Source organism: Bacillus sp. FSL K6-0042, from assembly GCF_038006685.1.
Taxonomy (GTDB): Bacteria; Bacillota; Bacilli; order Bacillales; family Bacillaceae_G; genus Bacillus_A; species Bacillus_A pseudomycoides.
In genome coordinates, this window is sequence record NZ_JBBOVS010000001.1 from 3,257,672 (window position 1) to 3,373,014 (window position 115,343).

The 115,343-nt window shown below is 36.8% G+C and carries 102 protein-coding genes, 4 pseudogenes and 1 riboswitch (1 of these 107 cut by a window edge); of the genes and pseudogenes, 75 read left to right on the plus strand and 31 right to left on the minus strand.

The window, feature by feature from the left end:
• Positions 1-28 precede the first annotated feature (28 nt).
• The 4 genes and pseudogenes from lrgB (at position 29) to msrB (ending at position 3,156) form a co-directional block, all read left to right on the plus strand.
• On the plus strand, positions 29-721 hold the full coding sequence (gene lrgB, locus MHH45_RS16745; protein WP_088094018.1) for an antiholin-like protein LrgB: 693 nt from the start codon (positions 29-31) through the stop codon (positions 719-721).
• Between the two features lie 335 nt (positions 722-1,056).
• On the plus strand, positions 1,057-2,091 hold the full coding sequence (locus MHH45_RS16750; protein WP_016112788.1) for an AI-2E family transporter: 1,035 nt from the start codon (positions 1,057-1,059) through the stop codon (positions 2,089-2,091).
• A gap of 99 nt (positions 2,092-2,190) precedes the next feature.
• Positions 2,191-2,658: pseudogene (msrA, locus tag MHH45_RS28085) on the plus strand (peptide-methionine (S)-S-oxide reductase MsrA); the annotation flags it as partial.
• Positions 2,659-2,730: 72 nt separating this feature from the next.
• Positions 2,731-3,156 (plus strand): peptide-methionine (R)-S-oxide reductase MsrB, encoded by a 426-nt coding sequence (gene msrB, locus MHH45_RS28090; protein WP_375337735.1) that lies wholly within the window; start codon positions 2,731-2,733, stop codon positions 3,154-3,156.
• A 25-nt stretch (positions 3,157-3,181) separates the two neighbouring features.
• On the opposite strand, the gene MHH45_RS16760 is transcribed toward msrB, so the two are convergent.
• The gene (locus tag MHH45_RS16760) at positions 3,182-6,310 is read right to left on the minus strand and encodes an efflux RND transporter permease subunit (RefSeq protein ID WP_088094016.1); all 3,129 of its coding nucleotides are present in this window, start codon (positions 6,308-6,310) and stop codon (positions 3,182-3,184) included.
• A 149-nt stretch (positions 6,311-6,459) separates the two neighbouring features.
• Between MHH45_RS16760 and MHH45_RS16765 the strand changes: the two genes are divergently transcribed.
• The gene (locus tag MHH45_RS16765; protein WP_088094015.1) at positions 6,460-7,335 is read left to right on the plus strand and encodes a TetR/AcrR family transcriptional regulator; all 876 of its coding nucleotides are present in this window, start codon (positions 6,460-6,462) and stop codon (positions 7,333-7,335) included.
• A 246-nt stretch (positions 7,336-7,581) separates the two neighbouring features.
• On the opposite strand, the gene MHH45_RS16770 is transcribed toward MHH45_RS16765, so the two are convergent.
• Both MHH45_RS16770 and MHH45_RS16775 read right to left on the minus strand, forming a co-directional pair.
• Positions 7,582-8,559: a glycosyltransferase family 2 protein gene (locus MHH45_RS16770; RefSeq protein ID WP_016112784.1), complete on the minus strand. Its 978-nt coding sequence runs from the start codon at positions 8,557-8,559 to the stop codon at positions 7,582-7,584.
• 43 nt (positions 8,560-8,602) lie between these two features.
• A complete protein-coding gene (locus MHH45_RS16775; protein WP_016112783.1) occupies positions 8,603-8,983 on the minus strand; it encodes a GtrA family protein in 381 nt (126 codons plus the stop codon).
• 578 nt (positions 8,984-9,561) lie between these two features.
• Between MHH45_RS16775 and MHH45_RS16780 the strand changes: the two genes are divergently transcribed.
• The gene (locus MHH45_RS16780) at positions 9,562-11,037 is read left to right on the plus strand and encodes a glycosyltransferase family 39 protein (RefSeq protein ID WP_016112782.1); all 1,476 of its coding nucleotides are present in this window, start codon (positions 9,562-9,564) and stop codon (positions 11,035-11,037) included.
• Positions 11,038-11,206: 169 nt separating this feature from the next.
• On the opposite strand, the gene MHH45_RS16785 is transcribed toward MHH45_RS16780, so the two are convergent.
• A complete protein-coding gene (locus MHH45_RS16785; protein WP_139350024.1) occupies positions 11,207-12,799 on the minus strand; it encodes an ABC-F family ATP-binding cassette domain-containing protein in 1,593 nt (530 codons plus the stop codon).
• A 129-nt stretch (positions 12,800-12,928) separates the two neighbouring features.
• On the opposite strand from MHH45_RS16785, the gene MHH45_RS16790 reads away from it, so the two are divergent.
• Both MHH45_RS16790 and MHH45_RS16795 read left to right on the plus strand, forming a co-directional pair.
• Positions 12,929-13,501, plus strand: a complete 573-nt coding sequence (locus MHH45_RS16790; protein WP_088094014.1) for a TetR/AcrR family transcriptional regulator — start codon at positions 12,929-12,931, stop codon at positions 13,499-13,501.
• A gap of 54 nt (positions 13,502-13,555) precedes the next feature.
• Positions 13,556-14,491 (plus strand): SDR family NAD(P)-dependent oxidoreductase, encoded by a 936-nt coding sequence (locus MHH45_RS16795; RefSeq protein ID WP_088094013.1) that lies wholly within the window; start codon positions 13,556-13,558, stop codon positions 14,489-14,491.
• 55 nt (positions 14,492-14,546) lie between these two features.
• Here MHH45_RS16795 and MHH45_RS16800 read toward each other — a convergent pair whose 3' ends face one another.
• The 3 genes from MHH45_RS16800 to MHH45_RS16810 all read right to left on the minus strand — a co-directional run bounded on the left by MHH45_RS16800 (position 14,547) and on the right by MHH45_RS16810 (position 17,898).
• Positions 14,547-15,368, minus strand: coding sequence for a glycosyltransferase family 2 protein (locus tag MHH45_RS16800; protein WP_088094012.1), 822 nt, complete (start codon positions 15,366-15,368; stop codon positions 14,547-14,549).
• Between the two features lie 74 nt (positions 15,369-15,442).
• Positions 15,443-16,897, minus strand: coding sequence for an oligosaccharide flippase family protein (locus tag MHH45_RS16805; protein ID WP_088094011.1), 1,455 nt, complete (start codon positions 16,895-16,897; stop codon positions 15,443-15,445).
• A gap of 488 nt (positions 16,898-17,385) precedes the next feature.
• Positions 17,386-17,898, minus strand: a complete 513-nt coding sequence (locus MHH45_RS16810; protein ID WP_003209287.1) for an acyl-CoA thioesterase — start codon at positions 17,896-17,898, stop codon at positions 17,386-17,388.
• A 461-nt stretch (positions 17,899-18,359) separates the two neighbouring features.
• Between MHH45_RS16810 and MHH45_RS16815 the strand changes: the two genes are divergently transcribed.
• The gene (locus MHH45_RS16815) at positions 18,360-19,676 is read left to right on the plus strand and encodes a glycosyltransferase family 39 protein (RefSeq protein WP_088094010.1); all 1,317 of its coding nucleotides are present in this window, start codon (positions 18,360-18,362) and stop codon (positions 19,674-19,676) included.
• A 163-nt stretch (positions 19,677-19,839) separates the two neighbouring features.
• Here MHH45_RS16815 and MHH45_RS16820 read toward each other — a convergent pair whose 3' ends face one another.
• Positions 19,840-20,472, minus strand: a complete 633-nt coding sequence (locus MHH45_RS16820; RefSeq protein WP_003202516.1) for a trimeric intracellular cation channel family protein — start codon at positions 20,470-20,472, stop codon at positions 19,840-19,842.
• A gap of 289 nt (positions 20,473-20,761) precedes the next feature.
• Here MHH45_RS16820 and MHH45_RS16825 point away from each other — a divergent pair, with 289 nt between their 5' ends.
• The 7 genes from MHH45_RS16825 (at position 20,762) to MHH45_RS16855 (ending at position 28,753) form a co-directional block, all read left to right on the plus strand.
• The gene (locus MHH45_RS16825) at positions 20,762-22,156 is read left to right on the plus strand and encodes an O-antigen ligase family protein (RefSeq protein WP_077294275.1); all 1,395 of its coding nucleotides are present in this window, start codon (positions 20,762-20,764) and stop codon (positions 22,154-22,156) included.
• An 86-nt stretch (positions 22,157-22,242) separates the two neighbouring features.
• A complete protein-coding gene (locus tag MHH45_RS16830; RefSeq protein WP_077294272.1) occupies positions 22,243-23,346 on the plus strand; it encodes a glycosyltransferase family 4 protein in 1,104 nt (367 codons plus the stop codon).
• Positions 23,347-23,360: 14 nt separating this feature from the next.
• Positions 23,361-24,101 carry a WecB/TagA/CpsF family glycosyltransferase gene (locus tag MHH45_RS16835; RefSeq protein WP_016112773.1) on the plus strand — a complete coding sequence of 247 codons (741 nt, stop codon included), beginning with the start codon at positions 23,361-23,363 and terminating at the stop codon, positions 24,099-24,101.
• A 185-nt stretch (positions 24,102-24,286) separates the two neighbouring features.
• Positions 24,287-25,486, plus strand: a complete 1,200-nt coding sequence (locus MHH45_RS16840; protein WP_016112772.1) for an MFS transporter — start codon at positions 24,287-24,289, stop codon at positions 25,484-25,486.
• Between the two features lie 156 nt (positions 25,487-25,642).
• A complete protein-coding gene (locus tag MHH45_RS16845; RefSeq protein ID WP_016112771.1) occupies positions 25,643-26,359 on the plus strand; it encodes a LytR/AlgR family response regulator transcription factor in 717 nt (238 codons plus the stop codon).
• A 122-nt stretch (positions 26,360-26,481) separates the two neighbouring features.
• The gene (cstA, locus tag MHH45_RS16850) at positions 26,482-28,557 is read left to right on the plus strand and encodes a carbon starvation protein CstA (protein WP_016112770.1); all 2,076 of its coding nucleotides are present in this window, start codon (positions 26,482-26,484) and stop codon (positions 28,555-28,557) included.
• Positions 28,550-28,753: a YbdD/YjiX family protein gene (locus MHH45_RS16855; RefSeq protein WP_016112769.1), complete on the plus strand. Its 204-nt coding sequence runs from the start codon at positions 28,550-28,552 to the stop codon at positions 28,751-28,753. Before cstA ends, MHH45_RS16855 begins: the two co-directional genes overlap by 8 nt.
• A 196-nt stretch (positions 28,754-28,949) precedes the next feature.
• Here MHH45_RS16855 and pdxK read toward each other — a convergent pair whose 3' ends face one another.
• A complete protein-coding gene (pdxK, locus tag MHH45_RS16860) occupies positions 28,950-29,774 on the minus strand; it encodes a pyridoxine/pyridoxal/pyridoxamine kinase (RefSeq protein WP_016132478.1) in 825 nt (274 codons plus the stop codon).
• Positions 29,775-29,931: 157 nt separating this feature from the next.
• Between pdxK and MHH45_RS16865 the strand changes: the two genes are divergently transcribed.
• From MHH45_RS16865 to MHH45_RS16875, 3 genes are all read left to right on the plus strand, one after another.
• Positions 29,932-31,509: a sensor histidine kinase gene (locus MHH45_RS16865; RefSeq protein ID WP_016112767.1), complete on the plus strand. Its 1,578-nt coding sequence runs from the start codon at positions 29,932-29,934 to the stop codon at positions 31,507-31,509.
• A 20-nt stretch (positions 31,510-31,529) separates the two neighbouring features.
• Positions 31,530-32,177: a response regulator gene (locus MHH45_RS16870; RefSeq protein WP_016112766.1), complete on the plus strand. Its 648-nt coding sequence runs from the start codon at positions 31,530-31,532 to the stop codon at positions 32,175-32,177.
• A 193-nt stretch (positions 32,178-32,370) separates the two neighbouring features.
• The gene (locus MHH45_RS16875; RefSeq protein ID WP_016112765.1) at positions 32,371-32,997 is read left to right on the plus strand and encodes an FMN-dependent NADH-azoreductase; all 627 of its coding nucleotides are present in this window, start codon (positions 32,371-32,373) and stop codon (positions 32,995-32,997) included.
• A gap of 78 nt (positions 32,998-33,075) precedes the next feature.
• Here MHH45_RS16875 and MHH45_RS16880 read toward each other — a convergent pair whose 3' ends face one another.
• Positions 33,076-34,308 (minus strand): chloride channel protein, encoded by a 1,233-nt coding sequence (locus MHH45_RS16880; RefSeq protein ID WP_016132476.1) that lies wholly within the window; start codon positions 34,306-34,308, stop codon positions 33,076-33,078.
• A gap of 329 nt (positions 34,309-34,637) precedes the next feature.
• Between MHH45_RS16880 and MHH45_RS16885 the strand changes: the two genes are divergently transcribed.
• From MHH45_RS16885 to thrC, 6 genes are all read left to right on the plus strand, one after another.
• Entirely contained in the window at positions 34,638-35,255 is a 618-nt protein-coding gene (locus MHH45_RS16885; RefSeq protein ID WP_016112763.1) for a DUF975 family protein, read from the plus strand.
• Positions 35,256-35,652: 397 nt separating this feature from the next.
• Positions 35,653-35,970: a DUF4870 domain-containing protein gene (locus MHH45_RS16890; RefSeq protein ID WP_016112762.1), complete on the plus strand. Its 318-nt coding sequence runs from the start codon at positions 35,653-35,655 to the stop codon at positions 35,968-35,970.
• A gap of 204 nt (positions 35,971-36,174) precedes the next feature.
• Positions 36,175-36,279, plus strand: a riboswitch (SAM riboswitch).
• A 91-nt stretch (positions 36,280-36,370) separates the two neighbouring features.
• Positions 36,371-37,669: a bifunctional O-acetylhomoserine aminocarboxypropyltransferase/cysteine synthase gene (locus MHH45_RS16895; protein WP_088094008.1), complete on the plus strand. Its 1,299-nt coding sequence runs from the start codon at positions 36,371-36,373 to the stop codon at positions 37,667-37,669.
• Complete coding sequence (gene metA / locus MHH45_RS16900; RefSeq protein ID WP_016112760.1) at positions 37,653-38,558, plus strand: homoserine O-acetyltransferase MetA; 906 nt, start codon at positions 37,653-37,655, stop codon at positions 38,556-38,558. The genes MHH45_RS16895 and metA overlap by 17 nt, the downstream gene beginning before the upstream one ends.
• A gap of 144 nt (positions 38,559-38,702) precedes the next feature.
• Positions 38,703-39,998, plus strand: coding sequence for a homoserine dehydrogenase (locus tag MHH45_RS16905; RefSeq protein ID WP_016112759.1), 1,296 nt, complete (start codon positions 38,703-38,705; stop codon positions 39,996-39,998).
• On the plus strand, positions 39,998-41,056 hold the full coding sequence (thrC, locus tag MHH45_RS16910) for a threonine synthase (RefSeq protein WP_016112758.1): 1,059 nt from the start codon (positions 39,998-40,000) through the stop codon (positions 41,054-41,056). Before MHH45_RS16905 ends, thrC begins: the two co-directional genes overlap by 1 nt.
• Before the next feature lie 35 nt (positions 41,057-41,091).
• Here the strand turns inward: thrC and MHH45_RS16915 are convergent, their stop codons facing one another.
• Positions 41,092-41,706: a YczE/YyaS/YitT family protein gene (locus MHH45_RS16915; protein WP_016112757.1), complete on the minus strand. Its 615-nt coding sequence runs from the start codon at positions 41,704-41,706 to the stop codon at positions 41,092-41,094.
• A gap of 120 nt (positions 41,707-41,826) precedes the next feature.
• Here MHH45_RS16915 and MHH45_RS16920 point away from each other — a divergent pair, with 120 nt between their 5' ends.
• The 5 genes from MHH45_RS16920 to MHH45_RS16940 all read left to right on the plus strand — a co-directional run bounded on the left by MHH45_RS16920 (position 41,827) and on the right by MHH45_RS16940 (position 46,294).
• Positions 41,827-42,804, plus strand: a complete 978-nt coding sequence (locus MHH45_RS16920; RefSeq protein WP_016112756.1) for a LacI family DNA-binding transcriptional regulator — start codon at positions 41,827-41,829, stop codon at positions 42,802-42,804.
• Between the two features lie 81 nt (positions 42,805-42,885).
• The gene (locus tag MHH45_RS16925; RefSeq protein WP_016112755.1) at positions 42,886-43,698 is read left to right on the plus strand and encodes an SGNH/GDSL hydrolase family protein; all 813 of its coding nucleotides are present in this window, start codon (positions 42,886-42,888) and stop codon (positions 43,696-43,698) included.
• A complete protein-coding gene (locus MHH45_RS16930; protein ID WP_016112754.1) occupies positions 43,695-44,612 on the plus strand; it encodes an ABC transporter ATP-binding protein in 918 nt (305 codons plus the stop codon). Before MHH45_RS16925 ends, MHH45_RS16930 begins: the two co-directional genes overlap by 4 nt.
• Positions 44,605-45,597 carry an ABC transporter permease gene (locus MHH45_RS16935; protein ID WP_016112753.1) on the plus strand — a complete coding sequence of 331 codons (993 nt, stop codon included), beginning with the start codon at positions 44,605-44,607 and terminating at the stop codon, positions 45,595-45,597. Before MHH45_RS16930 ends, MHH45_RS16935 begins: the two co-directional genes overlap by 8 nt.
• A gap of 19 nt (positions 45,598-45,616) precedes the next feature.
• Positions 45,617-46,294 carry a uracil-DNA glycosylase gene (locus tag MHH45_RS16940; protein WP_088094007.1) on the plus strand — a complete coding sequence of 226 codons (678 nt, stop codon included), beginning with the start codon at positions 45,617-45,619 and terminating at the stop codon, positions 46,292-46,294.
• A gap of 41 nt (positions 46,295-46,335) precedes the next feature.
• On the opposite strand, the gene MHH45_RS16945 is transcribed toward MHH45_RS16940, so the two are convergent.
• The 3 genes from MHH45_RS16945 to MHH45_RS16955 form a co-directional block, all read right to left on the minus strand.
• Positions 46,336-46,629: a DUF3817 domain-containing protein gene (locus MHH45_RS16945; RefSeq protein ID WP_016112751.1), complete on the minus strand. Its 294-nt coding sequence runs from the start codon at positions 46,627-46,629 to the stop codon at positions 46,336-46,338.
• Positions 46,630-47,006: 377 nt separating this feature from the next.
• Positions 47,007-47,828 (minus strand): Cof-type HAD-IIB family hydrolase, encoded by an 822-nt coding sequence (locus MHH45_RS16950; RefSeq protein ID WP_016132474.1) that lies wholly within the window; start codon positions 47,826-47,828, stop codon positions 47,007-47,009.
• 410 nt (positions 47,829-48,238) lie between these two features.
• Positions 48,239-49,522, minus strand: a complete 1,284-nt coding sequence (locus tag MHH45_RS16955) for a purine/pyrimidine permease (protein ID WP_016112749.1) — start codon at positions 49,520-49,522, stop codon at positions 48,239-48,241.
• Positions 49,523-49,616: 94 nt separating this feature from the next.
• On the opposite strand from MHH45_RS16955, the gene MHH45_RS16960 reads away from it, so the two are divergent.
• The 3 genes from MHH45_RS16960 (at position 49,617) to MHH45_RS16970 (ending at position 51,335) form a co-directional block, all read left to right on the plus strand.
• Positions 49,617-50,609 (plus strand): potassium channel family protein, encoded by a 993-nt coding sequence (locus tag MHH45_RS16960; RefSeq protein WP_016132473.1) that lies wholly within the window; start codon positions 49,617-49,619, stop codon positions 50,607-50,609.
• Between the two features lie 5 nt (positions 50,610-50,614).
• Positions 50,615-50,902, plus strand: coding sequence for a YwdI family protein (locus MHH45_RS16965; RefSeq protein ID WP_016112747.1), 288 nt, complete (start codon positions 50,615-50,617; stop codon positions 50,900-50,902).
• Positions 50,903-50,966: 64 nt separating this feature from the next.
• Positions 50,967-51,335 (plus strand): DUF423 domain-containing protein, encoded by a 369-nt coding sequence (locus tag MHH45_RS16970; protein WP_016112746.1) that lies wholly within the window; start codon positions 50,967-50,969, stop codon positions 51,333-51,335.
• A gap of 34 nt (positions 51,336-51,369) precedes the next feature.
• Here MHH45_RS16970 and gerQ read toward each other — a convergent pair whose 3' ends face one another.
• The 4 genes from gerQ to hemQ form a co-directional block, all read right to left on the minus strand.
• Positions 51,370-51,804 (minus strand): spore coat protein GerQ, encoded by a 435-nt coding sequence (gene gerQ / locus MHH45_RS16975; RefSeq protein ID WP_016112745.1) that lies wholly within the window; start codon positions 51,802-51,804, stop codon positions 51,370-51,372.
• A gap of 26 nt (positions 51,805-51,830) precedes the next feature.
• The gene (locus MHH45_RS16980) at positions 51,831-52,253 is read right to left on the minus strand and encodes a cell wall hydrolase (RefSeq protein WP_016112744.1); all 423 of its coding nucleotides are present in this window, start codon (positions 52,251-52,253) and stop codon (positions 51,831-51,833) included.
• A 191-nt stretch (positions 52,254-52,444) separates the two neighbouring features.
• Entirely contained in the window at positions 52,445-53,725 is a 1,281-nt protein-coding gene (locus MHH45_RS16985; RefSeq protein ID WP_140386021.1) for a serine hydrolase, read from the minus strand.
• Positions 53,726-53,918: 193 nt separating this feature from the next.
• Positions 53,919-54,662, minus strand: coding sequence for a hydrogen peroxide-dependent heme synthase (hemQ, locus tag MHH45_RS16990; protein WP_088094005.1), 744 nt, complete (start codon positions 54,660-54,662; stop codon positions 53,919-53,921).
• Positions 54,663-55,042: 380 nt separating this feature from the next.
• On the opposite strand from hemQ, the gene pta reads away from it, so the two are divergent.
• Entirely contained in the window at positions 55,043-56,014 is a 972-nt protein-coding gene (pta, locus tag MHH45_RS16995; RefSeq protein WP_016132472.1) for a phosphate acetyltransferase, read from the plus strand.
• A gap of 32 nt (positions 56,015-56,046) precedes the next feature.
• On the opposite strand, the gene MHH45_RS17000 is transcribed toward pta, so the two are convergent.
• Positions 56,047-56,892 (minus strand): lipoate--protein ligase family protein, encoded by an 846-nt coding sequence (locus MHH45_RS17000; protein WP_016112740.1) that lies wholly within the window; start codon positions 56,890-56,892, stop codon positions 56,047-56,049.
• A 78-nt stretch (positions 56,893-56,970) separates the two neighbouring features.
• Between MHH45_RS17000 and MHH45_RS28095 the strand changes: the two are divergent.
• Positions 56,971-57,061, plus strand: a pseudogene (locus MHH45_RS28095) (lipoprotein BA_5634 family protein); the annotation flags it as partial.
• A gap of 274 nt (positions 57,062-57,335) precedes the next feature.
• On the opposite strand, the gene MHH45_RS17010 reads toward MHH45_RS28095, so the two are convergent.
• Positions 57,336-58,001: an RsfA family transcriptional regulator gene (locus tag MHH45_RS17010; protein ID WP_006096703.1), complete on the minus strand. Its 666-nt coding sequence runs from the start codon at positions 57,999-58,001 to the stop codon at positions 57,336-57,338.
• A gap of 452 nt (positions 58,002-58,453) precedes the next feature.
• Here MHH45_RS17010 and MHH45_RS17015 point away from each other — a divergent pair, with 452 nt between their 5' ends.
• The 6 genes from MHH45_RS17015 to MHH45_RS17040 all read left to right on the plus strand — a co-directional run bounded on the left by MHH45_RS17015 (position 58,454) and on the right by MHH45_RS17040 (position 64,475).
• Positions 58,454-58,678 (plus strand): DUF1450 domain-containing protein, encoded by a 225-nt coding sequence (locus tag MHH45_RS17015; protein WP_003202417.1) that lies wholly within the window; start codon positions 58,454-58,456, stop codon positions 58,676-58,678.
• Between the two features lie 324 nt (positions 58,679-59,002).
• A complete protein-coding gene (locus MHH45_RS17020; RefSeq protein WP_016112738.1) occupies positions 59,003-60,058 on the plus strand; it encodes a FecCD family ABC transporter permease in 1,056 nt (351 codons plus the stop codon).
• The gene (locus MHH45_RS17025; protein ID WP_016112737.1) at positions 60,055-61,071 is read left to right on the plus strand and encodes a FecCD family ABC transporter permease; all 1,017 of its coding nucleotides are present in this window, start codon (positions 60,055-60,057) and stop codon (positions 61,069-61,071) included. The genes MHH45_RS17020 and MHH45_RS17025 overlap by 4 nt, the downstream gene beginning before the upstream one ends.
• Before the next feature lie 15 nt (positions 61,072-61,086).
• Positions 61,087-61,899 carry an ABC transporter ATP-binding protein gene (locus MHH45_RS17030; RefSeq protein ID WP_016112736.1) on the plus strand — a complete coding sequence of 271 codons (813 nt, stop codon included), beginning with the start codon at positions 61,087-61,089 and terminating at the stop codon, positions 61,897-61,899.
• 202 nt (positions 61,900-62,101) lie between these two features.
• Entirely contained in the window at positions 62,102-63,043 is a 942-nt protein-coding gene (locus MHH45_RS17035; RefSeq protein WP_016112735.1) for an ABC transporter substrate-binding protein, read from the plus strand.
• 127 nt (positions 63,044-63,170) lie between these two features.
• Positions 63,171-64,475, plus strand: a complete 1,305-nt coding sequence (locus tag MHH45_RS17040) for an HD domain-containing protein (protein ID WP_016132471.1) — start codon at positions 63,171-63,173, stop codon at positions 64,473-64,475.
• A 41-nt stretch (positions 64,476-64,516) separates the two neighbouring features.
• Here the strand turns inward: MHH45_RS17040 and MHH45_RS17045 are convergent, their stop codons facing one another.
• Positions 64,517-64,702: a 2-hydroxymuconate tautomerase gene (locus MHH45_RS17045; RefSeq protein WP_001147172.1), complete on the minus strand. Its 186-nt coding sequence runs from the start codon at positions 64,700-64,702 to the stop codon at positions 64,517-64,519.
• Positions 64,703-64,814: 112 nt separating this feature from the next.
• Here MHH45_RS17045 and MHH45_RS17050 point away from each other — a divergent pair, with 112 nt between their 5' ends.
• Together MHH45_RS17050 and MHH45_RS17055 are read left to right on the plus strand one after the other, a co-directional pair.
• Positions 64,815-65,489: a site-2 protease family protein gene (locus tag MHH45_RS17050; RefSeq protein ID WP_077294245.1), complete on the plus strand. Its 675-nt coding sequence runs from the start codon at positions 64,815-64,817 to the stop codon at positions 65,487-65,489.
• Between the two features lie 25 nt (positions 65,490-65,514).
• On the plus strand, positions 65,515-66,024 hold the full coding sequence (locus MHH45_RS17055; protein ID WP_016112732.1) for a YwhD family protein: 510 nt from the start codon (positions 65,515-65,517) through the stop codon (positions 66,022-66,024).
• Positions 66,025-66,166: 142 nt separating this feature from the next.
• Here MHH45_RS17055 and MHH45_RS17060 read toward each other — a convergent pair whose 3' ends face one another.
• Both MHH45_RS17060 and MHH45_RS17065 read right to left on the minus strand, forming a co-directional pair.
• Entirely contained in the window at positions 66,167-68,218 is a 2,052-nt protein-coding gene (locus tag MHH45_RS17060; protein WP_077294242.1) for a transglycosylase domain-containing protein, read from the minus strand.
• Between the two features lie 85 nt (positions 68,219-68,303).
• Positions 68,304-69,029: a glycerophosphodiester phosphodiesterase gene (locus MHH45_RS17065; protein WP_016132469.1), complete on the minus strand. Its 726-nt coding sequence runs from the start codon at positions 69,027-69,029 to the stop codon at positions 68,304-68,306.
• Between the two features lie 151 nt (positions 69,030-69,180).
• On the opposite strand from MHH45_RS17065, the gene MHH45_RS17070 reads away from it, so the two are divergent.
• The 4 genes from MHH45_RS17070 to speB all read left to right on the plus strand — a co-directional run bounded on the left by MHH45_RS17070 (position 69,181) and on the right by speB (position 72,962).
• The gene (locus MHH45_RS17070; RefSeq protein WP_016112729.1) at positions 69,181-69,588 is read left to right on the plus strand and encodes a MerR family transcriptional regulator; all 408 of its coding nucleotides are present in this window, start codon (positions 69,181-69,183) and stop codon (positions 69,586-69,588) included.
• Between the two features lie 5 nt (positions 69,589-69,593).
• Positions 69,594-70,757: an MFS transporter gene (locus MHH45_RS17075; RefSeq protein WP_016112728.1), complete on the plus strand. Its 1,164-nt coding sequence runs from the start codon at positions 69,594-69,596 to the stop codon at positions 70,755-70,757.
• A gap of 186 nt (positions 70,758-70,943) precedes the next feature.
• Positions 70,944-71,771, plus strand: a complete 828-nt coding sequence (speE, locus tag MHH45_RS17080) for a polyamine aminopropyltransferase (RefSeq protein ID WP_016112727.1) — start codon at positions 70,944-70,946, stop codon at positions 71,769-71,771.
• Between the two features lie 318 nt (positions 71,772-72,089).
• Positions 72,090-72,962 (plus strand): agmatinase, encoded by an 873-nt coding sequence (speB, locus tag MHH45_RS17085; protein WP_003209245.1) that lies wholly within the window; start codon positions 72,090-72,092, stop codon positions 72,960-72,962.
• 293 nt (positions 72,963-73,255) lie between these two features.
• On the opposite strand, the gene MHH45_RS17090 is transcribed toward speB, so the two are convergent.
• Positions 73,256-74,293: a PTS sugar transporter subunit IIC gene (locus tag MHH45_RS17090; RefSeq protein WP_016132467.1), complete on the minus strand. Its 1,038-nt coding sequence runs from the start codon at positions 74,291-74,293 to the stop codon at positions 73,256-73,258.
• A gap of 225 nt (positions 74,294-74,518) precedes the next feature.
• Here MHH45_RS17090 and MHH45_RS17095 point away from each other — a divergent pair, with 225 nt between their 5' ends.
• A complete protein-coding gene (locus MHH45_RS17095) occupies positions 74,519-74,881 on the plus strand; it encodes a YxeA family protein (protein ID WP_016132466.1) in 363 nt (120 codons plus the stop codon).
• A 26-nt stretch (positions 74,882-74,907) separates the two neighbouring features.
• Here MHH45_RS17095 and MHH45_RS17100 read toward each other — a convergent pair whose 3' ends face one another.
• Positions 74,908-75,894 (minus strand): S66 family peptidase, encoded by a 987-nt coding sequence (locus MHH45_RS17100; RefSeq protein ID WP_016112724.1) that lies wholly within the window; start codon positions 75,892-75,894, stop codon positions 74,908-74,910.
• 203 nt (positions 75,895-76,097) lie between these two features.
• Between MHH45_RS17100 and MHH45_RS17105 the strand changes: the two genes are divergently transcribed.
• The 3 genes from MHH45_RS17105 (at position 76,098) to MHH45_RS17115 (ending at position 83,234) form a co-directional block, all read left to right on the plus strand.
• Entirely contained in the window at positions 76,098-76,535 is a 438-nt protein-coding gene (locus tag MHH45_RS17105) for a DUF1934 domain-containing protein (RefSeq protein WP_016112723.1), read from the plus strand.
• The gene (gene argS / locus MHH45_RS17110) at positions 76,535-78,205 is read left to right on the plus strand and encodes an arginine--tRNA ligase (protein WP_016112722.1); all 1,671 of its coding nucleotides are present in this window, start codon (positions 76,535-76,537) and stop codon (positions 78,203-78,205) included. The genes MHH45_RS17105 and argS overlap by 1 nt, the downstream gene beginning before the upstream one ends.
• Positions 78,206-79,847: 1,642 nt before the next feature.
• Positions 79,848-83,234, plus strand: coding sequence for a Cna B-type domain-containing protein (locus tag MHH45_RS17115; RefSeq protein ID WP_340862596.1), 3,387 nt, complete (start codon positions 79,848-79,850; stop codon positions 83,232-83,234).
• Positions 83,235-83,654: 420 nt separating this feature from the next.
• Here the strand turns inward: MHH45_RS17115 and MHH45_RS17120 are convergent, their stop codons facing one another.
• Together MHH45_RS17120 and map are read right to left on the minus strand one after the other, a co-directional pair.
• On the minus strand, positions 83,655-85,055 hold the full coding sequence (locus MHH45_RS17120; RefSeq protein WP_088093730.1) for a M28 family metallopeptidase: 1,401 nt from the start codon (positions 85,053-85,055) through the stop codon (positions 83,655-83,657).
• 439 nt (positions 85,056-85,494) lie between these two features.
• Complete coding sequence (map, locus tag MHH45_RS17125) at positions 85,495-86,241, minus strand: type I methionyl aminopeptidase (protein WP_016112718.1); 747 nt, start codon at positions 86,239-86,241, stop codon at positions 85,495-85,497.
• A 381-nt stretch (positions 86,242-86,622) separates the two neighbouring features.
• Here map and MHH45_RS17130 point away from each other — a divergent pair, with 381 nt between their 5' ends.
• From MHH45_RS17130 to MHH45_RS17145, 4 genes are read left to right on the plus strand one after another with little or no spacing between them, the layout of a single operon-like run.
• Complete coding sequence (locus tag MHH45_RS17130) at positions 86,623-87,525, plus strand: ABC transporter ATP-binding protein (RefSeq protein ID WP_016112717.1); 903 nt, start codon at positions 86,623-86,625, stop codon at positions 87,523-87,525.
• Positions 87,522-88,256, plus strand: a complete 735-nt coding sequence (locus tag MHH45_RS17135) for an ABC transporter permease (protein ID WP_088093731.1) — start codon at positions 87,522-87,524, stop codon at positions 88,254-88,256. Before MHH45_RS17130 ends, MHH45_RS17135 begins: the two co-directional genes overlap by 4 nt.
• Positions 88,257-89,387 (plus strand): sensor histidine kinase, encoded by a 1,131-nt coding sequence (locus MHH45_RS17140; RefSeq protein ID WP_088093732.1) that lies wholly within the window; start codon positions 88,257-88,259, stop codon positions 89,385-89,387.
• Positions 89,384-89,986, plus strand: coding sequence for a response regulator transcription factor (locus MHH45_RS17145; RefSeq protein WP_088093733.1), 603 nt, complete (start codon positions 89,384-89,386; stop codon positions 89,984-89,986). The genes MHH45_RS17140 and MHH45_RS17145 overlap by 4 nt, the downstream gene beginning before the upstream one ends.
• A gap of 89 nt (positions 89,987-90,075) precedes the next feature.
• Here the strand turns inward: MHH45_RS17145 and MHH45_RS17150 are convergent.
• Positions 90,076-90,558, minus strand: a pseudogene (locus tag MHH45_RS17150) (M4 family metallopeptidase); the annotation flags it as partial.
• Positions 90,559-90,722: 164 nt separating this feature from the next.
• Between MHH45_RS17150 and MHH45_RS17155 the strand changes: the two are divergent.
• Positions 90,723-91,577, plus strand: coding sequence for a helix-turn-helix domain-containing protein (locus MHH45_RS17155; RefSeq protein WP_016112713.1), 855 nt, complete (start codon positions 90,723-90,725; stop codon positions 91,575-91,577).
• A 158-nt stretch (positions 91,578-91,735) separates the two neighbouring features.
• Positions 91,736-91,882 (plus strand): quorum-sensing peptide PapR, encoded by a 147-nt coding sequence (locus tag MHH45_RS17160; RefSeq protein ID WP_016112712.1) that lies wholly within the window; start codon positions 91,736-91,738, stop codon positions 91,880-91,882.
• Between the two features lie 235 nt (positions 91,883-92,117).
• On the opposite strand, the gene uvsE is transcribed toward MHH45_RS17160, so the two are convergent.
• Together uvsE and cls are read right to left on the minus strand one after the other, a co-directional pair.
• Positions 92,118-93,071 (minus strand): UV DNA damage repair endonuclease UvsE, encoded by a 954-nt coding sequence (gene uvsE / locus MHH45_RS17165; protein WP_088093734.1) that lies wholly within the window; start codon positions 93,069-93,071, stop codon positions 92,118-92,120.
• A gap of 45 nt (positions 93,072-93,116) precedes the next feature.
• Entirely contained in the window at positions 93,117-94,310 is a 1,194-nt protein-coding gene (gene cls / locus MHH45_RS17170) for a cardiolipin synthase (RefSeq protein WP_016112710.1), read from the minus strand.
• 204 nt (positions 94,311-94,514) lie between these two features.
• Between cls and MHH45_RS17175 the strand changes: the two genes are divergently transcribed.
• The 8 genes and pseudogenes from MHH45_RS17175 to pyrG all read left to right on the plus strand — a co-directional run bounded on the left by MHH45_RS17175 (position 94,515) and on the right by pyrG (position 104,578).
• On the plus strand, positions 94,515-96,626 hold the full coding sequence (locus tag MHH45_RS17175) for a (Fe-S)-binding protein (RefSeq protein ID WP_016112709.1): 2,112 nt from the start codon (positions 94,515-94,517) through the stop codon (positions 96,624-96,626).
• Positions 96,627-96,635: 9 nt separating this feature from the next.
• A pseudogene (locus tag MHH45_RS17180) lies at positions 96,636-97,920 on the plus strand (acetyl-CoA C-acetyltransferase).
• Between the two features lie 18 nt (positions 97,921-97,938).
• Positions 97,939-98,790, plus strand: a complete 852-nt coding sequence (locus MHH45_RS17185) for a 3-hydroxybutyryl-CoA dehydrogenase (protein WP_006096674.1) — start codon at positions 97,939-97,941, stop codon at positions 98,788-98,790.
• 89 nt (positions 98,791-98,879) lie between these two features.
• Entirely contained in the window at positions 98,880-100,010 is a 1,131-nt protein-coding gene (locus tag MHH45_RS17190) for an acyl-CoA dehydrogenase (protein WP_016112707.1), read from the plus strand.
• Positions 100,011-100,037: 27 nt separating this feature from the next.
• Complete coding sequence (acdA, locus tag MHH45_RS17195; RefSeq protein ID WP_003202333.1) at positions 100,038-101,177, plus strand: acyl-CoA dehydrogenase AcdA; 1,140 nt, start codon at positions 100,038-100,040, stop codon at positions 101,175-101,177.
• 63 nt (positions 101,178-101,240) lie between these two features.
• Positions 101,241-101,870: a TetR/AcrR family transcriptional regulator gene (locus tag MHH45_RS17200; RefSeq protein WP_088093736.1), complete on the plus strand. Its 630-nt coding sequence runs from the start codon at positions 101,241-101,243 to the stop codon at positions 101,868-101,870.
• A gap of 327 nt (positions 101,871-102,197) precedes the next feature.
• Positions 102,198-102,713 carry a DNA-directed RNA polymerase subunit delta gene (gene rpoE, locus MHH45_RS17205; RefSeq protein WP_016112704.1) on the plus strand — a complete coding sequence of 172 codons (516 nt, stop codon included), beginning with the start codon at positions 102,198-102,200 and terminating at the stop codon, positions 102,711-102,713.
• A gap of 257 nt (positions 102,714-102,970) precedes the next feature.
• Positions 102,971-104,578, plus strand: coding sequence for a CTP synthase (pyrG, locus tag MHH45_RS17210; RefSeq protein ID WP_016112703.1), 1,608 nt, complete (start codon positions 102,971-102,973; stop codon positions 104,576-104,578).
• Between the two features lie 35 nt (positions 104,579-104,613).
• Here pyrG and MHH45_RS17215 read toward each other — a convergent pair whose 3' ends face one another.
• The gene (locus MHH45_RS17215) at positions 104,614-105,141 is read right to left on the minus strand and encodes a DUF2529 domain-containing protein (RefSeq protein WP_016112702.1); all 528 of its coding nucleotides are present in this window, start codon (positions 105,139-105,141) and stop codon (positions 104,614-104,616) included.
• A 204-nt stretch (positions 105,142-105,345) separates the two neighbouring features.
• Between MHH45_RS17215 and spo0F the strand changes: the two genes are divergently transcribed.
• The 10 genes from spo0F to spoIIR all read left to right on the plus strand — a co-directional run.
• Positions 105,346-105,714: a sporulation initiation phosphotransferase Spo0F gene (gene spo0F, locus MHH45_RS17220; protein WP_016112701.1), complete on the plus strand. Its 369-nt coding sequence runs from the start codon at positions 105,346-105,348 to the stop codon at positions 105,712-105,714.
• Between the two features lie 209 nt (positions 105,715-105,923).
• Positions 105,924-106,781, plus strand: coding sequence for a class II fructose-bisphosphate aldolase (locus MHH45_RS17225; RefSeq protein WP_016112700.1), 858 nt, complete (start codon positions 105,924-105,926; stop codon positions 106,779-106,781).
• 388 nt (positions 106,782-107,169) lie between these two features.
• On the plus strand, positions 107,170-108,459 hold the full coding sequence (murA, locus tag MHH45_RS17230) for a UDP-N-acetylglucosamine 1-carboxyvinyltransferase (protein ID WP_016112699.1): 1,290 nt from the start codon (positions 107,170-107,172) through the stop codon (positions 108,457-108,459).
• Positions 108,460-108,647: 188 nt separating this feature from the next.
• A complete protein-coding gene (glpX, locus tag MHH45_RS17235; RefSeq protein WP_003209232.1) occupies positions 108,648-109,613 on the plus strand; it encodes a class II fructose-bisphosphatase in 966 nt (321 codons plus the stop codon).
• Between the two features lie 217 nt (positions 109,614-109,830).
• Positions 109,831-111,102: a transcription termination factor Rho gene (rho, locus tag MHH45_RS17240; protein WP_003202242.1), complete on the plus strand. Its 1,272-nt coding sequence runs from the start codon at positions 109,831-109,833 to the stop codon at positions 111,100-111,102.
• Positions 111,103-111,486: 384 nt separating this feature from the next.
• Positions 111,487-111,732: a type B 50S ribosomal protein L31 gene (locus MHH45_RS17245; protein WP_000643435.1), complete on the plus strand. Its 246-nt coding sequence runs from the start codon at positions 111,487-111,489 to the stop codon at positions 111,730-111,732.
• Between the two features lie 109 nt (positions 111,733-111,841).
• Positions 111,842-112,426: a thymidine kinase gene (locus MHH45_RS17250; protein WP_016112698.1), complete on the plus strand. Its 585-nt coding sequence runs from the start codon at positions 111,842-111,844 to the stop codon at positions 112,424-112,426.
• A 149-nt stretch (positions 112,427-112,575) separates the two neighbouring features.
• Entirely contained in the window at positions 112,576-113,643 is a 1,068-nt protein-coding gene (gene prfA, locus MHH45_RS17255) for a peptide chain release factor 1 (protein WP_140385967.1), read from the plus strand.
• Entirely contained in the window at positions 113,643-114,494 is an 852-nt protein-coding gene (gene prmC, locus MHH45_RS17260; protein WP_088093738.1) for a peptide chain release factor N(5)-glutamine methyltransferase, read from the plus strand. Before prfA ends, prmC begins: the two co-directional genes overlap by 1 nt.
• A gap of 309 nt (positions 114,495-114,803) precedes the next feature.
• A protein-coding gene (spoIIR, locus tag MHH45_RS17265; protein ID WP_088093739.1) for a stage II sporulation protein R crosses the window boundary here: on the plus strand, positions 114,804-115,343 show its 5' portion. 336 nt of this gene lie beyond the right edge of the window; the window shows 540 of its 876 coding nt (coding positions 1-540); its start codon is at positions 114,804-114,806; the stop codon falls past the right edge of the window.

A 115,343-nucleotide genomic window follows, 5' to 3' on the forward strand; every position in this document is an offset into this window, starting at 1 on the left:
GACCATATATGGTTAGGAGGTAATGAACATGGCAAGCACAATGACTCCATACTTCGGAATCGTCGTTTCATTAATCGCATACGGGATCGGAACATTCTTATTTAAACATTCAAAAGGGTTCTTCTTATTTACACCACTGTTTGTAGCAATGGTACTTGGTATTGTCTTTTTAAAGGTTGGAAATTTTACATTTGAAGAATATAATACTGGCAGTAAAATGATTAGTTTCTTCTTAGAGCCAGCAACAATTGCCTTTGCAATTCCATTATACAAACAAGTTGATAAGCTAAAAAAATATTGGTGGCAAATTTTATCCGCTATCGTTGTTGGATCTGTTTGTTCGGTGATTGTCGTGTTCATTGTCGCAAAAGCAATTGGTTTAGATACATCTGTAATGAACTCTATGCTACCACAGGCAGCAACAACAGCAATTGCACTACCAATATCTGGAAGTATCGGTGGTATTCCAGCAATTACATCTTTTGCAGTTATCTTTAACGCAGTTATTGTATACGCACTTGGTGCTTTATTCTTAAAAACATTTAAAGTGAAAAATCCAATTGCGAAAGGATTAGCGCTAGGAACTGCGGGACATGCACTTGGCGTTGCGGTTGGGATTGAAATGGGTGAAGTAGAAGCAGCGATGGCAAGTATTGCAGTAACGGTCGTTGGGGTTGTAACAGTAGTTGTTATTCCAATGTTTATGCCATTTATCGGCTAACAGAATATGTTTTGTGAAAAATATAAAAGCAAGCTATTCGTAGGACAGATTTCTACTGATAGCTTGCTTTTTGTGTTACAGTAGTGGTAAGACCTATTTTATATAAAAATAAATGAGATTTTCCTTAAATCTTCATTAATACTTTGGATAATACGTTCTGAAAAGGACTATTGTATTGTAAAATAGAAAGTAGCTAATGTATCTTGATCTTAAATCTAGCGAAAGCAAAGAAGATAGGTAGGAGAGTCCATAAGCACTCGATTTGTGGGAGAGATAAAGAAAATCCCACTTATTAAAGTCTCACTTTATAGGACAGGAGAGATCACTCGTCGATTATGCAAATGAAAAGCCTGTTTCAAAGCAAAGGATTCCAAAGATTACTCGTACTGCTCTTGTTGGCTCTTATATTATATGGGCTACAAAGTATGTTTAATTTAATTTTAATTACGTTCATTCTTACGTATTTAATGGATCGATTCCAAAAGTTTATTTCTCGAAAACTCGATCATTTTATGCCGATTAATCGAAAAATTATTATAGCGTTATTATATGTGACGTTAGTTGGTGGAATCACTGTTACGTTAGTTAAGTATCTGCCAGTACTAACGGTGCAAATCTCACAATTAATCTACCAGTTTAATGTATTCTTTAAAAATCCACCAGATAATGAAATTATAAAGGCAGCAATTAATGCCATTAACCATATGGAGCTTTCCAAATATATTGGTCAAGGTGTGGACATTCTTTATAAATCCATCGCCAATGTTGGGAAATTTGGGCTGCAATTTTTCCTTTCTCTTATTTTAAGTTTATTCTTCTTGCTTGAGAAGGCACGTATTGTCGCTTTTACCGCGAAATTTAAAGAGAGCAGACTTGCCATTTTTTATAATGAAATTGAATATTTCGGAAAGAAATTCGCACGTTCTTTCGGAAAAGTAATTGAAGCGCAGTTTTTAATTGCTATTGTTAATTGCGTTTTATCTGTTATTGCGCTATGGATTTTAGGATTTCCACAATTGCTTGGTTTAGCGTTAATGATCTTTTTACTCGGCTTAATTCCAGTAGCTGGTGTAATTATTTCGCTAATTCCACTCTGCATGATTGCTTATAATATTGGTGGCATTACATATGTTGTCTATATTATAATTATTGTTACTTTCATTCATGCACTTGAAAGTTATGTGTTAAATCCAAAATTCATGTCACAAAAAACGAATTTACCGATTTTTTATACATTTATGGTATTAACTTTCTCTGAACACTTTTTAGGTGTGTGGGGGCTTATTATTGGTATACCAATTTTTGTGTTCCTATTAGATGTGTTAGATGTGACGAGCGATGAGATAGAAAAAGATTCTGCTGAAAAATAGAGTAAAAGAAAAAGCATCGGACGCCGGTGCTTTTTCTTTTATAACTTCTAACTTCTTATGCCATACTGTAAGAAGAATTAAATAATTGGGGTGAAATAAATGACTATAAATGAAAAGGTAGAAATTGCAACGTTTGCAGGAGGGTGTTTCTGGTGTATGGTTTCACCATTTGAAGAGATGGAAGGTATTATACAGGTTGTTTCAGGTTATACGGGTGGGTATAAAGAGAACCCGACTTATAAAGAAGTTTGTTCTGAAACAACAGGGCATTATGAAGCGGTACAAATTACATTCGATGCAAATAAAATGCCATATGAAAAATTATTAGACATTTATTGGAGGCAAATTGATCCAACAGATATTGGAGGTCAATTTCATGATCGTGGACAATCTTATGGAACTGTAATTTTTTATCATAGTGAAGAACAACTTGAACAAGCAGAAGCTTCAAAAATGGCACTTGCTGAGAGCAGTCGGTTTTCGAAACCAATTGCTACAAAAATACTCCCTGCTACTACATTTTATCCAGCTGAAGAGTATCATCAAGGATATCATAAGAAAAATGCATTTCGCTATGAATTATATCGCCAAGGATCAGGACGCGATACGTTTATTAAAAAGCATTGGCCGAAAGATAATGTGCATTTAAAAGAGCGATTAACAGATATGCAATTTTATGTAACACAAGAGAATGGTACAGAGCCCCCGTTCCAAAACGAATATTGGAATCATAAAGAGGAAGGAATTTACGTAGACATTGTTTCTGGTGAACCACTATTTACTTCTTTAGATAAATTCGATAGTGGATGCGGTTGGCCGAGTTTTACAAAACCAGTGATGTCCGCTAGTGTAAAAGAGAAAATGGACGTTAGTCACAATATGACGCGTACGGAAGTAAGAAGTAAAGAAGGCGATTCTCACCTTGGGCATGTGTTCCCAGATGGGCCAGGTCCGAATGGTCTTCGTTACTGCATTAATTCAGCAGCGCTTCGGTTTATTCCGAAAGAGGAATTGGAGAAAGAAGGCTATGGAGATTTTTTAATCTTGTTCGGAAATAAAAAATAACCTCGCATATTGCGAGGTTATTTCTTTATTCTACAGTTTTCTTTTTCTTTTTAAACTTACTGAGTACCTCATAAACAATTGGAACGATAAGAAGTGTTAGTAATGTTGAACTTGTTAACCCACCAATTACCGTTACTCCAAGACCTTTAGAAATTAATCCACTTCCTTCGAATCCTAGTGCAAGCGGGATAAGGGCACCAATTGTTGCGATTGCAGTCATTAGAATTGGGCGTAAGCGTGTTGCGCCAGCTTCTAACAATGCTTCGCGTGTTGATAGCCCCTCGCGCTCCTTATGAATAACACGGTCGATGAGAACAATTGCATTTGTTACAACGATACCGATTAACATAAGGGCACCAATCATTGCCGATACGCTTAACGTTTCACCAGAAATCAATAAGGCAACAAGGGCACCGATGATTGTAAATGGTAGCGAGAATAAGATTGCGAGTGGTGCAAGTGCACCGCCGAATGTAACGACAAGAACGAAGTATACAATGGCAATCGCAGCTAACATTGCTAGGCCAAGTTGTTTAAATGATTCTTGAATATCTTTTGTAACACCACCTATAGAAACATCTGCACCAGAAGGAAGATCCATTTTATCTACTTCTTTCTGGACAGCAGCAGATGCTTTAGAAACATCATCAGATGTTAATTTTGCACTTACTTCTGCATAAACGCGACCATCACGATGTGTTACTGTATTGGAAGTTTCACCTTCTTTTACAGTCATAACATTTTTAACAGCAACCTCGTTGCCAAGTGGTGTTGTAATTTTACGATTTGTTAAATCATCAATTGTTTGATAATCATGTTTTTCTGCTTCTACATATACGTTAACATCTTTACCGTCTTTTTTGATTGTAGTAAGAACAGGGCGATCATGTTGATTAGAAAGTCCCATTCCAATTTGGGCAGCGGTTAGCCCCATCTTACTTAATTTTTCTTGATCAGCGACTAATGTGTATTCTGCGTATGTTTTTGCAATACTAGAGTCAACATCTTTTAAATCTTTATTCTTTTTCATGATGTCCTGAATATCTTTAACAACAGGTTTGATGTCTTCTGAGCTATCTCCGTATACGTACAGCTTGATTTCATTGCTACCGCCACTTGCTCCGAAGTCTTGGCTTTTCCATTCACCTTTTCCTGTCATCTTTTGTAAGTCTTTAATAACTTGTTCTTTCTCTTTGTCGAAGTTCTTTGTGTCATTATCATACTGAACGAAGAACATAGCTTGATTTGTTTTACCTGGACTCATTGGGTTTTCTCCACCTAATGAGAACTGAATTGTTTTTACATCTTTTTTATCTTGGAAGTGTTTTTCAGCTTTTGTTGTAATTTTTTCAACATCTTCTAAAGTTTGCCCTGGTGCAGGGTTATACGTTGCAATAATCATTTTCTCTTCTTCAGATGGTAAGAAACTGACACCGATAATTGGTAAAAGTGCAAGGCTACCTACTAATAAAAGAACAGCAAGGCTAGATGTAATGATTTTATGGTTTAATGCCCATCCAAGCAGGCGTCTATAGCCATTTGCTAATTTACTTGGTTTTTCTTCATGATGTACTTGTTTTTCTCTTGTACTTTCCTTTTTAAATAAAGAGTGTGCTAACATTGGTACAATTGTAACTGCTACAAGTAATGAAGCTAACAAGGCAAAGACAATTGTTAAAGCGAACGGTAAGAACATTTCACCAATCATACCTTTTACAAGTCCAAGAGGTAAAAAGACTGCAATTGTTACAATTGTTGAAGACATAATCGGAACAAACATCTCTTTTGTCGCTTCACGAACTAAGTCTCTACCTTTTAATTTTTCGTCTGATAGGGACATGCGTCGGTAAATATTTTCAATAACAACGATCGAATCATCGACAACGCGCCCAATGGCAACGGTCATCGCTCCAAGCGTCATCATATTAAGTGTAATATCCAGCTGTTTTAATACTAAAACAGCAATTAATAAAGAAAGTGGTATAGAGACAACAGAAATCAATGTTGTTCGAATGTTTCGTAAGAACAACATAATAATAACAATAGCAAAGATGGCACCAAATATTGCTTTGCTAAGCATAGTATCAACTGATTTCTCAATCGGTGCACCTTGGTCAAATGTTGAGATGATTTCTAAGTCTTTATATTTTTTCTCAAAGTCCTTCACTTTGTCTTTGACCGCATTTACGACATCAACTGTATTTGCATCAGCAGCTTTGATGATTTGAATGCCGATTGCTTCTTTTCCATTTGTACGCGAAATAGATTCGGCTTTTCCTACTTCTTTAATATCGGCGATTTCATCTAATGTAACAGTTGGGATTCCGCCAGCTAAAGCTGGATTCATCTGAGGTGCTTGGGCTTGGGAACCTGCTCCTGTTCCAGCGTTACCTTGGCCACTTGCTGCTGAAGGGACAGCAGGAATTTTCATTTCTTTTAAAGCTTTGAGTGTTGTAATATTACCATCTACAACAACTGATTTCTCCGTATCTTTAAATGTATATAGGCCAAGTGGTAAGGATACGTCAGAACCTTTAATCATATTTTTAACAGTATCTTCACTTAAACCTAATTCTTTCATCTTATCTTTTTTGAAGACAAGTTGTACTTCATCTACTTGTTGTCCAGCAATTTGAACAGATGCAACACCATCAAGCCCTTTTAATCCTGGAACGATATTTTTTTCAACTTTTTCAGTTAAGGCAGCTAAAGATTCATCTTTACTTGCTACGTTTAATGAAATAACAGGGAAGGCATTAAAGTTTACTCGAGAAACTTTTGGGTCTTTCACGCCTTCTGGTAATTTTACATTTGCAAGTGCTTCTTTAATTTCAGTTTCAGCTTTTTCCATATTCTTATCAAAGTCATACTCTACTTGAATAGACGAAGCATTTTGATAAGAGGAAGAACTGACAACGTTCACGCCATTTAAATTCTGCAGCTGTTCTTCCATCGGTTTCGATACCTTATCAGCTACTTCTGCTGGTGTAGCACCAGGATAAACCGTTGTTACCGTTACAACAGGGGTTGTAATGTCAGGAATTGTCTCTAGTTTCATATTAAGACCAGAGTAAATTCCTGCAATGGTAACAATAATGGCTAGTAGCCAAACTGCGAACTTATTTTTTAACGAGAAGTTAATGATTTTGTTCATGTTTGCGCTCCCTTTTTAACGTGTATTGACCAAGCGGTCAGTCTAATACATAATATAACTGACTGAGTGGTCACTCGTCAATGAAAAGGGATGGTATAATAAAAGTAAGTTAAAATGTTATGATGCGAGATTGAATTAGGAGAGAAGATATGAAAGAAAAAGAACGTTTAATTATAGAAATGGCAATGAAGTTATTTGCAACTAAAGGTGTGAACGCAACGTCGGTACAAGAGATTGTAACAGCATGCGGTATATCAAAAGGAGCATTTTATCTATATTTTAAATCGAAAGATGAATTGTTATTAGCAACACTCCGATATTATTATGACAAAATCCATAAAAAGATGCTGGCTATTGATGGAGAATCATTGCTGCCACGTGAAAAGTTTGAAAAACAACTACATTGTCAATTTAACGATGTACAAAAACATAAGGAATTCATTATTATGCACGCGAGAGAAAATGCAATTCCTTTTAATAAAGAAGTAGAAGCATTTATGATGAGAATGAAGCTCGAGTCACATGCATTTTATCGAAATAGTTTATTATCAATTTATGGTGGACAGGTTACTCCATATCTTTTAGATCTTGTTATTATGGTAGAAGGGATATGCAGGGGTTATTTAGAGTTAATTATTTTAAATGTAGCTGAAATAGATTTATTTCATGTTTCATCATTTATTTTAAAGAGGATGGATGATCTTGTAGCAGGTCTTGTACAATCTAAGGATACGCCTGTTTTACATGAAGAAAAGCTGGGACAATTCTTTTGTAGTTCAGAGCTTATTAAAGAGCAGGCAAAAGAGCACTTTTTACAGGAAATTGTTACGTTCAAACGTACATTAGCAGATCAATTAGAAAATGATGAGTTATTAGTGACTTTAGATGTTCTTGAAGCTGAAATGAGGTTGCTAAATCCAAGAATTCCTGTTATTCAGGGAATGTTAGCAAATTTAAATGCCTATCCTGATTTGAAGGATTTTAAATTACGGCTTAAAGGGTATTATAATATAAAAGGGTTTTAAGTTTGTGGTTATCGTAAAGAGTTGATATGAGAAAAAGTCGTTTTTTTATATAAAGTAAAACTTTAGTCAGTGAGGGCTTCATCCCCACTGATTATTAGCCTTCACCAATTGGGCTTTTACGGGCAGTTTATCTCCCGCCTAACTTCTTTGCTTTTACTGAATTTTGACGTGGAAGTATTACTGTCCACGAATAGCGAGATAAAAAAGGTATCGTTATATTTTACAACGATACCTTTTTGTTTCTATTTATAATGAACTTACTGTTTCTCTTTTAGGCTCAGAAGTATCTTTCTGATCGACATTTATTGTTTCTTTCACAATATAAATTGGACGGTTTTTACTTTCATCATAAATACGAGCAATATATTGACCAACGATTCCAAGGCCAAGTAATTGAATTCCACTGAAGAAGGTAATGGCAACCATAATAGATGCCCAACCTGTTTGGATATCTTTTCCGATTAATTTTACAATAACAGAGTATAGTAGAACTGCAATGGAGATGAAAACAGACATTATACCTAAAGTCATGACGATTCTTAACGGCTTTGTGGAGAATGCAATAATACCATCTGATGCAAATTTAATCATTTTCTTTAGTGGGTATTTTGTTTCACCAGCAAAACGTTCATCTCTTTCATATTCAACATATGTTTGGCTAAATCCAACCCAAGACATCATCCCGCGAATGAAACGATTTCGCTCTGTCATTTGTTTGAAAACATCGGCTACTTTCCGATCGATAATTCGAAAATCACCTGTATCCTTTGGAATATCGATATCAGACATATAGTTTAAGAAGCGATAAAAATATTTAGCTGTTAAAAGTTTAAACCAAGTTTCACCCTTACGTTGCTTTCTTTTTGCATAAACAACTTCATAGCCTTCTTGCCATTTTGCTATAAGTTCAGGAATGACTTCTGGCGGATCTTGTAAGTCTGCATCTATAATTACGATAGCATCTCCACTTGCGCAATCAATACCTGCTGTTACAGCTGTTTGGTGACCGAAATTACGTGCGAAATTAACGACTTTAGCACGATAATCGTTTGCAGCAATTTCTTTTAAAATTTCCATTGTTCGATCTGTACTTCCATCATTTACAAATACAAATTCATAATTGATATTATTTTGAATCATGACAGATTTTAAACGATTATAGCATTCCTGTGCTACTTCTTCTTCGAAATACATAGGAACTACAATTGAAACGAGTTTGTCCATGTTTCTGTCCTCCATAGTTTCAATAAATTTTAATAGATTCTAATTAGTAGGAGTTTTCGCTTTGATTAAACGTCCAAATTTTATTAAGGAAAAAGTTTATCATCATACCAATACCGATCGCAAAAATTTGTGCAATAAATTCATTATATAAAAGTTTGTCTACCAATATAAACAAGCTAAATGTATTAAAAGCTAATACGATTAGATTTACAATCAGAAATTTTAAAAAAATTGATAGATTTTTACCGTTAGATCGAAACACCCAATTTTTATTCCAATAATAGCTATTTGCAACGCCAATTAAATAAGAAATAATATTTGCAATAAGGTAATTCATTCCAAATTTAACTAAGATTATATAGCTAATAATTGTAATCAGTGTATTAAAGATTCCTACTAAACCGAACTTTAAGAATTTCTCCATAATAGTATCCTCATCTTTATAAAATATATAAATAAAATAGATTGTACTGGAATGTTATTCGTACATAACAACTAACAACTAACAATTATAGCATAGTTGTTAGTAACATGTTACATATTTTGGGTAGATTAATTTTTTTACTACGAATAGCATTTTTTATTTTAATCCCAATATTTAGAAATGATAATGTTTTAATTGCAAAATTTCTTGAAGGAAAAAAGTTAGGCGAGATGAAGGGGAGAATGGGGAATTTCTCCTAGAAATATAATTCTTATTGTTTACAATTTTGATATAAGGGAATAAAAATTTCCTTTCATATAACTTTGATTAGTCTAATCGTTGGTACCAAATCGAATATGGCAATCCCAGTGTTATTAATGTATAGTAATTTGTAGTGGAATCCAATGATTGGGATATATGAGAGTTGTTTTAATGAGGAAAATAATACTCGGGAATTTTTGGGTTATTCCGTGTTTTATAAAGTAATGTAGACCAGTATTTAGGAATGTTTTTGTGAACAATATAAAGATGCTCTTGTAATATTCTTGTATAAATATAATTTAAAAGGAGTGAAATTGTTGAACGCATTTTTAAAAGGGTTATCAACTTTTTCGGCACGAACCGTATACATTATTTACGGGTTTTTTGCTTCAGTATTAATTATTAATTACTTCTCTGATACGCAAAAACACAATTATGTATTATTGGTAGTTAGTTTTTTATTCTTGTGTTTGATTGGGACTTTTATACTTAGAAAAGGTTCAATGTATCTTGAAAAATTAAACGAAACAAAATGTTTTTTGGTATTATTAATTGCTTGTTTGGCAGTTAAATTAACTTGGATTTTCTTATATAAAATTGAGCCACTCGTAGATTATGCAACTTTTTATTATACTGCAGAATCACTCAGCAAAAATTTTGTTATTAGTAGCAGGTATGTAGCGCTTTTTCCACATATTTTTGGATATGCATCATTCTTAAGTATTTTCTTTAAAATATTTGGAGTAAGTTATATGATTCCACCTATTGTTAATGTAGTATTGTCGACGATATCAATGGGATTAATATATTTTATATGTAGAAAAATTGGCGGTGTTAAAACAGCAATAACTGCAAGTATTTTATGGATTCTTTTGCCTTCACAAACTATTTATAATATGTTTGCAATTTCTGAACCGCTGTATTGTACAATACTGCTGTTAATTTGGGCGATCATGATTATTGTTTATGAGAAGCTCCCCAATATGGGTGTTAAAAAATTGCTCCTTTATTCAGTTTTATTAGCTGCATTACTTACGTTAATGAATATGGTACGTCCAATTGCAGCGGTGCCTATCATAGCTTTAGCTATATGGCTTTTTATAATAGATACAGGGCATATGGGTAATAAAAAAATATTTTTAAATAAGGTGACATATATAGGCGTTATCATATTGGGATATTTTGTTTTTTCTTCAGCAGCAAATCATTATATAACATTGCGTTTGGGAGAAGAGATAGCATCAACACCTGGATACAATTTTTATGTAGGATTTAACACGGAAAGTTCAGGAACATGGAATGCGGCAGACTCTGAATTGCTTTTACATTACAATGATAGACCAGGATGGACTGCGAATGAGGTTCAAAAACAAATGTTAGAAGAAGCAAAGAAGAGAATACAAAGTGGTAGTATAGATTTTCCAAAGCTATTTTTTGATAAGTTTATCATTTTTTTAGGTGAAGATAGTCAAGCTGTTGGATATGCACAATCAGTAATAGATCATAATGTACGATACGCTGTAATGTCTAATGTTTTTTATTATTTTTTAATTGCAACCTCATTGATAGGTGTTTTGAAAGCATTTAAAAATAGAAATAAATCTTCAGTTTTCATTATTTGTCTTTACACGATAGGGTTAACATTAGCACAAATGTTGGTAGAAGTAGCGCCAAGATATCATTATTCTGCTACAATGCCTATGGTTATTTTAGCTGCTTATGGTATTAGTCAAATTTATAATAAGAAAAATGATATCGATCCTATTAACAGGATGAATTATAAAATAAGATAGAAAGATATCATATCCTTAGAAGTATTATTAATAAAAAAGCTATATAGTTGTTCTTTTGGTAGTACTTATATGTTTAGTATGGAAGAATAAGCTAAGAAAACAAGCAGCTGTTTAGAACAGCTGCTTGTTTTTTATCTCGCATTAACGGAAGGATTTTTATTATAGATAATTAAGCGTTTTGCCCAGCCCATTCTTCTACATTCCAAACTTTCGTTATCCAATCCTCATAGAAATCTGGTTCGTGACATACAAGAAGGATTGTTCCTTTATATGCTTTTAAAGCTTTTTTTAATTCTTCTTTAGCTGAAACATCAAGGTGATTTGTTGGTTCATCAAACAGGATCCAGTTGCTTTCTTCACCCATTAATTTACATAGACGGACTTTCGCTTGCTCTCCACCGCTTAATTGGCTTAATGGACGAGAGATATGCTCGTTTTTTAAACCACATCGTGCTAACATTGCCCGAACTTGATGCTGATCTAGACTTGGGAATGTATTCCATACATCATCGATAGGTGTTAAATTCTCAGCTTTTACCTCTTGTTCGAAGTATGCAGGTTCTAAGAAGTCACCAAGGCTTGTTTTCCCGCTTAATGGTTTAATTTTACCCAGGATTGTTTTTAATAATGTTGATTTACCAACACCATTACATCCAACAATCGCGATTTTTTCTCCACGCTCAATTGTCATCGTTAATTTTGGTAATAATGCATGTGTGTATCCAATTTCTACATCTTCACCTTCAAAGACAAAGCGACTGCTTGCGCGACATTCTTTGAAAGAGAATTCCGGTTTAATTGCTGTTTCTGGGCGATCAATACGCTCCATGCGATCTAGTTGTTTTTGACGGCTCTTCGCACGGCCTGTCGTAGAATAACGAGCTTTGTTTTTTGCGATAAAATCTTCTTGTTTTTTAATGAATTCTTGCTGCTTTTGATAAGCGTTTAAATGTTGATTTTTATTGATTTCAGCTAGCTCTAGGAATTTTTCATATGTCGCTGTGTAACGCGTCATTTTTGAGAATTCTAGATGGAAAATAACATCAACACATTTGTTCATAAATTCCGTATCATGGGAAATTAAAAGGAACGCATGTGGATATTCTTTTAGGTAATTTGTTAACCATTGAATATGTTCAACATCTAAATAGTTGGTCGGCTCATCAAGTAATAGTACCTCTGGTTGTTCAAGTAATAGCTTTGCAAGTAATACTTTTGTACGCTGCCCACCACTTAATGCAGAAACATCACGGTCTAATCCAATTGCATCAATTCCAAGACCACGTGCAGCTTCTTCGATTTTAATATCTAATAAATAGAAACCACCTGCTTCAAGCGCATCTTGAATCTCTGCCATTTGATCAAGAAGTTCTTCTAATTCTTCCGGCGTAGCTGTTCCCATTTTCTCAGTAACGATATTGAGTTCTTTTTCTTTCTCAAATAAAGGTAAGAACGCATCTGTTAATACGTCACGAATCGTTCTGCCCGGTGTTAATATTGTATGTTGGTCTAAATATCCGTAATGTGTACCAGGTGTCCATTCTACGCGTCCTTCATCATGGATAAGTTGTCCAGTAATAATATTCATAAATGTTGATTTACCAACGCCGTTTGCACCAACTAAACCAACATGTTCTCCTGCTAATAAACGCATTGATACGTCTTTAAATAGTGTACGATCACCAAATGTATGACCTAAATTTTCAACTGTTAATAAGCTCATAATGTCCTCCGTCCATTTCAAAATAGTATCTTGAATCATGATACTAAATTCTTGGATATAATGCTATCCTTTCAAAATGTATATTTTTTCAAAAATAGGGTTGCTTATTTTTATAAAAGGAATATACTGTAATTGAACGGTGGTTAATTAAATTGTGAGGTATGAGAAATGTCGCCAAGAAGAGCAGTTAAACAAGAATTAACGAGAGAAATGATTATGAATGCAGCGAGGGATTTATTTATAAAACAGGGTTATCAACATACTTCAATGCGTAAAATTGCATCAGAATTAGGATATAGTCATGGTTCAATTTATTATCATTTTAAAAATAAAGCAGAACTGTTTTATGCGATGGTAGAGCAGGATTTTCAGTTATTAAATCAAAAGTTAGATGAAGTCACTGCTCAAAATTTAGGGCAGAAAGAGCAATTAAAAGCAGTTTTATTCGGATTTATTGAATTCGGTTTACGAAATCAAAGTCATTATGAAATCATGTTCTTAATTAAAGATAATGAATTAAAAGAATGTTTAGCAGATGGACCAAATGTTAGTTATGAAAAGTTTGCTTCTGTTATATCTTCCTTATGTAAAGGGAATATAAATGTAATGACAATATGGTCTGTTTTCTTATCATTACATGGATTTGTTGCACATTATTGTAGAAGTAATCAAACGTTTGAAGATGTGCAAGATTTAGCTGCTGCACATGTGAATTTTATTGCGAAATCGCTTCTTATGTAAGTGATTTTCTTTTTACAATTAATTGAACAGCGGTTAATTAAAAGGGGGATTAAGATGAAAAAGGCGTTAGTATTGGGAGCATCTGGAGCAATGGGATATGCAATTACAAAGGAATTGTGCGGGAGAGGGATTGATGTAATTGCTTTTGCGAGAAATAAGGAAAAGCTAGAAAAGCTGTTTTACGATGAGGAAAGAATACAAATAATAGCGGGAAATGTATTTAAGAAAGCAGATATAATGGAAGCTGCTAAAGATGTAGATGTGATCTTTCATGCTGTAAATATTCCGTATACGGATTGGGAGATAAAACAGCCAGAGTTACTAAAAAATATATTAGAAGCGACGAAACATCACGGTGCTAAATTAGCGATGGTAGATAATATTTATGCGTATGGAAGACAAGGACGAGGGAAGGTAACGGAAGAGGTTGTAAAGAATCCACATACAAAGAAGGGGAAAATTCGTTTGCAGCTTGAATTGATGGCGAAACAGGCTGGTGTACCGGTACTTACTGCTCATTTCCCAGATTTTTATGGGCCAAATGCAGAAAGTACGCTTGTTCATCATACGTTACAAGGTGTTCTTGCAAATAAAACATCTAGCTTTGTCGGGGATAAGAAGCTTGCTAGGGAATATATTTTTACGCCGGATGGAGCTAAGGCGATTGTTGAATTAGCATTACGTGATAGTGCATACGGGCAAAACTGGAACATACCAGGAGTGGGTGTAATTACAGGGGAAGAGATGATCGGGCATATAAGAGAATTAACCGGATATAAGAAGCCTATAATGACTGTGAAAAAACGTATGATTGGAATGCTTGGCTTATTTGATAAACAAATGAAAGAGTTTGTAGAAATGTTGTATTTGACAGAAGAACCGGTTGTATTGAGTGGAGAAAAGTATGAGAGTTGTATTGGTAAAGTGCCAAAGACATCTTACCGTGAGGGACTAAAGGAGACTATTTTGTTTTTGGAGGGGAGAAATTAGATAAAAAAGAAGAGCAAACTGTTCTAATATTGAACGATTGCTCTTCTTTTTTCTTCTATTTAAAATAACCTCGAACGATTCCTTTTAAACGATTTGCATGGAATTTGCGTTTATCATTCGAAATATTTTGCGTCATACGGAATGTAGCGGCTGCAACCGCACGTAAAAAGTATGGGAAGCCATAATGTAAACGAATTACTCTTCCGAAACCACCGGCATAGGAAATGGCTCTTTTTAATGATTGCTCATTAATGACTTCCTCTTTTACTGGATGGTATACGAATAGGTCTTTTTTAAATAGTCCTGTATATCCATTTTTCATACCGCGTAGTACGAAGTCAGTTTCTTCACCAGCTCCGTAAATTGTTCCTGATCCAACACCTAAGTCTTCATCAAATGTACCAACATCTTGCACAAATTGTTTCGTAAAGAATAGTGTGAAAGACGGTCCCATGAATCCATATTTATCATTTAAAATAATATCTGTTTCTGGTGCATGTACTAATGAGCCTGTTCCTTCAACATTTGTAGTATTTGTTGATATAAATTGAATATCCTTATCCTTATTAAATGTTTCTAGGGTGCTTTCCAACACGTTTGTTTCATAAATACAGTCATCATCCGGAAATGCGATAATATCACCATCAGCTACTTTTAATCCTGCATTACGGGCACGGGATAATCCTTTAATAGGCGTATAAATATAGTTGATGGAAAATTTTTTTTTATAATCTTCAAAGAGATCAGAAATTGGTGTATCGTTTTGGTCAACTACAATGAGCTCAAAGTTTTTATAAGTTTGTTTTTCTAATGAGTTTAGTAAATCAAGAATGTCATCACGTCTGCCGCAAGTGGCCATGATTAAAGAAAATTTCAATTGTAACAGCTCCTTCAAGAGGGTTCATTTGTTCATATACAGAAAAGAGTTTGTATTTCTTACGTCATTTTACATTAAGCTCTTTTAAATCTTGCTTTTATTTTGTCTAACAGCATAAAGAGAATTTCATCTTTCGCTATGAATAGGATAAGTGCATAAGCTAATCCACATGCTAACATTGTGACGATAACTTGTAGAATTTGTCCGGAAATTATCGTATTCACTAAGAATGCTATTGGTAAAAATGTTAGTGAATAAAACAGGTATTTTAGCTTTTGCATATCGAATAATGTGTAATTTACTTTTAATTTCTTTTTTATATAAATATATTCCAATACAATCAATGCACAGTTAGCAATCGTTGTTGTAATAATTGCTGTTGTTGGTGTAAGTACACGGAAGAATACAAGTGCAAAATTTAATACAAGGTTTATAAAACCGCAAATGAATAAAAAGCGCACTAAAATACTTTCTTTCTTTTTCACATAAATAATTTGGTTTGATAAAATAGATTCAATTCCTACTGAAATCATATAAAATGCGAAAACCATTAATGTGTCACCAGCTCCAGCAAATTGCCTTCCGCCATAAATAATAACGGCCCCATGAGCGATAAGCATTAAACCAATAGCGGCTGGGAACAACGTAATGAAATATACTTTTGAAATTTTGTTTAGTAATGATTCATATTCTCCATCATTTGCGTTTCCTGATAAATAAGAAAGCCTTGGAATTGTAACTTGTACAACACTTGACATAAGTGTGTTAATAATAGTCATAATCTGGAAGGCCATTACATAGAAAGCGACCGTAGCTTCTCCTTTATTTTGTAATAAGAAGAGGCGATCTAATTGTGTATATAACATATTGGCGTTTGAAAAGATAACGACTAATACTAAAGGTTTTAAATGTGGAACAATTGTTAAATTAGAAAAATCAAATTTGACTTGACGCTTCACATATACAAAGCTAATAATGTGGTTTAAAAATGTTGATAAAGCTAATAAGCCAGCGAATTTTTTATAGTCATCCACTCCGTGAATTAGAGCGAAAAGAAGCACAACATAAGTAAGTCGGACGATAACTGTTTTCTTCGTAATGAAATCATAATTTTCATGTGCCTCGTTAAACCATTCTACGTAAAACAAATTTGAAATAAAATTGAATCCGAAAATGAGCAGTACAGGAAATAAATTCTGATCACCATATCCAAGGTAGCTAAAGAGTACGAATGTCACTAGAGCCAGGATACTGGTTGTAAAGTTAATCACATATAGACTTGTGAACAATTGTGAAACTTTTTTCTTATCATTTTTTACTAAGCTGATTTCACGTAATCCATATTGATATACACCAAATACAGCAAAAATGAAAAAATAATTAAAAATGGTTTCAGCGGAGCTAACGGTTCCTATTGAAGTAGCCCCGAGTGTTCGGTATGCGTAAGGGCCTACTAAAATTGGAAGAATGATATTAAAGGTATTGAGCAATATTTTATAGAAAATATTTGATACAAGTGACTTTTGCATAATTTCACCTTTCCGTACAAATGAAAGTCAAATAAAGTACCTTTCATGTGAATCATATTAGTTATTGGAATAGATTCCTTAATGAATCAATTATTATTACTTGTAGTTAATAACTACGGGTATAAGTTTACCTCACATAAACTTTGTAAAGCAACTATTGGTTGATAGGTCAGATAGAATAAAGACTTCAGGTGAAATATGAGATTTGTTCTATTTGTATTTAGGCTAGTGGACGATTATATAGTAAGTATAGTGGTATTATGAAATCTCTGTAACGGTGAATACAAAGGAACATAGAGAGGGGATGCAAGTAAAAGGTACGGAATAGATCTCTTTGAAATTCATGTGGTAACAAGAGTGAAATTAGACAGAATGCAATGCTAATTATATTAGAAAAGGAAGATTATTCTTATGTAAATAAAAAAGCTGCCCTAAAGTATCTACTCAGTTACTTTGAGGCAGTCTCCTTAATTGATGGATGTTTTAATTTATACACTCCAAGGTTTGCTCAGTGTTAATACATCAGCCATTTCTTTACTTTTTGAACGATTTTCTTTTTTGCTTTGTGCACGTTCTTTTCCAGTTTTGTATAACCAATGTTCTTCTTCTGTTTCTGGTAACACTTGAGGTACAGAAGAAGGCTTGCCATCCTTTAATGCTACGAATGTAATGAAGCAAGTAGCAGCAATGCGGCGTTCCCCTTCTAATAAATTTTCTGCAACGACTTTCACAAATACTTCCATAGAAGATTTTCCAGTATAGCAAACGAATGCCTCGTAGCAAACGGAATCCGTTTGATGGATTGGAGTTAAAAAGTCAACGGAATCAATGGAGGCCGTTACGCAATGTTTCCTACTATGTCTTGCTGCTGCAATAGATGCGATGCTGTCAATTTCCGCTAATAATTTTCCGCCAAATAATGTTTGATGATTGTTTAAATCATTTGGGAAAACACGCGTTGTTTTAATTGCTTTTGATTCTCTCATAAATTTTTTGTCCATATAATCTACTCCTATTTCTGTTTCCTATATAAAAAAGATGGGTATTTTCTATCGAATATTATTTGTTATTTAGACGATTGAGATCCGATAAAAAGTTTACTTCATTAAAATAGAATAATATTGTATTTCCATGCGTGTAACTGAAAGAAAATTTAATTTGTATAGATTGTAGTGTAAAAGAGGTTTCGCTTACATTGCAAGCGAAAAAGTGAATGTTATATTTTTCTATATAAAGTGAAACTTTAATCAGTAGTTTTTTTCATCCCTCATTGATTATTAGCACTAACCAATCAGTACTTTTACGGGCAGTTCATCTCCTAGTTAATTCTGCTCCTTCTGTTTGAATTTCGTGGTGAGAGTATTACTTGCTCGCAAATAGCGGGATAAATTTTCTAACCGTCATGTGTCCATTCATGATAGAATCGTTGTGTTATGAATGGAAATAGAGGTGCAATATACATATGAATAACATACAAACAGGGTTTTCATCTTTTTTTAGTAAAATAATTATTGGAACTATGCTTGCCTTTTTTGTTTATTCTTGCTGGAACGCCTTCGAGGGAAGTAAGCAATTTTTGGGAGGAAGCGCCACAAGTTTAACGATTGTGCTATCAATTTTCGTGATACTCCTTTTACTTCTTGCTTCTATTTTGCAATATCGATTTACGGATAAACAGTTTCTCATTTTTCTAATGAGTATGACAGTGCTTGTTAGGCTTGGAGCAGTTCTCTTTTTTGATGCTCCAGTTATAGGTGATATGAGAGCTATGTATGAGACTGCAAAACAAGTTGCGCTAGGAAGCAGTAATGTAACTGTTGTTAGTCAATTACCTTTCATTATATATGAGTCAGTATTGATTCGTGTGTTTGGCGATGCTACATTTGTTTTGCAATTTTTTAATGTTTTGTATTGCGCAGGAACAGCGTTTTTCATTTATCGAATTGCTGCAAGTTTATTTCAAGAAGAATGTGGCCGAATTGCTGCAGTGTTTTACTCGCTATATTTGCCAAATATTCTTTCATGTTCATTATTAACAGGGGAATTATTCTCTATATTTTTATTTTACTTTGCGAGTTATATATTACTACATAAAGGATTGAGCCATTCTTACATGTGGGCATGTGCCGCGATACTATTTGCTCTTAGTAATATGATGTATCCAGTAGGCATATTTATACTTATTTTAGTAATTGTGTATGTCTTGCTAGTGGAAATATTCCAAAATGCAGATAAACAAAATGTATTGTTAAAATTGATAGGGGTTTTAGTCGTATTTTATGTTACTCATTTTGCTGTGAATTATGGGATTCAAGCAATGGGAATAAAACAGTATGCCATTTCTAACGATGCGTATGTGCAATCGGTTTTAATCGGAGAAGAGCGTAATAAACAAGAAACCGTTCAAGCACAAAGTATGAAAGAGCGCTTGAGTCAAAAGTTAAAAGAGTTAGAAACAGAGCGATTAGCTGTGGTTAAGCCAAGTATAGATCAGGTATCATCAGAGGGAATGAATGGGATATTGCTAAAAGGTGAAAAACTCATCTTTATAGCTGTAACTCTATTTATGTCAATTGCGCTTTTACATTTCCTTATTCAGAAACAAAAGAGCGAAGGCTATATGTTGTTACTGTTACTTATAACAGGATATATTGGAATGAAGCTTTTTAATGCAGATATTGTGTACGATGGTTTAACGATACCAAGTCTTTTCATTTTACAAAGTTTAGGTGTATATATGTTGTCATTCTATTGTCAAAAGCTATTTTTCAAAAAATAAAGTGAAGTCTTGCGTAGCAGGAAGGTTTGATCCTATATTTTTAGGGGAATCTTGAAGTGTGTGATAAGAAAAAACTCACCGTTTTTTAAACGGTGAGTTTTTTCTTATATTTAGGCAATAAGGAGTAACTATTATAAATAAAGAGAATTCGATTTGAATTCTCTTAATGACTTTTATTAGCTTTTGCATGAGCCTTAAAGAAGACTGGAAAATGCACATTGTATATAACAGTGACTACACGTATGATGAATGTTACTAGTAAACAGATATAAAAGGCTAATACGTGTGCACCCATTTCATACGTAATTAGGAAACTAATTGCACCTAGAATAGAAGCAATTGCATAGATTTCTTTACGGAATACATAGGGAATATCTTGAGCGCAAATATCGCGCATAATCCCTCCACCAATACCTGTAATAACACCCATCGAAACAACTAAAAATGAAGCATCAACGTGATGCGACATTGCAGCGTTTGCGCCAATAGCAGTAAAAACGCCTAAACCGACAGCATCTGAAAGCATGATTACAACTTGAAGTTTATTAATGCGTTCAAAAAACATACAAGTAAAGAGAGCTGCTAATACACTGACCAAAAAGTAAATCGGTTGTACAAATGCAACGGGAGGTAGGTTACCAATCATAATATCACGAATAATTCCGCCACCGAGTGCAGTAGCTACAGCTAAACAAAGGACACCAAATAAATCTAGATCTTTCTTTAAACCAACTAATGTACCAGAAATGGCAGCGGCGACAATGCCAAGAAACGTAAATATTTCGATTAATAACATAGCTCTAATCCCTTCCTCTTAAAGATGTTCCAGAGCAAAATATACACTAAAGTTTTAGAAATAACAATTACTTTTCGTTACATGTAGAAAAAAAGAAAAAATGGGGAAAGAAAGCGTTTGAAGATACGAGATATGTGACATACGAGAAGGGGATTTATTATCTTTTATCTGCATAAATAGGAAGTGGTTAACTAAAAAATTATGTTATAATAAATATTTGAGACGAGTTAGAGGCTTATTGTAAATTGTATAAAGTGAGATAAGGTAATGATAGTTATGGGGGTTCGAGATGTTAGGAAATAATAATTTAAGTAATAAATTTGGGAATTTTTTATTGATTTTCATTATGTTACAGCCGGTTTTAGACTTACTCACATCATTTTGCATCATGGTTTTAAAGATTGATACGACAATTGGAATTATTACGCGTCTATTTGTAATGGTTCTTGGTGGAATCTATATTTTATTTCAGGCAAGAGAAAAAGAAAATCGTAAATATATCATATACTTAATAGTAGTTGGAATTGTTCTTGCTGCAGGTTTAGTAAATAATAAATTGGTCAAAAGCCCTATCATGTTGGGAGAAGAAATTAAATTTATAGCAAAAGCATTATATCCATTTATTATGCTTACCTGTTACATTTTTGTGTTTAAATCATTACGTGAAAAAGCAAATGCATATTCAAAAATGCGTAACTATATTGTATATTCAACATTAATCATAAATAGTATCATGGTTATTTCGATTGCGACAGGAACTGATTATAATAGCTACGATTGGGTGAAACTTGGTTCACGTGGTTGGTTCTATGCAGGAAATGAATTAGGGGCCATTTTAGCAGTTGTATGCCCAATCGTCGTTCTATATTCAATTGAAAAAACAACAAGCATAGCAAAAAGTTATTTTTGGATTCCTTCTATTTTAATTATCTTCTCATTATTTGCTGTTGGTACGAAGGTGGGAGTTGGAGCCATTTTTGGCACAATGGTTGTTGCTGTTTTCATGTGCTTTGTTCAGGCATTTTTACAGCGTAAAGATAGAAATAAGAAGTCATATTTACTGAATGGCATCCTTGCGACTGTTGTTTTTGCTGGAGCACTAGCATATACACCGTTTTCGCCATTCTTAAAAAATATGGGATTTCACGTCCAAATTCTTGATGAGAAAAAAGAAGTGAAAAAGGCAGAAGAAAAGAAGGAAGAAAAAACGCACCATAAACCGCCTGTAACACAAGAGGAAAAAGCAAAAGAAAAAGAAATAGAGAAAAAAGAGGAAACACAAGCAATAATCTTCAGTGGACGTGAGATATTTGAGAAAATGTATAAAGATTACTATGCAGAAGCTCCAACATCTCAAAAATTATTCGGTATGGGATATGCTGGAAATTTCAAAGAGAAACCGAAGCTAATTGAAAGGGACTTTCATGATTGGTTCTATACATTTGGGATTGTCGGTTTCATCCTACTTTTAATCCCATTTTTATACTTCGGTGTGAAAATTCTTCTCGTACTAGTAACTAGGTTTAAAGAGGTATTTACAGTAAGATACGGGTTATTAGCAACCGCACTAGGATTAAGTATGGGTATTGCATTTATAGCGGGACATGTATTTACAGCGCCTGGAGTAAGTATTTATTTTGCTGTGATTTTTGCATATTTAATCGTTGATTTAGAAATTGAATGATAGAAAAATAAAAGCTAGCGTCACGTTAGCTTTTATTTTTTGTTATAGTAAACTATAAGAGAACATAAAGATGGAGGAAGAAAGAGATGAAAGTGTTGCATATGAATGCTGGAGCAGAAGAAGGTGGCGGGAAAACTCACATTATTTCACTTTTGTCGCAATTTCCAAAAGCTGAAGTTGAACTAGTTGTGTTTGAAGAAGGTGCAATTGCTAGAGAAGCAAGAGAGCTCGGAATTAAAGTGCACGTTTGTTCTCAATCATCTCGTTATGACATATCGATTCTTTCTAAAATACGTACGTTTATTAACGAAGGACACTTTGATATTGTACATACACATGGTGCGCGCGCGAACTTTTATCTTTCTCTTCTAAAAAGGAAGATACGTGCAAAATGGGTAACAACAGTTCATAGTGATCCAACTCTTGATTTTATGCAGCGTGGTTTGAAAGGTTGGATCTTTACAAAGTTAAATTTATATTCATATAAGAAAGTTGATTTGTTTTTTGCAATTACAGAACGTTTTAAGCAAAATACTGTAGCACTCGGTGTGCCAGCAGATAAAATTTGTACCATTTATAACGGGATTGAGTATGATGACATTCCAGCGAAACCTTATAACTTAAAAGATGAATTAGGTATACAAGAAGGAGTATTTACAGCGATTCAAGTAGCCCGCCTTCACCCTGTAAAGGGGCATAATATTTTATTCGATGCCTTGCAAAAAATAACAATTCCTAATATGAAAGTATTGTTAGTTGGCGATGGCCCGATTAAAGAAGAGTTGAAAGAAGCAGTAAGGCAGAAAGGGTTAGAAGATAAAGTATTATTTTTAGGTCATCGTTCGGATGTAAAAGAATTATATGCATCCGCCGATATTAATTTATTAACTTCTTATAGTGAAAGCTTTCCGCTTGTGTTATTAGAAGCTGCAAATCAACGTTTAACGTCTATTGCAACGAATGTTGGTGATATGGAACAGTTGATTGTCGATCCTACATACGGATGGATTGTGCCAATTGGTGATGCACATGCATTAGCAAGTGCATTAGAGGAAGGATATAAGAAGTGGGAGAATGGTGAATTAGCAGTGATGGGTGAACGTTTGTATGAGCATGCTTCTTCTCATTTCTCATTACGAAATCTATATGAAGATACTCATAAAGCATATAAAAAACTTTTATTGAAATAGAGAGGATTATAATTATGGCAGTACAAACAGTTGATATTTTAGGTGTCCCTTTTTCTACGATGACAATGGAAGAGACAATTCGATATATCATGAAGCAGCTAGAATCAGAACAAACTCATACATTTCAAGTTGTAACAGCGAATCCGGAAATCGTAATGTGTGCCAAAAAAGACTCAAGTTTTCATCAAACCCTTTTAGAAACAGATTTGATTACACCGGATGGTATTGGTGTTGTAAAGGCAAGTGGCATGCTAGGGACACCATTAAAAGAGCGCGTAGCAGGTTTTGATTTAATGAGTGATTTATTTGGGGCGTTATCGAAAGAGAATAAATCTGTATCTGTTTTTTTACTGGGAGCGAAACCACATGTTGTGAAGGGTGCTGCTGATCATTTAACAAAAACTTATTCAGCTGTATCTATTGTTGGTACGCAGGATGGGTATTTTAAACAAGAAGAGGAAGAGGGCATCATTGCTCGCATTCAAGAAGTAAAACCGGATATTTTACTTGTAGCTCTTGGATTCCCAAGACAAGAAAACTTTATTCAAAATAATAAGCATCGCTTACAAACAAAAGTGGCTGTTGGTGTAGGTGGCAGTCTGGACGTTTGGGCAGGAGAAGTAAAACGTGCACCAAAATGGATTCAAGCAATTCATCTAGAATGGTTTTACCGTCTATGTAGCAATCCGACGCGTTGGCGTCGTCAGCTTGTATTAGCTGAATTTCTAAAAGAAGTGATGCGTTCGAAAAAGTAGCGAAATATCGCTACTTTTTTTATTTGTGAAAGCTAAAAATGTAGTATTCTCCACTAATGGAAGCTCTATTTTATGGGAAGATTAAAAGGAAGCTTTTAAGTGAAAATAGGGATAAAAGTATTTTACTTATACAATATACACATGTAAAATGAAGTGTAAAGACACCTGTGTAAGGAGGACTTCTAGTGGGGGATATAAAAGAAATTTCAAAGCGCAAGCTTCTTGGAATAGCGGGGCTTGGTTGGTTATTTGATGCAATGGATGTTGGCATGCTTTCATTTGTCATCGTTGCGCTGCAAAAAGAATGGGGATTAAGTAGTCAGGAGATGGGATGGATCGGAAGTATCAATTCTATTGGTATGGCGGTGGGAGCACTTTTATTTGGCATATTAGCAGATAAGTTGGGGCGCAAGTCTGTTTTTATTATGACATTATTATTATTTTCTATCGGTAGTGGTTTAACGGCATTAACAACAACATTAGCTATGTTTCTTATATTGCGTTTTTTAATCGGTATGGGGCTTGGTGGAGAATTACCAGTAGCTTCGACACTTGTATCTGAAAGTGTTGAGGCTCATGAACGCGGGAGAATTGTTGTATTACTAGAAAGCTTTTGGGCGGTTGGCTGGTTAATTGCAGCTCTAATTTCTTATTTTGTAATTCCAAAGTATGGCTGGCAAGTAGCGATGGTATTAAGCGCGATTCCAGCTCTTTATGCACTATATTTACGATGGAATCTACCAGATTCGCCGCAATTTGAAAAAGTTGAGAACAAACAATCTGTTATTACAAATATAAAGGCGGTTTGGTCTGGAGAATATCGAAAAGCGACGATTATGTTATGGATCTTATGGTTCTGTGTTGTCTTTTCTTATTATGGCATGTTTCTTTGGTTACCAAGTGTAATGGTACTAAAAGGATTTAGTCTAATAAAAAGTTTCCAGTACGTATTAATTATGACATTGGCACAGCTTCCCGGATACTTTACTGCTGCATGGTTTATTGAGCGCCTCGGCCGTAAATTTGTGTTAGTTACTTACTTAATTGGCACAGCATGCAGTGCGTACGTCTTTGGAGTAGCTGAATCGCTTACAACATTGGTGATAGCAGGAATGTTACTGTCCTTCTTTAATTTAGGAGCATGGGGTGCGTTATATGCATATACACCTGAGCAGTATCCGACAGTAATTCGCGGTACTGGAGCAGGTATGGCTGCAGCATTTGGCCGTATTGGTGGTATTCTCGGTCCATTGCTAGTAGGTTATCTTGTTGCTTCACAAGCGTCTCTTTCATTGATCTTTACAATTTTTTGCGGTTCCATTTTAATTGGAGTGCTTGCAGTAGTTGTGCTAGGGCAAGAAACGAAGCAGCAAGAGTTGGTATAACGAAAGAAGGGAGCCCAAGCGGCTTCCTTTTTTGTTGTTTTTAAGGGAAGTGATGGTATAGTAAATAGAAAATAGGGCTAGAAAAAGGGATTGTTTCTTACTAAGGCGAATGTATACAACAAGACATATGGACAAAAGAATTAGGTGGTTGGGCAGATGAAAATTTTACTTATCATGGAAGATGCAGAACATCGAAATCGATTCATTGAGATATTTACAGAAAATATGCGAAATGTAGAGTGCTTTGAAGCGGGAACAGGAATGGAATCTTTACAAGTAGCTAAAAAGCATATTCCTGATTTCGTTTTTTTAGATACAGAGTTAAAAGATGGTACAGGGTTTGAACTCTCTAGTTTATTACAACAATTAAATTGCGATACAAAGTTTATTTTTATCGGTGAGGATATAGAAGAGGCGATAACAGCTTTTCGCTTCCAAGCGTTTTATTATTTACTACGACCATTTCGTGAAGAAGATTTACAATTTCTCGTATATAGAATGGAACAAGACAAAGGAAAGAAAATAAAAAGCCATTTGCGAAAACTTCCGATTGAAAGTCATGAAGGGATTACGTATATTTTTCCAGAGGATATTGTATATGTAAGTAAGAATAAGGAGAATAAAACGGTTTCAATTTATACAGCGAATAATCAGTATATTTCAACATATACACTTCAAGAATTGGAAAATAAATTAACAGCATATGATTTTTTACGTGTTCATAAAAGTTATTTAATAAATGTTATGCATGTTCAGGCATTAAAGCCTTATTATAATGGAACGTATAACCTTTATTTAGATAGGTATGATGAGAAACCGATTCCTGTTAGTCGAAACTATGTAAAACGACTTCGAAATAAAATTGAACTATGACAAGTTGTAAGTGAATTTCAACATGTTAACATAAGAATCCTTCATGATAAGGAGGATTCAAATTAAATATTCAGAAAATTTAGTACAATCTCCACTAAGAAGTAGTATAGGGGGGATTGTATGTGAAGGCGTTTAAGTCAATTTTACTTTGGGGTATCATCGCAGCATTAGGAGCAACCGGATTTGGTGTAATTGCCCTATCACAAGGTGAAACAATTAATGCTGTATGGCTATTAGTAGCAGCTGTTTCTGTATATGCAGTTGCTTATCGTTTCTATAGTAGATTTATTGCACAAAAAGTATTTGAGCTAGATAATAATCGGCAAACACCTGCTGAGACGCTAAATGATGGAAAGGATTATGTTCCAACAAATAAATGGGTATTATTTGGACATCACTTTGCGGCAATTGCAGGAGCAGGTCCATTAGTAGGGCCGATTTTAGCAGCGCAAATGGGATATTTACCAGGAACAATTTGGATTATCGTTGGAGTTGTAATTGCAGGAGCAGTACAAGATTTTGTTATTTTATTTGCTTCCATGAGACGTAATGGAAAATCATTAGGCGAAATGATTAAAGATGAGATTGGTCCTGTAACAGGATTAATTGCGATGATTGGTATTTTAGGTATTATGATCATTTTATTAGCAGTATTAGCTTTAGTAGTTGTGAAAGCACTTGTCGGTAGCCCTTGGGGAATGTTTACGATCGCAGCGACAATTCCAATCGCTATTTTAATGGGTGTTTATATGCGTTATATTCGCCCAGGGCGTATTGGAGAAGGATCAGTTATCGGTATTATTTTACTTCTTTTATCTCTTGTTGGAGGGCAGTATGTAGCTGAGAATCCTACGCTTGCAAGCATGTTTACTTTTAGCGGTGAAACAATCGCAATTATGCTTATTGTATACGGTTTTATTGCGTCTGCATTACCGGTGTGGATGCTCCTTGCCCCACGTGATTATTTAAGTACATTTTTAAAGGTCGGAACGATTGTTGGGCTAGCAATTGGAATTCTAATTGTAGCACCAAACTTACAAATGCCGGCCGTATCCAAGTTCATTGACGGAACAGGTCCAGTGTTTTCCGGAAATCTATTTCCGTTTCTATTTATTACAATTGCTTGCGGGGCTGTATCAGGATTCCATGCTTTAGTTTCCTCTGGTACTACGCCGAAGATGATTGAAAGAGAAGGGCACGCACAACCAATTGGTTACGGGGCAATGTTAATGGAATCGTTCGTTGCGGCGATGGCCATGATCGCAGCTTGTGTATTAACACCAGGGACATATTTTGCAATTAATAGTCCGGCAGCTCTTATCGGAACGGATGTATCACAAGCAGCTCAAGTTATTTCTTCTTGGGGATTTGCAATTACACCAAATGAATTAAAGGATCTTGCTGTAAATGTTGGTGAACAAACGATACTATCTCGTACAGGAGGAGCGCCAACATTAGCAATTGGGATGGCCTACATCTTTTCACAAGTAATCGGTGGAACTGCGATGATGGCATTCTGGTATCACTTTGCTATTTTATTTGAAGCACTATTTATTTTAACGACAATTGATGCTGGTACACGTGTAGGGCGATTTATGATTCAAGATATTTTAGGACATGTATATAAACCATTTGCGAAAACAGATTCTACACTGGCTAATGTGATTGCAACAACGTTATGTGTGTTAGGATGGGGGTATTTCTTATACCAAGGTGTAGTTGATCCGCTCGGTGGAATTAATACATTATGGCCACTCTTTGGAATTGCTAACCAGATGTTAGCGGGTATTGCGTTATTGCTCGGAACAACGATATTGTTCAAAATGGGGAAAAAGGCGTACGTTTGGGTTACGCTTATCCCAACGGTAGGTTTGCTGATTGTGACGATGACAGCAGGCTACCAAAAATTATTTCATGAAAATCCGAAAATTGGATTTTTATCGCATGCAAAAGTATTCCAGAGCGCCTTAGATGAAGGGAAAATACTAGCACCGGCCAAAAATGTGGCACAAATGAAGCAAATTATCTTCAATGATTATATCGATGCTATGCTTTGTGGAATTTTCATGTTAGTTGTAATAGCAGTTCTTATTTCTGCTATTCGTATATGGATTAAAGTATTGCAAAATAAATCTATACCATTAAAAGAAGCACCATATATTCCAAGAGATGAAAGTGAGTCGAGAAATTATGCTTAAAAAATTGGAGAAGGTGTGGAGAACACGAAAGCAATTTATTAGTTTGCTTGTTGGAGTACCAAGTTATGAAACGTACGTTACCCATATGAAAGAGTACCACCCAGAAGAACCGATTTTATGTCGAAAACAGTTTTTTGCTGAGGCGCAAGAGGCTAGGTTCAATGCGAAAGGTGGAAAAATATCAAGGTGTTGTTGAAGAGAAAGAGCGATTCGTCGCTCTTTTTTTACTTTTTTGTTGTTTCACGTGGAACAACAAAAAAGTAAAAAGTTTCGGGAATTATAGAGGTAAGGTAAGTTTAGCATCATAAAAAAACAAGCTATCTATGGATAGCCTGTTTTTTACCCCGTAAAAGCCCGATTAGTGAAGGTTGATTAAAGATTCACTTTATTTCTTATACAAGTTCTTTGCCAGTTGCAAATTTACGATATGCACCGTGATGTGTTGGTCCTACATATTCGTTAATTTTGAATGAGTGACGAATTGCTGCTGTGATGAATTCTTTTGCAGTTTTTACCGCTTCTTTTACAGATTTACCTTTTGCAAGTTCTGCTGTAATTGCTGCAGAGTATGTACAACCTGCGCCGTGTGTATTTGTTGTATCAATTTTCTCTGATTCTAAAAGATCAAATGTTTCTCCATCGTACAATACATCGATTGCAGTTTCTGTACCTAGCTTGCTACCGCCTTTAATTAGTACATATTTTGCACCTAAAGCATGGATTTTTTTAGCAGCTTCTTTCATGTCTTCAAGAGAATTAATTTTCACACCGCTTAGTTGATATGCTTCGAATAGGTTTGGTGTAACAACTAATGCTTTTGGAACAAGTACATCGCGTAAGCAGTCATTTGTTTCAGGATGCAATGCTTCATCTGCACCTTTACAAACCATAACTGGGTCTACTACTACATTTTGTAGATTATGCTTTTCAATTGTTTCAGCAACCATTTCAATGATTTCAACAGATCCAAGCATACCCGTTTTTAAAGCATCAACACCAACACCTTCAATTGTTGTTTCTAATTGTGGTTTGAGTGTAGAAGCAGGAATAGGGAATACGTTATGTGCCCAGCCATTATGTGGATCCATCGTTACGATTGTTGTAAGAGACGTCATTCCGTATACACCAAGTTCTTGAAACGTTTTTAAATCCGCTTGTATACCAGCGCCACCGCTTGTGTCAGAACCAGCGATTGTAAGTGCTTTGTTTAATGTCATTGTGAAAGCCCCCTCAGGTGATATAATGAAAACTACATTTTTAACCATTATATCAATCTTATGAATAAGTACAAAGTGAAAAAGTTACTTGTTTGTTTAAGAATACATTGAATTTGGTACAATGAGAAAAGAAAATATTGTATGTAGGAGACAATTTATGTTTCAAGAGAACCGTATAAGCGAATTAGCTATATTAAAAGAGATTGCAGAAACATTAAATACATCCAATGATACATATCATGTGCTACAAGCGGTATTAGAAAAATTGCTGCATGTGACAGGATTAACAACAGGATGGATTTTTCTTGCTGATGAAAATGGTAGGTATACAAAATTAATTGATTATCATTTACCAGCAGCGCTTACCTTTCAAGATAAAAAGCCAATGTGCGAAGGAGAATGCTGGTGTTTGCGCCGTTTTGTGGAGGGGAAATTAGAACGAGCGGTTAATATTATTGAATGTAAACGAATTAACAATGCGGTTGAAAATAATTGGGGTGATACAGAAGGAATTCTTCATCATGCAACCGTTCCATTAAAAGCTGGCGGAGAAGAGTTTGGAGTCTTAAATGTCGCTAGTCCAGGGAAAACACATTTTTCTGAAGAAGAACTGATGCTATTACAATCGGTTGCCCTGCAAATTGGAACAGCTTTAAAACGAACGAAACTATATGAAAATGAAAAGAAACGGGCTCATTATTATGTGAAACTAGAGCGTTTTATTCAGGAACTAAGAAAAATTCATAAATTAAATACATTACCAGAAGAAGTTGTAAAACAAGTGGGAGATGTATTTCTATGGGAGCAAGTTGCATTTTTTATACAAGAAGAAAAAAAGATATCCATGCGAGCTTGTTATAAGAAGCGTACATTACAAAAGGATTCGGGTTTAGAGAGAGCGGCAAAGGAAGCAATAGAAAAGAACAGACCTGTTTTAATGAAAAGACAAGTTGGAAATGGTGTTCATCCTAACGGCTCTATTATTGCCGCTCCAATACATATTCGAAATCATGTGTTTGGTGTTTTATGTGTGAATTCAAATCAAGGTGAGTTTGATACAAATACCGTAGACATACTTCAAGCGTTAACGAATCATATTTCATTAATGATTGAGAATTTACGATTAAATGAACAGCGTCGTGAACTGGTCCGAATGGAAGAACGTAACCGTTTAGCAAGGGATCTGCACGATTCAGTTTCACAAAAGCTATTTTCATTAACCTTCATGACGAAGGGAGCGGAAGCTGTTTTGAAGGGACAAAATGAAAGGGTAGATCAATCTCTTCATGAGATGAGAGAGTTAGCGCAAGGTGCTTTAAAAGAAATGCGGACACTTATTTGGCAGCTTCGTCCAGAAGGATTAGAAAAGGGATTGCTTTCAGCTTTAAAGCAATATGGTGAAAACTTAGGTTTGAAAATTCGTGAGCAGGTTACAGGTGTGCGTGACTTACCGCGTGTAGTAGAAGAAACATTATGGCGTATTGGACAAGAGGCATTAAATAATGTAAGTAAGCATGCAGGTGTCATGGAGGCTACGATTTACTTCAAAGTAACAGAGAATGATGTATCTTTAGAGGTAGTTGATCATGGTGTTGGTTTTATAGAAGCGAATGTAAGAGAGAAGAAATCACTTGGAATGACTACAATGCGAGAACGAGCAGAGTTAATCGGTGGATGTATTACAATTGTAAGTGAAAAGAACCGAACAAGTATAAAGGTTATCGTACCATTATGATGTGAAAATGAGGGAAACTTGTGAAAATAAAAGTATTATTAGTTGATGATCATACAGTTGTTTTAAAAGGATTAGCATTTTTCTTAAGCATGCAAGAAGATTTGGAGTTAGTTGGAGAAGCAAATAACGGAAAAGAAGCGTTAAAGAAAGTAGGAGAAGCACAGCCGGATATTGTTTTAATGGATTTATATATGCCAGAGATGGATGGGATTGAAGCAACCTCGTGTATTAAAAAAGAATATCCAAATGTGAAAGTGCTCGTATTGACTAGCTTTTCTGATCAAGCGCATGTTTTACCAGCTTTAAAGGCCGGAGCGAGCGGATATATTCTAAAAGATGTTGAACCAGATCAACTTGTGGAAGCTATCCGTAGTGCATATAAAGGAAATATTCAGCTTCATCCTGATATAGCAAGTGCGCTTCTTTCTCAAACTTTGCCGCAAGAAGAGAAACAGGAGTCATCAAATATTCATGTAGATGTACTAACGGCAAGGGAGAATGAAGTGTTGCAGCTCTTGGCAAAAGGGATGAGTAATAAGGAAATTGCATCCGTGTTAGTGATCACAGAAAAAACAGTAAAAGCTCATGTAAGTAGTATTTTAGGAAAATTAAATTTATCGGATCGTACACAAGCAGCTTTATATGCAGTGAAAAATGGGATCGTATAAGACAAAAGTCGTAGGATTAGTTCGCCTTTAGGAGGTGGACCTTTTTTATGAAAAAATCCGTCTATGTGAGGAAGAAATTGTTAGGAGGAGAGGATAAAATGTATTTGTAAGCAACAATAATTACAGGGGATTGTCCCTTTTTAGTGAGTAGATAATAAACAACGTAAGAGTGAGTAATAGGAGGAAAAAAGGCATGACAACAGTTTTATTTGTAAAAGCTAACAACCGTCCAGCAGACCAAGCAGTTAGTGTGAAATTATATGAAGCGTTTTTAGCAAGCTATAAAGAATCACATCCAAATGATACGGTGGTAGAACTTGATTTATACAATGAAGAATTACCATATGTAGGCGTAGATATGATCAACGGTACATTTAAAGCTAGTAAAGGATTTGACTTAACAGCAGAAGAAGCAAAAGCAGTAGCTGTTGCTGATAAATATTTAGAGCAATTCCTTGCAGCTGATAAAGTGGTATTTGGTTTCCCATTATGGAACTTAACAATTCCAGCTGTATTGCACACATATATCGATTACTTAAACCGCGCTGGAAAAACATTCAAATATACACCAGAAGGTCCAGTAGGTCTTATCGGTGATAAGAAAATTGCATTATTAAATGCACGTGGTGGTGTATATTCTGAAGGTCCAGCAGCTGGCGTAGAAATGGCTGTTAAATATGTAGCAAGCATGATGGGCTTCTTCGGTGTAACAAATATGGAAACAGTTATCATTGAAGGTCATAATCAATTCCCAGATAAAGCGGAAGAGATTATTGCAGAAGGTCTTGAAAAAGCAGCTAAAGTAGCAAGCATATTCTAATTCATGAAATAATCGTCACTCAATATGCAGTACCAACACTTTTATAGTGATGGTACTGCTTCTTATTTGTTCATTTTACTATTTGATATTTGCACTAGCCGCTTGTTTATTCTCACTATTGTTAGGAAGTGGAAATGAATTTCCAATCATTGCAGCTCCAAGCATCGGTAATAACAAATTAATTGGGAAGAACATAAGTAATAGCACTGTAATAGCGATTGGTTTTCGTAATGCATAGCTTGAAATGGCTGTCGTCACGATAGCTACAGAAGCAATTGGATCTAGCGGTATGACAGTGGCCATAGCATATCCAATACTTGCTCCAGCAAATATAATCGGAAAAATGTGTCCTCCACGCCAACCTGTATTTAAACAAACTGCCGTTATACATAATTTTAAAACACCTGAAAGAAACAGCACCCCAAATGATAATTCTGTCCACTCATTCACTAATTCTTTTAATTGGTGTTCTCCTGAAAACATAGTATATGGGAGGAAAGTTCCGGCAATCCCTAAAATAATGCCACCTATAATCCCTAATGTTAGTTTATATTCTTGAAAAGGGTGCACTATTTTTTCCAATATATATTCTATCTTGAAATAAAAATAGCCTACACTAGCACCTATACAAGCAAGAGGTAGAAAGGCAACCCATTCATGAAGTGCAAAAGATCCTTCTCCAAAATTAACAATAAAAGATCCTCGATTATCAAATTTACTAAGCAATAAATAAACAGAAAAACCAGCCAAAGTAGTAGCGACATATACGATAGCCTTTTTCCCTTTGGAAACTTCAGCAAGTCGTTCATCCTCATTTTCACTTGGAGCTAAGTAACCGAATAACGGTGCATTAAAAATAACACTTAAAGTAGCGCCGATTCCAATTTCTGTTAGCCCCTGCATTCCTTTTACAGCAAAGTGAAAGCGATCGCCAACCCATGTACAAAGCCCGCCTATAATCCCAACAAGTGCAGCTTCCGGTCCTAAACTTGCTCCAAATACTAAAACAATAATAGCTGTTAATGTAGCTTGATGTACAAAACGGTATTCAATCCTGCCTGTTTTCTTATATTCAGCCATTACCTCTGGCATTAAACGTGGGTATGTACCAAAGTACTTTTGTGACAGTCCAATAAGAAAACCACCGATTATTGTTACACAAATTGTATAATAAGATGGTAATGCAAATTCTTTAGGTAAATATTCCCAAACGAAATGAATTCCAGCATTGGTGACAACTAAAAATAACCAGACTGTGGCACCAACGATAGAACCTAGAAATATACCGTACACGATGAGTAAATAGTGCATATTTCTCCTAATAGCCAATTTTTATGCCTCCTCTATTTATACGTTATTATGAAAAATTAGAGATTCTAATACGAAAATAATGAATTGAATGTGCATATTATCTTTTTAAAGAATTACTTATTCAACATATATTATAAACATTATTAGTATTATTTCTTCTAAAGAAGCAAAATACAAGTGATGTTTAAAGCTTTTGATCTCATCGAGATGATAATGCTCATGCCATGTGCTGAAATAAATATAAATTGTCTAAAATATTATTGTAATCTCTACGAGAATTGTATACTAGTATAAGTTAAAATACGCATTAGATTTAGGAGGTTTCTTATTTGATTCGTGAGTTGAAAGAACAAGCGCTTGATGAGCTTGATGAAAAATGGGGATTAGCGGTAGGAGTTACCTTGTTCTTTATATTCCCTTTCGTATGGTTTTGGAGCTGGAGTAAAGTAATAGAATCGTTTATGATCGATATTATTGTCGTGCTAATGGTTGGGCCCTTAACTTTAGGTGCTTACTATCTTGCCTTAAATACAGTTCGTGACAGGACAGTTGGAATTGGGCAATTATTTAAATGGTGTAAAGAGGTAAATAAATTTATTAAATCAATTTTAATATATTTACTAATGGATATCTATATTACTTTATGGACATTGTTATTTATTATTCCAGGGATTGTTAAATCTTTCTCTTATACCATGACTTTCTTTATTTTAAATGATCATCCGGAATTTTCAATGAACCAAGCTATTACGGAAAGTCGTCGTATGATGAACGGACATAAGATGGATTATTTCTTAATATGTTTAAGCTTTATTGGCTGGTTTATACTAAGTATCCTTACTTTAGGAATCGGTTTCTTATGGTTGATTCCATATTTTTATACTACAAAAGCAGCGTTTTATGAGAAGGTTTCAACAGACTATTATAAAAGAAAATCTTATGTTTAAAAACAACAAAGCATAGATGTTAATGTTCATGCTTGCTGTTCTTTATAAGCATTTTATAAATTGTTATACCATTGAATGACTTGTGATCTCTTACTTTAACGATTGTGTTATGGTATATGATCTATGATCTATAGATCACTTACAGTAGATGCTTTACACGCAAAATAAGCAAACATTTCATAAATACGAAAATGGCCAAGAGTTCTTTAAAAAAATCCTTGGCCCTTAATTTTTTTAAAATATCACGTGCATTATATCAAGCGGTAGGCCTACCAAATTGCCACTATAGAATCTTACAAAACTGTCATGTTGTTGTAAGGTCTAGCGATAGTAAAAAAATAGATTTCCCTACATAATAAAGGTATAACAACAAACACAATTTCATGAGGTGATATATATGAATGGAAATAAAGTTTTATCTTCTTTTTCGTACTGGAGTGTTCTTTTTGCCCCTGTCTTATTCCCACTAATTGTTTGGATTCTCGGAGATCATGAAACAAAAGGTCATGCGAAACGAGCTCTATGGACACATCTTATTCCGGGAATTACTACTTTTATAGGAATTGTAGTATTGGGAATCATGGATGTCGGTTTTAAGCAACTAGGTACAACAATGGCTATTGGCGCAATGATTATGGTATGTATTTGCGGCCTAATTAGTCTATACTTCTTTATTTGGAATATTGTAAAAGGGATTCGAGTAATTAGAGCATAATCTCTAGGGTATCTACTATTCTTCGTATTCATCATTGTAATTCTTATTTAAGCTTACCTTGATGATGAGGGGATATTTCCCTTGTTTCCTTAAATTTAAATTTTCATAATAAACAGTTAAACAGCCAATAAAATATTTTATAAATATTCAGAAAAATAATTGACATTAGGAAATTATTGCTATAAAATCAACGGTAATTGCATAGTCTTATCAAGAAAAGGTGGAGGGACAGGCCCTATGAAACCTTGGCAACAGCCGTGTAACGGAATTGTGCCAAATCCTGCAGGTAATAACCCTGAGAGATAAGAAAGAGACTTTAGAGCGTGTTTTCAAACTGCTTCTTTCTTGTTAGGGAAAGAAGCAGTTTTTTTATTTTCTATAAAAGAAAGGAGAATAAGGAATGGGAGAATCATGGGGAAAAGGAACTATTTGTGTGCAAGGTGGTTATACACCGAAGAATGGTGAACCACGTGTTTTACCACTTTATCAAAGTACGACGTATAAATACGATACGTCCGATGATTTAGCAGCGCTCTTTAATTTAGAGGCAGAGGGCTATATTTATACGCGTATTGGGAATCCGACACTAGCGGCATTTGAACAAAAATTATCAGAGCTCGAAGTTGGAGCCGGAGCTGTTGCGACAGCCTCTGGTCAAGCGGCTATTATGCTTGCTGTTTTAAATATTTGTGGCAGTGGTGATCATTTGCTTTGTTCTTCAACCGTTTATGGGGGAACCTTTAACCTGTTTGGAGTAAGTTTGCGTAAGCTTGGTATTGATGTAACATTCTTTAATCCGAACTTAACTACTGATGAAATTGTGGCACTTGCAAATGATAAAACAAAGCTTATTTATGCAGAATCACTTGGAAATCCAGCGATGAATGTTTTAAATTTTAAAGAGTTTTCAAACGCGGCAAAAGAACTGGAAGTACCATTTATCGTGGATAATACTTTGGCGACACCATATTTATGCCAAGCGTTTGAGCATGGCGCAAATATTGTTGTTCATTCTACAACGAAATATATTGATGGCCATGCGAGTTCATTAGGTGGAATTGTCATTGATGGAGGGAATTTTGATTGGACAAATGGAAAATATCCTGAGCTTGTCGAACCAGATCCAAGTTATCATGGCGTAAGTTATGTGCAGAATTTTGGCCAGGCGGCATATATTGTGAAAGCTCGTGTTCAACTATTAAGAGACTATGGAAACTGTATGAGCCCATTCAATGCGTATATTAGCAACATTGGTTTAGAAACATTACATTTACGAATGGAGCGTCATAGTGAAAATGCTCTTGCAGTTGCGAAGTGGCTTGCTAACCATGACCGTATTGAATGGGTGAATTATCCGGGATTAGAAAGTAATGAAAATTATCCACTAACGCAAAAGTACTTAGCAAAAGGTGCAAGTGGCGTTTTAACATTTGGGATTAAAGGTGGATTAGAATCTGCGAAAGAGTTTATTGCAAATGTAAAGCTAGCAACGCTTGTGACACACGTAGCGGATGCAAGAACATGTGTGATTCATCCTGCTAGTACAACGCATAGACAGTTAAATGAAGAAGAGCAGCGTTTAGCAGGTGTGACATCTGATTTAATTCGCTTATCGGTCGGTATCGAAGATGTTTCTGATATTATTGCGGATCTAGAGAAAGCATTAGTTGGAGGCAAAGCGCATGCCGATCATTGTTGATAAAGATTTACCAGCCCGTAAAGTATTGCAAAAAGAGAATATTTTTGTGATGACAAAAGAGCGAGCTGAAACACAAGATATACGTGCTCTAAAAATTGCGATTTTGAACTTAATGCCAACAAAACAAGAAACAGAAACGCAATTGCTCAGGTTACTCGGTAATACACCACTTCAATTGGATGTGCATTTGCTTCATATGGAGTCTCATACATCCCGTAATGTAGCGCAAGACCATTTAACAAGTTTTTATAAAACATTTCGCGATATTGAGGAAGACAGATTTGATGGTCTCATTATTACAGGGGCCCCAATTGAAACACTTCCTTTTGAAGATGTAGATTATTGGGAAGAACTTGGACGCATAATGGACTATTCAAAAACGAATGTAACATCTACATTGCATATTTGTTGGGGAGCACAAGCGGGTCTGTATTATCACTATGGAATTCCGAAATACTCGCTTGAAGAAAAGATGTTTGGTGTATTCGAGCATGAAGTGCATGAGCAGCATGTGAAATTGTTACAAGGATTCGATGAGCTCTTTTTTGCACCACATTCACGTCATACGGAAGTACGCGCAGCTGATATTGAAAAAGTACGAGAGTTGACATTACTAGCAACATCAGAAGAAGCAGGTGTCCACCTTGTTATGGGGCAAGATGGAAAGCATATTTTTGTTCTTGGTCATAGCGAATATAGCTGCGATACGTTAAAACAAGAATATGAACGCGATAAACAAAGAGGGCTAGATATTAAGGTTCCCAAAAACTATTTTAAACATAATAATCCAGCTGAAAAGCCACTCATAAGATGGCGGAGTCATGGAAACTTATTATTTTCAAATTGGTTAAATTATTATGTGTATCAAGAAACCCCTTATATTTTGTAAGCTGATCATTATATAACATGTGGCAACGTTTTCTTTACAAGGATCGCTTTATATTTTTCCGAATGTTCAAAATATATTGTCTTTCAGAATTTTAACTTATATAATGGCATCTAAATACAATTCTTTAGAGGGGTGGACAGTATCATGAATGAAATTCAAGTGGGCTTATTAGGCCTTGGAACAGTTGGCAGCGGTGTGGTTCGTATTATTACGAATCATCAAGATCGTCTTATGCACCAAGTTGGTTGCCCAGTGAAAGTAACAAAAGTATTAGTGCAAAATATTGAAAAAGAGAGAGAGGTCCAAGTACCCTCTACCTTATTAACGAAAAATGCAAATGAAATTATAGATAATCCTGATATTGATGTTGTCATTGAAGTGATGGGCGGCATAGAGGAAGCGAAAGCATATATTTTACAAGCTTTGAAAAATGGTAAACATGTTGTTACTGCTAATAAAGATTTAATGGCATTGCACGGAGCAGAATTACTGACGGTGGCAAAGGAAAATCAAGCTGACTTATTTTACGAGGCGAGCGTAGCTGGAGGGATTCCAATTCTGCGCAGCATTGTAGAAGGACTTTCTTCGGATCTTATTACGAAAGTGATGGGAATCGTGAACGGAACAACAAACTTTATTCTGACAAAAATGTCTGACGAAGGGAGAGCATATGACGACGTGTTAAATGAAGCGCAGCAGCTTGGATTTGCGGAAGCAGATCCAACATCAGACGTTGAAGGTTTAGATGCAGCAAGGAAAATGACGATTTTAGCTACTCTAGGTTTTTCTACAAATGTAGAGCTTGGAGATGTGAAGGTGAAAGGGATTACTTCCATTACTGAGGAAGATATCGCATATAGTAAAAGCTTAGGATATACAATTAAATTAATTGGACTGGCGAAGCGTGATGGTGAAAAATTAGAGGTAACAGTTGAGCCAACATTACTTCCGAATACACACCCTCTTGCAGCAGTTCAAAATGAATATAACGCCGTATATGTATATGGTGAAGCGGTAGGAGAAACAATGTTTTATGGACCTGGAGCAGGAAGTTTACCGACAGCGACAGCGGTTGTTTCTGATTTAGTTGCGGTAATGCAAAATGTGCGCCTTGGTGTAACTGGGAATAGCGCAGTTTCTCCGCAGTATGAAAAGGTATTAAAAGAGCCAGATGAAATTTTTGTGAAGAAGTTTTTACGTCTACATGTAAAAGATGAAATTGGTGTGTTTGCAAAAATTACATCTTTATTCTCTGAACGCGGTGTTAGCTTTGAAAAAATTATTCAAATGCCACTCGGGGAGAAAGGAAAGGCTGAGATTGTTATCGTAACACATCGTGCATCACTTGCAGACTATGAATATATTTTACATACATTGGGGGCATACGAAGAAATAGATTGTGTGAAAGCAAACTATCGAATCGAAGGAGATGCTAGGTAATGTGGAAAGGTTTGCTTGCTGAGTATAAGGAGTTTTTACCTATTACGGAAAAGACACCTCCCTTAACATTGCATGAAGGTAATACACCACTTATTTTATTAGAAAACCTGTCAAAGCGGTGGGGCGTAACAATTTACGGGAAAATAGAGGGGGCAAATCCAAGCGGATCGTTTAAGGATCGCGGTATGGTAATGGCGGTAGCAAAAGCAAAAGAAGCAGGGAGCGGAGCGATTATCTGTGCATCTACAGGTAATACGTCTGCATCTGCAGCAGCTTATGCGGCTAGGGCCGGACTGTCATGTATTGTTATCATTCCAAATGGTAAGATTGCATATGGTAAATTAGCGCAAGCTGTCATGTATGGTGCTGAGATTATAAGTATTGATGGGAATTTTGACCATGCTTTGCAAATCGTACGTAAGCTTAGTAAATTATCGCCAATCACACTTGTGAATTCTGTTAATCCATACCGAATTGAAGGGCAGAAAACAGCTGCATTTGAGATTTGTGATGCGCTTGGGAAGGCGCCGGATATTTTAGCAATTCCAGTTGGTAATGCAGGCAATATTACAGCGTATTGGAAAGGTTTCAAAGAGTATCATGAAAGACTTGGTACGGGTTTGCCAGAGATGCGCGGCTTTGAGGCGGAAGGAGCAGCGGCGATTGTGCATGGACATAAGATTGAAGAGCCAGAAACAATCGCTACAGCAATTCGAATTGGGAATCCAGCAAGTTGGGAGCAAGCCGCCCTAGCTGCAGAACAATCTCAAGGAAAAATTGATGAAGTAACAGATCGTGAAATTCTTGAGGCATATGGATGGTTAGCTAAGTATGAAGGAATCTTTGCTGAACCTGCTTCATGCGCTTCTCTTGCTGGTGTTTATAAACAACTGAGGAGTGGAGAAATTGCAAAAGGAAGCCAAATTGTAGCGGTATTAACAGGTAACGGTTTGAAGGATCCAAATATCGCCATTGATACAAAGGAAATTCAGCCAGTCGTGTTACAAAATGATGAGAAGGTTGTCTTTGATTATATTCAGGGAGCTGTCTTCCGGTAAAATAGATGAAAAAAGCCTATTGTAGCGTTATTCGCTCAATAGGCTTTTTTCATGTGGAGGATTTTTGTACCAATCTGAATAAATGCTTGAATGATCCAGCCTGTTGTAAAGGAAAGGATAATTGTTCCGAAGTAAATAGGCCCATCTAATAAGAAACTGAGTGTCAAAAATAGCAAAGCTAATGAAATTTCTGTTCTGCGAAACGTCCATTTTTTCTTTTCAGACATTGTTAAGACAAAGGCCTCTTGTGGTGCTGCACATAATTGTGTGGAGACATAAATTCCAATTCCAGCGCCAACAAATAGATTTCCGCACACAAGTGTTATATATTTTGGAAGAGAGCGGATTGAATCCATAATGATAGTAATAGAACCAATCCAATCAACAAAAACAGAAATAAGAACCATAGTAACAATTGTTCCGATTGTAATATGCTTCTTATTCAAAAAGAACACAATAAGTGTAAAAGCGAAGTTAATCATAAAAATCCAAAAGCCAATACTTACTCCAAAGTTTTGATATAGCGCAATAAAAAACGAATCATAAGGACTAAGGCCAAATGAAGTAATAGTTGTCATCATGTTAATTCCAAGAGATAGGATGAGTAGTCCGCTAATAAAAAATATATAGTCTAGTTTTAGACGTATCATATGTTTCAAATCCTTTCTGAATGTATTTGCTAGGAAAGGATATATTGTGGAAAGCTTACCAGGTCAAGAAAGAATTTTTTGATGAGGTTTATTTAAATGATGGGAAGGGGAGGAAATAAGATGACAAATATAAAAAAGATTGCGGAAATTGCCGGTGTATCAGTGTCAACGGTTTCACGTGTATTAAATAATCATCCGTATGTAAGTGATAAAAAGAGGCAGGAAATTTTAGCGATCATTGAAGAGCTAAATTACACCCAAAATGTGAATGCGATTCATTTAGTAAGAGGAAAGACGAATGTGATAGGTGTTATTTTGCCGCATGTAAATGATCAATATTACAGTGCAATTATTGAGGGGATTTCTAAAGAAACGGCCAAAAAAAATTATAATATGATGCTCTGTCAGACGAACTATAGTGCCGAAAAAGAACTTGAAATTTTGCATATGTTAAAAATGAAGAAGCTTGATGGTGTAATTATATGTTCGAGAATGAATGGCTGCAAAACAATAGAAGAATATACAAAGTTTGGCCCGATTGTAACATGTGAAGAAATAGAATCTAAATGTATTTCTAGCGTACATATTGATCACTATAAGGTGTTTTCGCAGGGGATGAAATACGTAATAGAAAGCGGACACACTCACATTGGATATTGTATTGGCAGAAGTCATAGCGTAAATAGTCAAAAACGAAAACAAGCTTATGAGGAAGCACTTCAGGAGATTTCTATAGAATCTCGAGAAGAATGGAAGTTTACAGAGCGTTTTACAGTAGAGGATGGTCGTGAAGTGATAAGAGCGTGGATTAACATGTCTGTGAAACCAACAGCATTTCTCGTTTCTTGTAATCCAATTGCAGCAGGTATGGTAACGGAAGCAAAAAAACATGGAATTCGTATTCCTGAAGATCTTGCAATTATTGGGTGCGATGACCAAGAGGTGGCTGATGTGTTAGGAATTACAACAATTGCTCATTCTAGTAAAGTAGTTGGTGCGAAAGCATTTGAAATATTATATGAGAAGATAGAGGATGAAAAAATAGATGTGAAGAACATTGAACTTTTACCACAGTTGACCCTTCGTGAAACTACATAATGCATAAAGTATGAAAATCGCTTTTCGAAAAGGCGTTTGGTATAATTAGGGACAATCTATGAGGCTAAAAGGGGTTTTGACATGAGATCCAAATTAGTAAAAGGAATTTTACTCATTACAATTGCATCTTTTTGTTTATTTGCATATGGTTTTATTTCGGGAATTAATGATGTATTAAATCCGAAAGCTTCAAATTTAACTATGAAGACAGCACAAAAACAAGTAAAGGGGAAACAACACCCTGGAACATTACAAGTTGTCAGTTTAGGCGATTCTTTAACGCGTGGCGTTGGAGATAAAGAAGGAATTGGCTATGTGGGACGAGTGAAAGAAAGTTTGCAGAAGGATTACAAACAAAAGGTAGCGTTAACGAATTTAGCTGTTAGTGGTGCGAAAATGCCGGATTTGTTGAAACAAATAGCAAGTAGTGGTGCACAGTACTCAATTAAGCAAGCGGATCTTATCGTTTTAACAATTGGAGGAAATGACTTATTTCCAGGATGGGAATCACTTGGAAAGATAGATCTAGAAACATATCGCCCTAATACAGAAACATTTCAAAATCAGGCAAAACAAATTTTAACAGAAATTCGAAAGCTAAATCCAGATAGCCCGATTTTCTGGCTCGGTTTATACAATCCTTTTGAGGATGTTGAAGATTTAAAAGGTTCTTCATCCATTGTTGTAGATTGGAATGCATCTTTAGAAAAATTAGCAATAGATAATAAAAATGTATATATAACGCCAACGTTTGATCTGTTTCAAAATCGCGGGAAAGAATTGTTGTACTCAGATCATTTTCATCCGAATGAAATTGGCTACTCATATATGGCGGATCGCTTATTACAAAGCGTTGTAAGTAAGCTGAAGCTAAATGAAGGAGGGGCGAAATGACGACGATACTTTCAGTACGAAATGTGAAAAAGGTCATTGGGAAAAAGACGCTTGTTGAAAACATTTCATTTGATGTGAACCAAGGAGAAGTGTTTGGATTTTTAGGACCAAATGGAGCAGGGAAAACAACAACAATTCGGATGCTAGTTGGTCTTATTAAAGCGACTGAAGGTACGATTTCTATTGGTGGTTATAATATTAAAGAGAACTTTCGAGAAGCGATGCGGCAAATTGGTAGCATCGTGGAAAATCCAGAGCTCTATACATATTTAACAGGGTGGGAAAATTTAAAGCAATTTGCACGTATGCTTGGCGGTATATCAGATGAACGTATTTTAGAAATTGCGAAAATGGTTCATTTAAACGAACGTATTCACGATAAAGTGAAAACGTATTCTCTTGGTATGAAACAACGCCTTGGAATCGCGCAGGCTCTTCTTGGAAACCCGAAACTCCTTATACTAGATGAACCAACAAATGGCCTAGATCCAGCTGGTATAAGAGAGATGAGGGAGTTTATACATAAGCTTGTGAAAGAAGAAAACATGAGCGTCTTTATTTCGAGTCACTTACTAAGTGAAGTGCAAATGATATGTGATCGTGTCGCTATTATTCATAAGGGAAAAATGATTACAGTTGCACCTATTGAAGAGTTGATTAAAACTGCGAGCGATCGTGTTGAATGGATTGTTACACCGATTTCCCGAGCATTAGAACTTTTAAAAACTTCAAAAGAAATTAGGGAAATTAGCATAGATGATGAACGTTTATTGTGCCGAATGGATATTGCTACAATTAGTGCTTGGAATAAACGCTTTGTAGAAAATGGAATAGATGTACATAGCGTGAAGGAGCTTGTCTTTACACTAGAAGATTTATTTATTGAACTCACAGGGAGTGAGCAACATGCGTGAATTTGCGAATCTTGTTTTAAATGAATCAGAAAAAATCTATCGAAAGAAACGTATTGTTGTCGTCATGCTCATATTGGCAATCTTAATTCCTTTGTTTGTTTATGCACAGTATCGTGAAGTGCAGACAACGCAAAAACGCCTTGGTACGAGCGATTGGAAGGTAGCACTTCAGCAGCAAATTGTTGATTCGCAAAATCGCTTAAATAATTCTAGGTTGCCAGAAGAATGGCGGGATTGGCTGAAAGTACGAGTGGAGCAGCAACAATATTATTTAGATCATGATATTAATCCAACGGCACCAGGAGCACCAACGTTTGTACGAGCATTCATTGAACAAGGAATTACATTGTTTATTCCGCTACTTGTAATGATTGTTGCAATTGACATTGTATCGGGGGAACGAAGTGATGGAACGATGAAAATGCTTCTAACACGGCCCATTCGGCGCTTTAAAATCCTTCTCAGTAAATATGTGACGATGTTGTTATTTATATCACTTATATTGCTCTTGGTGGGGATTTTCTCCTATGTGTTATCGGGCGTTGTTTTCGGATATGCCGGATGGAATTTACCGGTACTGACGGGTTTTGGAATTGATAAAGAAACACTGAATACAAATTTTGTCCACCTCATCCCGCAGTGGCAATATATTTTAATGGCATATGGATTAGCGTGGTTTGTTGCGATTGTTGTGGGAACAATATCCTTTATGGTTTCTGTATTAATTCGTAATACACCAGCCGGTATGGGAGTCATGTTGGCAGTATTAATTGCAGGTGGTATTTTAAGTTCCTTTGCAACATCTTGGGAAGGGGCAAAATATATTTTTAGCGTGAACTTATCACTGACAGATTACTTATCAGGGAAGTTACCAGCATTGCAAGGTCTATCGATGAGCTTTTCATTAATGAATTTAACAGTTTGGGCCGTAGTTTCTCTTATCATTTCGTTTGTCGTATTTACGAAGCAAGACATGGTCAATTAAGTGAATAGGAAGTGAAGAGATGGAACATATTTTAAGGAATGATTGGGAGCCGTTACTTGCACCAGAATTCGAGAAACCATATTATCAAAAACTAAGACAGTTTTTAAAAGAAGAATATAGTACCCATGTCATATATCCGAGAGCCAATGATATTTTTAATGCACTACATTATACAAGTTATGAGGATACAAAGGTTGTCATTTTAGGACAAGATCCATACCATGGGCCAGATCAGGCACATGGGTTAAGCTTTTCTGTACAACCTGGTGTAAAAACACCGCCATCGCTGCAAAATATGTACAAAGAATTGCATGCAGATCTTGGTTGTGAAATTCCGAATAACGGTTATTTAGTGAAATGGGCAGAGCAAGGCGTATTATTACTTAATGCGGTGTTAACTGTGAGACAAGGAGAAGCAAATTCTCATAAGGGAAAAGGATGGGAGCATTTCACAGATCGTGTTATTGAACTGTTAAATGAACGTGAAAAACCTTTAATTTTCATATTGTGGGGGCGCCATGCACAAGCAAAGAAAAAACTGATTACCAACTCGAATCATCATATTATTGAATCTGTACATCCAAGTCCTTTATCAGCAAGACGAGGTTTCTTTGGCAGTAAGCCGTTTTCAAAAGTAAATGACCTCTTATCTAGTATGGATGAGAAAAAAATTGATTGGCAAATTCCAAATCTATAAAAAAGGTAGCTAACAGAATGACTGTTAGCTACCTTTTTTAATCACTGCGGTTCATTTTTTAATTTTGCATCTAGTACAAATGTACCAAATGGGATAACGGAAGCAATCAACGCACCTAAAGCCCATAAGATAGACTTACGATGTACGATTGTTACTTGAATCACGGCAAAGATGAATAATATAAATAGAACGCCATGAGCCATACCTGTAATTTTGACTGCTGTTACAAACCCCGCAAAGTATTTTAACGGCATCGCTACAAATAATAGTAGTAGAAAGGAAATCCCTTCGATTAATCCAATTGCTCTTAATCTTCCGATTGGTGTAGATAACATAAAAGTGCCTCCTTAAACATGCGCTTGTATATAGTAAATTTGTATTCTTATTCCAAATAAAATAGTATGTTTTGTTTCATTATATACAAAAACAAAGTTAACACTACGAGAATGTTGTAAAGTTCAAAATATCTTCACAAAGCTACGTACATTTAAATAAAAACCCATTTGAAGTATTTGACTTCAAATGGGTTTTGTGAATGCATCTATATAAGTACAAAAAACCTTTCCTTTTAGATGGGAGAGAGTATCCGTCTATGTATAGAAGCGGTCAGGTCCTTTTTTAGCCACATGCCAAGTGAAAACAAAGAGAGAAAATGAGTGCAGGTCACCTTTTGTTTTCAAAGCAGTAATTTGTATGTTGAAAAATTTATATATTAAACAAGAACTTCGGTTTTTAGCACAAATTTCTCTACAACTTTAGCAACGCCATCATTCATATTCGTGTCTGTTACGTAGTTTGCAATTTCTTTAATGTCATCTGGAGCATTGCCCATCGCAACACCAAGGCCAGCGAATTCAATCATTGTTTGATCGTTGTAGCTATCGCCCATTGCGATTACTTCCTCACGCTTAATACCAAGTTTTTGAATCAATTGATTTAAGCTTGTTCCTTTTGTTACACCGGCTTCAGTAAATTCTAAGAAAAATGGTTTAGAGCGCATTACACTTAGTTTACCTTCTAGTTGCTCTTGAAGTTTCTTTTCTACTTCTACAAGGCGTTCAGCCTCTTTATTCATTAACACTTTTACAACGGGTTCTTGTACAGCGGCAGTAAAACTATCTACTTGGATAATTGGCATACCTGTCAATTGGCCCTCAATTTCTGTATATGGATTATTTTCTTCGGTTACGATGTCATCGCCGATATACGTATGAATCCAAACATCTTCTGTTTTACTAATTTCATATAGGCTGTGAACGATTTCAGGAGATAGTGTACTACTGAACAGTTCTTCATCTGTTTTGCAATTAATAATTTTCGCACCATTAAATGATAGAATGAAGCTTCCGTATTCTTCTAAACGAAGCTCCTTTGCAATATGGTGCATGCCGAATGTTGGGCGACCAGAAGCGAGTACAACCTTTACACCTTGCTCTTGGGCCGTCATTAAAGCTTGTTTCGTACGCTCTGAAATCGTATGGTCATCGCGTAGTAAAGTATCATCTAAATCTAAAACAATCATTTTATAAGACATATAAAAAAATCCTCTCTTTGTTGAAATAATAGTTGGTATTGTCAGAAATTCATTTTAGCAAAATGATGAGGAATAAATAGTAAGACATCGAACTTCTTTAAAGGTACATAAATTGAAAAAAAGATAGAAACCTTTCCTTTTTAGATGGAAGAGAGCACTCGCCCATGCATAGAAGCAATCAGATCCTTTTCCTGCCTCCACGCCAAGTTAAAAAAGTGCAGGTCATCTTTTGTTTTCAAAGCAGTAATGTATATGTGAAAAACAAAAAACCTGATTGGTGATGGAAGTTTCATTTTATATAGTGAGCCTGATTACCGTATTGTTAGTATATATTATCATGGGCGTACTGCCCATGATAATTCTATCGTAACAACTCTGAAAGTAGAGTGCAATAATGGAAGTTTTCCAATTTACGATGGTTGTTTTTCCTTTGAACGGGAAAATAAAACTTCAAGTAAAATAGCCATGACAGAACCAAGTACAAGGCCATTGCTTAAAAATGATGCTAAAAATGGTGGCAGGGTCGAAAATGCTTGCGGTGGAACAAACATAACCCCGATCCCTGTAAAGAGGGACAGGCCAGCAACGCGGAATAAATGCTCTTTATTTTCTACGGTGTCATATTCACGGAAGGCAAGACCAATCATACTTGCAAATACAGGATAAATGGCAGCATATCCAACGGCGACAGGAATAGCGGCGAAGAATGATGTAATCTTTGGAAATATACTAATTATAATAATAAAACTTGACCCTAATAGGAAAGGAAGGCGTTTATAAATATTTGTTGTTGCAATAAATCCAGCTGAACCTGAAATAGCTACTGGTCCAATTGCTGAGAAAAGACCACCTAAAAGCTGATTTATGCCCGTTATAATTCCGGCATGTTTGAATCGATTTTGAACTGCACCTTCTTCATATTTAGAAACAACCTTTTGCACAACACGGATGCTTGCCAACATGTTCGTTAAGAGCAACAGTGTAACAAAGACAACGGTAATTGCCATGTTCCATTCGATGCGAGGTGATCCAAAAACGAATAGAGAGGGAAGGCGGATGATATCTGTTACCGGTGTAACCTGATTGGATAATCCGAAGCATGCAAATAAAATCCATCCAAAGACAATGCTGAACAGAACAGAGTATTGTCCAATAATAGGTAGCTTCATAATGAAAAAAGATAGTAAAATAACAATGAGTGAAAGAATAAAGACGTTTGCTTGTACTTCAGTATGTTGTCCATCAAGGCCGAGCATTCCTTTTAGAAAAGAACCACTGAGTTGGGCAACGAGAAGGAATAAATATGTTCCAATTACTGTTGGTGTAAAATAACGAACGAGCTTATCAATAAGTCCAAAAATACTAAGGATAATACAGATGATGCCGCTTAACAGAAATGCGTATTGTAAGACGCGGAGTGTTTCATTATTTGATCCAAATAATACGACACCTAAACTCGCGTATAGCGAGAAGATTCCCCACCAAAGACCAGCGGGCCCTTCTTGAATAGGTAGTCTATGACCAAATATAGCTTGCAAAAGGCCAGCGAAGCCAAGGACAAATAATGTTCGTTGTACAAATGCAATTGCTTCAGCACCTTCAAGTCCATAACTGGCTGCAACACTAATTGGTACAATGAGGCTACCGGCCAAAATAAATAATGCCCATTGCAAGGCAGAAAGAAATGTTTTCATTATATCAACCTCTTTCATAGATTCCGCTTCTAGTATATACGTATTTCATTTCCTCTGGCAAAGATTGTAGTAGAGAAAAGAGTTGAAGAATAAGATGAATGCACGCAGACAATTGTGGATTGCGGTTATATGTATGTGTTTTGTTGTAGTTCTTGGAACAATTGGGTTTATGATGATAGAAGAGATTAGTTTGTTTCAAGCCTTTTGGATGACAATGATTACAGTATTAACGGTTGGGTATGGAGATGCAGTTCCATTAACACAAGCTGGGAAGATTTTTGCGCTTCTTATTATTCCTGTTGGTGTAGGAATTGTTACATATGCAATCGGGGTAGTAGCAGCAATGATTATTGAGGGGAATTTATTTCATGCAGTGCGGAGGAAGAAAATGGACAAACAAATAGCGCAAATACAAGATCATATTATCGTATGCGGTTGTGGTAGAGTAGGACTTCAAGTTGTGCGCGAGTTACAAGAAAAGAATATTCCATTTGTTGTTGTTGATAAAGAAGAAGCAGTACTAGAGAGAGAAAAGCTTTTATATGTACATGGTGATGCCACGGAAGATCAGGTGTTACGTAAGGCGGGAATTACAAGGGCTGCTGGCTTAGTAGCGATTGTTGCAAATGATGCTGAAAATGTATTCATTACATTAACGGCACGAGGATTAAATAGTACAATTAAAATTGTGGCTAGAGCGGAAAAGCCAGAAACGGAAGGGAAATTACGCCGTGCTGGTGCCAATAAAGTTATTAATCCATCTAGTATGGCTGGAATTCATATTGCAAAAGGAATCGCAAATCCGTTAACGGTTCATTATATTGATACGGTACTTTATGGAACAGATCAGGCTTTTGCAATAGAAGAAGTTCAAATCGGCGAAAGGTCTCTTTTAATTGGAAAAACATTAATAGAAAGCAATGTAAGAAATCAATTTGATGTTACAATTTTAGCGATTTTACGAGATGGAAATATTATTCATAATCCAACAGGGCAGGAAAAATTACAAGAACATGATATGATAATAGTATTTGGTCCAGTAGAGAAGCTGGGGCAATTTGAGAAAGAATTACAAAGTACGAGGTGATAAGGATGCAAATATCTAGCGATAAAATTTTAAATAAAATGGCAAATGAAGTTGCGAAAGCAAAAAATAGTGAAGGACAAAAGGCAAAAGAACATCTTTTAGTGGTTCGTGCTTTATGTGATTTATTATTAGATGAACAGGTTGAAACTTCTGCATATGTAGAGCCAAGGCTACAATCACAAGTTATAACACCACATCCGACGATGACGGTTCAACCGATTGCAGCGGTTTCTGGAGAACCTGTCTATATAAAAGAAGATGATGCAAATGGTAATTCGTTACTTGACTTCTAAAAGTTAAATTGGTTGGCTAATATGTAAAAATTTCTTATTATAAAGATAAAAAAGGGGAATTCCAATGAAAATTTTCTTCTTATTGGGCTGTATTGCAGCCGGGCTATCTGTCGCGTTAGGTGCTTTTGGTGCACACGGTTTAGAAAATAAGGTTTCTGCAAAAATGTTAGAAGTTTGGAAAACAGGTGTTACATATCAAATGTTTCATGCTGGAGGATTATTTGTTGTTGCGTTATTAATGGATAAGATTCAATCTTCTCTTGTAAGCACAGCAGGCTGGTTTATGGTAGCGGGAATTATTATGTTCTCTGGAAGTCTATATGCATTAAGTACGACGGGTATTAAGTTTTTCGGACCGATTACACCACTTGGTGGTGTAGCGTTCATTATAGGCTGGATTTTACTGGGAACTGCAGTTGTAAAAGGATTATAAAGACAAAACAAAAGCTGGCAAATGCCAGCTTTTTTTATGGTCTTGGAGCATAGGTTGCTGGTTGGCTAGGTAAATACGTAATTTCTCCAGGGAATTCTACATAATCCAAGTAAATCATAAGTAGTAAGAATCTTTTTCCAGATTTTGGTTCGCTAATGACAATGTGATCGCGTCCAGCTGCTTCAATAATTCCTGTATAGGATTGTGTGCCAAGTGAACTACCGCGCTCATATGTCATAACAATAGTTGCTGGTTTTCCTTTGTTTAAGCGAAGGATGTTTTCAATATATGATTGCTCTAGTGGGAGCATACCTTGAGATACTGCAAGTTGTGCTTGGGCAGCTTGTTGTTGCATTGCCTGTTGTTGCGCCGCTTGCTGCTGCGGCGTCATTTGTTGTTGTGGTTGCATATATCCCCCTGAAGGTTGATAAAAACCTGTTCCATAGTATGGATTTTGTTGCTGTGCCATTACAAGTCCCTCCTTATTTTCATTCCTCAATATACCCCTGGACAGTCCTCACCAGATGGTTGGAAAAAGCAATGTTTTTTAAATCTTCCAGAATTTTCCTGATTATACCAAGTTGATGGACAAGCACCTTCAGGCCTGAAAAACCATAAAGCGAAATTGGCAGGCCAAAAGCGTTGCCCTTGAATTGTACGCCTTGCAAGGGCAATGTCCTGTTCACGTGCTCGTTGATAAAAGTATCCTTTTTGCGTTGCTTCAAAACCACCGGGACTTTGATAAACCATTTGGCGTAAATTACGTATGTTTTTAAAATCTAAACAATTTCCTCGAACACGATTGACACCAACATTTCCAACCATTAGCATACCTTGTTGTCCTTCCCCTTCGGCCTCGGCACGCATGAGTCTAGCTAATAACTTTACATCTTGTTCTGTAGAGCTGATAACGCCCATTATGTCTCACCTCTCTTTATGGATTGCACTAGAGAAAGAGGTTTATTTCTAGATAAAGTGTGGAACAATTACTAGTTCATACGTATGAGGAAAAGGACTCGGATATGACAACCAAACAAAGTTTTAGCATGATATGAGTATTGAATGCACTTGAACATAATAAAAAAGCTAGCAATATGCCAGCTCTTTTATTATCCAAATAATTTTGACCACATATTTGAGAAGAAATCACCGATTGATCGCATTGTTAATATGAACCAATTTGCTTTTTCTACTTCTTCTGTTGTTCTTGCAGCAATTTTCATTTTTTTGCTTCCATCTAAGAATCCGTATTGATCAGTTGATTCTAAAATGAGTGAGCCTACTTTTGTATCTTTTTTGATTGGTGCAACTAATTTTCCATCTTCGGCAAGTGATTTATCTGCCCCAGTAGAAATTGTATAAGGTGGTTTACTTCCTTTTTTTGTGATTACCGTTATCTCTTTTTCAGGTTTCACAGTTACAGTGTCTTCTGTTCCTTTTACAACAGAAATTGTATTGTTTTTATCTATTTTTAATTTCTGTTTTTCAAAGTTATTAAAACCATAATCAATTAACGCACGAGATTCTGTAAAACGCTCATCCATTGATTTTGTTTTAATAATAACGGAGATAAGACGTAGGTCATCGCGTTTTGCAGTAATTGTAAATCCATACCCAGCTGTATCTGAACTTCCTGTTTTTAAACCATCTGTTCCTTCGTAAGCAAAAGCAGCATCTGGTAGCATCCAGTTCCAGTTTTCCATACGGATTGGGAGTGGGTGGTTATCTGGGAAGTTTCTAAATCTTTGTTTTGTATCCTCTAATATTTCTGGATACTTTGTAATGATTGTTCTTGATAGAATACCCACGTCGCGAGCTGATAAGGAGTTTTCTCCATTCGGATCTGTACCTTCCGGATGTTTTCCTTTTAAATCAGCGTTATTTAATCCAGTCGCATTTACAAACTTATATTTCTTTAACCCTAGTTTTTTTGCGTGTTCATTTGCAAGGTTTAAGAAGTTTTTTTCACTTCCTGCAAGTAGTTCGGCTAGCGCAATGCTAGATCCATTTGCAGAGAAGATAACAATAGAATGATATAATTCTTTAACTGTATATTGTCGTCCTTTTTCGAAAGGGACATTGGAGAATTCATTATTACGGGAAATTTCATAAGCGTAATCAGAGATGTTTACTTTTGTATCCCATGTGATTTTTCCTTCTTTAATTGCTTCTAAAACGGAGTAAACAACAATAAGTTTTGACATACTAGCAATAGCTAGTAATTCATCGGGGTTTTGCTCATGTAGTATTTTTCCTGTATCTGCATCAAAAAGAATGGCAGCAGCCGCTTCTATATGTATTTTCTCTTCTGCATGGGGGGTTGTTACTCCTAAGGAAGAAAATGACAATAAAAACACTAGTAAAATAGATAAAATTTTCCTCATATACATTATCACCTTCGCATCGTTATTAGCATATAGCTCGTACCATTTTAGCATAATTTTGAATATAAGAAAGTTATAATTTAACAGGGAATTTGACGAATTCTTGTCTAATATTGTTTGAATTTGGCGAAAAAAGAGGGTTTTGAAGGGTTTTGGTAGGATATTAAGAAAAAGGAACGAATTTCGTTCCTTTTTTGTATTATACGTATAAAAATTTTGCTACTTTTTCGCTTGGTAAGATATTACCAACGAAGAATGTTCCGAATTCACCATAGCGAGCACTTACTTCATCAAAGCGCATTTCATATACAAGTTTTTTAAATTGAAGGATGTCGTCAGCAAATAGTGTCACGCCCCACTCGTAATCGTCAAAACCGACAGAACCTGTAATAACTTGACGTACTTTACCTGCATATTGACGACCAATTTTACCATGGCTGTACATAAGTTTTTTGCGTTCTTCCATTGGAAGCATGTACCAGTTGTCATCACCTTGACGACGCTTGTCCATTGGATAGAAACAAATGTGATTTGCTTCTGGTAATTCAGGGTATAAGCGTGCTAGGATTTGAGAGTTTTGGTATGGATCTTCATCAGCTGGAAGGTAGTTACTTAATTCCACAACAGATACGTAAGAGTATGCAGGAACCATATATTCAGCTAATGTTGTTTTATTTAATTCTGTTTCAATTTCATTTAATTCTTCCATTGTTGGACGTAAAATCATAAACATAATATCAGCTTTTTGACCAACGACTGTATACATTGCATGACTACCTTGTTTTGCGGATGCAACCTTGTTCCATTTTTCGATAACGTTTAAAAATTCAAATATTGCTTGTCCGCGTTCGTCACTAGATAATGTTTTCCAAGCTGCCCAGTCGATAGAACGTAAATCATGTAAACAATACCAACCATCTAACGTTTTTGCTGCTTCACTCATTCTATTCACCTCAGTTAATGATATTTTACACGTTAACTATAGCATATATAGTTTTAAAGTCACCTGTGTAAAGCTTGGGTGCATAAAATTGTCACATTTTAAAAATGCTAAGAAGAGAATATGTATAAATCCATTTTGTTTTCACTTGGCATGGGGTGGAAAAATCTCCTGACTGCTTCTATGCATAGCCGGATGCTCTCTCCGATCTAAAAAGAAAGGTTTTTCATCAATGTTTTATAACAAATTAACCATGCTGAATTTTATGAAAATATAATCATTTTCATTTTACCTATTTTTTAGGAACTATAAGTTTAAAATATAGATGAAAAGAAGTATTCTTAAAAGTAGAGTTTTTTTAACATTTGTAGGAGGGTTTATTCGTGAGCGATTTATTTACAGCAGTAAAAGAAAAAGTTCAAGGAAAAGGTATTTCTATCGTACTTCCTGAAGGAACTGATGAAAGAATTTTAGGCGCTGCAGAGCGTTTAGCAAAAGAAGAGTTAGTAAAGCCAATCTTAGTTGGTAATAAAGAAGAGATTAGCGCAAAAGCTGCTAGCATGAATTTAACATTAGCAGGCGTTGATATTTACGACCCAGCTACATATGAAGAAATGGATGCAATGGTAGCGTCTTTCGTTGAACGCCGTAAAGGTAAAGCAACAGAAGAAGATGCTCGCAAAATCCTTAAAGACGAAAACTACTTCGGTACAATGCTTGTATACATGGGTAAAGCACACGGTTTAGTAAGTGGCGCAGCTCATTCTACAGCTGACACAGTTCGTCCAGCACTTCAAATCATTAAAACAAAACCAGGCGTTACAAAAACTTCAGGCGTATTTATCATGGTACGTGAAGATGAGAAGTATGTATTCGCTGATTGCGCAATCAATATTGCGCCAAACAGCCAAGATTTAGCTGAAATTGGCATTGAGAGTGCGAAAACTGCTGAGTTATTCGGCATCGATCCACGTGTTGCAATGTTAAGCTTCTCTACAAAAGGTTCTGCGAAATCTCCAGAAACAGAAAAAGTTGTAGAAGCAACTCGCATCGCAAAAGAAATGGCTCCTGAATTAACATTAGACGGTGAGTTCCAATTTGACGCTGCATTCGTACCATCTGTAGCTGAGAAAAAAGCACCAGGTTCTGTTATTAAAGGTGATGCTAACGTATTCGTATTCCCAAGCTTAGAAGCTGGTAATATCGGTTACAAAATTGCACAACGCCTAGGTAACCTTGAAGCAGTGGGACCAATCTTACAAGGCTTAAACATGCCAGTAAACGATTTATCTCGCGGTTGTAACGAAGAAGAAGTGTACAAGCTAGCTTTAATTACAGCAGCTCAAGCACTATAATCAAAAAGCCCCGCTATATAGCGGGGCTTTTATTACTTTTCGAAATCAAGTGCTTTATTATTGCGATCGATGATACGTTGTAAATTCATTTCGTACAAAGGAACTTCATCAACTGTTAATTGTGATGGTGTTAATTTGGGTGCGAAATGCTGTAATGTTTTTAACAGGCGCATCATTAAGTCTTGAACGGTAATCGTTTCACCAAGTAGTTCAGACAATGAAGCCATTGTACTTGGAACAATTTCAGGATACGTGAATCTTGTTTCTTCTCCTTGAATTGCTAAGTTGTAGAAATCACGAACAAGTGCCGCTCGTTCGGAGCCACTGCCTGTAGCACATAAATAAATTTGTACGGCAACCCCTCCGCGAATGCGGCGCTGGGAAATACCTGCGAATTTTTGATCACGAATACTTAAATCATAGCTACCTGGACAATAAGAGCCAACGATTTCTTTTGCCTCGATATCGACATCGTAATCCTTTAACATTTCCTTAATTAAATGCCACATTGTATCGTATCCAAGATCGATATCAATTCCTTTTTCTGTTTCTTGGAATAGAAGTGATATATTTAAAACCCCTTTATCAAGTACGACTGCAAGACCACCTGAATTGCGGACAATGACATGGAAGTCGTTCTTTTTTAAAAAGGAAATCCCCTCATTTAAATGAGGAAGACGAGAATCTTGAATGCCAAGAACAATTGTATTGTGATGAACCCAAGAGCGCATTGCTGAAGCAGATGTACCATTTCCGATTGTTGTACATAGCGTATCATCCATTGCAAATGACTGTAGAGCATGAAAAGTCTGGCCTAAACTAGACTGATCCACAATACGCCACTCTGGTTGAGATAAAATCGAACGGGAATTGCTCATATAACTAACCCCTTATCTATAAAATGACAATCTTTATTATAGCAAACATGGAGCAAAATGATGTAGTGGTTGACGGAAAAAATGAAATATGAAGGTAATGTAATTATTGGCGATGCACGTAAATATGCAGATATGTACGCAATCGTAAGCGATGTAGCATATCAAACAATTAGTCAGCCAGTAAAAACAATTGGGGTAGTAGCATGTAAAGGAAATCCGAAAAAAAAAGAGATTTCCCAGATATAAAGAGAGATTCTAAAATATATAAATTCATTTTGATTTTTCAACATATAAGTCGCTGCCTCGAAGAACAAAAGGTGACCTGCACTTGCTCTCTCTCATCTAAAGATTAGGTTTTATGTCGGTTTTTCAATTTGTACTTATATAGAAGAAGCTTATATGATTGAATCAAAATAAAAAGGATGCAGGTACCTGCATCCTTTTTATTCTGCAATTTTTTCTAAATTACCGTTTCGATCCATGCGAAATGAGGTTTGCGTTTGCTCTTCATCATCCATTAATGCTAATTTACGAGCACGGTTCATAATATTCATGAGCGTTTCGTAGTCTTCTTGTACTGTATTAGATTGTTGTTCTAGCTTTTCTAGTTTCTTTTCTAATTCTTCATTTCGAAGCATTTGCGCCTTAATTTCTTGTTTCAATCTCACATTCTCATTTTCAAGAGCTGTTACTTTTACGCTTGAAGACCCTACCGTTTGTAAAAAGTAAATCACATCTTGCATTGTTATAGAGGTACTAGATACAGCTGGTTCCGAACGTGGAACGGTGTTATTTACGACTGGCTCTTCATCGACTGTAATTACTGCTGAAGCTGATGGCGTATAAAGCAGGCGTTTTTTCGCATGTTCACCACTAGCAGCTCGCATTTTATCTTTTCGATGTCTTTTTGCTAGTTGCAGCGCTTGCTCATAGCTATAACGAACGACAGCATTCCAACGAAAACCACAAGCAGCTGATGTGCGATTTAACTGATCGCCAACTTCTTCAAATGCATTTAATTGTGTACTTCCTTCTCGAACATGACGTAGTACGGTTTCAGCAAGTAATAAATCATCTTCGTCTGTCCAAGCATCTTGTCTTACTTTCATAGATTCAACTCCCTTTCTTTTTATAAACTTCCTATTTTTATAATGGACAAAAGAAATTGCTTTTATACAAAGCTTTTAAAAATATGGTAGATTTTGATAAAGAAGAATTTCTATACAAATCCATTTTGATTTTCCAACATAAAAGTCGCGGTTATGAAGATGCACTCGTTTTCTCTCTTTGTTTTTACTTGGCATGGGGCAGGAGACCGCGCCTATGCATGGCCCGATGCTCTCTCCTACCTAAAAAGAAAGGTTTTTATATCGTTTTTTTAATTTGTACTTATATATGTGGATGAATTGTGCTTATAAAGAGAGGGATAACGAGAAAATATTAGCAATGAATCGTACAGAGGAAAACTTGCATCAACCTTCAAAGAGCGGTAAAATACCATTTAGTGTTTATTTTTAAATGTACTTGTGAAAAGTTGAAAATAGAGGAAGTGTTATATAGAATGGGAAATGAATTTCGTGTGTGTGATGATTGTCAGGCAACGAATATTAAGACGCTGATACCACGACTCAAAAAGGTAGATTCATGTGCAAATATCGAAGTTGGATGTCAATCATATTGTGGACCGGGACGTAAAAAGTCGTTCGCTTTTGTTAATAATCGTCCAGTTGCAGCACCAAATGAAGATGAACTGATTAAAAAAATTGAAGCAAAACTAAATAAATAAGAAAAAGAAGAGTGAACAATTTACTCTTCTTTTTTTATGTTCTAAAAAAGAAAAATTATTTTTAAATAAGGAAAGGTAGAGGACTGTTACTGGGTCATTTACTAGTGGATAAACTTCATATTATGATATCGGTTTCGTATGAACTACATTAGTTTTATATTGCAAAATAATGGTTGACAGTCTTTTGTAACGGTAGGTAGAATAGAAAGTATGATTCTGATAATCATTATCACAAGGGTGGATACACCCAATTTTCTTTTTGCTGTTTCTTGAGAATAAATCTCATTTTGTTAAATATATGTTGTTGGTTAGGATGGTTGAGGGATGGAAGCTAGTGCGAGGAGTATAGAACAACAAGAAGTAAATGTGAAAGAGATTAGGAGCAGACCGCTTATTGCTTCTATTATTTTAATAGCGGGAACAATTTTATTAGCTTTAAGTATGGCAACTTCAATTTCATTTGGTGCAGCGGATATTAGTTTAAAGACTGTATGGCAAGCTGTCTTTCAGTTTGATGATTCTTTGACACATCATAATGTGATTTGGGAGCTGCGCATGCCTAGAGCAATTGGCGGTGTTGTTGCTGGTGCGTTTTTAGCGGTATCCGGTGCCATTATGCAAGGAATGACGCGAAACCCGCTCGCATCTCCATCATTAATGGGGATTACTGATGGGGCTGTGTTTGGAATTGCAATTATGTATGCGTTTTTTCCAAATTCACCGTATTTAATGTTTGTTATCGCTTCTTTTGTTGGAGCAGCATTTGGTGCAAGTATTGTATACGGCATTGGAGCTTCTTCACCAGGAGGATTAACACCTGTTAAGTTAGCGCTAGCTGGAGCGGCAATTAGTGCTTTACTTGGGGCTATTTCATCTGGAATCGCTTTGTATTTCAATCTTGCTCAAGAGGTGAGTATGTGGAATGCAGGCGGTGTTGCTGGTGTGAAATGGCAAAGCATTGATATGCTATTGCCGATTGGACTTATTTGTCTCGTTATTGCGATTATGATGTCCAGGTACATTACAATCTTAAGTTTCGGTGAAGAAATTGCGATTGGACTTGGACAAAATACAACATTAATTAAATTTATCGGAACTGTACTTGTTCTTGTTTTAACAGGTTCAGCTGTATCTATGGCAGGATCCGTTGGGTTTGTTGGGCTTGTAATCCCCCATATGACACGTTTTCTTGTCGGTTCAGATTATAGATGGGTTATTCCATGTTCTGCTATATTAGGCGGATTGTTAATTGAATGTGCGGATATGTTATCTCGTATTATTAATCCGCCGTTTGAAACACCAATCGGTGCGATTACAGCACTAATTGGCGTTCCATTCTTCCTCTACTTAGCACGTAATGAAGGGAGAGGAAAAATGTGAGAACAAGCGTCTTAACAAAAAAGAACATTTCAATTGTAACGATTTTAGCTGGATTAATCTTTTCAGTATTCCTTATTAGTTTAAATACAGGAACGTTTAAAATTCCACCAATGGATGTGTTAAAGTCATTGGTCGGGCTAGGAGCAGAAGATCAGTCCGTTATTTTATTCGAATTTCGTATGCCACGTATGGTTATTGCCATCTTAGTTGGTTCAGCGTTAGCGGTATCCGGTGCCATTATGCAAGGATTATCACGAAATCCACTTGCTGATCCTGGAATTATTGGTATTAATGCCGGGGCGGGATTGACAGTTGTTGTTTTCGTATATTTCTTTTTTGGAAAAGTCGGGACGGGTACACTTCTATCTGTATTCATTCTTCCATTCTTTGCATTAGTTGGTGCAGTGTTAGCAGCAGTTATCATTTATGCACTGGCATGGAAGAACGGCGTTTCATCAACTCGTTTAATACTTGTCGGTATTGCAGTAGCAGCTGGGTTTAGCGCTGTTAGCTTAATTTTTTCAATGAAAATGACATCGAATGATTTCCGTTTTGCAACGATTTGGTTAGCGGGAAGTTTATGGGGAACAGATTGGAAATTCGTATTAAGCGTACTTCCATGGATGCTCATCTTTTTACCAATTGCGATTCGGAAAGCGCATGTGTTAAATGTAATGAATTTAGGAGATGCAGCGGCAGTTGGACTTGGTGTAAACGTAGAGAAAGAAAGACGTAAATTATTATTCATTGCTGTTTGTTTAGCGGGAGCATCTGTTGCGGTTGCTGGTGGAATTGGTTTTATTGGTTTAATGGCACCGCATTTAGCAAGACGACTCGTTGGCGGAAAGCATCAAATTATGTTGCCTACAGCGGCATTAATTGGAACGCTCTTGCTGTTATTTGCAGATTTAATTTCACGAAGTGTGTTAACGACATCAGAAATACCGGTCGGTCTTGTTATTTCTGTAATTGGTGCACCGTATTTCATTTATTTACTTATGAGAACAAAATAAAGGGAGGCATTTTGTATGGCAACTTTAGCGGTTGATTCGGTATCTGTTGGTTATAATGAAGGATTAATTATTGATGGATTGTCAGTTGAAATTCCAGAAGGGAAAATTACAACAATTATTGGGCCGAATGGATGCGGAAAATCCACATTGTTAAAAACAGCTTCTCGTATTTTGAAAGCAAAACGAGGTACTGTTTACCTAGATGGAAAAGCAATTGAGAAACAGCCAACAAAAGAAATCGCAAAGAAAATGGCGATTTTGCCACAAACTGCAGAAGTGCCAACTGGTCTTACTGTGTTTGAACTTGTTTCTTATGGCCGTTTCCCTCATCAAAAAGGGTTTGGCACGTTGAAGGAAGAAGATTATCGCTACATCCACTGGGCACTTGAGGTAACAGGGATGACAGAATTTGCGAATCGTCCAGCAGAAGCCTTATCGGGTGGTCAACGTCAACGCGTTTGGATTGCAATGGCTCTTGCGCAAGGTACGAATTTACTCGTACTAGACGAACCAACAACATACTTAGATATGGCTCACCAACTGGAAGTATTAAATTTATTAAAAAAATTAAATCAAGAAGAAGGCCGCACAATTGTCATGGTTATTCATGATTTAAACCATGCTTCTCGTTTTTCAGATCATATGGTTGCTTTGAAAGCTGGTAAGTTAATGAAGCAAGGGACACCAGATGAAGTAATGACAAGTGAAACGCTTCGCAATGTGTTTGAAATAGAAGCACAAATTGTTCCATGTCCTGTAAACTGTAAACCAATTTGTTTAACATACGATTTAATGATGATTAATAATCAGTTACGTAAGAAAGCATAGATGGAATCTCCCCCTCTTACTTTGATAGAGGGGAGGGGGATTCTAATGGCCGTTGAGCTTCTCATTCGAGCTGGGAAGTTGAACGCTCGTTAGAACGGGTTACATACAACGATTAATAAATATATATTAATAAATTGTTGGTTGTAGTTTCTTATAGTGATATGTAGCTTATAAGAGAAATACATCCAGAAGGAGTGGGAATATGAAGAAATTCAAAGCGACGTTACTAGCAATGGTACTAGTAGTTACTTCTGTACTATTTGCAGCTTGTTCTTCTGATAAGAAAGAAGAAAAGAAAGCAGATGCGAAAGTTGAAGAGCGCACTGTACAACATGCAAAAGGGGAAATTAAAATTCCTGCAAATCCAAAGAAAATTGCTGACCTTAGTGGTTCAACAGAAGAATTATTAATCTTTGGAATGAAACCAATCATTACTGCAAATACGTCTCAAGAGAAAATCGATGCACATATTGCAGATAAATTAAAAGATGTAAAGCCAGTTGGCTCTGCATGGGGCGATAAAATTAACATTGAAGCAGTAGCTGCTGCAAAACCAGATTTAATTCTTGTGAACAACCGCCAAGAAAAAATTTATGATCAATTATCTAAAATTGCACCAACAGTTATGTTAAAAACTCCATTAGATCAATGGCGTCCAAAGTTTGAAGAACTAGGTAAAATCTTCGGTAAAGAAAAAGAAACAACTGCATGGTTCAAGGAGTATGATGAAAAAGCAAGTAAATTACACGATAAAATCGTTGCAAAAACTGGTGATGCGAAGTTCATGAAGATGGCTGCATATCCAAATGCATTCCGTGTATACGGTGACTACGGTTACGGTAGCGTACTCTTTAAAGATTTAAAATTACCAGCTGTTCAAGGTACACCAACTGATAAACCGCTAGTACAAGTACAAAAAGAAGCTTTAATTGATTACAACCCAGACTACTTATTCGTATTTACAACTGGTGATGGTTCTCAGCGCTTAAAAGAATTCCAAGAAGAAACAATTTGGAAAAACATGAACGCTGTTAAGAACAACCACGTATTCACAATCAAAAACGAAGACCTAAACAAAGGGTACTTCCCACTTGGTAAAGAAATGATCTTAGACGAAATTGCTGAGTTCGTTTTAGGAAAATAATATATACAGAAAAATCACTTTCGCTTTGGCGAAGGTGATTTTTCTGTATATAGGGGAATTTTATGCATTTCTATAGCCTTTCGTTTATAATAAAGATAAGAATGTAGTAAGGAAGGAGGGTGTCAATATGGTATATTTAAACGACAAACTCAGCGAAACAAAAGTGTTTAAAGACCCAGTACATAAATATGTACACGTGCGTGATCGCGTAATTTGGGATTTAATCGGAACGAAGGAATTTCAACGTTTGCGCCGTATTAAGCAGCTTGGAACGACATTTTTTACATTTCATGGTGCGGAACATAGTCGCTTTACTCATTCATTAGGTGTATATGAGATTATTCGTCGTATGATTGATGATGTGTTTGATGGCAGACCAAATTGGAATGCAGAAGATAGATTATTATGTTTATGTGCAGCGCTCTTGCATGATGTTGGACATGGTCCGTTCTCACACTCCTTTGAAAAAGTTTTTTCATTAGATCATGAGAAGTTCACACAAAAAATTATTGTTAGTGATACGGAAATCAATGATGTACTCGGCCGCGTAGACCGAGAGTTTCCACAAAAAGTAGCAGATGTTATTGCGAAAACGTCTGATAATAAATTAGCAATTAGTATGATCTCTAGTCAAATTGATGCAGATCGTATGGATTATTTATTAAGAGATGCCTATTTTACTGGTGTGAAGTACGGGAATTTTGATATGGAACGTATATTGCGTGTCATGCGCCCATACGGAAATCAAGTAGTAATTAAAAATAGCGGTATGCACGCTGTTGAGCATTATATTATGAGTCGCTATCAAATGTACTGGCAAGTGTATTTCCATCCGGTAACGCGCAGTGCAGAAGTTATTTTAACAAAGATTTTACACCGTGCGAAAACATTGCATGAGCAGTATTATACATTTAAGTATCATCCTGTTCATTTCTATTCTTTATTTGAAGAAGAGGTAACAGTAGAGGATTATTTAAAGCTAGACGAGAATGTAATGTATTATTATTTCCAGGTATGGCAAGATGAAGATGACCAAATTCTAAGTGATTTATGTCGCCGTTTTATGAATCGAAATCTCTTTAAATATGTAGAATTTACAGAGAATCATGGTTTAGATAATTGGATGGAATTAAGTAGTTTATTTAAAAAGATTGGACTCGATCCAGAGTACTATTTAGTTGTTGATTCAACATCGGACTTACCGTATGACTTTTACCGTGCTGGAGAAGAAGAAGAGCGGCTTCCAATCTTACTTCTTATGCCAAATGGAGATCTCAGAGAGCTTTCGCGTGAATCTGATATTGTAGAAGCGATTACTGGTAAGAAGAGAAGGGATCAAAAACTTTTCTATCCACATGATTTAATCTATGAAGATGGAAGAAAAGGAAAATATAAAGAGAAAATTATTGAGTTATTAGAAGGAAAGAAATAAGAAGCAGTCATAGGACTGCTTCTTAGTAAAGAAAACTGAAATTATTTGTCGCTTAAGCGTTTTCCGCCAACTGCATAATGATTTTTAGACATTTCTTCGATGAAAACAACGATGTTTTCTTCTGGAGCACCAGTTGTTTCGCTTACTGCTGTTGTTACTTTCTCAGCAAGAGCTTTCTTTTGTTCTTCTGTGCGTCCTTCTAGCATTTTCACTGTTACGTATGGCATGTACAATCGCTCCTTTTATGTAAGTTACAATCTTATTATAACGGATTCTAGGGAAGAACAATCGGAAAAACAAATATTTTCTTTTTTTGACATAATGAAGAGGAGATGAAGTATGGATCAGTTATTTAGATATCCACTGCACCAAATTCCACTGGTAGCAATGGCTATTATTATCGCGTTGTCTATGCATGAATTTGCACATGCATATGTTGCATATAAGTTTGGTGATGATACAGCGAAAAGGCAGGGGCGTTTAACTTTATCACCAATGTCTCATTTAGACCCGATCGGAATGATTGCAGTATTAATTCTTGGGTTCGGTTGGGCACGTCCGGTACCTGTTAACCCTTATAACTTTAAAAGACCGCGTCTTGCTGGTGTACTAGTTTCTATTGCAGGACCGATTAGTAACCTAATCTTAAGTGCTATCGGTTTAATCATTTGGTACAGTTTGTTAAAGTTTGGAGTACTAGATGCCATCCCATTTGCGGTGGCGGATACATTAGGTCAATTCTTCCAAATTTTTATTGTTCTTAATATCGTTTTATTTGTTTTCAACTTATTACCGATTCCACCGCTGGATGGATATCGTGTAATTGAAGACTTAGCACCGGAAAATGTTCGTGCGAAAATGACGCAATATGAGAAATATGGAGCAATTGCTTTATTGATTCTTGTTATTACACCGCTTGACCGTTATACAATTCAACCAATTTTCAGTGTAGTAATCCCGCACGTACTAGGATTTTTACAAAGTATTATTGCACCTATATTTGGGCTAATGTAATACATGAGTGAGGAGGAGTTTACATATGACAGAGAAAAAGAAAAAAATCGGTTTTAATATTGTGAAGAACGATTCGACAGATGGGCATGGTGGTTTCGGTGTTGGAGCGCTGAGCTTAGAAAATATTTCACCTGTTTTTGTAGATGTAATTGAGCAAAATGCATTCGTTGATATTGGGGCAATGCACGCGCGTAGTACTGTGGAAAAAGGGATTAAGTTTTTAACAAATAAAGATGAAGTTCCAAATGGAAAACCGTATTGGCTTGTGTGGGTAACAATTGAGAGAACGGCAAAAGGTGCTTACTATGCAGGTGTAACAGCTTGTGAAATGACAGTTGATCGTGAAATTCGCCGTGGTTATAAATCACTTCCAGAGCACGTGAATAAGATGGATAAATCATTAAAACGTTACATCATGGTTGACCATATGGATGAACCATCTAAGAAGGTGCTTGGTACATTCTTAAAAGAGCATAATGAAGCAATTTGGAACGAGTCTAGTGAAGAATTGCGTCATGCATTATTAGGAGAATAATTTTAAGGCTACCAGGAGAAATTCTGGTAGCCTTTGGTGTTTTTGGGGTATGGTAGTATTTCTCTTTATGTCGTATATTGTCGGAACGTCGATATGTTGTGTCGAAGCACCGATATATTGATGCTACAAATACGATAAGTATTTACCATGGAAAGTATTTTTTCCACCAGCTCTCTTTTTTCTTCTCTTTGCTAGCCTTCTCGAATTCTTCTTTATCATCAATATGATCCATGCAATATTCAGTCGGTTCTGTTCCTTTTGCAAAATACATTTTCACGGAAACAGGACATCCTTTCGTTGCGATTTTTCCATTTTCAGGATTGACATTTACAGCAATAATATCACTTGGTTGCTTGAATTCCTTTTTAGGCTGACCCTCTAGTCCTTTTTCCATCGCAATAGCCCATATTTTTTTTGCGTAGCCTTGTTCTGCCGGGTTTGTGATGGGTTTTGGCTGATCGTATCCGACCCATACACCTGTTACTATTTGCGGAGTGAAGCCGATCATCCAGCTATCTGTTTCTGTGGAACCAGATTTTCCTGCATACGTACGTGATAGTTTTGGAAGCAGGGATTGTCCTGTAACAGAAGCATACCCACTTAGTTTTTTATTGAACATTCCTGTCATCATTTCTTCCATTACAAACGTATTATTTTTATCGAGCACTTGTTTACTTTCTAAATGTGCATCATATAAAATATTCCCTTCATGATCGACAACGCGGCGAATAAAGGTTGGTTTTACTTGTTTTCCCCCATTGGCAAACATACTGTACGCACCTACCATTTCAATTGGTTTTACAGGAGACGTACCAAGGGCAAGGGATGGTACATCTTTTAATGAACTTGTAATCCCAAATTGTTTAGCAGTTTTTGCTAAAGAGTCCTCTCCTAAAAATAAATGTGTTTTCACGGCATATACGTTATCTGATACTGCAAGAGCTTGCGCCATCGTCACAAAATCATCGGCATAGTAGTCTTTATAATTTTTCGGTTTATATTTAGAAACACCATCGCCTAATGTAAATACTGTATATTCGCTTTTTAAGCGAGTCGCTGGTGTAAATCCTTTTTCGAGTGCAGCATAATATAAAAAAGGTTTAAAGGTGGATCCTGGTTGGCGAGATGCCTGAATCGCTCGGTTAAATTGACTTTCTTTATAATCTTTTCCACCAACAAGAGCTACTACTTCTCCTGTTTTCGGATTCATTGAGACAAGAGCCGTTTGTATATTAGTTGTTTCTGGAATCGTATCTTTTACAGATTGCTCGGCTATTGTTTGTAGTTTTGGGTCTAGTGTTGTGTAAATATGGAATCCACCGCGCTGTAATGTTTGCTCATCGAGTCCAATATCATGCAGGAGAGAGGAGTGTACAGCGTGTTGGAAATAAGGTGCTATTTCTGCGACTTCTTTTGTTTCTAATGAAGCAAATGCAAGCTTTTCCTTTTTAGCAGAGGAAGATTGCCCTTTCGTAATATAGCCCTGTTCTACCATTTCATCTAAAATGATTGATTGTCTTGTTTTTGCTCGTTCCTCCTTTAAATAGGGAGAATATACGCTAGGGCCTTTTGGGATACCAGCTAACATACTTGCCTCTGCTAATGTCAAGTCACTAGCAGATTTATTAAAGTAAAGACGGGAAGCGGCTTCAATACCATAAGCGCCGTGTCCGTAATAAATCGTATTTAAATATCCTTCTAAAATATGATTCTTGCTGTAATTAACCTCAAGACGAATGGTATATATTGCTTCTAACGCTTTTCGTTTCCAAGTTTTATCATGATCTAAATATAGATTGCGGGCATATTGCTGCGTAATCGTACTAGCACCTTGGACCTTTGCCATTGCTTTTATATCTGCAATGATTGCACCAGCAATTCTTTTTATATCGAAGCCATGGTGATCATAGAATCGTTGGTCTTCAATAGAGAGTGTCGCTTCTCTCACATAAGGAGAGATTTGGTCGAGAGATACGTTATAGCGCTTTTTCATCCCGTTGCTTTGTCCTATTACAGTATCATCATTGGCATAAAAGGTGCTTGTTTGCGGAACAGCGATGGGAGGCGGCCCCATAATCTTTGCTACTATGATGATGATAAAAAACGAAAAAACGAAAAAAAGAACGCATGAAAAAAGTGCGGTGAAGAAAAGACGTTTATATTTTTCAAGTTTTGGATTCACAGTTTGATCCATCTTTTTCATCCCCTCATCGTATACTTTTATTAGTATTGAGGGTTTTTTCGTATTTTAAACACAAAATGAAAAAGAGCCCTTTCAATTAAGAAAGAAGCTCAAAAGCGCGTATTGGCCAATCCGTAATAATTACATCTACACCGTAATCGATCATTGTTTGTAAGTCTTTATTTTCGTTGATTGTATAGGGACGGAAAACATAGCCTTGCTGCTGTGCAGTTTGGACAAATTCTTTTGTTAGTAGCTGAAAATTTGGGTGTAATCCGGACGCCTCCCTTTTCTTGGCTTCAGCAATTGGATCACTGAGTGGTTCATCGTATAAAATAGCTCTTGGAATTTCAGGTGCAATTTCCGCGAGTAGGGAAACGGAATCATGGTTAAAAGATGAGAATATAATTTGGTTTGAAAGATGATATTCACGAACGAGGTCGACAACCTTTTCTTCGATACCTGGATAGTGGATTACGTCTGTTTTTAATTCAATATTAAGTTGTAAATTTGTTGTAGAGAGCCAAATGAATACTTCACGTAAAGTTGGAATCTTTGCTTCGTTAAAAGTAGGGCTTTTATGGCTACCAGCATCAAGCGCTTGTAATTCCGCTACTGTTTTTTCAGAAACAAGTCCAATTCCACTTGTTGTGCGATCAACAGTTTCATCGTGAATCACAACAATCTCACCATCTTTCGAAAGGTGAACATCAAGTTCAATGCCGTGGGCACCAACACGCTCTGCTTCTTGGAAAGCAATCATTGTATTCTCCGGATGTGTTCCTTTAACTCCGCGATGGGCAAAAATAAGTGGTTTTTTCATCTGAAAATCTCCTTATGAGTTCATTTCTTCCATTATGAAACTGCGGCGAGAAAAATACAATCCATATGCCAAATATTTACAAAAGTATAACACTTGCATAAAAGTTAACGTTAACGTAAAATGTAATAATGTGATGAGGGGAGGAATAAACATGTATAAGATTGATGAGGTAACGAAGCAAGTTGGATTAACAAAACGTACACTTCGTTATTATGAGGAAATTGGTTTAATTCATCCGCCGGAGCGTAGCGAAGGGAATATTCGTCTTTATACAGATGAGGATATTGTACGTATTAAAAAGATTGTAGAAGCGAAAGAAGTATTAGGAATCACACTTCAAGAAATGCAGCATTTCTTATCATTAAAAGAACGCATGGAACAAAGACGAAATAGTGACAATCCACGTGACCGTGAAGTGATTCAAGAAATTAAGGATATGCTTGAGAACCAAGTGCAAACGCTAGATACAAAAATGAAACAAATGGAGCGCGTGAAAGCAGAATTAGAGAATAGTTTAGGGCGTGCACGTAAATTCTTGGAGGACACAAAAGGAGAGTAATGAATATGGAGAGCAAACAAAAGTTGGGGAGATTGATTACAGTACTGGCTACGTTTCTTGCCTTTTCAGGCATCGGAGTAGTCGATCCTATTTTGCCGATTATCGCTGAGAAGATAGGGGCAACGCATTGGCAAGTGGAGATGTTATTTACAGCCTATATTTTAACGATGGCAATTATGATGCTACCAGCTGGTTTATTCGCAGCACGGTTTGGTGATAAGAGAATGATGACAATTGGTTTATCAATTGTAACTGTATTTGCTTTTATATGTGGTATATCACAAACGATTGCCCAGTTATCTATTTTCCGCGCTGGCTGGGGGCTAGGTAATGCGATGTTTTTCGCAACAGCGATGACATTATTAATTGCTCTTAGTAAAGAAGTACATGAAGCGGTTGGTTTATATGAAGCTGCGATTGGTTTAGGGATGGCCGGTGGACCATTATTAGGAGGACTATTAGGAGGACATTCTTGGCGTTACCCATTTTTTGCGACAAGTTTTTTAATTTTATTAGCATTTATTCTTGTTTTCTTTTTTGTAAAAGAGCCGGAGCGAAAAGTACAGCGAAAAGCAGCTGGAGTGGGGGAATTACTTAACCTTATTAAGTATAAACCGTTTATGCAAGGTGCAATTTCAGGTATGTTATATTATTACGGATTTTTCGTTGTATTAGCATATTCACCACTTATTATGCATTTATCGGCAATTCAGTTAGGTTTCGTATTTTGCGGCTGGGGACTTGCTTTAGCATATGGATCTGCAATATTAGCGCATAAATTAGAAGGGAAATATGAACCGAAAGCATTGTTACGATTTAGCTTACTTGTATTTGCAATTCTGCTAATCGCATTATTTTTTGTTAAAGTTATGTGGTTACAAATTGTTCTTATCGTCTTATCTGGATTAGCATCGGGACTAAATAACGCTTTATATACAAGCTATGTCATGGATATTTCACCTTATGAAAGATCTATTACGTCCGGTGTATACAATTTCGTTCGTTGGCTTGGCGGGGCAATTGCACCAATTTTATCAGGAATTATCGGCCATGCGATTTCACCGCAAAGTCCATTTTTAGTTGGGGGAATTGTTGTATTAGTTGGTTGTGTTATGATTTTGATTCCTGTTCGAGAAGGTTCTAAATTAGAATCAGAAACCCTTTCTTAAGAAAGGGTTTTCTTTGTTATTAAATATAGTGTTTAAATAATATATGAATAAAAATACTTTTACCAAAATATATTTTCGGTATTTTTGTACTTTTAACTATACATTTTGTATGTTTTGTTTTATTTTTGTTAGGGGACATTAATGATGTCCCTATTATAAATTTGCAATGAAAGGCGTGATTGTACGATGGAACTATGGTTCACTGAAAAACAAACAAAACATTTTGGAATTACGGCGCGTATTAACCGCACATTACATACGGAGCAAACAGAATTTCAAAAGCTTGATATGGTTGAGACAGAAGAGTTTGGAAACATGCTTATTTTAGATGGCATGGTTATGACAACAGAGAAGGACGAGTTTGTGTATCACGAAATGGTAGCACACGTACCTTTATTTACACATCCAAACCCTGAGAACGTATTAGTTGTTGGCGGTGGTGATGGTGGTGTAATCCGTGAAGTATTAAAGCACCCAAGCGTAAAGAAAGCAACACTTGTTGAAATCGATGGTAAAGTAATCGAGTACTCTAAACAGTACTTACCATCGATTGCAGGTGCGTTAGATAACGAGCGTGTTGAAGTGAAAGTAGGAGACGGTTTCCTACACATCGCAGAAAGCGAAAATGAGTACGATGTAATTATGGTTGACTCTACAGAGCCAGTAGGACCAGCAGTAAACCTATTTACAAAAGGATTCTACGCTGGGATTTCAAAGGCGTTAAAAGCAGATGGGATTTTCGTTGCTCAAACGGATAACCCTTGGTTTACACCAGAATTAATTTCAACTGTGTTTAAAGACGTAAAAGAAATCTTCCCAATTACACGTTTATACACAGCGAATATCCCAACATACCCAAGTGGAATGTGGACATTTACAATTGGATCTAAAGAATATGACCCATTAGAAGTAAGCGAAGATCGTTTCCACGAAATCGAAACGAAATATTACACAAAAGAACTGCATAAAGCAGCATTCGTATTACCGAAGTTTGTTGGGGACTTAATTAAATAATAATTAAAAGCGGAAGCGGCTCGTTCAGAATGGGAGGGGGGATGGAGCTTCAGACGTAGAGGCGTCTTTTGCCTCGCAGGAAGAAGCGAAGCCACCGAGCGTTCTAGCCGCTGTAGCTGGACAAAAGAAAAGCGGAAGCGGCTCATTCAAGGTGTGCGATAGAACGGACATGCTAGCTACTGACGCTATTATAATAAAATAATCTTCTATCGCTAAAAGAAGATTGAGGTAAATCGAGAAAGAGGAGTGTAGCACTCCAAATTTGAGAAATAATGAAAGGTTGGGATACCTTAAGTTCCACATAAGGAGGAAAAGAGTATGCGTTTTGATGAAGCTTATTCAGGTAAAGTATTTATTAAAAGTCATCCAAGTTTTGAAGATGCAGAGGCAGTAATTTATGGGATGCCAATGGATTGGACAGTAAGTTACCGTCCAGGCTCTCGTTTTGGTCCTGCACGTATTCGTGAAGTATCGATTGGACTAGAAGAGTACAGTCCATATTTAGATCGTGAACTAGAAGATGTAAAATATTTTGATGCTGGTGATATTCCGCTACCATTCGGAAATCCACAACGCAGTATAGACATGATTGAAGAATATGTAACAAAACTATTAGATGCCGGTAAGTTTCCACTAGGTCTTGGCGGTGAGCACCTAGTGTCTTGGCCAATTTTTAAGGCAATGGCAAAAAAATATCCGGATTTAGCAATCATTCATATGGATGCTCATACTGATTTGCGTGAGTCATATGAAGGGGAGCCTTTATCTCACTCTACGCCCATCCGTAAAGTGTGCGATTTAATTGGTCCGGAAAACGTATATTCTTTCGGAATTCGTTCTGGAATGAAAGAAGAATTCGAATGGGCAAAAGAAGTGGGCATGAACCTATACAAATTTGACGTATTAGAACCGTTGAAAGAAGTATTACCAAAGCTTGCAGGGCGCCCAGTTTATGTCACAATTGACATTGACGTGTTAGATCCAGCACATGCTCCTGGAACAGGAACATTAGAAGCTGGTGGTATCACATCTAAAGAATTATTAGATTCCATCGTAGCAATTGCAAATTCAAATATAAAAGTAGTTGGAGCAGACTTAGTAGAAGTAGCTCCAGTCTATGATCATAGTGATCAAACACCGATCGCAGCAAGCAAATTCGTGCGGGAAATGCTTCTTGGTTGGGTGAAGTAAAAGCAGAGGCAGCTTGCTCAGAATCGCAGGTCATTGGAGCACTCGACCGAGAAACGCTTTTGGCTTCGACCGAGAGTGTGAAATGGCCGGAGATTCTAGCTGGCGCAGCTGGATAAAGTAAAAACGGAAGCGAAGCCACCGAGCATTCTAGCCGCTGTAGCTGGATAAAATAAAAGCGGAAGCCGGCTCGTAGCATCCATATATCGACGCTTCTGCAAAATTCAACATCCGTTTACAAAGTACGTATAAGAAAAAAGGAGCTAGTCCGACCTGGTGGAACTAGCTCCTTTTTCTTATGCAACTTTTTCTTCCGAAGCGATTCCGCGAATTTCATCAGCGGAACGAATTGGATACTTGCGGAAAATAATTGTTCCGATATAACCAATAATTGTGGTCACGATTCCACATAATATAGCTGCAATGGCTACTTTCATTACATCATTGAATCCAAAGAGGACAAGGAGACCAGGAATTGGTGATGCTGTACCAGGTGCATTGTTTACAAGTTGGAATAAGGATGTAATAATACCAGCAAGTGCACCACCAACGAAGTTTGTCGTATAGATTGGAATGGGATTTGCTGCTACGACATCGGCCTGTGTTAATGGTTCAATTGCTACAGCAATTGTATCTTTCTTTGAACAGATCTTTAAACGTTTAAAGAAAATAAAATTCATTGGAGCAGAGGCTGCTACTGCAAGACTACCAATAGCCATTGGTAAACCTGTTAATCCAAGCATAGCAGTTAGCGCCATGGAGCTTAATGGAGATGTAGAAATAACTGTTATGAGTCCGCCAAGCATAATTCCCATAATAATTGGGCTTTCTGTGGTTGCGATTGAAATAATAGAGCCGATTTTTCCAAGTGTAGCATTTACAATGGGGTCCATAAGCATAGCCATTCCGCGAGAAAGTGGTGCTGCAACGAATAAAATGGCAAGAAATTCTACACCAGCTGGCAATTTCTTTTCTAGAAATTTAACGACAAAGGCGCATACATATCCAGCAAAAAATCCTGGTAAAATACCAAATCCACTAGTGGCGATACCGATTAAAACAGCATATACAGGAGATACACCAATTGCGAGTGCTACTAAAATAGCAGCCGCGACACCGCTCATACTACCGGAAGCTTGTCCAACCGATTGTAAAAAGTTGTTATGAAACATTTCGCCACCGATATATCGATGAAATGCTTCAATAAGAAAGCTTGCGATTGCAGCATTGGCCAGGGCCCCCATTGCTTTCATTCCGTAAGGAGCACGAAAGCTAAACAGTGTAAAAAGAAAAAGTACAACGAGTAGTAGTGCTAAACCTTGTAAGATAGCCATTTGAAAAATGTCCCCTTTTTAATTTTGTTTATAAAAATTTGTATTATTCAATAATAATACAAAAGTTGTTTAAACGGAAAATTTTTTTATTACGAAAATACTGCGAGCGTTTTCCTTACAATAGTGTAAGGAAAGTGTAATACATTTCAATAGTGTATAGTATGCCCTTTTCTGTATAATACAGATATAAAGATGTGACTGATAAGAATAAACAGGAGGCCATATATGAAATTGGTAATAAAAGTTTTAGCCGTCTTTACCATTCTTTTAGGTGGTACGGCATATTATTTACAATCAAAAACAGAAGGTGTAGAGGCTTTTGTCGATAACTTCTTTTCAAATAAAGAAATACAAGATTATTACGCAGTTATAAATAAGGGTGAGAAAATAGACGATGAATATTTGTATACATTCAAAGGGTATACAGAGAATGGAAAGCAACAAACGATTAAAAAGATCGTGAATCGTCAGCTACATTCAGGTGCTTTTATAAAAATTTATGCTAAGGGCATGCAAGGAAAAGGCTGGGCTGAAATTTCAAAAGAGGAAATCCCAGAAAAAGCCTTAAAACAATTACAGAAAGTGTAAAAGGAGCGAAACGTCCGCTCCTTTTTTTAGTGCGTTAAAAGTATAATAGTTGTTTGTCTTTGACTGGAAACAATTTTCACACGCCCACCAATTGGAAAGGTAAAAATTGGTGTTGTATGCCCAAAGTTAGCATTTGCAATTATAGGGATATGGGACAGTTCCTGTTTTGAATAAATCATTTCTTGGATATCTTCTATGGCAGCTTCAGATCCTTTTTGTAGTCTTCCAATTACAATGCCTTTTATATGTTTAAAATCTGGTTGTTGGATGAGAGAATGTAAGTAACGATCAAAAGTCTTAACTGTAGCTTTTCCTGTGAGAGCATCTTCTTCTAAGAATAATATTTTATCTCGTAAGCTCGGCATATATGCTGTGCCTTGTAGTAAATTAAAGGTACTCATATTACCACCAACAATTTCTCCAACCGCTTCGCCTTCATGTATAGAAACATACCCTTCATTTTGGAAGAAGGTGCGATTTTCTTGGTCAATATACCAAGGATCATCGCTCCACGTTTCAGCAGGTTGTATTTCTATTGGCTCTTCAGAAGTCATGCATTTTAAAAAGTAATCTATCGTATAATCGAGCCCTTTCTCCATTCCAAAAGAAGAAAAGTGAGGACCTGAATATGTAATAAGACCAGTCTTTGCATAAATTGCATTGCCTAGAGCTGTAATATCAGAATAACCACATAAAATTTTTGGATTGCTACGAATTAAGTCGTAATTTATATGGTTTAGTAGCCCATTGGAATTATATCCTCCAAGTGTTGTTAAGATTGCTTTTACATTGGAGTCTGCGAAAGCTTCATGGAGGTCTTGAACTCGAGAAGAAACGGAAGAAGAAGCAAAACGATCAATTTCTTCAGCATTTTTTGAAAATGTAACACGAAATCCCATATCTGTTATTCGTTTCATAGCAAGCTCACGATTATAATCTGAGACAATACTTAAACTACAAGAAGGTGAAATGACTCGAATTTCATCACCTTGTTTTAACTTTGGTGGTATCATTTGGAGCACTCCTTTTAATGAAAGAAAATTTAGATTTAAAAGATATTTTATCATAGGAGATAGATCTTTATAAATTGTTTTTTCGAAACAGGGTTTTCCTGATTTTTCAGCAGACAGACATAGGTTTTTTTTGATATGATAGGAAAAGTGATTTATTATAAAGTTTATTTAATATCTATAACATATTGAAAGGTGTGCAAGACGTGGAGAAACAACTTGCAGGCTTGCCAGTACACGTTCATTTCGTAACAGAAATCCGTGAAGGGGCACGAAAGGAGACCGTTGCTTTTGAGGCAAATGGTCAATACTATGTAAAAGGTCAAGGTACATATGTAACGTTTCAAGAGCCGAACGAACAAGGCGAAGTAAAGACAATCATTAAAATTCAAGGTGAACAAGTCCTCATTATGCGTTCAGGTGCTGTTTCTATGCGTCAGACGCATGCGAAAGGTGAATGGACAACTGGTACGTATACGAGTGAACTTGGTACGTTTGCATTGCAAACGAAAACTGATAACGTTCTTTTTAAATGGTCGGACGAGAAGAAAAAAGGACAACTCTTTTTAACGTACGCATTGCTTCTAAGTGAACAAGAAGCGGGCCGATATACAATTACGATTAATTTGAAGGAGGCAAAATAATGAACTCTTTAGAACAAGTAAAAGAATTGATTAAAGAAGAAATTAAAGCTGCCGTATTAAAAGCAGAATTAGCAACAGAAGAACAAATTCCAAACGTTGTATTAGAATCTCCAAAAGATAAAACGCATGGTGATTTCTCTACAAACATGGCGATGCAGCTTGCGCGCGTAGCAAAAAAAGCTCCTCGTATGATTGCAGAGGAATTAATTGCGAACTTCGATAAAGCAAAAGCTTCTATTGAAAAGATTGAAATTGCTGGTCCTGGTTTTATTAACTTCTATATGGATAATAGCTATTTAACAGACTTAATTCCGGCAATTGTTACAGCTGGAACGAATTATGGTGAAACAAACACTGGTAAAGGTGAAAAAGTACAAGTTGAGTTCGTATCTGCAAACCCAACAGGTGACCTTCACTTAGGACATGCACGTGGTGCGGCAGTAGGTGACACATTATGTAACGTATTAGCAAAAGCGGGATACGATGTATCTCGTGAATACTACATTAATGACGCTGGTAACCAAATTCATAATTTAGCGCTTTCTGTCGAAGCTCGTTACATGCAAGCATTAGGGTTAGAAAAAGAAATGCCAGAAGACGGTTACCATGGTGCAGACATCATCGGAATCGGACAACGTTTAGCTGAAGAGTTTGGCGATCGTTATGCAAAAGCTGATGAGAAAGAAAGCTATGAATTCTACCGTGAGTACGGTTTAAAATACGAATTAGCAAAACTTCAAAAAGACTTAGAAAGCTTCCGTGTGAAATTTGATGTATGGTTCTCTGAAACATCATTATACAAAAACGGAAAAATTGACGCAGCTCTTGCAGTATTAAAAGAGCGCGATGAAATCTTTGAAGAAGAAGGCGCAACTTGGTTCCGCTCAATGACTTACGGTGATGATAAAAACCGTGTGTTAATTAAAAATGATGGTTCTTACACATACTTAACGCCAGATATCGCATATCACCGTGATAAATTGGAGCGCGGATTTGATAAATTAATCAACATTTGGGGTGCTGACCACCACGGTTACATTCCGCGTATGAAAGCAGCGATTCAAGCGCTTGGTTATGATAAAGATACATTAGAAGTAGAAATTATCCAAATGGTACAACTATACCAAAACGGTGAAAAAATGAAAATGAGTAAGCGTACAGGTAAAGCTGTTACACTTCGTGAGCTTATGGAAGAAGTGGGCGTGGATGCAATGCGTTACTTCTTTGCAATGCGCAGCGGTGACTCTCACTTAGACTTTGATATGGACTTAGCGGTATCAAAATCTAACGAAAACCCTGTATACTATGCACAATATGCTCATGCACGTGTATGCAGTATCCTTCGTCAAGGTGAAGAGCTTGGATTAACTGCAGGTGGAGATGTCAATTACAAACTTGTTGCTTCTGAAAAAGAAGTAGACTTACTGAAAAAACTGGGTGAATTCCCAGTAGCAGTTGCAGAAGCAGCGCAAAAGCGTCTGCCACACCGCATTACAAACTATGCGTTTGAATTAGCAGCAGCGCTTCATAGCTTCTACAATGCAGAAAAAGTATTAAACCAAGATAACTTAGAATTAAGTAAAGCTCGTTACGACTTAATGCGTGCAGTACGCATTACACTTCAAAATGCATTAGCATTAGTTGGTGTATCTGCACCTGAGAAAATGTAATAGACAAAAGAAAAGATGCTTATTTTTGTTTAAAAGTGATATACAAGTTGATATAAAAACATCTCATCAGCCTATAGACTGATGAGATGGTAAAGAAAGCGGACCACTGAAAAGCCGTATGGGGGAGAACCTCACGTATGGCTTGATGAGGGGAAGCTGGGCAGAAAAAGAGATGGCAAAGCTATCTCTTTTTCTGTTTCAGTTTTCTATTCTAAATATATGTGGCAAATATATGTTATGGTGATGAAGTGAAAATAGAAAACCAACAATTAACTATTGATTTTTGGGAATGATTCTAGAATAATAGGTTGTTGGGGGTAAAATTATCAAAAAGCTGTACATGTAGTATTAGTTGGTGGAATGTTATCAAGAAATGGTGTAATCGTTGTGAACAACATTGTTACAAATATGTCAAATACTAAACTAACACTTTATCTAACCAAGTATCTACACAATTAGTAAGTAATCTTGAAAACTTCCAACCTAGTCAAGAAACTAGGGATTTTATGTCTAAAATAATATAGTCCAACTAAAGTTTTCATGATTTGATAAAAATGATGAAAGAAGATAAATTTCTCGGTTTTGCTATTATCATCACTTATATATAAATCTCTCAACATTAAAATGTAATGTCGCCCTAGAAGAGCTAACGCTTCTTAGCGAGTAAGTGAAATGTATATATAAGTTCATTTTAATTCTTCGACATAGCCATAGATCCATTAGGCAAATTACTTTTTCTCAACACTCATTTATAGACTCCAAAAATGAAAAGGCTGAATTTCATATTTCTGCACGATTCATATGAAATTAGTTGCCAATCACACTCTTTTTTATTTACCCCCAAATTTGTTCCACTGTATTTAGATTTGGAGAATATGGCTTTCATCTTCATAGGCAAACAATACTTCATCCGGAGCGTTTTTAATTATATAGCGCTGACGTTGGAACGCTTCTTATTTTTCTTGTCTACTTGTTTCGATGTGTAGGTCGGTTGTGTACCTAAATACAAAACGTTTTAACATATGGCCGATTTCATCTCAACTCATGATGACAGAAAACGTATCTTCAATGACATCCTTTAGAATACGAGTATCCTAGCATGTGTCACAGCTGTAACCTTCTTTGGCTGGTGTGCTAAATTCGATTATACGCTGTACTTCTTGTTATTCTTCAGGAGGGTAAGTATGTAAGTTGGCCAAATACATATTTGCTGTGAAGTAGTTCGTCCATACTTGTCCGCACTGAAAGTTTTTGTGTATTGTGCAATCGTTTGCGATAGGCATGAAGAAGCTTTGTAACCTCTCCGGCATAATAAAGTGAATGACTGTCATGAGTTTTGTCGTGAATGCTTTTTGAATTCCTTTATCAAAATTTGTTCGTTCCCTTATTTGTTTTTGTTAAACAATATAGACCAGAAATAACACGGTTTAGATATGTTGGAGAAATTAGATGAATCTATATAAAAAGCAAATTTCAAGTTTCTAAACAATAGAAGAGTTGAAAAAAGAGAAAAGGATGATAATAGCTATCAAACATATTTAAGTAAAATAGCTTAATGACATTGAATAATAGAATCTTTGTCATAGTATGTTTGTACCAAAATCTAGCAACATTTAATTTTATAGGGAGGATAGTATAAAATATGTATTTAAAAAGAGTTACTTCGATTTTTTCGATTATAATGATTTTTATGTTTACTATAGGTCAGAGTTTGCTGCCTATAATAGCAAATGCACAAGAGTTAAATACAGCAGGACTTGTGGATAGTTTTCAGATTGGTAAAACAAATCTACAGACCACAGAACGGACTAAAGTAACTGTAAACTTCAGTGAAAAAAATGGACTTAGGCTGAAGCCCGGAGACAAACTAACATTAACGCTGCCTCCAGAATTAAAAGGATTAGATAGAGAGTTTCCATTAGATGACTATGGTACTTGTAAAGTCACAGCAGGTACTGTGGTATGTACATTTAATGATAGAGTGAGTACACATCAAAATATTAAAGGGTATTTAAACTTTTACGTGGAAGCTGCTAATGTAGGGACGGATCAAAAGAAAGAGATTGAAACCAATTTCGGTACAAATGTAGATAAGCAATCTGTAACAATTACCGGTCCAAGCGGTGGTGGTGGTGGTACAGATCCTGGAAAGGGACCGTTTTTTTATAAAACTGGTGATATGAACTCAGGTAAGGACAATGAAGTACGTTGGTTCTTGAATATAAACTTAAATAAAGAAGAGTTAAGTCGCGATATTGTTGTGACTGATAATTTACAGGAAGGTCAAACACTTAATAAGGATAGTTTCTATATAATTATTGATGATGATATAGGTCGTCGATCTTTAACGCTACAAGAGTTTGAAAAGCAACGTTACGGAACGATTACCTTTACTGGTGACAGATCATTTAAAGTTGTGCTTTATAAGGATAAAGCACGTCTTGCCTCCTTTTCGATTGGTTATACATCTACTATAACGGAAGCCGGAAAGAAGCAAGAGTTTTTTAAGAATGATTATACGATTGATTACCAAGTTCTGCACAAAGACCCAATTTCTGACTCGGGTAGTTACCCAGTCGAAAATATGACAGCTGGCGGTGGTGCTGAAGGTAATGAGGTTCCAAAAGGAACGCTAAAAATTGTTAAACATATTGAAGGAAATAAAGAAAAAGTAATCCCGAATGTTTCGTTTAAGTTGTATAAAGAGTCGGGTGAACAAGTTGGGGGCGAATATAAAACAAATAACGAAGGGATAATTGAAATTCCTAACTTACAACCGGGTAAATATTATATGCAAGAGGTTTCAGCTCCAGACTATGTTGATTTCGATCCTCAAGCAAAAGTAAGTTTCGAGGTTAAATCAGGTGATGTAAATGGAGTGGAGTTGCCGATTCCGAATAAAGTGAAAACTACATCTGTTTTGGGAACGAAGACGTGGAAAGGCGATAATGCGAAAGATCGCCCGACGATGATTAAGGTAGACTTACTACAAAATGGTAAAGTGATCGCAACACAAGAAGTAGCAGAAGCAACAGGCTGGAAATATGAATTCAAAGACTTAGCGGCATATGATACAGACGGAAATGCATATAAGTATGAAGTAAAAGAACAACCGGTAGATGGATATCAAACAGAAGTAAAAGGTTATGACATTACAAATACAAAAGTGGTACAAACAACAAAAGTAGAAGGAACGAAGACGTGGAAGGACGGAAACGCAACAAATCGTCCGGTAATGATCAAAGTAGACTTACTACAAAATGGCCAAGTGATCGCAACACAAGAAGTAACAGAAGCAACAGGCTGGAAGTATGAATTCAAAGATTTAGTGGTAAACGATGCAGACGGAAAAGCATATAAATATGAAGTGAAAGAACAACCGGTAGATGGATATCAAACAGAAGTAAAAGGTTACGACATCACGAATACAAAAGTAGGCAAGACATCAGTTTCAGGAACGAAGACTTGGAACGATAACAATGCATCAGATCGCCCAGAGTCAATCAAAGTAAAATTACTACAAAATGGCAAAGAGATTGACACGAAAGAAGTAAGCAAAGCAACAGAGTGGAAGTATGAGTTTAAAGATTTAGTGGCATATGATGAAAATGGAGTAGCTTACAAGTATGAAGTGAAAGAACAACCAGTAGACGGATACGAATCAAAAGTAAAAGGTTATGACATCACGAATACAAAAGTAGGCCAAACAAAAGTAGAAGGAACGAAAACATGGAAAGACGATAATGCGAAAGATCGTCCGAAGATGATTAAAGTAGACTTACTACAAAATGATCAAGTGGTTGCGACACAAGAAGTAAGTGAAGAAACAGGTTGGAAATATGCGTTTACAGATTTAGCAGCATACGATGCTGAAGGAAAAGCATATAAGTATGAAGTGAAAGAACAAAAAGTAGACGGATATCAAACAGAAGTAAAAGGTTATGACATTACGAATACAAAAGTAAGCCAAACAAAAGTAGAAGGAACGAAAACATGGAAAGACGATAATGCGAAAGATCGTCCGGCAATGATCAAAGTAGACTTACTACAAAATGGCCAAGTGATTGCAACGCAAGAAGTAAGCAAAGCAACAGACTGGAAATATGAATTTGAAGATTTAGCAGCATACGATGCCGAAGGGAAGGCATACAAGTATGAAGTAAAAGAACAAGCAGTAGACGGATATCAAACAGAAGTACATGGTTATGACATCACGAATACAAAGGTTGGTCAAACAAAAGTAGAAGGAACGAAAACATGGAAAGACGATAATGCGAAAGATCGTCCGAAAGCAATTAAAGTAGACTTACTACAAAATGGCCAAGTGATTGCAACGCAAGAAGTAAGCAAAGCAACAGACTGGAAATATGAATTTGAAGATTTAGCAGCATACGATGCCGAAGGAAAGGCATACAAGTATGAAGTAAAAGAACAAGCAGTAGACGGATATCAAACAGAAGTAAAAGGTTATGACATCACGAATACAAAGGTTGGTCAAACAAAAGTAGAAGGAACGAAGACATGGAAAGACGACAATGCGAAAGATCGTCCGGCAATGATCAAAGTAGACTTACTACAAAATGGCCAAGTGCTTGCGACACAAGAAGTAAGTGAAGCAAGCGGTTGGAAATATGAATTCAAAGATTTAGCGGCATACGATGCCGAAGGAAAGGCATATAAGTATGAAGTGAAAGAACAAAAAGTAGATGGATACCAAACAGAAGTGAATGGTTATGACATCACGAATACAAAAATCAAGGACGTAGATCCAAAAGATCCAAGCACAGATCCAAAAGATCCAAGCACAGATCCAAAAGATCCAAGCACAGATCCAAAAGATCCAAGCACAGATCCAAAAGATCCAAACACAAATAACGATTCAAAAGTTCCACCTACTACAGAAAATGATAAGCCGACAGTATTACTTCCTAACACAGGAGGAACATCCACGGAAATCATTTCAATTGTTGGAGGTATGGTATTGTTCCTTTTAGGTGGACTTCTATTCGCTCGTCAACGAATAAAATAATAAAAAAGCTTTAGATTATTGATTACACTGTAATCTGAGTAGCAGACAAATTTAAAAAATTACTATTGATATTACTCCCTTTAGGTAGATATTCAAAAAAACTTCATGATAAGGTGAAGGAAAGAATGCAACCTGAAGGGGGGTTTTCTATAGCGAAATTAGAAATAGTATTTTGTAAAGCTTTGTTCTTGAATGGTTGCAGCAGTAGCTCCTGTCCAGCAAAAGTTAATACACCTGCAAGAATCGTTGTTTTTAATAATAGAAATGTTCTTATCAAGTATAATTATTATTGTTATATTTAGTTATTGTTATATTTAGTATTATACATGATAATACCTTGAAATAAATATGCTTTTATGCATATTTATTTTTTTTTAACAAAAAAAGCCACCACTTTGGAGTGAGTGGCTTTGATGATAATTAAGCAGCTTTCTGCCCTGTTTGTATAGCTGGTTTTTGAAGAACATCATAAACACCAGTACCAATGACATCTAACGCCATTTTCATACGTTCAGGTGAAATGTTTTCTAGAACGTTATCTTGTGGTGTATGGTATACCTTTTCAATATGATAGATAAGTGGATCCCAGCTATCTACTCCCATCCAAATGAACAGAGCTGCAGGGATGCCAGCATAAGCAAACGGTACATGGTCACTAGAACCGAATGTTCCTTGAAGAACAAGATCATTATTTAATTGCTTACTAGCATTTAGTGCAGCATCAGTTACAAGATTCGTAGATCCATCTGAAGTCATTGCATATAAATTTTTTGCTTTCTCATAGCTTGTAGCAACCATATCAGCATTAAACACACCTAAAATACGAGCGCGTTCTGTTTGTGATAAGTTGTCAACGTAATGTTCAGATCCGATTAGTCCCATTTCTTCTGATCCGAAAGCAATAAAACGGATTTCCTTGTCAGTTTCTACATTTTGAAATGCGCGAGCTAATTCTAATACCAAACCTGTTCCAGAGGCATTGTCGTTTGCTCCTGGTGCTCCAGCAACACTGTCATAATGGGAACTTACGATAACAGCTTTTTCATTTCCAGTGCTGTTCTTCGGTTTCTTTTTCGCGATAACATTTAGAGATTGTAGGTTTGATTCATGTCGTGCTTTTAAAGAAAGGATTGCATTTCCCTTTTTTGTTAATTCTTCTTTGAAGGTATTACCTTGTGCATAAGCAAGACCAAATACAGGGATTGACTGTTTTTTCGTTAATCTTGGATTGAAAGTTTGTCCATAGTTACCGCGACCGCCAATTAAACTATATAAGAGGACACCCTTTGCACCTTTTGCAACGGCATTTTCTACTTGTTTGTTGTAGTCCGTTACTGTTTCACCTCTTTCAAATAAGACAATTTTCCCGTTTACCTCATTTGGAATTTCGTCTAGGTTTGTTCCATTTGGTACAAAAATGAGGGGAGCGGTAACAGCCTCAGTAGAAATTAAAGCATTCGGAGCAGCGCCTGCTTGCCAGTTTTTTGAACGTGATAAAGGAGAATCAATAAATCCCACATATTGATCGGGTACAGCAAATGGCTGATATTCTACTTCATATCCCATTGACTGTAATTTCATCCCAACATAGCGAGAAGCCCATTTTTCTGATTGTGTTCCACCAGGGCGCGGGCCAATTGTTTCTGATAAAAAACGGACGTGTTCGATTGCACGGTTAGCATCAACTTGCCCTGTAATAGGTGGAGTTTTGATCGTTTCTGACGGGGAATCAGCTTTTGCTTGTCCAATTGGAGCTAAGCTGACAGCGAGTGTTGCAGCAAGCAAAGAGCTTACTATTTTTTGTTTCAATGTTCTCTTCATATATTCCTCTCCTATTCTTCTATTCTATCTGACTGACAAAAGAAGACGGATAACGACTCTATTCTATCTCTTGTTTTTTGTATTTTCAATTAATTCAAGTTGAGAAATAAAAGTAGGATCATTTCATATGCATATTTGCATATTTTTAGAGAAGATGTATGTGCTATTATTTTAGACAAAGGTTCGCTTTCTTGTTTTGAAAGCCCCTAAATTGCATGTCTAGTGTACCCAAGCTTTAGATTATGTAGGGAAAAGAAATCTATGGTGAGATTTCCTTTTCCTATGCTTGAACCTTTTGAACATGATAATTGTCATGTTTCCACATTTTATGATAATTATCAGTAGATGTAAGGCATCCATATGAAAAGAAGAGAAATCAGTGTGATTTCTCTTCTTTTTTGTATAGAAAAAGGAATGCCACTTACATTCCTTTTATCCCTTACAGTTCAGTTAAGATAATCGGCTCACCGCGTGTTACGACGACTGTATGTTCACATTGTGCAACAAGGCTTTTATCTGGTGTTACAAATGTCCAACCGTCATCGCCGCGTTCAATAATATGGTCAGCTTTCATAGAAATGAAAGGTTCTACAGCGATAACAAGACCATCTTTAAGAAGTGCATTATCCATTGGATCGTAGTAGCTTAGAATGTGATTTGGTGCTTCGTGTAAGCTAAGACCGATGCCATGACCTGTTAAGTTTTGGATAACGGCATAGCCATTTTTATGAGCAAAGTTAGAAACTGCACGACCGATTTGGTTTTGTTTCGAACCAGCTTTTACTTTTTTCATTGCTGCCCAAAATGCATCTACTGCTGCTTGGCAAAGTTTTTCTTTTTCTTCATCTTGCCCAAGAACAAAAGAGATACCTGTATCTGCATAATAACCGTCAAGTGCCGCAGATACATCAACATTTACTAAGTCGCCTTCTTTTAATACTTGATCTTTTGGAATACCGTGTGCAACTTCTTCATTTACACTAATACAAGTTACACCTGGAAAATCATATTCTTTTTCAGGTGCAGAAATAGCACCGTGCTCATCTAATACTTTTTTACCGATCAAATCAAGCTCTTTCGTTGTCATACCTGGCTTTGCTTGTTTTTTCATCTCTTCGCGTGCAAGCGCAACAACGCGGCCGATTTTTCGTAAACTTTCCAAATCTTGTTCATTACGAATAATCATAAAAAACCACTGTCCTTCCTCAATTATAAATCTTATACGATTGTATCATGTTTGTTTTTGTCCTGCTACTTGCGTGCGATTAACTCATCTCCATTGAAGTTTCGAAGTGGAATTAACTGGTTAATTTCTTTCGTAAGTATTTCTCCCGCTATTCGCTGGCAGTAATATTCCCACCTTAAAATTCGGAGAAAGCAAGCTAGGTAAGAGATAAACTGCTCGTAGCCGAATTGGTGAGGGCTAATAATCAGTGGGGATACATCTCCCCACTGATTAAAGTTTCACTTTATGACAATTGTCATATTCACATCATGACGCATCGTACTGTTTTCCATCTCTTCCAATATATACAATGTAAATATAAGGAATAGTGGAGGTGGCAAGATGGAAAAGATTATTGAAGTAAATGGTGTTTCAAAAACATTTAAACATAAAAAGGCTGTAAATAACGTTTCATTTCATGTGGAGAAGGGGCAGATTGTTGCACTTCTTGGGCCAAACGGTGCAGGGAAAACAACAACAATCTCAATGATGCTTGGATTAAAGGATCCATCAGAAGGAAGTGTTTCTATATTTGGAAAGAGTCCCAAGCGGCGAGCAGTTCGTAATCGCCTCGGTGCAATGCTACAAGAGGTGAGTGTTATCGATAGTATATCAGTGGAGGAAGCAATTGACCTATTTCGCAGCTATTATACGAATCCAATTGCAAAAGAAACATTGCTTCAGTTATCAAATTTAGAATCGGAAAAAAGGCAGCGTTGTGAAAAATTATCAGGTGGTCAAAAAAGAAGATTAAACTTTGCACTCGCACTTGCTGGAAACCCGGATTTATTATTTTTAGATGAACCGACTGTCGGAATGGATATTACGTCTAGAAAGGCTTTCTGGGAAACGATCCGAAAGCTAGCAAGTGAAGGGAAAACGATTATTTTGACAACGCATTATTTAGAAGAAGCAGATGCGTTAGCAGATCGAATTTTACTATTTGCAAACGGAGAAATCATTGCTGATGGAACTCCGGAGGAAATGAAAGCAACGATTTCTCGAAAAACCATTTCATTTTATACAAAAGAAAAAATTCCGACAGGCTTGCTGAAGGGGCTACCGCATGTTACAGCAGTACAGTTTCATGAATCGCGTGTTATTCTCACAACAGATGATACGGATGCTACGTTGCAAGCAATTTATAAAGAGAATTTACCTGTTACAGATATCTCAGTTGAACGAGGAAGTCTTGATGAAGCGTTTGAACAGTTTGTCGCAAATCAGAAGGAGGGAATTGCATGAAAGCCTTATGGATGCAATGTAAAATAGAAATCTTACGTACGTTTCGCAATAAATTATTTATCTTTTTCTCATTATTAATGCCAGTTCTGTTTTATTACATTTTTACAAATGTCATTCAAGTACCACAGAACGGAGATGCTTGGAAAGCGCACTATTTAATTTCGATGGCTACTTTCAGTATTGTAGGAACAGCACTTTTTAGTTTTGGTGTGAGACTTTCTCAAGAAAAAGGGCAGGGATGGACACATCTTTTAAAAATTACACCACTTCCAGAGGGAGCATATTTAACAGCTAAAATTATTTCTCAAACAGTGGTAAATGCTTTTTCAATACTTGTGATCTTTCTTGCAGGCATGCTAATCAATAACGTGGAATTAACGATCGGGCAATGGATTGGTGCTGGATTATGGCTATTAATAGGTGTGACGCCGTTTTTAGCACTTGGAACGATTGTAGGTTCAATTAAGAAGGCAGATGCAGCTTCTGGTCTCGCAAACATTTTAAATATGAGTTTAGCAGTACTAGGCGGTTTATGGATGCCAATCGAAATCTTTCCAAAGGTGCTAAGAACAATTGGAGAGTGGACACCAACATATCACTTCGGAAGCGGGGCATGGGATATTGTAGCGGGGAAATCTATAGGCTGGGAGAATATCGCGATTTTAGGAGGTTATTTCCTTATGTTTGTTGTAATATCAATATATATAAGAAAAAGACAGGAAGCGGTATAAATGATCGAGAAGAAGCAGTTTGAAATTTTTCCGAAGCATATGGGGTTTTTCCCCTATATGTGGTTTGTATATCTACTATTCCCAATTTATAATTTAACGCAAGTATCAGGATGGAAGCTTTTAATGGGGATCGGTATGCTGATGATTTTTGTCATCACATACCGTCAGCTTTATTTTGTGAAAAAGACGTTTATTTTATGGGCGTGTATTCAAATGGTGCTCATATTCCTATTTGCTTTACTCTATAATCCCTTTATGATCTTTTTTGGCTTTTTTACTGCAAGTGCGATAGGATTTGCACCAACTAAAAAAGTATTTCGAGTGTTGTTTGGTCTTTTGATTGTAATGCTTGGAGCTTTTATATTCGTGTATGTAAAGCAGCTAACAACTACAAGTTTAGTCAATATAGTTCCAATGTTTATTTTAATGCTTCTTACACCATTTGGTATGCGTAACTTTAATCAGAAAAAAATGTTGAGAATGCAATTAAACGAAGCAAATGAACAGATTAAAGACCTAGTAAAGCGTGAAGAACGTCAGCGAATCGCAAGAGATCTTCACGATACGTTAGGGCATACGTTATCTCTTATTACGCTAAAAAGTCAGCTTGTTGAGAAGTTGATTGCGAAAAATCCGGAGCGTGCAAGTCTTGAAGCCAAGGAAATTACACAAACATCACGCACAGCTTTAAAACAGCTGCGTGAATTAATTTCTGATATGCGGATGATTACGGTAGAGGAAGAGCTTGAACAAATAAAGGCAATTTTGCAAGCGGCTAATATTACGCTAGAAGTAGAACAGAAGGCGAGTTCTAGTGCATTGTCACCGCTTGAACAAAATATTTTAGGTATGTGTTTAAGAGAGGCTGTAACAAATGTTGTTAAGCATAGTAAGGCATCGATGTGTACAGTTTCTATATTTGAAGCACAAGGAGAACTTATTTTGCAGGTGAAAGATAATGGAGTGGGGTTACAAGCACAAGGTCATGATGGAAATGGCATTCGCGGTATGAAAGAACGAATTGCACTTATTGATGGGGCAATTGAACTAGATGAAACGCATCCCGGGATGCTTTTAACGGTAAAAGTTCCAATCGTAATTAGAACAGGAAAAGATGAGGTGAGGGCATGATTCGAATTATTATTGCTGAAGATCAACGAATGCTTCGTGGAGCACTAAGAGCCCTTCTTGATCTAGAAGATGATATTGAAGTAGTTGGACAAGCGGCAAATGGGGAAGAAGCTTTAAAGTTAATTGAATCATTACAGCCAGATATTAGTATTATGGATATTGAAATGCCGATTCAAAGCGGCTTAGATGTTGCTGAAACATTGCAGAAGAAAAAATCATTATGTAAGGTAATGATTTTAACGACATTCGCACGTCCAGGATATTTTGAAAGAGCAATGAAAGCGGGTGTTTACGGGTATTTATTAAAAGATAGCCCAAGTGAAGATTTAGCGGCAGCGATTCGCAATGTGATGCAAGGAAAACGAGAGATTTCCCCTGAATTAATGTTTGGGTTATGGCAAGAACAAAATCCATTATCAGATCGTGAGAAAGAAGTACTTCTATTAGCGAAAGAAGGAAAAACAGCAAATGAAATTGCGAAGACACTGTATCTTTCATCTGGTACTGTACGGAATTATATTTCAGATGTGTTAACAAAATTAAATGCGAAAAACCGACTTGAAGCAATTGCGATTGCGGAAGAAAAGGGCTGGATATAAAAAAGATGTTTACCGGTTATAGTGGTAAACATCTTTTTCTATTATTCTCCTTATTATTTACTGTTGCTAAGAAGGAGTATCCGTGTTGGAATATTGCGTAATACAGATTTTACTTCGTTTTTCGACAAAAAATTTGGTATAGTAAGATTAGGTTGCTGTTCTAGATTTTGGGCAACTTTACCACTAATAGTCTTAATTGCCTCATGCTTATCTATTTTAACAATGATGTCTTGACCATATATTTTGTTATTTTTATATGTTTGGGAAAGACGTACTTCGGCTTGATTTTCTTTTGCCTTTTTGTTTGTAGGTTGAAAATCAACATTTTTTCAGTGGTAACTTGTTTTTGTTACGCGTTAACCTCTTGTACTTCAACTTTTAAGTATTTTTAGCGATATTTCCCACTGTGACGTTTTGTGGTTCAGTTTATGTACTAATTATGAAACTAGGTTGAGCAACTTCAACGTTCGCTTCACTTTTATCAATTTCTGGGGCACGAGAATTGCTTCCATTGATAAAGGATAGAGTAGACCAAAAACAAGGAATACACTAGCAACTTTTCTATCATTCATCTCTAACACTACGAGTATTGTATTTGTATAAGATGATTTACAAGAAAGGTTTGCTAAATGATACATATTATGCAATGTTTCATGTCAAAAATTGTCAAAAACCAGTATTGTAGTGGTATGACAACTTCGGAAGTTAGATTTCTGTAATGGGATGGTGAACAATTATGCACGCAGCAAAGCTGGGAGCGGAAATAAAGAAAATTAGAATGTTAAGAGGTTTAACACAAAAACAGTTATCTGATAATATATGTCATCAATCAGAAGTGAGCAGAATTGAAGCAGGTTCAGTATATCCAAGTATGGATATACTCCAAGGAATTGCAGCAAAGCTAAGAGTTCCCATCATTCATTTTTATGAAGTGCTCATTTATTCTGATATTGAAAGAAAGAAACAGTTTAAAGATCATATTATAGTACTTTGCAAACAAAAGAAGTATAAAGAAATTTATAATAAAACCTGGGAGGAGCTCAAAAAAGATGAGTATCATCCAGAATTTCAACAATTTCTTCAATGGCAGTATTATTTAGCAGCATATATGTTAAAAAAGATAAATTATGAATATTGTATTTTAGAACTAAAAAAATTACTCAATCAAGAATTAGCAGGAATTGATGTATTTCAAAATTTATATATAGAAAATGCTATAGCAAACATTTATGCAGAAAATGGATATTTCAAAAAAAGTATTGAGTTGTTTGAAGGTATTTTAAAACAATTGGAATCTCTACATAGCAATGAAGAATTTGCTGTGAAGGTTAGATATAACCATGCAAAAGCACTGTATTTAGATGAGCGGTATGAAGAGGCGCTTTACCAGGTTATAAAGGCAATTAAAATCTCTTGCCGTATTAATAGCATGTCATTTATTGGACAATTGCAATATCAAAAAGGTGAATGTCTTGAAAGGTTAGGAAATGCACAGGAAGACATTCAGGAAGCTTATGAAAAAGCGCTGTTCTTCTTTGATTTATTAGAACTGCATGAGTATAAAGATACACTTTTAAAAAAATTAAAGTAATGCTTTTCTCGGTAAGAGGCTTATTAATAGGGATAAAAATGAGTGTTTTATAAAAGTAGATAGAATTAAGGTATGGATATTAATGGATATGCATAATTGCATATAGAATGGATAAATTTTCATGATATATTGAAAGAAAAGCATGTAGGTGATGGAATATGAAAAAGCTACTTATCGGTAGTATGTTGACGTTAGCGATGGTATGGGGTATTTCTTTTGGAGATAAATTAGTAGAGGAAAGTCATACAATAACTCATAATGATCAAGAAGTACAGTTAGCTTCTGATTTGCCATTTGAATACTAAGATGAAAATAAAGAACCCAGGGTATGGGTTCTTTATTTTTTATTAAGTAAATGTTTATGTTAAGGAGCCGCTTCTGTAATAAATTAATAAGCTTGCTAACTAAAAAACGTGAATCTGGTCACAATTTTGCTTATATAAAAATGACCATTGTTCATGCGTTTCAACGCCCTTAGCAAAATACTATATTTTAATAATATCACCCCGAAGAGAATGGCATCATGAAAAAACGTTACAATTACCATTGTAACGCTGCACCGCTTATTCGTCTCACTCCTCTTATAGAAGCGAGCTCATCTAATAATTGAAAAAGAGCTAAATCTTTTTGCTTGCTCTCAATCATAATATCGAAATCTTGATTTAGTTCTCTCGTGACGTGTAAAAAGGGTTTTATAAATGTAGCATCAATATAATTAGCGTGGGCCCTGAATTCCTTCTCCGATTTTGGTGAAGAAATATGAATCTTAGGGATGATATTTGTATGATTCCATGTTTCGAAAATAGCAGGTAGTAGGTCCTCTAACGGTTCATCACAAAGATTTGCCATGTGATGATGATAATCAAATACAAAAGGGATTCTTTCTTGCTCACAAACAGCTAATGTTTCAGAAGCTGTATATGTTTTATCATCATTTTCAAGTGTCATTTGCTGCTTGATATGAGGGGGGAGTTTTTTTAAGTTTTCATGAAAGCGCAGTAAAGCTTTCTCTTTGTTGCCATATGCACCCCCAATATGGATATTAATGTAGGAAGAGTCTGCTAATCCCATTGCATCTAATACGTTATAGTGATACGTCATATCTAGGATCGCATTGTCTGTAATATGAGGTTTTTCACTTGTAAATAATGTGAACTGATTTGGATGAAAGCTGACTCGTAAGTTATGCTCTCGAATTAATTTCCCCATCTTACGCCAAAAGGGTGTAAATATATCGATATAATCAAAATCAACTTCAGGATGGGTTGCGAGTGGGACGATAGAAGATGATAATCGGTATAATGGAATTTCATGTGCGATATTGTAATGCAGGATACGTAATGTATGCATAAGGTTTTGCATTGTAATATTATATAATTTTTCTTCTCGTTCCTGTTTACCAAGCTTTTTCCACGTTGTAAATGTCATTGTTTTAGCAGGGGAGCAGTCCCACAAAGCGACTGCATGTGAGACATACCCAAAGCGCATAATCATCTGTCCTACCCCCGTTATTTATTATTTAATTATAAAAGTTTCATTTCATAAGAAAAACGCTAGTAACGTCCCAATCCATTCTTTTCCTTTATCGACAAGGGAGAGAGAGGAAACATCTTTCCAAGTAAGCAATGTAGATCCCTCTATATCTTTGCTAATGTGCACCTTAATTTCTTGTATAAAAGCCCGATCATATAGGAGACAATTTATTTCATGATTGATGTATATACTTCTCATATCAAAATTAGCTGTTCCGATATCACAAATATGATTATCTACCATAATAATTTTCGCGTGAAAAAATCCTTGTTGAAATTCATAAATATTACACCCTGCCCTCATCAATTTCCGGCAGTATGGTAATTTAGCTTCGCGAACGAGTGGGTGATCTGCTTTTTTAGGAACGAGAATCGTAATGCGAACACCTCGTTTTTTTGCTTGTAATAATGCATTCATTACTATTTTTCCCGGAATGAAATAGGGTGTCCCAATATATAATTCCTCTTTTGCACTTTCAATAAGTGATACAAATGTTTCCTGTAAATAGGCACCGTCTGTTGGGATAAAGCGGTGTAGCATAGGTCCTGGCATCTGTTTAGGAAAAAATGATGCTTCTTCTAATAAATCTTCATTTGTATCATCGCGCCAATCGTGCAAAAATTGTTTTTGTAAATCTTGTACGCCTTCGCCAGTCAGGCGTAAATGATAATCACGCCAAAGGCCCAATTCAGGATCATGCCCTAAATATTCTTCTCCAATGTTGAAACCTCCAATATAACCAATTTTCCCATCGATAATCGTAATTTTTCTATGATTTCTTTGGTTTGCAGAAAAAAAGAGAAAAGGGATCTTGATTTTATGACAATATGAAAAAGATACACCATGTTGCCTGAGTGAGCGAATGGCTTCATCTGATAAATGATGGCTTCCTATACGATCGAGAAGGAGACGTACTTCTATACCTTGTTTGGCTTTTTCAGTGAGAAGCCGTAAAAAGGTTTGACTAATTTCATCATTTTTGACAATGAAAAATAAAATATGTATATGATGCTTTGCCCCCTTTATATCCAGAAATAAATCATTGTATAAATTTGTTCCCCATGTATACAATTTAAAATTGCTACGTCGTAAGGGAAAAGGGCGGGACTTTATTTTTTTTAAATGATGTTTTCTTCCAAGTAAAAAGTCGAGTGAGACCCATATGACTAAGCATATTAGTAAGAGAGATAAAAAGACCATTATCAAATTACCTCCTGAGAATTCATTCTTATAGTTTCACCTAAATAAACAGCTTTATGAAAAAATGTTGTGTTGTATAACAAAAAACTGTTGACTGAATGCTCACTCATTATATAATGGGGATAGGAGATATAATTCAGAAAATTATTTATTTTCGAAGATTCTAAAAGAAAGAGGTCTTACAAAGAGAGGGGTATCATAAAAATGAATAGTTTACTGATCATTAATTGGCTGGCTGCCATTGCTGTTATTGCTTATGCTGGATATTTGTTTGTATATTTGATACGAACAAGGATGGCCTACATACAATTAGGAAAAAAAGTAGAATTTGATCGCCGCTTTAAAGAGAGGTGGGATATTCTTAAGGTTAACGTTTTCGGTCAAAAAAAATTGCTGAAAGATAAAAAAAGCGGTATCATGCACGTTATGTTTTTTTACGGATTTATTCTTGTCCAATTTGGAGCAATTGACTTCGTTTGGAAAGGATTAGCACCAGGATCACATCTTCCACTTGGACCACTATACCCTGCATTTACATTCTTCCAGGAAATTATCACACTTATGATTTTAATCGCAGTTTTTTGGGCTTTTCATAGAAGATACGTTGAAAAACTTGTTCGTTTAAAACGTAATTTTAAATCAGGCCTTGTTCTTATTTTTATCGGAGGCTTAATGCTTTCTGTACTACTTGGTAACGGAATGGGCATTATATGGCACGGCGAAGAGCTTTCGTGGAGCGAACCAATCGCTTCTGGAATCGCTTACGTTTTCTCAGGAATAAATGAAACCGCAGCCATTTCTGTGTTCTATTTCTCTTGGTGGGTGCATCTACTTATTTTGTTAACGTTTTTAGTTTATGTACCACAATCAAAACACGCACATTTAATTGCCGGACCTGCTAATGTATTCTTTACTCGCCTTTCTAATCCAGGGAAACTTGAAAAAATTAATTTTGAAGATGAGACACAAGAAACATTCGGCGTTGGGAAAATTGAGGATTTCAAACAGACGCAGCTTATTGATTTATACGCTTGTGTAGAGTGCGGGCGCTGTACAAATATGTGCCCGGCAACAGGAACGGGCAAAATGTTGTCACCAATGGATTTAATTTTAAAACTTCGCGATCACTTAACGGATAAGGGGGCAGCGGTAACATCACGGGCCCCATGGGTTCCGGCGGTTGCGTTTAACAATACACAAGGAAATCAGTTAGCGATGATGGCAGCGGGGCAAGGGCAACAAGAATCGGCTGCTACAGCACTTGCTTATGATCCAAGTTTAATCGGAGACGTCATTACAGAAGAAGAGATTTGGGCATGTACAACGTGCCGCAATTGTGAAGATCAATGTCCAGTTATGAATGAACACGTTGACAAAGTTATTGATTTACGTCGTTATCTCGTTTTAACAGAAGGAAAAATGGATCCAGAAGCGCAGCGTGCGATGACAAATATTGAGCGCCAAGGGAATCCGTGGGGGCTGAACCGTAAAGAGCGTGAAACGTGGCGCCAAGGCGATGATGAAGTAACCGTTCCAACAGTGAAAGAGAAAACAAAGACTGGCGAAGAGTTCGAATATTTATTCTGGGTAGGCTCAATGGGATCTTATGATAACCGCAGTCAGAAAATTGCAATATCATTTGCGAAGCTGATGAATAAAGCGGGCATTTCCTTTGCGATTCTTGGTAATAAAGAAAAGAACTCGGGAGATACGCCGCGCCGCCTTGGAAACGAATTTGTATTCCAAGAGATGGCCACAAAGAACATTGAAGAATTTGAAAAAGCAGGCGTGAAGAAAATCGTTACGATTGATCCGCATGCCTATAACACATTTAAAAATGAGTATCCAGACTTTGGCCTACAAGCAGAAGTCTATCACCATACAGAATTATTAGCACAGTGGGTGAAAGAAGGACGATTAGAGCCGGTTCACCGTATTGAAGAGACAATTACGTATCATGACTCCTGTTATTTAGGAAGATACAACGAAGTATATGAAGCACCGCGCAGTATTTTAAAAGCAATTCCAGGTGTGAAAGTTGTTGAAATGGAGCGTAATCGTGAAACAGGCATGTGCTGCGGCGCAGGCGGCGGACTTATGTGGATGGAAGAAACAACAGGTTCGCGCATTAACGTTGCACGTACAGAGCAAGCACTTGCTGTGAAACCGTCAATCATTGGTACGGGATGCCCGTACTGCCTAACGATGATTAGTGACGGTACGAAAGCAAAAGAAGTAGAAGAGCAAGTTCAGACACTTGATGTAACAGAGATTTTAGAACGCTCTGTAATTGGGTCTAAAAAAGAAGTTATGTAATACGTAAGAATCCATACAACTTTAGAAAGAGGTGCAAGATTTGCACCTCTTCTCAGCGTAGGAGTATCGAGCGGGCGCTCAGCGCCGAAAAAAAGAAATGGGGGAAATAAACGTGGTAAGAACAGTTATTTTAAGTGCTGCAAGAACACCGGTTGGAAAGTTTGGGGGATCTTTAAAGGATGTAAAAGCAACGGAACTTGGAGGAATTGCGATTAAAGCTGCGCTTGAGCGAGCGGATGTTGCTGCAAATGATGTTGAAGAAGTTATATTCGGAGCGGTGATTCAAGGAGGGCAGGGGCAAATTCCTTCGCGCCAAGCGGCGAGAGAAGCTGGACTTCCTTGGGAAACTCGTACAGAAACAGTGAATAAAGTTTGTGCATCTGGTCTTCGAGCTGTAACAATGGCTGATCAAATTATTCGTACTGGAGATCAAACGCTTATTGTAGCAGGCGGAATGGAATCGATGAGCAATAGTCCTTATATTTTACAAGGTGCACGATGGGGATACCGGATGGGACATAATCAAGTTGCCGATCTAAATGTAGTAGATGGCTTAACGTGTTCATTTTCTGGCGTACATATGGGTGTGTATGGCGGAGAAGTCGCGAAGGAGGACGGAATCTCTCGCGAAGCGCAAGATGAATGGGCATATCGCAGTCATCAGCGTGCAGTTTCTGCGCAGAAGGAAGGTCGACTTGAAGAGGAAATCGTACCGGTATCTGTACCGCAGCGAAAAGGTGAGCCGATTGTTGTTACAAAAGATGAAGCGCCGCGCGAAGATACAACAGTTGAAAAGCTAGCAAAGCTAAAGCCTGTATTTGATAAAACAGCGGCAGTAACGGCTGGAAATGCACCAGGGTTAAATGATGGCGGTGCGGCGCTTGTATTAATGAGCGAGGACAGAGCGCAGCAAGAAGGAAGAAAACCGTTAGCGACGATTTTAGCACATACAGCAATTGCGGTAGAAGCGAAAGATTTCCCAAGAACGCCAGGCTATGCGATTAATGAGCTTTTGAAGAAAACAGGTAAGACAGTGGATGAGATTGACTTATTTGAGATTAACGAAGCCTTTGCAGCAGTTGCAATTGCGAGTGCAAATATTGCAGGAATTGATCCGGAAAAAATTAACGTAAACGGTGGCGCGGTTGCGATGGGACATCCAATTGGAGCAAGCGGGGCACGGATTATTGTAACGCTTATTCATGCACTGAAGCAGCGCGGCGGCGGCATTGGAATTGCATCGATTTGCAGCGGCGGTGGTCAAGGCGACGCGATTATGATTGAAGTTCATTAATAAAAAGGGGGAGAAAAAATGAGTGTACAAAAAATTGTTGTAATCGGTGCGGGGCAAATGGGTTCAGGTATTGCACAAGTATGTGCGATGGCAGGATATGACGTATATATGCAGGATTTGAAACAAGAGCAATTAGATCGGGGATTATCCATTATTACAAAAAACTTAGCACGCCAAGTAGAAAAAGGACGCATGGATGAAGAGTCAAAGGAAGCAACTTTAAATCGTCTTACAGCGACGCTTGAATTAAATTGTGTAAAAGAAGCAGATCTTGTTATTGAGGCAGCCGTTGAGAAAATGGATATTAAAAAGAAAATTTTCGCGAATTTAGATGAAATTGCACCAGAACATGCGATTTTGGCGACAAATACATCGTCTTTACCAATTACAGAAATTGCAGCGGTAACGAAAAGACCAGAGAAAGTAATTGGGATGCACTTTATGAATCCAGTTCCGGTTATGAAGCTTGTTGAAATCATTCGGGGTCTTGCAACAGATGATGCAGTATACGAAACAATCGAAGACATTACAAAGAAAATCGGAAAAGTACCAGTTGAAGTAAATGATTTCCCTGGATTTGTTTCCAACCGTATTTTATTACCGATGATTAATGAAGCGATTTATACGCTATATGAAGGCGTCGCAACAAAAGAAGCAATTGATGAAGTGATGAAGCTCGGTATGAATCATCCAATGGGGCCATTAACATTAGCAGATTTTATTGGTCTAGATACGTGTTTGTACATTATGGAGGTTCTGCATGAAGGACTAGGAGATAGTAAGTATCGCCCATGTCCGTTATTACGTAAATATGTGAATGCTGGTTGGTTAGGTCGAAAAACAGGTCGTGGTTTCTACGTATACGAATAGAAAGCAAGGGTAGGTCTCCCTCTTTTTTACAAAGTAGTGGTCTTACCAGGTGGTTGAAAAAAGATATATCGCAAATGGGGGCGGGGCATATGAATTTTCGTTTTACAGAAGAGCAGCAGATGATGAGGAAAATGGTTCGAGATTTTGCACAAAAGGAAATCGCTCCCTTTGTTCCAGAGATGGAACAAGGGGTGTTTCCTAGAGAGATTTTGAAGAAAATGGGTGAGCTTGGACTTATGGGGATTCCAGCACCAGCAAAATATGGCGGTGCGGAAATGGATTTCATTTCTTACATTTTAGCTATTGAGGAATTATCAAAGGTGAGCGCGACAATTGGTGTTATTTTGGCGGTACACACATCGGTTGGAACAAACCCAATTTTATATTTTGGAACAGAAGAACAAAAGCAAAAATATGTTTCTAAACTAGCGACGGGTGAATATTTAGGTGCATTTGCTTTAACTGAGCCAAATGCGGGATCAGATGCAGGTAGCTTAAAATCAAGAGCCGTAAAGCAAGGTGATCACTATGTCATTAACGGTTCAAAAGTATTTATTACAAACGGTGGCGAGGCGGATACATATATCGTGTTTGCTTCTACGAATCCAGATGCAGGGAAGAGCGGAATTTCTGCGTTTATTGTAGAGAAAGATACACCAGGCTTAATCGTTGGAAAAGACGAACATAAGATGGGACTGCTTGGTTCTCGTACAGTGCAATTAACATTTGAAGATATGAAAGTACCAGTAGAAAACTTGCTTGGTGAAGAAGGACAAGGTTTTAAAGTAGCGATGGCGAATTTAGATGTCGGTCGCATTGGTATTGGAGCACAGGCACTTGGCATCGCCGAGGCAGCGCTAGCATGTGCAGTGGATTATGCGAAGGAGCGTCAGCAATTTGGAAAGCCAATTGCCGCGCAGCAAGGACTGGGCTTTAAGCTGGCAGATATGGCTACGAGCGTAGAAGCTTCGAGGTTACTTGTATATAGAGCGGCATCGCTTAGGGCACAGGGACTTCCTTGCGGGAAGGAAGCATCTATCGCAAAGCTATTTGCTTCGAAAACAGCGGTGGATGTCGCAATTGAAGCGGTACAAGTATTTGGCGGTTACGGCTATACGAAAGATTATCCAGTTGAGCGATTTTTCCGTGATGCAAAAATTTGTGAGATTTATGAAGGAACGAGTGAAATACAGCGGCTTGTTATTAGCCGAGCGTTATAAAGAGAAGAGAGAGTGGGGGGAAGGAACATGGATTTTAAATTATCGGAAGAGCATGAAATGATACGAAAAATGGTTCGAGATTTTGCGAGAAATGAAGTGGCGCCGACAGCAGCGGAGCGAGATGAAGAAGAACGATTTGACCGCGCTTTATTTGACCAAATGGCGGACCTTGGTTTAACAGGAATTCCATGGCCTGAAGAATACGGCGGAATTGGAAGCGATTACTTAGCGTATGTGATTGCTGTAGAAGAGTTATCTCGTGTTTGCGCTTCGACAGGTGTCACGTTATCTGCTCATACTTCGCTTGCTGGTTGGCCCATTTTTAAATTTGGAACAGAGGAACAAAAACAAAAGTTTTTACGCCCGATGGCGGAAGGGAAGAAAATTGGTGCATACGGTTTAACAGAGCCAGGTTCTGGTTCAGATGCAGGCGGAATGAGAACGACAGCGAAGCGAGATGGCGATCATTACATTTTAAATGGTTCTAAGATTTTTATTACAAATGGCGGCATTGCCGATATTTACGTTGTCTTTGCATTGACTGATCCAGAATCAAAGCAGCGCGGCACAAGTGCATTCATTGTAGAAAGCGATGCGCTAGGGTTTTCAGTTGGTAAGAAAGAGAGCAAGCTTGGGATCCGCTCTTCACCAACAACAGAAATCATGTTTGAAGACTGCCGTATTCCTGCTGAAAATTTACTTGGCGAAGAAGGACAAGGGTTCAAAATTGCAATGCAGACGCTAGACGGTGGTCGTAACGGTATTGCGGCGCAAGCTGTTGGTATTGCGCAAGGAGCTTTAGATGCTTCTGTGGAGTATGCAAGAGAAAGGCATCAGTTTGGAAAGCCAATTGCTGCGCAGCAAGGAATTGGTTTTAAATTAGCAGATATGGCGACAAGTGTAGAGGCAGCACGCCTATTAACATACCAAGCTGCTTGGCTAGAATCAGAAGGACTTCCGTACGGAAAAGAATCAGCGATGTCGAAGGTGTTTGCTGGGGATACAGCGATGAAAGTAACGACTGAAGCAGTGCAAGTATTTGGTGGTTACGGTTATACGAAAGATTACCCAGTAGAACGGTTCATGCGTGATGCAAAGATTACGCAAATTTATGAGGGAACACAAGAGATTCAAAGGCTTGTAATTTCTCGCATGTTAACGAAATAAGAGAAAAAGCGTAGGTATTTTCCTACGCTTTTTCCTTCCAAATGGTAGAGAGAGGTGAAGAGGATGGTTAAGCACAATGTGCATGCGTCTGTAAAGGATGAGAAATTGGTTGCACTAAGGCGCGAGCAGATGATTAAAGGAGCGGTGCAGCTTTTTAAGCAAAAGGGATTTCCTCGGACAACGACGAGGGAAATTGCAAAAGCAGCCGGATTTAGTATTGGGACACTTTATGAATATATCCGTACGAAAGATGACGTATTGTATTTAGTATGCGATAGCATTTACGAACATGTAAAAGAACGATTAGAAGAAGTGGTCTGCACGGAAAAAGGAAGCGTTGAAAGTTTAAGGGTAGCCATTACGAATTATTTTAAAGTAATGGATGAGTTGCAAGAAGAAGTATTAATTATGTATCAAGAAGTTCGTTTTTTACCGAAAGAGTCTCTACCATATGTGCTAGAAAAAGAGTTTCAAATGGTGGGAATGTTTGAAAATATTTTAGAACAGTGCACGGAAAACGGCACATTTACATTAACGAAAAAGGAAATTCAACTGCTGGCTCATAATATTTTCATTCAAGGACAAATGTGGGGATTTAGACGCTGGGCCCTGCAAAAACTTTATACGTTAGAGGAATATACAGAAATGCAGATTAGGTATATATTACATGGGGCGCATATGCTTCCGAAATAAAACGATATACCCCCCTCTTTTAGGCGGGAGAGAGCATCTAGCCATGCATAGAAGCGACCAGTGCCTTTTTTAGCTCCATTCCGAGTGAAACCAGAAGGAGAAAATGAGAGGAAATCCGCTTTTGTATTCATAGCCGCGCTTTATATAGTCCCTACAGGTTAATCTTGTAAATAATGGTCTGTAATCACTTTTATCGATTGCTCGTGAAAGTTTCCCGTTTTTTTTGTAGCATATTTGTTGGAGTTTTGTTTATAATGAATAGTATGGATTTTTTTAAACAGGCCGTTATATATAGGATTATATTTTAAGAAAGGAAGTGCCGCATAAGTGGATTTTAAGAAATATTCACCAGAAGAGCTAAAAGAATTATCCATGATTGAAGTTGTACATAGTGTTTTAGAGGATAAAAGACAGGCAACGTCATTCCATGATTTAGTTCGAGAAATCGCTCAAGTGCTGGGACTAACTCAAGAACAAGTTGCTGCGAAGATCGCACAATTCTATACAGATTTAAATATTGATGGACGTTTCATCAATTTAGGGGAAAACCGTTGGGGACTACGTAGTTGGTACCCATACGAGCAAATCGATGAAGAAATCTTACCTCAACCAAAGCCTAAGAAAAAACGTAAGGTTGAAGAGGAAGAAGATTTTGATGACTACATTGCAGAAGACGAAGACGACTTCGACGGTGACGACGAAGAAGATGATGTAGAAGATTTGGACAAGGTTCTTGACGAAGACGATGATCTTGATGATTTAGATGAAGATGATGAAGAGGAAGAATTCGCTGACGAAGAACTCGAGTATGATGAAACAGAAGAAGAAGAGGAAGAACTGTAGTTCTTGACTTTTCATTATCGTCCATGTAGAATCATTTTTGGGCTCTTTAAAACAGGACGATAATACTTTTAAAGTTTAAATATAAAAGAAAATTGCTCCCTACTTATTACTTTTTGTGATGAGGGGAGCAATTTTCTTTTTTGTTTTTTGTTTAGAAAATAAAAAGAGTCTAACAATAAGATAGATACGGTGTTATCTACATACGTTGCGCTTTGCAACGGTGATTATATAACAACAAAGTAGAAGGGAGTACTTTTATGACTAAGTATATTTTCGTAACAGGCGGTGTAGTATCTTCTTTAGGGAAAGGGATTACAGCAGCATCTCTTGGAAGACTTTTAAAAAATCGTGGTTTAAACGTAACAATCCAAAAGTTTGACCCATACATTAACGTAGACCCAGGGACAATGAGCCCATACCAACACGGTGAGGTATTCGTAACAGATGATGGCGCAGAAACAGACTTAGACCTTGGTCACTATGAGCGTTTCATTGACATTAACTTAAACAAATACAGCAACGTAACAACAGGTAAAATTTACTCTTCTGTTCTTCAAAAAGAGCGTCGTGGTGAATATTTAGGAGGAACAGTTCAAGTTATTCCTCACATTACAAATGAAATTAAAGAGCGTGTATATCGTTCAGGCCGCGAAACAAATGCGGACGTTGTTATTACAGAAATCGGGGGAACTGTTGGTGACATCGAGTCTCTACCATTCCTAGAAGCAATTCGCCAAATTAAGAGCGATATTGGTCGTGACAACGTAATGTACATTCACTGTACATTAATCCCGTACTTAAAAGCAGCGGGTGAAATGAAAACAAAACCAACGCAACATAGCGTTAAAGAACTTCGTAGCTTAGGTATTCAGCCAAATATTATCGTTGTTCGTACAGAATTGCCTGTTTCTCAAGATATGAAAGATAAGCTAGCATTATTCTGTGACATCGATACAAAAGCAGTTATTGAAGCGCGCGATGCAGATACGTTATATGCGGTTCCATTATCGCTTCAAGAGCAAAATATGGACCAAATCGTTTGCGATCACTTAAAACTAGACAATCCAGCTGCAGATATGACAGAGTGGACTGCATTAGTTGAAAAAGTACGTAACCTATCTAAGAAAACAAAAATCGCTCTTGTTGGTAAATATGTAGAACTTCAAGATGCATACATTTCTGTTGTAGAAGCACTTCGCCATGCAGGATATTCATTTGATACAGATGTAGAAGTGAAATGGGTAAATGCTGAGCACGTAACAGCAGAAAACGTAAAAGAATTAGTTGGCGACACAGACGGTATCCTTGTACCAGGTGGCTTCGGCGATCGTGGTGTAGAAGGGAAGATCGCTGCAATTCAATATGCACGTGAAAATAAAGTTCCATTCTTAGGAATTTGCTTAGGAATGCAACTTGCATCAATCGAATTTGCACGTAACGTATTAGGATTAGAAGGGGCTAACTCTTCTGAAATTAATCCTGACACGCCTTATGCAATTATTGACTTATTACCAGAACAAAAAGATGTAGAAGACTTAGGTGGCACACTTCGTCTTGGTCTATACCCATGTAAGCTTACTCCAGAAACAAATGCTTACAATGCGTATAATGAACCAGTTGTATACGAGCGTCATCGTCATCGTTATGAGTTCAACAACGAATTCCGTAAAGACATGGAAGGCGCTGGATTTATTTTCTCTGGCACAAGCCCAGATGGTCGTTTAGTAGAGATCATTGAATTACAAGATCATCCGTGGTTCGTGGCAGCACAGTTCCACCCAGAACTTGTATCTCGTCCAAACCGTCCACAACAATTGTTCCATGATTTCGTAAAAGCTTCTATTACGAATAAAGAAAGCAAGTAATAAAAAAGGCGTCCAAATTCGGACGCCTTTTTCTTTTACTCATATTCGTTTATCATTTCATCAATTGTAAATTTTAATCCGTGATAAGCAAATAGAGATAAGATTAAACTTGGGAACCCGTAACGGTTGCCTTCATCATCCGGGATTAAACCTTTTAGCAATTTTGTATCAATATGTACATCTGTGAACTGCTCTAGTGAGGATTCGCCATTTTGGATAGCTGAAATACCAACAATGGGGTGTCCTTCTTCTTGTAGTTGTTTCGCTAATGAAATGATGTTTTTATCTGTTGAAAAACGACTGATAAGAAGTACGCGGTCTGCGGATGTAACCTCTGCTTGGTTACCATTTTCGAGTAAGCGCTTTGCTTGTTTTAGTGGCTCTGCGCCGTGCAATGCTTCCGAAACAACGCCTTCCATTTCGTTTGTACCGTGTAAATAAACGATGCCATCACCAACTAACGCTTGTGCAAGTAGACGGGCACTATCTTCTATATTCATCTCTTCTTTTTGAGAAATCTTTGTGAAATAGCCGCTCAGCTGAGTAGAAAAAATTTTTAACATTGTATTACTCCTTTCGATTGTGTTAAGGCGGCTTTCATTATAGCTTATTTTTTTAGAAAGGCGAAGTAATAGAGGTAGCATAACAAAATAGTAGGCGGTAAAATAAGAAAGAATGGGAAGGAATTTGGTAAAGAATAGCGAAAATAAATCGAGTAAGATATAAGAAGCTTTTAATCTTGTATTTATACAGAAAGGTTGGGGATTATGGAAGGGAAAATTTTAATCGTTGATGATCAATACGGCATTCGTGTGTTGTTGCATGAAGTGTTCCAAAAAGAAGGTTATCAAACGTTCCAGGCAGCAAATGGATTTCAAGCTTTAGATATCGTGAAAAAGGATAATCCAGATTTAGTTATTTTAGATATGAAAATTCCAGGTATGGATGGTATAGAGATTTTAAAACATGTAAAAGAAATTAATGAAGATATTAAAGTTATTTTAATGACTGCTTATGGAGAGCTGGATATGATCCAAGAAGCGAAAGATTTAGGAGCTTTAATGCACTTTGCTAAGCCGTTTGATATTGATGAGATTCGCCAAGCGGTACGAAATGAAATCACTGTAGAGGCTTAAAAATGAATTTTTTATAAAAAATATGAAAAAAAGCGTTTACATGGACTGATGAGCAGGTGAATACAGTTGAGTTTTTGAGTACAAGTTGTTATCCTATTGAGTGTAGAAAAAAGTCCGGTATATAAATATACATATTTTACCTTATTCTGGTCATACTACCAGCGATAAGAATTTATCGGATACAAAAAACGTTTTTAGGAGGATTTACCATGCCTTTAGTTTCCATGAAAGAAATGCTAAACACAGCACTAGAAGGAAAATACGCAGTTGGTCAATTCAACATGAACAACTTAGAGTGGACTCAAGCTATCTTAGCTGCTGCGGAAGAAGAAAAATCTCCTGTAATCTTAGGTGTATCTGAGGGTGCAGCTCGTCATATGACTGGTTTCAAAACAGTTGTAGCTATGGTTAAAGCTTTAATCGAAGAAATGAACATCACTGTTCCTGTAGCGATTCACCTTGACCATGGTTCAAGCTTCGAAAAATGTAAAGAAGCAATCGATGCAGGTTTCACATCTGTAATGATCGATGCTTCTCACCACCCATTCGAAGAAAACGTTGAAACTACTAAAAAAGTAGTAGAATACGCACATGCTCGTAACGTATCTGTAGAAGCTGAGCTTGGTACAGTTGGCGGACAAGAAGACGATGTAATCGCTGAAGGCGTTATCTACGCTGATCCTGCAGAATGTAAGCACCTAGTTGAAGCAACTGGTATCGACTGCCTAGCTCCAGCTTTAGGTTCTGTACATGGTCCTTACAAAGGTGAGCCTAACTTAGGATTCAAAGAAATGGAAGAAGTTCGTGACGCTACTGGTGTACCTTTAGTACTTCACGGTGGTACTGGTATCCCAACTGCTGATATCGTAAAATCTATTTCTTTAGGTACTTCAAAAATCAACGTAAACACTGAGAACCAAATCGAGTTTACAAAAGCTGTTCGCGAAGTATTAAACAAAGACCTAGAAGCTTACGATCCTCGTAAATTTATCGGACCTGGCCGCGAAGCTATCAAAGCAACTGTTATTGGTAAAATTCGTGAATTCGGTTCTAACGGTAAAGCGTAAGAATAAAATTCCGTTTTGGAAACCGTCTAGTCTTTTAGACGGTTTCCTTTCGTTGTATAATGAAAGCGTGAACAAGTCTTAAGATTAAATGAATTGCCAATTTATTCACATGAACTGTAAGGAAATGTGAAAATGGAAAATGGTGTGAATGATTCTATTAATAAACGTTATCATGTATCTAAGATGAATTGACGAGTATAGCTTGACGGGCAGTTAGTCTTCATCTACTCGCCTAAAGCCTACCTATTTTAAGGTGAGGGCTTACTGCTTGTTAAGTTGAGGAAAGAGAAAAGTCAAAAATGATTGACTCTTTTGTTTTTCTTGATAGTATGCTGAACAAATGAGATTCTTAAGGAAAATAAATACATTCATAAGAAGGGAGCTCAACATGGAAAAGTTGCTGATTGAAGGTGGACGACCTTTAAACGGATCAATTCGCGTGAGCGGTGCAAAGAACAGTGCTGTTGCCCTAATTCCAGCGACCATTTTAGCTGATACTCCAGTGACCATCGGTGGTGTACCTAACATTTCAGATGTGAAGATGTTAGGAGACCTATTAGAGGAAATTGGAGGAGTTGTAACGTACAATCAGGAGGAAGAGATGACAGTTGATCCTTCCAAAATGGTTGCTATGCCCTTGCCAAACGGGAAGGTAAAAAAATTACGTGCTTCTTATTACTTGATGGGCGCTATGCTTGGCCGCTTTAACAAAGCTGTAATTGGGCTTCCTGGTGGATGTCACTTAGGGCCAAGACCAATTGATCAGCACATTAAAGGATTTGAAGCATTAGGTGCACATGTGACAAATGAGCAAGGTGCAATCTATTTAAGAGCGGATGAATTACGAGGAGCTCGTATTTATTTAGATGTTGTTAGTGTAGGAGCAACGATTAACATTATGCTAGCGGCTGTGCGTGCAAAAGGTAGAACGGTGATTGAAAACGCTGCGAAAGAACCAGAAATTATTGATGTAGCAACATTACTAACAAGTATGGGGGCACGAATTAAAGGTGCTGGTACAGATGTGATTCGTATTGATGGTGTGAATTCTCTGCATGGCTGTCACCATTCTATTATTCCAGACCGAATTGAAGCGGGTACGTACATGATTTTAGGAGCGGCGTCTGGTGGAGAAGTAACAGTTGATAATGTAATCCCGCAACATTTAGAGTCAATCACTGCAAAATTACGAGAAGCTGGTGTACAAGTTGAGACGAACGATGATCAAATTACGGTAAATGGGGATCGTAAGTTAAAGATTGTTGATGTAAAAACACTTGTGTATCCAGGATTTCCGACCGATTTACAGCAACCTTTTACAACTCTTTTAACAAAGGCGCATGGAACGGGAGTTGTAACGGATACGATTTACGGTGCTCGTTTTAAACATATTGATGAATTGCGCCGGATGAATGCACAAATTAAGGTAGAAGGCCGTTCTGCTATTGTGACAGGACCTGTTGCTTTGCAAGGAGCAAAGGTAAAAGCGAGCGATTTACGAGCAGGTGCTGCACTTGTAATTGCAGGATTAATGGCTGAAGGGATTACAGAAGTGACAGGGCTTGAACATATTGACCGAGGTTATGAAAATATAGTAGACAAGCTTAAAGGTCTTGGTGCAAACATTTGGCGAGAACAAATGTCGCGGCAAGAGATTGAAGAAATGAAAAATGCATAATTTGCAATGATTGTTGGCAATGTACTCTTGATATGGAGTTTTGCTGATTATTGCAAAATGAAGATGAAGTGGTGGTGCTTCCGTTAATGGGGGAAGAAGAATTACTGCTGACGGAAGCTACACTTTATAGAAGGAACCGGTTCACAAAATACGGCATAAATATTAAGACTTAAAGGAGAGGGATTATTGTGGAAAGAAGTTTATCTATGGAGTTAGTACGTGTAACAGAGGCTGCAGCATTATCATCAGCGCGTTGGATGGGACGCGGAAAAAAAGATGAAGCAGACGGTGCAGCAACATCAGCAATGCGCGATGTGTTCGATACAATTCCGATGAAAGGTACAGTTGTAATTGGTGAAGGGGAAATGGATGAAGCGCCAATGCTATACATCGGGGAAAAATTAGGTACAGGATACGGACCGCGCGTCGATGTTGCAGTTGATCCGTTAGAAGGAACAAATATCGTAGCAGCTGGAGGCTGGAATGCACTTGCTGTTATTGCGATTGCGGATCACGGTAATTTGTTACATGCTCCTGACATGTACATGGATAAAATTGCAGTTGGACCAGAAGCAGTTGGTGCAGTTGATATTGACGCACCTATTATTGATAACTTACGCGCTGTTGCAAAAGCGAAAAATAAAGATATTGAAGATGTTGTAGCAACAGTTCTAAACCGTCCGCGTCACCAAGCGATTATTGAAGAAATTCGCAAAGCTGGCGCTCGTATTAAATTGATTAATGATGGCGATGTAGCTGGAGCAATTAATACAGCATTTGATCGTACAGGTGTTGATATTTTATTCGGTTCTGGTGGTGCACCTGAAGGCGTTCTTGCAGCAGTTGCATTAAAATGTTTGGGCGGGGAAATTCACGGGAAGCTTCTTCCTCAAAATGAAGCAGAATTAGCTCGTTGTAAAAAAATGGGCATTGAAGATATAAATCGTATCCTTCGTATGGAAGACTTAGTGAAAGGTGACGACGCAATCTTTGCAGCAACAGGCGTAACAGATGGTGAATTACTACGTGGTGTTCAATTTAAAGGCAGTGTTGGTACAACAGAATCCCTTGTTATGCGTGCAAAATCCGGAACAGTTCGTTTCGTTGACGGACGCCATAGCTTAAATAAAAAACCAAATTTAGTAATTAAATAAAGAGAAAACAGAAGCAATATAAAAAGCGGAGACAAATTTTCTTGTCTTCGCTTCTTGTATTTGTGTTACAACGTATTGATTAAAACTGGATAAAAGGGTTACAATAGTGAATATTACCCTACTTGAACTTATTGCCTTTCATTATTATGTATTTGCCTTCCGTATATTTTCCCTTTACCCATGTGAAAAGAGAATAATGTCAAAGTGTGGTGTCTGAATGAATTTGTCAATTGCAGCATTAGAAAACATGAAATTAAAAGAGTTATATGAGCATGCGAAAGAATTTAAGATTTCGTATTACAGCAAATTAACAAAGAAAGAGTTAATTTTTGCTATATTAAAGGCTCGTGCAGAAAAAGAAGGTTTCTTCTTCATGGAAGGTGTACTCGAAATTATTCAATCAGAAGGATTTGGGTTCCTACGTCCAATCAACTATTCTCCAAGCTCAGAAGATATTTATATTTCAGCTTCGCAAATTCGTCGTTTTGATTTGCGTAATGGAGATAAGGTTTCTGGTAAAGTACGCCCGCCGAAAGAAAACGAACGCTATTTTGGATTGCTACAAGTAGAAGCAGTAAATGGTGATGATCCAGAATCAGCAAAAGAGCGTGTGCATTTCCCTGCATTAACACCGTTATATCCAAATCGTCAAATGAAATTGGAGACGGAGCCGAAGAAACTATCAACACGCATCATGGATTTAATTGCACCAGTTGGATTTGGACAACGTGGTTTAATTGTCGCGCCTCCAAAGGCTGGTAAAACGATACTATTAAAAGAAATTGCTCATAGTGTCACAACAAATCATCCAGAAGCAGAATTAATCGTACTTTTAATTGACGAACGTCCAGAGGAAGTAACGGATATTGAACGTTCTGTTAAAGGTGATGTTGTAAGTTCTACGTTCGATGAAGTACCGGAAAACCACATTAAGGTGGCTGAGCTTGTATTAGAACGTGCGATGCGTCTTGTAGAACATAAAAAAGACGTTATCATTTTAATGGATAGCATTACCCGTTTAGCACGTGCTTACAACCTTGTTATTCCACCAAGTGGACGTACATTATCGGGTGGTATTGACCCAGCTGCGTTCCATAGACCAAAACGATTTTTCGGGGCAGCTCGTAACATTGAAGAGGGCGGTAGCTTAACGATTTTAGCAACAGCACTTGTGGATACAGGGTCTCGTATGGATGATGTTATTTACGAAGAGTTTAAAGGAACAGGTAATATGGAACTTCATTTGGATCGCTCGTTAGCTGAGCGTCGTATCTTCCCAGCGATTGATATTCGCCGTTCTGGTACGCGTAAAGAAGATCTATTAATTCCGAAAGAACATTTAGACAAGCTATGGGGCATTCGTAAAACAATGCGTGATACACCAGACTTTGTTGAAAGTTTCTTACGTAAGATGCGTCAAATGAAAACAAATGAAGAATTTTTACAAAACATTGTTGCAGATTCCAAAAGATATGTAACAACGAAGTAAAGGGAAACGGTGATGACTCGCTTATTTTTATGCTAAGCGAGTTTTTTCATGTCTTTTTGTGGAGAAGTTTAGCTGGTTAGAGTTGAATGAGCCGTCTCCGCTTTTAGGTATATCCAGTTCCAGCGGCAAGAATGGTCGGTGGCTTCGCGTCTTCCTACGAGGCAAAAGGCGCCTCTACGTCAGAAGCTCCATCCTCCACCCTCCACCCATTCGGAATGAGCCGCTTCCACTTTTAATTTATAAAAGACAAAAACAGGTAGTTGCAAAATGAAGTTAGCCTTGTTATAATTTCATCATATGTGTTTCATCATTATAGTTGTATTCGCAGCTAAAGATGAAAAACTCTGTTTCGAAAATGATTCAGGGCGGAAGGAGATGAAAAGAATGAAAGCAGGAATTCATCCGGATTACAAGAAAGTTGTATTCATGGACACAAACACAGGCTTCAAATTCTTAAGCGGATCTACTAAAGGATCTAGCGAAACGGTTGAGTGGGAAGATGGAAACACTTATCCATTACTAAAAGTTGAGATCAGTTCTGATTCTCACCCATTCTACACTGGACGTCAGAAGTTTGCTACTGCAGACGGACGTGTTGACCGCTTCAACAAGAAATACGGTATTAAGTAATAAAAAACATAAAACAGGCAAGTGTATCTATTCGCTTGTCTGTTTTTTTTGCGAAAATATTAAACCTTTACCCTACTTTGGATAAAAAAGTAGATGAAAGGAGAGCTCCATGTACTTAATAAATCAAAACGGTTGGATTGAAGTGATTTGCGGAAGTATGTTTTCTGGAAAATCAGAAGAGCTCATCCGCCGCGTGCGCCGTACACAATTTGCAAAGCAACATGCAATTGTATTTAAACCATGTATTGATAACCGTTATAGTGAAGAAGATGTTGTATCACATAATGGATTAAAGGTAAAAGCAGTTCCTGTTTCAGCTTCAAAAGATATATTTAATCATATAACAGAAGAAATGGACGTTATTGCAATTGATGAGGTGCAATTCTTTGATGGGGACATTGTGGAAGTGGTGCAAATATTGGCAAACCGTGGCTATCGTGTCATTGTAGCCGGTTTAGACCAAGATTTCCGTGGTCTACCATTTGGACAAGTTCCTCAGCTGATGGCAATTGCTGAACATGTAACAAAATTGCAAGCAGTTTGTTCTGTATGCGGATCTCCAGCAAGCCGTACACAACGTTTAATTGATGGAGAACCAGCTGCATTCGATGATCCAATTATTTTAGTCGGGGCTTCGGAGTCATATGAGCCGCGTTGTCGTCATTGTCATGCAGTACCTACAAAACAAAAATAAGTAAAACTCGCTACAATAGGGCGGGTTTTTTTCGAAAATAGATGAAGAGTGGGGCGGACTGCCTGCACTTTTAAAATAATAATTTGCGTTTTTTTGATTAAGTACCATATACTATTTGTATTAAAGACTAGGATGTTGAGGTGAATGATGTGTTAGATCGTTTGCAAGCTGTAGAAGATCGTTATGAGAAGTTAAACGAGCTGTTAAGTGATCCAGAGATTATTAGTGATTCGAATAAACTTCGTGAATATTCAAAGGAACAATCTGATATTCAAGAAAAGGTAGAGGTGTACCGTGAGTATAAAGATGTTCGTGAGCAATTAAGAGATGCGAAGGCAATGTTAGAAGAAAAGTTAGATGCTGACATGCGTGAAATGGTAAAGGAAGAAGTTTCTGATTTAGAGGGACAAGAGAAGGGATTATCAGAGCGTCTGAAAATTTTACTTGTTCCAAAGGACCCGAATGATGATAAAAACGTTATTGTGGAGGTTCGTGGTGCTGCTGGTGGCGATGAGGCTGCTTTATTTGCTGGTGATTTATACCGTATGTATAGCCGTTATGCTGAGGTACAAGGTTGGAAAACTGAAATTATCGAAGCGAGTTATACAGAGTTAGGTGGATATAAAGAGATTATCTTTATGATCAACGGTAAAGGCGCTTTCGCAAAGTTGAAGTTTGAAAATGGTGCACACCGTGTGCAACGTGTTCCGGAAACAGAATCTGGAGGACGTATCCATACTTCTACAGCAACTGTAGCTGTATTACCGGAAGCAGAAGAAGTAGAAATCGATATTCATGAAAAAGATGTTCGTGTTGATACATTTGCTTCTAGTGGTCCTGGTGGACAAAGTGTTAATACAACGATGTCAGCGGTACGTTTAACGCATTTACCGACTGGTGTAGTTGTATCTTGTCAGGATGAAAAGTCGCAAATTAAGAACAAAGAAAAAGCAATGAAAGTATTACGTGCACGTGTTTATGATAAATTTAGACAAGAAGCGCAAGCTGAGTACGATCAAAACCGTAAACAAGCTGTTGGTACGGGAGACCGTTCAGAGCGTATTCGTACGTATAACTTCCCGCAAAACCGTGTTACAGACCATCGAATCGGTTTAACGATTCAGAAGCTAGATCAAATCTTACAAGGTAAGTTAGATGATTTCATCAATGCCTTAGTGATGGAAGATCAGGCGCAAAAGATGGAGGCAGCTGAGTAATGCGTGTCTATGAAGCCCTGAAATGGGCTTCTTCTTTTTTACAAGAAAATGGGCGAGATGAAAATGCGGGAGAAATTGTCCTTTGTCATGTATTAAAGACGAATCGAACAGGCTTAATGATGAACATGCGTGAAGAAATGTCTGAGGAACAACAGAAGACGTTTACGAGCTTTATCCACAAACATGTAGGTGGGATTCCTATTCAATATATGATGGGATATGAAATGTTTTATGGTCGTTCGTTTTTCGTAAATGAAGAAGTATTAATACCAAGACCAGAAACAGAAGAGCTTATAGTAGGTGTATTAGATAGAATCCAGCGTATGTTTGGTAAGCAGGAACTGCATATAGCTGATATTGGTACGGGAAGTGGAGCAATTTCAATTACGCTCGCTTTAGAAAATCAAAATCTTCATATGTATACAGTAGATATCGCACAGGAATCTATTGAAGTTGCGAAGGGAAATGCAAAAGCATTAGGTGCAAATGTAACGTTCTATCATGGTGATTTATTATCACCGTTTTATGAAACGGGGCAAAAATTAGATGTTGTTGTTTCAAATCCCCCATATATTCCAGAAGAAGACTGGAGAGGTCTTTCTCCGGTTGTGAAAGAGCATGAACCGAAGCGTGCGCTTGTTGGCGGGGAAGATGGGCTTGATTTTTATCGCCGTTTTATGGAAGAGTTGCCAAACGTCTTGCAAAGAAAAGCAATTGTTGCTTTTGAAGTAGGCATAGGGCAAGGTGAAGATGTTAAAAGGTTATTGCAGCAGACATTTCCGCATGCCCATGTAGAAGTTGTATTTGATATTAACGGAAAAGATCGTATGGTATTTGCGGGAATGGAGTAAGGATAGAACCTTACTCCATTTTTCTATATAAATCCATTTTACCTTTTCAACATATAAGTCGCGACTATGAAAAATAAAAGGTGACCTGCCGTTTTCTCCTTCTGTTTTCACGTAGCATGGGGCGAAAAAAGACCCTGACCGCATCTATGCATGGCTAGATGCTCTCTTCCATCCAAAAAGAAAGGTTTTAAATCGTTTTTTTCAATTTGTATTTACATACACTCGAAAGTTTTTCTATAGATTTAGAATTTAATAGTTTAGAAAGAGGTAAGAGTGTCTACACTGTTTACAGAAGGGACGGTGTAGGAGATGAAAAAACAAGCGATTGCCTATTTTCTTTTATTATTAATTGGTGCACAGTTACTTGTGCAGTTTGGATATATGAAAGTTGATGCGAAGGGAAAAACTGTTATTCCGAAAGAAGCTGTTCGATTACGTATTTTAGCAAATAGCGATTCGAAGGAAGATCAGGCGCTAAAACGTAAAGTGCGCGATGAAGTAAAAACGCAAATTGATGGTTGGGTAGCAGATTTGAAATCGTTTGAAGACGCACGTCGCGTTATTCAGAGTCACATCCCAGAAATTGAAAAAACGGTTGCTAGTACGTTAAAACGCGAAGGAAGTAAAGAATCATTTCAAGTTACATTTGGCAAAAACATTAAATTTCCTACAAAAGTATATGGGAATTTTACTTATCCAGCAGGGGAATATGAAGCAGTACTCATTTCAATTGGAAAAGGTGAAGGGGCAAATTGGTGGTGCGTGTTATTCCCACCAATGTGTTTTCTAGATTTCTCTAGTGGATCGGCTGTAAAAAAAGAAGAGCATGTTGTAAAAGCAGAATCAATG

Bases quoted from the DNA above. Each gene is read 5' to 3' on its own strand.
- MHH45_RS16985 (WP_140386021.1), bottom strand. From the start codon at position 53,725: ATGTATATGAGGAAAATTTTATCTATTTTACTAGTGTTTTTATTGTCA.
- MHH45_RS17140 (WP_088093732.1), top strand. From the start codon at position 88,257: ATGATCGAGAAGAAGCAGTTTGAAATTTTTCCGAAGCATATGGGGTTT.
- MHH45_RS17190 (WP_016112707.1), top strand. From the start codon at position 98,880: ATGAATTTTCGTTTTACAGAAGAGCAGCAGATGATGAGGAAAATGGTT.
- MHH45_RS17055 (WP_016112732.1), top strand. From the start codon at position 65,515: ATGACAGAGAAAAAGAAAAAAATCGGTTTTAATATTGTGAAGAACGAT.
- MHH45_RS16875 (WP_016112765.1), top strand. From the start codon at position 32,371: ATGACAACAGTTTTATTTGTAAAAGCTAACAACCGTCCAGCAGACCAA.
- MHH45_RS16770 (WP_016112784.1), bottom strand. From the start codon at position 8,559: ATGGACAAACTCGTTTCAATTGTAGTTCCTATGTATTTCGAAGAAGAA.
- thrC (WP_016112758.1), top strand. From the start codon at position 39,998: ATGTGGAAAGGTTTGCTTGCTGAGTATAAGGAGTTTTTACCTATTACG.
- map (WP_016112718.1), bottom strand. From the start codon at position 86,241: ATGATTATTCGTAATGAACAAGATTTGGAAAGTTTACGAAAAATCGGC.
- hemQ (WP_088094005.1), bottom strand. From the start codon at position 54,662: ATGAGTGAAGCAGCAAAAACGTTAGATGGTTGGTATTGTTTACATGAT.
- MHH45_RS16760 (WP_088094016.1), bottom strand. From the start codon at position 6,310: ATGAACAAAATCATTAACTTCTCGTTAAAAAATAAGTTCGCAGTTTGG.
- MHH45_RS16775 (WP_016112783.1), bottom strand. From the start codon at position 8,983: ATGGAGAAATTCTTAAAGTTCGGTTTAGTAGGAATCTTTAATACACTG.
- MHH45_RS16955 (WP_016112749.1), bottom strand. From the start codon at position 49,522: ATGAAAACATTTCTTTCTGCCTTGCAATGGGCATTATTTATTTTGGCC.
- MHH45_RS16895 (WP_088094008.1), top strand. From the start codon at position 36,371: ATGGGAGAATCATGGGGAAAAGGAACTATTTGTGTGCAAGGTGGTTAT.
- MHH45_RS16815 (WP_088094010.1), top strand. From the start codon at position 18,360: ATGAATAACATACAAACAGGGTTTTCATCTTTTTTTAGTAAAATAATT.
- MHH45_RS16905 (WP_016112759.1), top strand. From the start codon at position 38,703: ATGAATGAAATTCAAGTGGGCTTATTAGGCCTTGGAACAGTTGGCAGC.
- MHH45_RS16980 (WP_016112744.1), bottom strand. From the start codon at position 52,253: ATGGGCGTTATCAGCTCTACAGAACAAGATGTAAAGTTATTAGCTAGA.
- MHH45_RS17095 (WP_016132466.1), top strand. From the start codon at position 74,519: ATGAAATTGGTAATAAAAGTTTTAGCCGTCTTTACCATTCTTTTAGGT.
- MHH45_RS16890 (WP_016112762.1), top strand. From the start codon at position 35,653: ATGAATGGAAATAAAGTTTTATCTTCTTTTTCGTACTGGAGTGTTCTT.
- MHH45_RS16925 (WP_016112755.1), top strand. From the start codon at position 42,886: ATGAGATCCAAATTAGTAAAAGGAATTTTACTCATTACAATTGCATCT.
- MHH45_RS16825 (WP_077294275.1), top strand. From the start codon at position 20,762: ATGTTAGGAAATAATAATTTAAGTAATAAATTTGGGAATTTTTTATTG.
- MHH45_RS17000 (WP_016112740.1), bottom strand. From the start codon at position 56,892: ATGAGCAATTCCCGTTCGATTTTATCTCAACCAGAGTGGCGTATTGTG.
- uvsE (WP_088093734.1), bottom strand. From the start codon at position 93,071: ATGATTATGCGCTTTGGGTATGTCTCACATGCAGTCGCTTTGTGGGAC.
- MHH45_RS16835 (WP_016112773.1), top strand. From the start codon at position 23,361: ATGGCAGTACAAACAGTTGATATTTTAGGTGTCCCTTTTTCTACGATG.
- MHH45_RS17130 (WP_016112717.1), top strand. From the start codon at position 86,623: ATGGAAAAGATTATTGAAGTAAATGGTGTTTCAAAAACATTTAAACAT.
- MHH45_RS17155 (WP_016112713.1), top strand. From the start codon at position 90,723: ATGCACGCAGCAAAGCTGGGAGCGGAAATAAAGAAAATTAGAATGTTA.
- rho (WP_003202242.1), top strand. From the start codon at position 109,831: ATGAATTTGTCAATTGCAGCATTAGAAAACATGAAATTAAAAGAGTTA.
- MHH45_RS17100 (WP_016112724.1), bottom strand. From the start codon at position 75,894: ATGATACCACCAAAGTTAAAACAAGGTGATGAAATTCGAGTCATTTCA.
- MHH45_RS16935 (WP_016112753.1), top strand. From the start codon at position 44,605: ATGCGTGAATTTGCGAATCTTGTTTTAAATGAATCAGAAAAAATCTAT.
- murA (WP_016112699.1), top strand. From the start codon at position 107,170: ATGGAAAAGTTGCTGATTGAAGGTGGACGACCTTTAAACGGATCAATT.
- MHH45_RS16845 (WP_016112771.1), top strand. From the start codon at position 25,643: ATGAAAATTTTACTTATCATGGAAGATGCAGAACATCGAAATCGATTC.
- metA (WP_016112760.1), top strand. From the start codon at position 37,653: ATGCCGATCATTGTTGATAAAGATTTACCAGCCCGTAAAGTATTGCAA.
- spo0F (WP_016112701.1), top strand. From the start codon at position 105,346: ATGGAAGGGAAAATTTTAATCGTTGATGATCAATACGGCATTCGTGTG.
- MHH45_RS17120 (WP_088093730.1), bottom strand. From the start codon at position 85,055: ATGAAGAGAACATTGAAACAAAAAATAGTAAGCTCTTTGCTTGCTGCA.
- MHH45_RS17045 (WP_001147172.1), bottom strand. From the start codon at position 64,702: ATGCCATACGTAACAGTGAAAATGCTAGAAGGACGCACAGAAGAACAA.
- MHH45_RS17035 (WP_016112735.1), top strand. From the start codon at position 62,102: ATGAAGAAATTCAAAGCGACGTTACTAGCAATGGTACTAGTAGTTACT.
- MHH45_RS17250 (WP_016112698.1), top strand. From the start codon at position 111,842: ATGTACTTAATAAATCAAAACGGTTGGATTGAAGTGATTTGCGGAAGT.
- MHH45_RS16795 (WP_088094013.1), top strand. From the start codon at position 13,556: ATGAAAAAGGCGTTAGTATTGGGAGCATCTGGAGCAATGGGATATGCA.
- prmC (WP_088093738.1), top strand. From the start codon at position 113,643: ATGCGTGTCTATGAAGCCCTGAAATGGGCTTCTTCTTTTTTACAAGAA.
- speB (WP_003209245.1), top strand. From the start codon at position 72,090: ATGCGTTTTGATGAAGCTTATTCAGGTAAAGTATTTATTAAAAGTCAT.
- MHH45_RS17075 (WP_016112728.1), top strand. From the start codon at position 69,594: ATGGAGAGCAAACAAAAGTTGGGGAGATTGATTACAGTACTGGCTACG.
- MHH45_RS16830 (WP_077294272.1), top strand. From the start codon at position 22,243: ATGAAAGTGTTGCATATGAATGCTGGAGCAGAAGAAGGTGGCGGGAAA.
- gerQ (WP_016112745.1), bottom strand. From the start codon at position 51,804: ATGGCACAGCAACAAAATCCATACTATGGAACAGGTTTTTATCAACCT.
- pyrG (WP_016112703.1), top strand. From the start codon at position 102,971: ATGACTAAGTATATTTTCGTAACAGGCGGTGTAGTATCTTCTTTAGGG.
- MHH45_RS17040 (WP_016132471.1), top strand. From the start codon at position 63,171: ATGGTATATTTAAACGACAAACTCAGCGAAACAAAAGTGTTTAAAGAC.
- MHH45_RS16930 (WP_016112754.1), top strand. From the start codon at position 43,695: ATGACGACGATACTTTCAGTACGAAATGTGAAAAAGGTCATTGGGAAA.
- MHH45_RS16965 (WP_016112747.1), top strand. From the start codon at position 50,615: ATGCAAATATCTAGCGATAAAATTTTAAATAAAATGGCAAATGAAGTT.
- MHH45_RS17225 (WP_016112700.1), top strand. From the start codon at position 105,924: ATGCCTTTAGTTTCCATGAAAGAAATGCTAAACACAGCACTAGAAGGA.
- MHH45_RS16950 (WP_016132474.1), bottom strand. From the start codon at position 47,828: ATGTCTTATAAAATGATTGTTTTAGATTTAGATGATACTTTACTACGC.
- pdxK (WP_016132478.1), bottom strand. From the start codon at position 29,774: ATGACATTAAACAAAGCACTTACAATCGCTGGTTCTGACACAAGCGGT.
- MHH45_RS16750 (WP_016112788.1), top strand. From the start codon at position 1,057: ATGCAAATGAAAAGCCTGTTTCAAAGCAAAGGATTCCAAAGATTACTC.
- MHH45_RS16880 (WP_016132476.1), bottom strand. From the start codon at position 34,308: ATGCACTATTTACTCATCGTGTACGGTATATTTCTAGGTTCTATCGTT.
- lrgB (WP_088094018.1), top strand. From the start codon at position 29: ATGGCAAGCACAATGACTCCATACTTCGGAATCGTCGTTTCATTAATC.
- MHH45_RS16915 (WP_016112757.1), bottom strand. From the start codon at position 41,706: ATGATACGTCTAAAACTAGACTATATATTTTTTATTAGCGGACTACTC.
- MHH45_RS17135 (WP_088093731.1), top strand. From the start codon at position 87,522: ATGAAAGCCTTATGGATGCAATGTAAAATAGAAATCTTACGTACGTTT.
- MHH45_RS17020 (WP_016112738.1), top strand. From the start codon at position 59,003: ATGGAAGCTAGTGCGAGGAGTATAGAACAACAAGAAGTAAATGTGAAA.
- MHH45_RS16785 (WP_139350024.1), bottom strand. From the start codon at position 12,799: ATGATTCAAGATACTATTTTGAAATGGACGGAGGACATTATGAGCTTA.
- MHH45_RS17090 (WP_016132467.1), bottom strand. From the start codon at position 74,293: ATGGCTATCTTACAAGGTTTAGCACTACTACTCGTTGTACTTTTTCTT.
- MHH45_RS16970 (WP_016112746.1), top strand. From the start codon at position 50,967: ATGAAAATTTTCTTCTTATTGGGCTGTATTGCAGCCGGGCTATCTGTC.
- MHH45_RS17145 (WP_088093733.1), top strand. From the start codon at position 89,384: ATGATTCGAATTATTATTGCTGAAGATCAACGAATGCTTCGTGGAGCA.
- MHH45_RS17030 (WP_016112736.1), top strand. From the start codon at position 61,087: ATGGCAACTTTAGCGGTTGATTCGGTATCTGTTGGTTATAATGAAGGA.
- MHH45_RS16940 (WP_088094007.1), top strand. From the start codon at position 45,617: ATGGAACATATTTTAAGGAATGATTGGGAGCCGTTACTTGCACCAGAA.
- MHH45_RS16945 (WP_016112751.1), bottom strand. From the start codon at position 46,629: ATGTTATCTACACCAATCGGAAGATTAAGAGCAATTGGATTAATCGAA.
- MHH45_RS17175 (WP_016112709.1), top strand. From the start codon at position 94,515: ATGAATAGTTTACTGATCATTAATTGGCTGGCTGCCATTGCTGTTATT.
- MHH45_RS17215 (WP_016112702.1), bottom strand. From the start codon at position 105,141: ATGTTAAAAATTTTTTCTACTCAGCTGAGCGGCTATTTCACAAAGATT.
- MHH45_RS16790 (WP_088094014.1), top strand. From the start codon at position 12,929: ATGTCGCCAAGAAGAGCAGTTAAACAAGAATTAACGAGAGAAATGATT.
- speE (WP_016112727.1), top strand. From the start codon at position 70,944: ATGGAACTATGGTTCACTGAAAAACAAACAAAACATTTTGGAATTACG.
- MHH45_RS16855 (WP_016112769.1), top strand. From the start codon at position 28,550: ATGCTTAAAAAATTGGAGAAGGTGTGGAGAACACGAAAGCAATTTATT.
- MHH45_RS17115 (WP_340862596.1), top strand. From the start codon at position 79,848: ATGTATTTAAAAAGAGTTACTTCGATTTTTTCGATTATAATGATTTTT.
- acdA (WP_003202333.1), top strand. From the start codon at position 100,038: ATGGATTTTAAATTATCGGAAGAGCATGAAATGATACGAAAAATGGTT.
- MHH45_RS17200 (WP_088093736.1), top strand. From the start codon at position 101,241: ATGGTTAAGCACAATGTGCATGCGTCTGTAAAGGATGAGAAATTGGTT.
- argS (WP_016112722.1), top strand. From the start codon at position 76,535: ATGAACTCTTTAGAACAAGTAAAAGAATTGATTAAAGAAGAAATTAAA.
- cls (WP_016112710.1), bottom strand. From the start codon at position 94,310: ATGGTCTTTTTATCTCTCTTACTAATATGCTTAGTCATATGGGTCTCA.
- MHH45_RS17065 (WP_016132469.1), bottom strand. From the start codon at position 69,029: ATGAAAAAACCACTTATTTTTGCCCATCGCGGAGTTAAAGGAACACAT.
- MHH45_RS16960 (WP_016132473.1), top strand. From the start codon at position 49,617: ATGAATGCACGCAGACAATTGTGGATTGCGGTTATATGTATGTGTTTT.
- MHH45_RS16920 (WP_016112756.1), top strand. From the start codon at position 41,827: ATGACAAATATAAAAAAGATTGCGGAAATTGCCGGTGTATCAGTGTCA.
- MHH45_RS17070 (WP_016112729.1), top strand. From the start codon at position 69,181: ATGTATAAGATTGATGAGGTAACGAAGCAAGTTGGATTAACAAAACGT.
- MHH45_RS16810 (WP_003209287.1), bottom strand. From the start codon at position 17,898: ATGGACAAAAAATTTATGAGAGAATCAAAAGCAATTAAAACAACGCGT.
- MHH45_RS17245 (WP_000643435.1), top strand. From the start codon at position 111,487: ATGAAAGCAGGAATTCATCCGGATTACAAGAAAGTTGTATTCATGGAC.
- MHH45_RS17185 (WP_006096674.1), top strand. From the start codon at position 97,939: ATGAGTGTACAAAAAATTGTTGTAATCGGTGCGGGGCAAATGGGTTCA.
- MHH45_RS17160 (WP_016112712.1), top strand. From the start codon at position 91,736: ATGAAAAAGCTACTTATCGGTAGTATGTTGACGTTAGCGATGGTATGG.
- MHH45_RS16865 (WP_016112767.1), top strand. From the start codon at position 29,932: ATGTTTCAAGAGAACCGTATAAGCGAATTAGCTATATTAAAAGAGATT.
- MHH45_RS17060 (WP_077294242.1), bottom strand. From the start codon at position 68,218: ATGGATCAAACTGTGAATCCAAAACTTGAAAAATATAAACGTCTTTTC.
- MHH45_RS16765 (WP_088094015.1), top strand. From the start codon at position 6,460: ATGAAAGAAAAAGAACGTTTAATTATAGAAATGGCAATGAAGTTATTT.
- MHH45_RS16805 (WP_088094011.1), bottom strand. From the start codon at position 16,897: ATGCAAAAGTCACTTGTATCAAATATTTTCTATAAAATATTGCTCAAT.
- MHH45_RS16820 (WP_003202516.1), bottom strand. From the start codon at position 20,472: ATGTTATTAATCGAAATATTTACGTTTCTTGGCATTGTCGCCGCTGCC.
- MHH45_RS17050 (WP_077294245.1), top strand. From the start codon at position 64,815: ATGGATCAGTTATTTAGATATCCACTGCACCAAATTCCACTGGTAGCA.
- MHH45_RS17015 (WP_003202417.1), top strand. From the start codon at position 58,454: ATGGGAAATGAATTTCGTGTGTGTGATGATTGTCAGGCAACGAATATT.
- MHH45_RS17010 (WP_006096703.1), bottom strand. From the start codon at position 58,001: ATGAAAGTAAGACAAGATGCTTGGACAGACGAAGATGATTTATTACTT.